Below are 95891 nucleotides of genomic sequence, written 5' to 3'. Positions count from 1 at the left end.
TGCGGTGCTGCCAACACCAGTCTGAGTGTTTGACACTCCATAGGCATCTGCCAGCACAGCGCCGCTATTAATAGGGGTATTGATACTACTAAGTGGATTCATCGTCAAAAATTCGGCACTGATTTAGTTATAATCTAACCAAAGCAGGAAACGTGCCGTTTTTTGAAGGGTAAAACTGACTGCTTACTTTTGATTCAGTTCGCTGGTTAAGGTCAGGCACAGTGTCCGCAGCGCTTCAATCTCCTGCTCGGTCATACTGACCTTATTGAGCAAGGTTTGCTTCTGTGAAAGCGCATCGGCTTGCAACACTAATCCCGCTTTAGTCAGCGCAATAACTTTTTTGCGCTCGTCAGTTTCATCAGGTAAACGTTGTAAGAACAACTTGCTCTCTAAACGTTTAACAATCGGAGTCAATGTGCCCATGTCCAGACGAGTGGTGCGAGACAGCTGGGTCATGCTCGCTCTGTCTTGGAGCCACAATGCTTGCATGACAAGATATTGCGGGTAAGTGAGTTCATACTGATCCAATAAAGGGCGATAAGCACGCATAAGGGCATTGCCAGCGGTATACAGGGCAAAACAGACATTATCCGATAGACATGCTTCGGTCTCGTTATTCGATACTTTGTTCTTCACTACAACCTTCACCGCTGATATTAACTGCAGCGATCTTACCTGACTACAGTTAACAACACTAGCCTATGGCTTTTATTTTGCGCGGAGGTATTTTGCGCGCAAAGTAATTGCATAAGTTTTAACAGTTAGCTATGATGCGGAAATTACTTTGCGCACAAACAAAAATAAAGGATCATTATGAACGCTAAGCAAATTCAACTTAAGTCTCGCCCTGAAGGATTACCTAACGCAAGTAACTTTGCCGAGGCAGAAGTGACTTTGCCTGCGATGAATGACGGTGAGTTCCTAGTAAAGAATTTATGGATGTCAGTTGACCCCTACATGCGTGGCCGCATGATTGATAGAAAGAGCTACATCGCTCCTTTTGAAATTGGTGCCGTATTAGAAGGTGGCGCAATTGGTGAGATTATTGAGTCAAACAATGTTGAATTTCCAGTGGGCAGCAGGGTTAATAGCATGCTCGGCTGGCGCAGCCATTATGTCAGCGATGGCACAGAAATAACCCGCCTGCCACAAACTCCCCTCAACGAATCACATTTTTTAGGTGTACTCGGTATGCCTGGCATGACAGCTTGGACAGGCCTCAATCGCATTGCTGAGTTAAAAGCAGGAGAAACCTTATTCGTCTCAGCTGCATCCGGTGCCGTAGGCAGCGTCGCAGTGCAGATCGGTAAATTAATGGGCGCTCGCATTATTGCATCCGTTGGCTCTGACGAGAAAGCTGAGCATATTAAATCACTCGGTGTTGACGCCGTGATTAACTACAAGACCTGTGGCGACCTCACTGCTGCATTAGCGACAGCCGCACCAGAAGGCATCGATGTCTATTTTGAAAATGTTGGCGGCGATCACCTAACTGCTGCATTGAACAATATGAAAGATCATGGTCGCATTGCCGTTTGTGGCATGATTTCGCAATACAACGATACCGTGCCGACACCTGGGCCGAGCAACTTGGCACAGATCATCATGAAGAAGCTAAAGATTGAAGGTTTCATTGTGTTTGAACATTGGGCTCATTACCCAGAATTTGCTAAGCAAATGGGTCAATGGTTAGCAGAGGGGAAAGTGACCGCTGAGCAAACTATTTATGAAGGGCTATCCAGTGCACCAGAGGCTTTTATCGGTCTATTTGAAGGTAAAAACCGCGGTAAGATGATTGTAAAACTTGATTAAGTCGTCACTAAACATAAAAAAGGGCCTGAAGGCCCTTTTTTATGTTAATCACTCGTTCACGTTATTTAGCGATATGGCGCCAGCGCCGCTTCAATAAGGTGGGCAACTTGCTCGACAGCCGCTTCACCTGCTGCAATAGCCTCTGCCGCGCGGTGAAACTCCATGGTACCGATATCACCTAAGTCTGGCACGATACAAATATCAGGTGGATCGCCCATTAGCCTTGCGCGCTTATGACGTTGCTCTAATATCTCCATCGACTGCGACATCACCGCAAGCATACCCGGGTTGGGATTTATATGATCACCGATTTTATTGCTCGGAGAAAACTTATCCGTTAAGCCAGTAATATAATCTCTTCCGCGCGCAAGCAGATCGGTAAAGCCTAATTCTTGATGTTTCTCAGCTTCCGCTACTTCTTGGTTTGTCGGCTTATTACTTTTCATATTGACCGGTAACACTTGCAAACGACCCCGGCGAAGCCCGTGTAGATCGACCGCAATAACGATATCGACGCCCATTGCTCGGCTTACCGATACCGGAACGGGATTCACCACCGCGCCATCCACCAACCAGCGTTCACCCACTTTTACTGGGGGTAAAATACCAGGCATGGAACATGATGCTCGCACAGCATGGCGCAAATCGCCTTCGGTAAACCAAATTTCTTGGCCAGAATATAGATCCGTAGCAACCGCCGTAAACGGTTTTTTCAGCTGCTCAATCTGCATGTCGCCCATGCGTTTTTGCAACACATCAAAAACTTTTTCACCACCAATGAGCCCGCCTTTACGCCAGCTAAGATCCATCAGTCCTAGAACATCCCAACTGCTAAAACTACGCACCCACGCCTCTAACTCTTCGAGATGATCATTAGCATAGGCAGCACCCACCACTGCGCCGATGGAGCAGCCCGCTATTTTATCAGGATAAATGCCCATTTTAGCGAGACCGTTGAGCACACCAATATGCGCCCAACCTTTAGCGGCGCCGCTCCCTAAAGCGAGACCAATTTGAACTGAATGATTATTGTCCGACACGTGCGTTGACTCCTGTAATCAATTTAGATCTAAGATTGGTTTGATGTGGTTCCTTATTCTATAGCCATGTTACGCTATTACGGGCACTGATTTTAGTAGTCAATTGCAGCGTTCCTCTAAGTTCAGCCTTGCCACCAGTCTATTTCGACCGCTTTAGCATAAACTTAATGGCTAATCATAGCCCTCCTCTATCTATCTAGGCTATAATACTCGGTCAGATTATTTTAGGAGTTCACCTTTGCAATTCACCGATTTTTCACTGGATCAACGTCTTTTACAAACGTTAAAGCACATGGGTATAGACACCCCTACAGAGATCCAGGAACAAGCCATACCCATTGCCCTCGCAGGCAAAGACATAATGGCATCATCTAAGACAGGTTCAGGCAAAACCTTGGCGTTCTTGTTACCTGCAATGCAAAGGATGATTTCGTGTAGAGCATTAAGTAAGCGTGATCCACGGGTGGTTATTTTGCTACCCACTCGTGAGCTTGCGACCCAAGTTTATAGCCAACTGCGATTACTGGTAGCCAACACCCAATATAAAGCCACTAAAATTCTAGGTGGTGAAAACTTTAACGACCAAGCAAAGGCGCTTTCTCGTGACCCCCATTTTGTTGTGGCGACGCCAGGCCGTTTAGCAGATCACCTTAAGCAACATCATTTGCACCTCAATGGGCTTGAACTGCTCATCCTTGATGAAGCCGATCGCATGTTGGATTTAGGTTTTGCCGATCAGCTTAAGCTGATTAATGAAGCCGCCGATCATAAGCGTCGTCAAACATTGATGTTTTCCGCCACGCTTGATCATGGCGACGTCAATGATATTGCCGCGGAGCTGCTAAAAACACCCGAGCATGTTGCTATTGGAGCGGGTAATTTAGAGCACAAAGATATTACTCAGCGTATATTCCTATGTGATCACCTTGATCATAAAGAAGCGCTATTATCGCGTCTTTTAAAAGATGAGCAGCAAAAACAGATCATCATCTTTACGGCGACCAGACTCGATACCGACCGCCTAGCTAAAAAGCTTGCTGATGAAGGCTTTAAAACCGCATCACTCAGCGGTGAGTTAAAGCAAAATGCACGTAACCAAATCATGGATGAGTTTAGCCGTGGTTTACAGCAGATATTGGTGACCACAGATGTTGCCTCTCGTGGTCTAGATCTACTCAACGTATCTTTAGTTATCAACTTTGATATGCCTAAATTTGCTGAAGAATATGTACACCGTATTGGCCGTACCGGCCGTGCTGGTGCTAAAGGTAATGCAGTTTCACTGGTAGGCCCTAAAGACTGGGTTAACTTTACCCAAGTGCAAACCTTCCTGAACAAGAAGTTTGCCTTTAGCGAGTTTGAAGGCTTAAAAGGTAAATTCACGGGCTTGAAAGCTAAACCCGTGAGCAAAAGTAAAGCGAAACCTACAGCGAAGAAAAAAGCCGTAATAGCCAAGAAAAGAACGGCAGCAAAGGCATCTGCTAACCGTGATAGACGCTTTGCCACAGGTATTGATGTCGGTGATGCACCCATGCTTAAAAAGCCAAAGTCTAAGTTACAAGATACGCCTGAAGACTAGCATTGACCAAATACTAAAGCTTGTTCTGAAAACGCTGTGATAGTTATCTATCCCAGCGTTTTTTTATTAGTAGCTCACGTATAAGACCTAATTACACCTCAATGTATTTCAATAGCACTCACTTCAAATTAACTTTGTTTGAATGTCGTACAACAAACAGAACTTTATTTCTAATTGCTAACGCTAAACGCTGACCAGTGGGGAAAATAACGCTACAATATGCGTAATATTGTTATTTTGAAGGTTTACCATGAGAATTTGTGGCGTAGAGTTAAAAGGTGGCGAAGCCATCATCAGTTTATTAAGTTATGAAGGCGAAACGTACAACGTGCCTGATTGCCGTCAGAAATCATTCGCTATTTCAAACTCAGCGCAAACCGAGACAATTCGTGAGTTTCACTTTGCCTTTAGTAAGCTTTTAGAAGATTACCGTGTCGATGAAGTTGTCATCATTGAACGCGAGCAAAAGGGTAAAGGCGCTGGTAGCGTCACTAGCTTTAAACTTGAAGCTGCGATTCAAGTGATTGGACTTCCAGTGACGCTTATCTCACCGGTCATCATTAAAGCGCAATTGAAGCGTAATCCGCCACAAGTTGACTTTGAAGGGCTAGATCTAAAACGTTTCCAACGTAATGCTTTTGACGCAGCTTATGCATCTCACAACGAGAGTATCTTCAAAAGAGAAGAAGACTAATCAGTCGTTGAAGGGATAGTACTAGGCTAATCTTAGAGTAAATGAACTCGAAGATTAGCCTGTTAAAAACAACAGCCGCTAATATCTGACTCAATTATGCAAAACTTAACCTACCTCAATGGCTATCAAGCCGAGATCCAGCAGCAAGTACAGACCCTATTATCTCAAGGTAAACTTGGTGAATTTTTACTTAAAAGACACCCCGAAATCCACTCAGTTAGAACAGATAAAGCGCTGTATGAATACACTATTGCCATCAAAAACCAGTATTTACGCAAGTCACAGCCATTATCCAAAGTCATTTTTGACGACAAGATCTCCCTTAGCCATCAAGCATTAGGCCTACACTCCTACGTAGCCCGTAAGCAAGGTGCCAAGATCAAAGCAAAAAATGAGATCAGAATATCTTCTCGCCTCAAAAAGGTACCAGAAGGGTTACTGAGAATGGTGGTGGTGCATGAGCTGGCACACCTGAAAGAGAAAGATCACAGCAAAGCCTTCTACCAACTATGTAACCACATGGACGGTGATTATCATCAATTAGAGTTTGAATTAAGACTGCTACTCACCTTAATCGACGCAAAGAAAAATCCTTACAGCGAATAGACAAATTAAGCCTTCACCACGCAAAAGTATTGCACCATCCGTATAAGGCAAACCCTTGTAAGAGTTGCCCTGCACTCAGAGGTAAAGCTTGCCTCTGTGCGATGAAGCAACAACAGCGATTACAAGCACTTTAAAGCCGTTAAAGTTTAAACTGCTGTACACCTTTTCAAGTTTACTACTAAAAGTTTAACAACTTCAGAAGAGGCATATTGTAACCCTTAAATAACCATAATAGTTGAGGTTACTTCAAGACAGTAGCAGACTAGCAGACTAGCAGACTAGCAGACTAGCAGACTAAAAAACATACAGTGAGCCTGTGCAGAAAGGCGCTGAATTAAGCCATATTGAAATTGGAAGACTCGATTAAAGCCTAGATTCTCAACATAACCGACACACGCTTACCAGCTAAAACTTCTAGCGGAGTTAAGTAGCCAAGTGTTTTCCTTGGCCTCATATTTATTAATAAACTGTATCCGTCCGGCGAAGTACACCTAGCCTAGCTTTACATTCCAAGGTAGCAAGTGCTCTAGGGCCTCAGGCCTGAGTGACAATTGCTCCAAGCAATACATCAGGTAATCGAACGGAAGCAGTCCATTGGATTTGGCCGTTTCTACCATGCTATACAGAATAGCACTGGCATTCGCACCCTTTGCTGTATTTGCAAAGAGCCAATTTTTACGCCCGATAACGAAGGGTTTTATTGCCCTTTCGGCGCGATTGTTGTCGATGTTTAGCCTGCCATCATCAATATATCGGAGCAGTTTCGGCCATTGGTTTAGCGAGTAACTTATCGCTTTGCCTAAACTGCTCTTGGGAGGGACATGTTGCTGTGATTTGGTCAGCCACTTATGAAACTCATCGAGTAAGGGCTGACTGTGTATTTGCCTTTGCTGCTGTTTTTCTGCAAATGGCTTTTCTTTGTTCAGGCCCTCTACCCGATACAGTTTTAGGATATGATTCAGCGCCACATTAGCCTTGCCCATCTTGCCTTTCGGCTGGGAAATTTCTGCCTCTTTAAACTTACGCCGAGCATGTGCCCAACATCCGGCTAGTGTTGCATCCGTTTGACTATAAGCGGCATAGCCATCCACTTGCAGAGAGCCACTAATCGACTGCACACTGTCCAGCACGGCTGGCTTGATAGTCATATAAGACAATATTGGGGATCCCCAGCTTATTAGGCGTATCGCTGCCAGTAGCATATAGCCACATATAACAGGTGGATTTATCTTCTTTGAGCACATTGACCGTGGTTTCATCGGCCTGGATTACGGCTTGTTCAAGCAAGACTTCACGCAGCTTGTCATAGAGCGGGGTAAACAGCTCTGCACATTTCATCATCCAGTCGGCCATGGTTTTGCAGCTTAACTCGATACCATATTGGTTAAACATGCTTTCCTGGCGATACAGAGGTAGCGCATATTGAGATTTACTGGTGATAATTTGACTCAGTAACGAGGCAGTGGCCATCCCTTTGGGAATGGGACTGGCTGGAACAGATGCTGTCTTTATCTGTACCGATGTTCCTTGCTTGTCACAAGCTCGGCAGCCGTATTTTAACCGCACATGCTCAATGACTTTGACCCGAGCTGGGATAAACACGAGCTTCTCACTTCTCTCCTCGCCGATTTTATGCAGCTCACTACCACAGCAGTCACAGGTTTTATCTGCTTCACTGATGTCGTGAGTCACTACATCACGAGGCAAGTCAGCTGGCGGCGACTTACGCTTCGGCTTTTTACGCGTTGTAGTATCGGCTTGATCTTCTTGGGTCTCGACGATGTCGGCTTCAACTTCCGCTTCATTGAACACTTCGCCCTCACCAATATGCCCTTCGGCACTCTTGCCAAATTGCTTTTGTTGAGCGAGGCGAAACTGTTCTTCGATAAAGTTGATTTTCACATCTTTAGCGTGCAACTCTTGCTGTAGTTTCAGCACCAGTAACTGCAATTCGACAAGATCAGTAGGGAGATTTTGATGATTTAATTCCATGCAAAGATTATGCACGGAGTGCTATCTAACTTCTTGTGTTTATTTAGATTAATTGGTGATCAATAAATCCTGCTTATGATCATAGGTTATAAGTCATGATAGTGATAACGAAGCGCAGGATGAGCATGGGGTTGTGTGAGGGGGAGCCCTGCGATAAGCCAATCGAGTTGCTGCGGTGTGATACGCAGACAGAGCTGTTCGTCTTCGATCCCAGGCCATTTAAAGGTATTTTTCTCGAGTCGTTTGTAATGTAGCCAGAAGCCATTACTGGCCCACTGCAAAATCTTCAACTTATTGCGCTGACGATTACAAAAGACAAACAGATGTTCATTACAAGGTTCTTGCTGTAATTCGTAGGCAACGATATTGCTCAAACCATCGATTGATTTACGCATATCGGTGATCCCACAGATCAAAGTGACATCAAGCTTAGTGCTGCTGCTAAACATATTGTTCCCCTATCAATTTAGAGAAACAATGATGGCTGCAGGCAACTAAGTTATAAAGGTGTGCTTTGGCAGACGCTTACCTTTAAACCAATCCAAATGACCATCTGCATATTCTTTGATCTCTTTCCAGCCGTTAGCTCCGGCAATCGTTGCACAAAGAGAGATAAACAAAATATCGAAAAGTGGATAGGTAATTTTAGCTGATTGACGCTGGTCTTTTAATTGACCGAAATGGTGCTCAAAGGAACTTAAATTCATCAGTTACTGCCGCAAAAAAGAGTATAAGATCACAAACCTATTTCCAGTTCAAATCTTCATTTGATATCGGTTGAAAAACGTTCGCGATCTTGCCCTGGTGGTTCCCATCATTAAGAATACAAAAGCACTACTCAAATGGGTTTTTACTCAATTTTGATATTTTATCTAAGGAATACCTTTCAGGGTATTCATGATACCACTTAATAAATGTCTCTTTCCCCAAGATGTCGTAAACTAGCTCATATTGAGTTTTCTTTTTAGTTCTAACTTCTTCTAGCGTACGTTTTCTTTGCCCTACCAATTCAGCATTGGTTGATGGTTGATGGTGTAAATAGTACCCAACATACTTTCGACAGAAGTCACTATAATCCACAGTAAACAATATGAATGTGTGCCACATCTCATCTATAATAAGAGTAGAGTCATCAATATTCCTGAATCCAGATGATTTTTTATCCGTACAAAAAACAAACCATTTCAACATTTGTTCAAAAATATCATTCGCATCGCTCTCTTCAACAGAGTAACGCTTGCAGAACGCTTCAACGACATTGGCATTTTTATACTCTAAAATATTCTCACTCATTATAAACCTTAATAATTATAATTATGCTAGGCGACTTGCCACTATGGCAAATTGTTTTTCTGTCATTAACGCCTTATATTTAACAGCCAAAGCAAAAAACTCTTTCCGTTTTTCACTTGGGATAACATCCACTTGTTCAATTAAATTTGCAAAAAAAAGTATAACTACAAATTTAAATGACATTGAATCAACATGCTGCCGAACATGAAAATAGTAACCAAAATCATCAAGCGTATCGTCCGGTAAACAATTGATGAAGTGTTTCCAATTTAATATTGAGAACAAGTAAACAATATTTTCTGACTTTGCACCTATATGATTGATTAAAACATGACGACCTATTGATGAGTCTCCCCCAAATTTAAATTTATCTGTATCATAGACATTATGGAATGCCCCAGCCATCTTTACAGTTTCATTTGCATCTAATTCATTTAAAATAGTATATGTGCCCAATAAATGTGCTAACACTGTTCGATCAGAATGCTCTATCCTATCTGCATTGACGACTAATTTATTGATTAGTAATTTTAATGATGAGGATTTATTATCAGCAATCATAAAAGGTCACTCACATTATAAAAAGAAGCTAAATTTGTTACGTAAATATTCTTTATCCTTCTTAGGGTGGTTGAAGAAATAGATATGCAGCGTTTTCCTCTCGCCTTCGCCTTTCCATTTACCACCATGCCAGGAATCACTAACTCTAGGGATCAAAACTAAGCTATTTTCTACAAAGTCATAGCATGTATTCTCTGTAAATTGAGTCTCACCAGTTTTACAATAAAGATGTGTCCCACCACGATCCAATTCACCAGAGTTACTAACATAGATAACACCAACTGCAATTTTTTGAGGCATATCCATATGTGGCTCTAGACTGAAAGGCAGAGTTTCGGTTACAAACCTAAACGCTATAGATAAATTGTCTGTACAATAATTATTATCAACCCCAATAATTTTGAACTTTTCAAGTAAACAAAGTTTTATTTCTTGTTCACTTCGACTGTAATTTTCAAAAAATGAAAGCCAGAACACTTTGTTATCACTGCAATAAAGCGCATCTATCATTTCAGGGCAAAGAAAGTAACTAGGACGCTTCCTTAAAGTAGAAATATCGCTGAGGTTAGGTTTGGAGATCTCTCGTATACTGTTATCATCGATAAAGTTTCGCTGTAACGTTTTAAAACTCGCAGCTGAGAACATATCGGATTGTCTAAAATGAGTGAATGGCTGAGCAATAGCATGACTTTCGCTAAATAATTCTTTAATCCACAGTGCATCTACAAATTTTGATTCATTCATACATTTTAATTTCATAACGACTAAGGGAGTCTATTGACGCCAATACTCATAGTTTTAGTGACATCACTGATAAACCTCTAGAAGTAACTAGAGGTTTAAATTAGTAGCTATTCCACATTTTTAATTATGAAGAGTGGCCACACCAATCCCCGCTACTTGTGCCACAAGTTTCTGTCCAACCAGCACAACATTTAGATGTACCTTTATTACCAGCACCAGTAATATTATTTAGAACTGCTGAATCAATTATTTCATTTTTAGTTAAATTACTAATATTATCATTAGTAATCACCTGCTTATTACCTGTTACATTTTTGCTTTTCATCTTAAATCCCTTTAACATTCAATGTTAATTTTAACCCTAGAATTACGAATGCTTTAATATAGCGAGTAGTATCCACACTTCACTCATATGCAAAAACGAGTTTCATTAGTAACACTGAAAATTATTAAAGCACCAATTAATATCAAATAGTTAAAATTTATATTCCTAATTGTACAGCTAATAATTTAGGGTTGTCCAGGTTCTCCCCAAGTACCGCACCAATCACCATGTTCAGTACCACATGTTTCCGTCCAACCACTACCACCGCCACATTTAGACGACCCATTATTACCACCAGAGATATTATTGAGGATCGCTGAGTCAATAATTTCACTCTTTGATAGATTTTCTGCAGCTACTGTATTTACTTCTTTCATGGTAATTCCTTTTTCATATCGCGAAACCATTCCGCTCCAAGACAATATTAAGTAGGCGCTTAACTTGCAAGTGAAAAACAATCACAATGACAATAAACCTTTGATTTAACAGTGTAATGATATCTACTTTATTTCTGTTATTGATGTCATTAATATTTAACATATGATGATGAATAATATTTATACACTTATTTAACCCACTGAAGGAAGGAAGAAGCTTAGAGATCCCCTCATTTTTCAATTTTAAATAATCCCGAAAACCGAACGGTAAATACACTGATTTTTAAGATAACGATAAAAATTATCCATTAGAGGTTCCGCCCACTCTTCTCGCATAGTGGGTAACAGTTCATAGTAAATACAACCTTGGCGAAACAGAGAGTATGAGCGGGTTTTACGGGTATTTGCCTTTATTGTCTTTTCCAAGTTAGCATCCTCGCCCGCTTTTCCTAGTAGGAAAAGCAAGCCTATCGCCAAGGCGCTGAGTAGGAATAGGCGGTATCTACGGACAGGTGAACGCGTGTAGGTAGTACTCATTCCCATGCCAACACGATAATCTTTTATGTCGCGAAAAGTAGTCTCTATTCCCCAGCGTTTCCATATAAAGTCAATATCTTATTGCTAGCAAGGTCACGTCAACTTGATGCCTGATACCAAGCGTCTTTCATGCCTTTTTTCTGAATGCATATGCCCCGAACGACAGCTTGCTTGTTGCCCGTTATTTGTACGTCTTTAAGGGTTCTTGTTCTGCCGCGGGGTAATAGCCAGTCCTTTACTGGAAACAGCTCTCCTACCGCATCGGTGACTTTAATATTAGCCTTAATTCGAATGATGAAGTCAAAATCCAACTCATGCTCAAAGTAGTCCTAAAGATTAATGGCGATTATTCAAGAGCACGTTATCGAACTCGTTGATATATCCGCAGGAAGAACTATTCAATATCGACTAGCAGCACTGGGAATTGATGAAGGATATAGTGAGCAGAAACAATCTCCTCAATTGCAAAGCAAGGTCTCATTTTGAAGTCTATTTTAAGAAGGTGTTAGATTATAGATGTGGGGCTGACTCTTCTACACAAATCTGTACCACAATGAACTTTGTTAAAAATCGATGATAAGATCAGGTAACTCAATCAACTTGCAGATTAATAATATCTATTTTCAACGCAGAGCAATGGTCATGCCATCACTTTAAAAACTGTTTCTTTGGTGACACCCGTCGCACAGACCGTGTAATCGAAGTCGCTGCTGATATGGCACGCTGTAGCGGTAAGTCTATCGCTTTATCATGTCAAGGTAATGAAGCTATAGTTGAAGGGGCTTATCGATTGATCCGTAACGACAATATTTCACCAGAAGTGATTAGAGCTTCTGGTTTTCAATATACTGCAGAGCTTGCCCTGCCCTATGCTGAGATATTAGCCATAGATGACACCACTTAATTGAGTTACAAGCACCAAGTCGCAGAAGAGCTAGGTAAACTCGGCTCCATTACAGATGAATCTCGTGGGTGGTGGGTTCATTAAACACTTCAATTATACCAATCTGTAAAACTAACTGGTCATATTTAGCCAGCTCCTTGAACACATTTGAGTGATCCTATCTGCACTCTCATTGAAGATGTTCCAAGCCTTGCAAACACTGTCTACGATATCTTCATAATTCTTAAAGCTTCTATTTGCAAGGCTGTGTTGTCGCATCCAGCTCCAGACTTGTTCGATGGGGTTGAGCTCCGGTGAATAAGGAGGTAGTTTTATGATACTGACATTACTGAACTCATCAGCAACATTATCGGTCCATTATCACCACTGCATGCCTACCAGCTTCCGTGATCACAGAGATTTGTTCCAAGTGCAAACGCATAATCTCTTTGTTGATCCATGGAACCACTATCGCTTGTCCTATACCTCGACTTGGGCACGCAGAGCCAAACAAGTAGGCATATTCAAATTGCTGTTGGCGAACCGCCCTAGGCCTAGTTCCAGTTCGGGTCCAAACTCGAGTTGTTGTATTCTGCTGGCCGAATCTGGCTTCATCTTGAAACCAAAAATCGACTCTATCCAAAGGAAGGTGTCCTGGGATCTTTGCGATCGTTTTAATTTTGATTTTTTTTAAAATCGTCTTGAAGTGCTTCTGATTGTTTGGGATGTTTTGAACGAGCGGTGATCCATGAAAACCCTTTTTTATTCAATAGGTAATAAATAGAGTCAGGGTGGTAGCTTTTACCAAATGTTGTTTGTATAAAATGATGAATATCAGCCCCTGTTAGTCTACCGCCTTGTTCGCTACTCGCTCTGGTTTCAATATATGCGACAAGTTGGTTAATTTGCTGAGTATTAATAAATGGTGGCCTACCAGTACGGGGTTTCTCTTCCAAGCCTGCAAGCCCTTCACTTAGATAAATACTCACCCACTTATTAACGCTGGTTCTGCTAACTTTTAAATATCTCGCAATGTCAGTACGGGACTTTCCATCTTGAAAATGTGAGAGAGCCAGTAAGCGTGTCTTCATTTGAATTGTTTTTTGCTTGTTAGCAAGGGACTTGAAATCAATATCTTTAAGGTTATTCATTGGCTCAAATACTAAACAGTAAGATTATTAATTAGATCACATTTTTACTTAGATTGGTATTAGACAGCTTTACAACTCAGACTATCGGGCTCATTCGTCAAGAATACTGGCTTCGTCCTAACCACCCTGAAGATGCTGACGAAAAAGAAAGTGGTAAGTGGTAAGTGGTCAGAAGCGTCCTATTTCAGTCGTCAACGCTTGGGAGACATCATGTCACGGGTGATTTCAGTGTGCGATAGAGAAGCTGACATGCTGAGTTACATTCAAGATAAACAGAAGCATAATGAACGTTTCGTCGTTCGAACGAAACATTCTAGAGCACTGATTGAGGCCAAATCTAAGCCTGTCAATGTTGTGTACGCTCAAGAAAAAGCATCAAAAAACGTTACCGAGCCGTTGCGTTGGGTGTTATTAACAACAGAGCCAATCAATACGTTAACTCAAGCACTTCATATCGTTAATATTTACACTGCAAGATGGCGAGAGTCTATCAGATCTGATCAAGAGACAGGATGTGGGGCGTACTTATCGCTTACAACCTACTTAGCCTAATAATCATCGCGAAAGCAGAGGATATTCAAGTTGAATCAAATATTGAACCTTAAGTATGCCCCATCATCATTTTTCGCACTTTAACTAACAGCTCAAAAGCGCCCATCTCTTTTTTGGATAATTGGCTTGCCATCGGAATTTTTGCTTTCATCGGATTAACCGCACGGCCATTAATATGAAACTCATAGTGCAAATGCGGACCGGTAATACGGCCGGTATTACCCGACAATGCAATCACTTGACCGCGTGATACGCGCTGGCCTTTATGAACCAGTGATTTAGATAGGTGCAGATAGCGAGTACGGTACTTATTACCATGCTCTATCACCACGTATTTACCGGCAAATCGGTGATCGGTAACCAAAGATACAATGCCATCACCTGGCGCTATAATCTTAGTGCCTATAGGTGTGGCAAAGTCAGTGCCGTTATGGGGTGATGTACGCCCCGTCACAGGGTGATGACGATTAGGGTTAAAGCTAGAACTAATGCGGTAGTTTCGCGTCAGAGGAATACGTTGAAAGGCTCTCGCTAAGCTTCTGCCCTTTTCATCATAGAAATTACCATCACTAAACTGATAAGCATTAATGCTGCTACGACCACGGTCAATGGTAACGCCTAAAATGTTGCTACTGCCTGTCGCTACACCATCAATAAATTGATCGTTCATCAGCACTGAAAACTTGTCACCCGCACGAAGGTCACGCGCAAAATTAAGTTTCTCTTTCAAAAGTGATTCAATAGCCTGGATCTCAGCCGCATTAAGGCCCATTTTCTTCGCCGAAAGGTAAAACGAGCCATTAATCTCGCCGACAACACTGCGATTACGCCATATACCTTCGATGTTAATCTCATCAACATTGAATGAAGCATCGTCAAAACGGCTATAGGTCACTTGTCTTGCGGCACTAAAATAGAGTGTTAGCTTTTCAAGTTCACCAGCTTCATCAAGCCAAAATTGGATCTGGTTACCAGGCTGTAGAGTATCCAGTGCCAACACGTTTAAATCTGCTTCTAACACGCGATACATGGTTTGCTGATCGACGCTCCCTTGTTCAAATAGACCGCTTAAGGTGTCACCTTTAACAATCACTTTTTCAAATTTAGGACTCTCTAGCAGAACATGACTCACAGCTGAGGAGGAGGATTGTGAGATCAACGCTTCTATATCCAATTCCACTGGGATGCGCTGGGATAACAACTGTTGATTTTGTGGCAGCAAAAATGTGGCACCAAACAACAACACTGAACCCATTAAGATTTTTCGATGCAGAGAAGGCAAAGCTGCGAAACGAATCATCGACATTTTTAAAAAAGAAAATTTACCTGACTGCAACCTAAGTCCAACCTTGAATTATTATTTATTTCATTCACGCCAAATGCCTCCTATATTTGAAGGCTAACGCCAATTTATACCAAATAATCGCCGCGATAAAAACTCTTTCAGCGCACAAAATCGCAATTTTGTTGCATGAAAAACCAAGTTTGATCGTGATCGAGGCTCAACAGAGTGAAATAGACAGCATAGGACACACCCATTATGACGCGCTAATTCGCCAAATATACAGCGTGAAAACTAAGCCGAATGGTATTAGCGTCACCAAACAAAAACGGCTTAAGCAACATGCTCAAGCCGTTAGTATTCAAACATGCATACACCCATTAACGCACTCGTTAATGTTTATGGCAATACGATTGAGATCTCGCTGCCCATAGCACTCTTAGTAATGTCTATTCGAGTGCCTATTTGCTCTTTCATTTCCGACACATGAGAGATAACGCCGATCATACGCCCAGCGGATTGCAGATCCATTAAGGTACGTATCGCCAAATCGAGTGAGTCTTGATCTAAACTGCCAAAGCCTTCATCAATAAACAGGGTATCGAGTTTAATGCCACCCGCATAAGCTTGCACAACATCCGATAAACCGAGTGCCATCGACAGTGCCGCCATAAAGCTTTCACCGCCACTGAGCGTTGCTACAGGGCGTATTTTTGAGGTGTAAGCATCTTCCACTTCAAGCTCCAGCCCGGATGCCTTATTGCCCTTGGCACGCTCTTCCTTGCGAATTAAGCGATAGCGTCCTTTACTCATCAACTGTAACCGCTCACTGGCTTCAAGCAACACATCATCAAGCAATACACTTAATACAAAGCGTTGTAGGCTGACCTTGTTGCCCGTCTGACCATTGGCTACATCCGCTAATGTGCCGATAATCGCATACTCATCTTCGAGCTTCTTAGCTTGTTCATCGGCTTCTTTAAGTAGCTCTTGGGTTTGAGTCAGTTGCGTCACCCTGCCCTGCACCCCTTGCCAGCTCAGCTCGGCTTGTTGTTGCTGAGTTTGCGTCTCAAGCATCACCGCTTCAATAGATCCAAGCTCGGGTTTAATCTGCTGTTGCAATTTGTCTGTAATTTGCGCCAAGTTGGCTTGATTCGCCACACAGGCTTGTTGATATTGGCTAACTTGCGTAGTGATGCGTTGCAACTCATCATCCGCTAACAATGCCGCTATTAATGCCTGTTTATCATCAAAACCTGACGCCGTTAGCTGCGTATTTAGCTCAGTTTGCGCATTATCATTTTTATCTATTGCTCGGGCTTGGCTCGACAGAGCAGCCACTAAAGCTTCTGCACGCGCCGCATCTTGCTCTAACGCGTGAGTGTGCGACTCACGAATTGCGTTTATGTTTTGCTGCTCTGCTGCTAGTTGCTTTTGTAGCTGGCTAAGCGCGTTATTGAGCGTATCCAAACTGCGGTACTGCTCAGGTATTGCCGTTAAGGCTTGCGCTAACTGGCCTTGAAGTGACGCCACTTGCGTGTCGACTTCGCGATAAAGCTCACGCTCCGCTTCAAGTGCATTGCGAAGCTCCTGCTCGCTGACTTGCCAAGATTGTAATTGAGCTCTCAAGGTAACCAATTGCTGCGCAGCGCTATTGGCCGCATTCGCTTGTTGTTGCAGTGTTTGATACTGAGACTGTAATTGCTCGACTGATAATGCCTTACAATCGCCAACTTTCAGCTCAATGTTTTGTTTTAGCTCAGTCACCGACTTGAGCTGCTCTTGCAGTTTGGTGCTCAACCCAGAATATTTAGCCCGCGCTTGTGTTAACGCTTCGTTTGCTTGTTCTTCAGCTTGTTGCGCGCGCTGCAGTTGCTCTTCGCTCGGCAGTTGTTGTTCACTTTGTGCTGGACTCGGATGCTCAGCGCTGCCGCAAACAGGGCAAGGCAGCCCTGGATTTAACTGCTGCGCCAAGATAGCCGCCTGACCACGGTGCCACACAAGTTGTAACTCTTGATGCTGAGTTTTAGCCTCATTAGAAGCAGTTTTAAGCACTAAGCCTTGCTGTTTTGCCTGTGTCAAAGCGGCTTCAGTTTCAGTGGCCTCTGCCTGCGCTTTTTGCCACTGCTGGAAACGTTCAATCAGCTCACTTTGAGCCGTGAGTGCTTGCTGCGCATTCACCAGTTCATTGGCTGTGAGTTCTAACTGTGGCACTTGCTGCTCAGCGGTCGTTTTATCTGCTAATAACGCATCTAACAACCCCTTGGCACTAATCCCTTTCTGTTTGGCTTGCTCACGTTGATTAGTTGCAAGGGTTAGTCCTTTTTGCAAACTATCAAGCCCTTGAAGCTGCGGGACTAATTGATTGAGTTGTTGCTGTTCATTTTGTGTTTGCTGCTGTTTCAGCTCCAACTCGGCTAAGCTGTTGAACTTACTCAAACTCAGTGCCAGCGCCTGTTCAGACTGCTGCTTAACAGATTGCGCCTGAGTCACAGCATTTTGAGCTTGTAGCACTTCAGACTCTCGCGCCAATGACACATCTAATACCGGTTTTAGCTGCTGGGCTTTTAGGCCGTTTTCAAGTTGAGATTGACGCTGCTCGATAGCATCTTTTTGCTCAGCCAGTTCTGCCGCAGCGTTATTCAGTTTATCTTGAGTGTCAAAATCACCTATCAGCAACTTAGCCAATTCAAACTGCTTATTGATCTCAAGCAACGCCAATTTGGCTTGCTCTTTACCGGCTAACGCTTGGGCTAATTGCGGTGTCAGCTCTGCCAATTCAGCCGTAAGGGCTACATCAGACTCAAGGGCAATATTGTGCAGCATGCCATCACGTTTATGACGGTGATCACGCACCGCGCCTTTAATTGCCAGCGCTTGATACTTTAACTTGTCTTCAATTTTCCGATAAATCTGCGTCTGAAACAGCTGACTAAATATTTTCTCTCTGTCTTTTGAGTCTGCCATCAGCAGCTCACGGAACTTGCCTTGGGGCAGCACCATCACTTGACGAAACTGATCGGCATCTAGACCGGTTAATTGCTCTATTTCGGCCGTGGCTTCTGAGACTTTACTCGGCACTAAAAGGTGTTCTACCCCCTCGCTATCAATTTTATAAAGCTGAGCTTCTGGCTTTTGTACTGTGTAGCCGTCGCCACTTTTCTTAGCGCGTTGCTGCTCTGGTACCCGGCGAATACGGTATTGGTCTTCACCCAACGCAAAACTAAAGGTCACTTCAGTCAATAATCCATCATCAGCGTTATCGCAGCGCATCTGGCTGCCTTCACGCTCACCACCGGTGGTTTTGCCGTACAACGCAAAGCAGATGGCATCTAACAGCGTTGTTTTACCGGCGCCTGTCGGTCCATTGATTAAAAATAGAGGGTTGGAACCTAAGGCTGAAAAATCGGTACGCTGGGTTGATGCAAACGGACCAAACGCTGACATCTCTAGAATAAGCGGTCTCATGAGGTTCTCTCCGCTTTATGCAACTCTTCAATCGCTGTGCTCATCGCCTGTTGCTGCGCCTGCGTCATAGGATCACCAGAGACTTGAGTAAAGAAATCGCTGAACATATCCATCTCGCCTTTTTTGATATGATCTCGGCTTAACTCAACCTTGCCGTTCTGACTCATCAATCCTGTACGCTCTAAATGCAGCACATTAGGGTATACACTTCTTAGCTTGCCCATGGCATCTAAAATGGCGTTTTTATCACTCAATCTCACCATCAGGTAATCGTCTCGGTTAAGATCGGTTTTGCCTATGTCCAGCAATTGGGCTAGCTCACCTTCGATAATGCGCACATCTCTCATGGCGGCTAATGGCAGCAACTCAAACTGCGCTTTGCCATCGTTATCAAATTCAACCAAGGTAACGGACTTCTTTTGATGCTGCTCGCTAAACGAATATTTGAGCATGGAACCCGAATAACGCACATGCTCCGCGCCTTTGTATTGCGGCCCATGCAGATGTCCCAGCGCCGCATAGTTAAATGGCGTAAACAATGCGGGTGACACTTTATCAGCGCCGCCAATACTCAATGGCCGTTCAGATTCTGATCCACTACCACCATCTAAGAAGCAATGGCTGATCACCACTTTAGGCAAACCATTGCTGTCATGTTCATGCACCTGTTCAAGCAGTTTAACCATCGCGGCTTCATGAGTACTGACGTCACAAGCAAACACATGACGCACCGTGGCGGGATCCGCATAAGGCAGGCCATAAAATAGTGCACTGCCCTGCTTACCCTTGATCTCAATCGGCGTAATTGTTTTTGTTAGCGGGCCGACAATGTGCAGTCCACTATCAATCATCTGTCTCGACGCAAAGCCCAAACGTTCATGACCATCATGGTTACCCGCTATCATGATAAGCGCAATATTGAGTTCATTCACTAAGCGATTCACCACTTCATCTAACAGCGCTACCGCATTGGCGGGCGGAATGGATCTGTCGTAGATATCGCCTGCGACCACCACTGCATCAACATCATGCTTTACAGCCAGTTCGACAATCTGATTTAATACTAAGCGCTGATCATCGAGCAGACTCTGATTATGAAGCTGTCTGCCAATATGCCAGTCAGAAGTGTGGATAAATTTCATGCATTCTCGATTAAAATGAGGGGGATGGAGAACCTGTTTTTGGATTTAGCTATAGTAAGAAAACTATCGTCGTTTCACAAGCGTGATAACCCTTGTAGCAAACACTTCTCCAGCTAAAGATGTGTTAGTCTTTTTTTGAGTTGAGTTAAGTTCTTTAACTGATGGCAGTGATCCAGTTAATACCTAGTTTGTGGATTAACTTTTTGTAATGATTCATCCACGTTGGTGCAAGGGACAACAGGTACAATTCAGTTCTCAACCAACAACCCACTAGGATAACAAAATGAAATGGTCTAAATTAATCTGTGCAGCACTGGCCTTCACATCACTATCAGCATTTGCGGGGCGTGAAGATGACGCACTGGCAGCACTGGCATTACAACGCGCTAATTTCACTTTAGAGCAGGCGATTGAAAAGGTCAGTACAGATTACGCTAAGCACATTGTCGAATTTGAAATTGATGATCATGATAATCAAGCAACCTATGATATTGAAGCTGTCAATCTTGAAACAAAAGAAAAGCATGACATTGAATTAAGCCTTGCAGATGGCGCGATTTTAAAACATAAGACCAAAAATAGCTTAAGCCGCTTAGATGATGATGACCTGTTAGCGTTACAAGAGTTACAAGCATCAAAATTTAACTTAGGCGCGACCATTGCCCAATTACAGCTAAAATATTCTGCTGATGTTTTTGAATTTGAATTAAAGAATAAAAAAGGCATTACTTTCTACAAGTTTAAACTCATGGGTGAGCAAGGCCTTACACGTGTCATTGTAGATGTAACCACTGGCAAAGCCATTCCGGTAATGAAACGCTAATTCAGTCAATATTTATGGGGGAGTAGCACTCCCCTAGGGAAATTTTTTGCGAATCCTTGTTATTGAAGATAACCAGACGACTCGTCAATACTTACAAAAAGCCCTTCAAGAACAGGGCTATGAGATAGATCTAGCGGATAATGGCCAAGATGGTTTATTCTTAGCCCTTGAAGGCGACTACCAGTTAATTTTGCTGGACCGGATGTTACCTAAGTTAGATGGCTTAACGGTATTAACCACCTTAAGAAATGCAGGTAAGCAAACACCAGTACTGATTTTAAGTGCATTAGATAGTGTTTCTGAACGTGTGAAAGGGCTGCGTGAAGGCGGTGATGATTACCTCATCAAACCTTTTGCGCTGTCTGAGCTACTGGTGCGTATAGAGATCTTAATTCAGCGCAAAGGGACTCACAACGAAAAGCTAACCACCACTTTACACGTTGCTGATCTAAAAATGGACCTGCTTTCTCATAAGGTATTCCGAGGCTTAACTGAAGTTTTCCTGCTGCCAAAAGAGTTTAAACTGTTACGTTATTTGATGGAGCATAGCGGACAAGTGGTATCTCGCTCGTTACTGTTTGAAGCTGTTTGGGACTATCAATTTGATCCACAAACGAATGTTATTGATGTTCATATGGCAAGATTGCGTAAAAAGGTAGAATTTGATGGTCTTACCCCTTTACTGGAAACAGTACGTGGCGTCGGTTATAGAATGGTGCAGCAGCGTTAAAACAGCCCACTCGGTGTGGCGTCTAACTCGTTTGTATACTGGCTTGTTATTATCGGTGGTAACCATCCTACTGGTAGTCTTGTACCAATTGAGCATTGGTCAAATGAACCGTCAGCAAGAGTTACAAATGGCTAATATTATTGCTCAGCAAACATCACTTGCTGAGCAATTAACGACTGAGCAGTTTATTGAACAATTTGAACTACAGGCTCAAAGTTCACGTCAATACATTCTAAGTTATCAAATAGAGCAAGAGCTCATTGGTAGGCTTAGCGCCCCCCCGACAACGTTATCGCAATGCCCGAGCTTATCGCGTTTCCCGATTTGGTTAGACCAATTTGATGAAATCAGACTGGTTTCCGGTTGCTCTCAGCCTTTGGCCTCAGGAACGCTCATTGTTGCTGTCGACGATGAATCATTATATGAACTGAAAGCACAGTTTATTAGTGCTTCAGCAATTGCATTATTACTGGCCGTATTGCTCGGCATAATAACCGGCTTGATTTTCTCAATGCGGGTATTAAAACGCATTAACAGCTTTAACCAAGTCGCATTACGGGTTGAATCAGGCCAATTGAGCGCACGAGTTGCAGTATCAGAACAAAATGATGAATATGATCATATGGCGCTACATATCAATACCATGCTCAATCAATTGCAGCACTCCTTTGAAACGATTTCCGGAATTACTGATGCTATAGCTCATGATTTACGCACGCCGCTGAGCCATTTAAGGCAGCAAATTGAATCGGAGATATTAACTAAACAGCAACTGAATCACCCCAGTGAACCGCTACAATCGATGCTAGATAAGCTCGACGAAATATTATTCACCTTTAGTGCCATGCTTGAGTTAACTAGGCTTCAGCAACAGAAAGAGAGCAACAGCCAACACTTTAAAGCGGTTAATTTACAACAAGTCATTGTGGATGCTGTGGATTTAATTGAGCCGCTTGCAGAAGAGAAACAACAAGTTGTCACTATAGAAAGCGCTGAGCCATTCTCTATTCAAGGTGATGCAACGCTATTGTTCCGAGCCCTATATAACCTGCTAGAGAACGCCAGTAAGTACGCAGGACATAATGCACAGATCAGCGTTCAGTTAACCCCCCATGGTTTTATCGTTAGCGATAATGGTCCAGGAATTGGTGATCTCGAAAAAGAGAAAGTTTTTCAGCGCTTATATCGCATCGAAAAGAGCCGTCATGTCGCTGGCTTTGGTTTAGGCTTAACCTTAGTAAAAGCCATTATACAACTGCATAACGGCAAAATTGAGTTACTGGATAATAAGCCTGGATTAATCGTCAACGTTGAATTTGTAAACTAAAAAAAGGTAACAGATGAAAGCATCACTTAACCAATTGAACCCATAATCGTATATCGTCACGAACTTCAGACAGTGGGCGGACTCCGGCTTCCAAAATCACATCATGAAATGCAGCAATATTAAAATCATTGCCTAAAAGCGCTCGAGCTCGCTTTCGTTCAAATAGAATCATATCCGCCCCCAACATATAGCTCAGCGATTGACCCGGCATCGCAATATAACGGTCCACTTCGATCTCAATCTCTTGACGTGACATAACCGTATTGTCCATCATGAAATTGATTGCATCCGTACGCGACCAGCCACGCAATTGCAGTCCAGGTTCAACAATAAGACGACTCGCTGCCCAAAGGTGCTTGGCAATCATGCCTTGACGATCATACGTTGAGGAGTAAAGGTTCATTTCATCGGCTAAATACTCCCCATAGAGTGCCCACCCTTCAAGAATACCGGCATTATATCCCTTCGATGGAGCCTTTCGAGGATATGTCACCCATAGGTGATGCCCAGGTATTCCTTCATGAAAAGCGATCACCTCCGCCATAAGACGTCGCTCATTTGGCCGTGATGTATTAATGATATATTTTGCTGGCGAGTTTTGCTGAGCTTTAGCGTAATAACCTGCAGGTGCAGAATCTTGCAGGTACTTGGGCATTTCACTCACTATAAATTTCTGTGTTATTTGCTTTGAAAATGACAATTGGGTTTTACTTCGTGCCCGCGTTAAAGCCATCTCAGAAATAGAGACTAACTCATTGGCGCTAGTGTTGTTATCTTCAGTGGATGTACGCAGACCTTTAAGCATGCTCTTTATCGTATCGCCCTTTTGACCTGTCGCAAGCAGTTGCTGGCGAGATTCTTTGAGTAACCGTTGGCCGACATCCTCGATATCTTTTTGGGAAAGATTCAAGGTCGTCCACCATGACACCGCTGACAAAAAACAGCCAGTATCACCGTTGACTTTGGATAGACTCGGATCATTGCTTGTTGCTGGAAGATATTCATTTTTAAGAAATTGATTAAAATCTGACACCGAAGGTACGATATTGTTGCTGAGCAAAGTGTTCCACTGTGCCGCATTATTATCTGTGGGGGAATTGAAAGTGTACTTAGAATTTGTCATGGTGAGATCAGATAACAAATCGTGAACTTGTTGTTGCACTCGAACAACTACCGCATGCGGAGCGGTTTCTTTAGAGCCTATACCTAATCGTAGCGTCTCTATCGCTAATGTTATTGCTGCGGGGGCTTGGGACCAACTAATAACGGCCTCATTTGCAGCTTCAGGTCCAGCGATGACAACGCTTTGCCACTGCCTAGGCCACTTGACTTGCCAACCAATCACCTGATTAAGATGACGTAAATCAGTATTACAATTTCCAAGCGCTTGCGCAGCAAAGCCACTATCCGCAATAAGTTGCTGACCATGCACATTGCTACAAAACATCATAAGTGCAACCATAAAACCTGTCAAAGATCCTTTTACTTTCATACTCACTCCTTGAATGACAAACCTGATGATATCTTTGCTTAAAGATTGTCACTTAATAAAACACATATTCCGTGTAAACAATAGCACTCTAAATGAGTATAACTAGCGGTGACTTTAACGAAAAATGTAAGGGATTAATTAGAGCCATACGGTAGCTAAAACCGTCCTCATATCCATAAAATGGCAATGTTCCATTTCAGACTAAAAACTGAATGATATATCTCTAAACACTAGCCATGAAACCGAGCCCATTCGTTATACTGCTAACTGAATAAAACCCTAAGCCTAAGGGCATAATTCGACATCTAGAGTCTGCATCTCGTTTAGGTCTCTACGCATACTTTGAAGTCAGGCTTCAGCCACTATTCTTAGTGTTACATCGTTCACTTAGACCTAACTCGAACGTAGAGTAACTGAACAAAAAAATTACGATTTATCTAACAAAACATGACGCATTCCAAATTAGTCATTAATAAATCAAATAATGAGTGCGTTTGCCGCGAAATATTGTTACTACAGGCACTCTTTTAAGTCCCTTTCGGTATCTTCAGGTGTAGCTGTCATGCAGTATTCAAAGTTTGGTGAAAAATTTAATCGTAACTCCGGCATTAATCAGCTGATGAGTGATCTCAATGAAGGGCTGCGTACACCAGGTGTCATCATGTTGGGTGGGGGCAACCCTGCAACCATTCCGGCCATGCAAGATTACTTCCATCAAGCATCCGCTGAGATGCTGGCTAATGGCGAACTTGTGGCCGCATTAGGTAACTATGATGGTCCTCAAGGTAAAGATACCTTCTTAAAAGCCTTGGCTGACTTGTTACGGGATACCTACGGCTGGGAGATCAGCGCGAAAAACATCAGCCTGACCAATGGCAGCCAGAGCGCCTTTTTCTATCTGTTTAATTTATTGGCAGGAAAACAGGTTGATGGTAGTCATAAGAGGATCTTACTACCATTAGCACCTGAATATATTGGCTACAATGATGCGGGTCTTGATGATGATATTTTTGTCTCCTATCGCCCTGAAATCGAGATGCTCGATAACCGTTTATTTAAGTATCATGTTGACTTTGAACAGCTACAAGTAGATGACTCAGTTGCCGCAATATGTGTCTCCAGGCCAACAAACCCTACCGGCAATGTACTGACAGACAACGAAGTGGCCAAGTTAGATAAACTAGCCCGTGAAAAGGGTATTCCCCTTATCATCGATAATGCTTACGGCACTCCTTTCCCAAATATTATTTTTGAAGAGGTCACCCCCTTTTGGAACAGCAACACCATATTGTGCATGAGTTTATCTAAATTAGGCTTACCAGGCGTTCGCTGCGGTATTGTCATCGCTAATGAAGAGATCACTCAGGCACTGACCAATCTTAATGGCATTATCAGTCTAGCCCCAGGCGGTTTCGGCCCTGCCATTGCCAAGCACATGATTGAATCTGGCGATCTATTACGCTTAAGCGAATCGGTAATAAAGCCATTTTATAAACAAAAATCAGAGTTTGCGCTGTCGTTATTGCAGCAATCTATCACTGATAGCAGATTCAAAATTCATAAACCTGAAGGGGCGATGTTCCTCTGGCTCTGGTTCGATGAACTGCCCATCACCACCATGGAACTCTACAATCGATTGAAAGCCCGCGGCGTATTGATTGTCCCAGGAGAGTATTTCTTCTTTGGGCAGAAAGACCAGTCTGAAGGAAAGTGGGACCACGCTCACCAGTGTTTGCGAATGAACTATGTCCAAGATGAAAGCAAAATGCGCACAGGTATTGCGATAATCGCTGAAGAGGTGATTAAGGCTTACGCACAAGCCTAGTCAGCGCCACGAATAAAGGTTACTTTCCTGCTAGCAAGTTTCAAGTAGCTGTTAGTGGGTTCATTTGGCAGGTTTGTTATTTGGTTGTTTAGCTAAGTACCAAAGCTTAATTGGTATTAATTGCTTGCAGCAGGTGCTGTAAATGAATTTACGGATGTCACAATCCAAGGTCAGAGATGCTCCCTGCATCTCAAGACATTTTCCATATCTTTTGGGTCAGATGTGAATGAACGACCTTATGTGCAACCACTTTTGTGACTCGTCGCAAGCACTATCCCTGTAGTCGCTGCCGGACAAACCCAGATAGATGTTGACCAGCCGTTACTTAGCCAACCAATGAAGTGATGCAGTTTATCACCCTCTCTCCGGGTAAGGCTATCGCCAAGCATATGGAAGCCCTTAATCACTGCCCGGGTGATCGTCAAACACTGCGTAGCTCATTGAAAGCGCGAGGGCTCAGTGACAAAGTCCTGATCCCCCAAGATGGTGAGGTATTAGATTTTTAATATCTGCACTATGGTAGCTAAAGTAAGTACCCAAAGGTTACCAAGCTATCTGAACCTTTGGGCTTTAAGGCAAGTATGCACCTTATGCTTGATATTCAGGGTAATCGATATAGCCCTTCTCGCCACCACCGTAAAGAGTCAAACGAGCATCGGCATCAAACTGAGCGAGCGGCCAATTGTTTTTAAAGCGAGCGACTAAATCAGGGTTGGTCACATAAAGGGTACCAAATGCCACGAGATCGGCATACCTGTTCTCAAGTAGAAGGTGCGCGCTCTCTTTGGTTAACTTACCAGCAACCATGATGGGGTTGGGATAAACAGCCCTTACCTGTTGGCGGAACGACTCTGGCACTTCAACATGACGTGAGATGTTCTCTGAAAAGTGGACATAAGCCAAACCCATCGCTGCCATTTCCTCAAGCGCTTTTAGCATGAGTTCGATAATTTCGCCGTCTTCATCGGCGAAACCTTCAATCACATGAGGTGACACTCGCACAGCCACTTTATCGCCGCCTATCTCATCTGCAACCGCTTGAAGCGTCTCTAGCATGAAGCGCATGCGATTTTCTTGGCTACCACCGTATTGATCATCACGCTGATTACTCTCTAAACGCATGAAAGTATCAAACAGGTAACCGTGAGCGGCGTGGATCTCAACCCCATCGAAACCCGCTTCCATGGCATTTTTAGCGGCTTGGACGAAATCTGCAATGGTATCTTCAATGTCTTGCGGGCTCATGGCTCTTGGCTGCTCGGTTTCAATCATGCCATAGCCATCTTCCAATGGACCAAAGACTTGGTCCGGCACTTTTATCGCCGAAGGTGCCAACGGCTGCGAGCCGGAAATACTCGAATGGCTACGGCGACCGACATGCCAAAGTTGGATAAATGTTTTACTACCTTCGTCATGAATCGCTCTTGTGACTTTTTTCCAACCATCAATATGTGCTTGTGTATAGATTCCTGGTGTCATCGAATAACCGCGGCCTACTGCGGATATTGGTGCCCCTTCAGTCACCACTATGCCTGCATTGGCGCGCTGCTTATAATAAGTTGCCATCATATCATTAGGCACATCACCAGGCTGAGTGGTACGCGAGCGCGTCATTGGCGCCATCGCGATACGGTTTTTTGCCTTAAGTAAGCTATTGCTTATCGCTTCAAAAATCATCATTAAACCTCAACTTGATAAACGGGGTAATCGGTTAAGCCTTGCTCATCGCCACCAAAGAGTGTCTCTGCAACGTGCTCAGCTAATGGGTAACCATTTTTAATACGGTTTGGCAGATCTGGGTTTGCCACAAATGGTCGACCGAAACCAATCATGTCGGCTAAACCTGCATCAATCGCCTGCTCAGCTTTTTCAGCATTATAGCGACCTGCGTAGATCAATACCCCTTGATATGCTTCTCTCAGCGCTTGCTTAAAAGAGAGTGGCGTATCAGGTGCATCGTCCCAGTCAACTTCTGCAATATGCAGATAGACAATGTTATGGGTATTCAACAGCGCAGCCGCTGCAGTGTAAGTCTCGATAGGATTAGCATCGACGGTGCCATTGAGTGTGGTCAGCGGCGCTAAGCGAGCGCCGACGCGTTCAGAGCCGATAGCATCGACCATAGCTCCAACCACCTCGTCGAGAAAACGCAGACGATTTTCTAAGCTGCCACCATACTCATCGGTGCGGTTATTGGCCTCTGAATCGATAAACTGATTAATGAGATATCCGTTGGCAGCATGGAGTTCGATACCATCAAAACCCGCTTCAATTGCATTTAGCGCAGCTTGGCGGTACTGCTCAACCACCTGTGCAATCTCAATCACTGTCATCGCTCTTGGCTTAGCTGCTGCAACAAAGCCTGGCTCGCTGGTGCCGTTATCGATGAAAACCTTGACGTTTTCGGCTTGTATCGCCGATGAAGATATAGGCTGCGGACCACCGATATTATCAGGATGGGTCACACGTCCCACATGCCAGAGCTGAGCGAAAATGACGCCGCCTTTAGCATGTACGGCATCGGTGACTTTCTTCCAGCCAATGATCTGCTCCGGCGTGTAGATCCCCGGCGTCCAGGCATAACCTTTACCCATGGAGGAGATCTGTGTGCCTTCAGAAACAATTAAGCCCGCAGTAGAACGCTGTGCATAGTAAGTTGCCATCATATCGTTAGCCAGATCACCAGGTTGGCTAGCGCGAGAGCGCGTCATTGGTGGCATAACAATACGATTTTTAAGGGAGATATTGCCGAGTTGAATCGGCTGAAACAGTGAAGTGGTCATGATGTGCCCTCTCAATAAGTTGAGGGCATATTACCAAGTAATATCACAAGCATTTATAGCAAAAACAACAAATGATTATTGTCAAATTTGCAAAAATAAAGGTAGAAGTGGACTGGTAAAACTATAGTGAGAGCTTAGGCTGGATAAAATCAATAAATGCCGAAATACGCTTGGCAACCGAGGAGGAGCGATAAAATACCGCATTGATCTGCTCCCTGCCGGTATTGATGAGCTTTTCAGGCTCTAGCAGTGGCACTAATCGCCCCTCTTCGAGATCTTTTTTCACCATAAAGCCTGATAAGCAGGCGATGCCATTGCCGGCTAAAACCAGTTGCCGAACCGTTTCTCCATTACTGGAGGCAAAGGTAGGCGTTATCGCTTCAAAACCTTTAAGCGGCCACTGATTCAGTACTTTGGGGCCAGAAAATCCGATGGTATCGTGACTGGTGAGATCACTTACCTGCCTAGGAAAGCCTCTGCGAGACAGGTATTCCGGTGATGCGACAATATAGAGTAGGCTTTTTCCTAGTGGGCGGGCATGCAGTGTTGAATCAGTTAACCGACCTATCCGAATGGCAACATCGGTCTTCTTTTCTAATAGATCGACAAAGCCTTCGTTAGAGGTGAGCTCAAGCTGGATATCCGGATAGGCTTGATTAAATCCTTGCATCAGTGGCACCAACTGATGAAACACAAACGGACTGGCCGCATCGACACGTAAACGCCCTTGGGGTAACTCCCCGCGAGAGATGAGTTCCTCTTCCGCTTGCTGCATCTGCTGTAAGCCAATACGTATAGCTTCAACAAATTGACGACCTTCATCGGTGAGCTCAACACGCCGCGTCGTGCGATTGAGGATCGATACACCAAGTTGCTTTTCTACTTTACTCACGGCCCGTGACACGCGCGCAACTTGAATATCTAATGCATCTGCCGCCGCTGAAAAGCCGCCACAGTCCACAACGGTAAGTAAAATCTCTAAATCATCAGAACGGGTTAACATTCAACTCTCTCGCCTAGTACAGCTTATTACCCACATTTATAGCAAAAGTAATTTACTAAAGATACTATTTTTAGCAAGGTTACTAAAAGGTAACTGGTTGTTTAGTCACTGACTAATACCTATAGTTCCTAGTATGAATTTTTCACGTGAAAGAGAATAATTATGGCAAGTTCAAACAAACTTAAGGCTGGCGATAAATTTCCTGCGATAGAGGCTACGCTGTTAGATGGATCAACTGTCACCTTAGGTAAACCACAAGGCGATGCAAACTGGCAGGCCGTGTTTGTCTACCGAGGTAAGCATTGCCCGCTGTGTACGCGCTACCTTAATGCTCTTGAAGGTTTTAAACAGGCATTTTCTGAGGCTGGAGTGGAGATCCTCGCGGTCTCTGCGGACTCAAAACCTCAGTTAGAAACCCATTTAACCCAGCTTAATATCAGTTTCCCTATCGCCTATGGCTTGAGTGAAGCACAGATGAAAACGCTTGGCGTGTATATCTCTCTGCCACGTTCAGAGCAAGAGACAGATCATAACTTTGCTGAGCCTGGTTTATTTGTGGTTAACGAGCATGGCAAGTTACATGTGGTCGATATATCAAATAACCCGTTTGTTCGTCCTGAGTTAGGTGCCCTAGCGAATGGACTTAATTGGATCCGCGATCCTAACAACAATTACCCTATACGTGGTACGTTTGATTATTAAATAGAGCGCAAACTTGTGTTGCTATCAACTATTAGCTTTACGGCTAGGTGGGATGGCATACGTTCCCACTGCATGGGCTACTGGCTCTGGAAAACCATCAGAATATAGGTTTACATCGCCAATAATTAATGACTTTCCAACCTTGATGAGTTTACATTTTGCAATGACATCACTTTCAGACGAAGGCTTACGTAGGAAATTGATATTCAGGTTCGTTGTTACAGCCAGTGCCACTAGACCAATTTCGCTCAAGATTGCCACATATAGCGCAGCATCTGCCATCTCCATTAACACTGGACCAGATACCGTTCCACCCGGTCTTAAATGTTGCTGAATATCATTGCATCGATGGCAATCAAATTACATCCAAAAGAAAAGATCATACTGTGCAGACAGTAGCTTCACACTCATGGCGATCGACATGGTCACCACCAAAGGCTTGATTATTTTAGTGCCTTTGGTGACGACTAGGCGTGAACCTAACGTTGCGCCTATCGCTTGTCCAACAAGCATTATTGCGCCAAGCATCCAAAAGACTTTTCCACCAATAGCAAAGAAAGTTAGCGATGCTATGTTGGTGGAAAAGTTTAATACCTTGGCATGAGCAGTCGCTTTAGCGAGTCCATAACCCGCCAGAGATACAAACGCCAAAGCAAAAAAACTGCCGGTCCCAGGACCGAAGAAGCCGTCATAGAAACCAACGCCTAACGCCGCCGTAAAAGCAAATACCGCAGGTGTGAACACCTGGTGCTTATCCTCTTCACTGATTTTTTTCGAAAACAGAAAGTAAGCGCCAATCCCCAAAATAAGAAACGGCAGCATAACCTCAAGAAAGGCAGTGTCTATCATCTGCACCGCAATTGTGCCTAACGCCGCACCCACAAAGGCGCAAGCTATGCTGAGCTTCATATCAGCCAAATTAACCAGACCTTTACGAACAAAATACAGACTGGCAAAGAAACTACCACCACAGGCTTGTAATTTATTGGTGGCAAGTGCCGCTGTAGGGGGTAGACCCGCCCACATAAGCGCAGGAATGGTAAGCAAGCCACCGCCACCTGCAATGGCATCGATAAAGCCGGCAACTACTGCCACGAAAAATAACAGAGCGATAAGCTCTATGGTAAGTTCAATTGTCATTTGGGCTACAGCTTAATAAGTAAAGTAACGCTATTAAACGAGGTTTGCAGTTAAAACACAAAGGAGTTATGGTATTCCCTGCGTGAGATAAACTCACACGTAAACTGGGACTAAAACCAACAAGGCATCACTCATGTACGCTCATCTTCCGCCACTTAATCCGCTACGCGCTTTTGAAGCAGCGGCTCGATTATTGAGTTTTACTCTTGCTAGTAAAGAACTATTTGTGACTCATGGCGCTATCAGCAAGCAGGTTAGAATATTAGAAGAGTATCTGGCTACGCCACTTTTTGTGCGCCAACACCGAAGCCTAAAACTCACCGATGAGGGTGAAAGATACTTTATTAATGTCCAATCAGCATTACAGACGATCAATAACGCCACCGCTGACTTAATTGATCATCCACTACGCACGCAAACCCTGTCCATCAACGTGCTTCCTAGCTTGACCATTAGTTGGCTCATTCCACGTATGGAGGAGTTTAAATCTCGATTTCCCCATCTTTATGTTGATCTATCCATTGGCGACTTTGAGGTTGATTTCAACAACGCCAAATATGACATCGCAGTGCGAAGCGCCACCTCAGTGCCAAAAGGGGTCAATGTAATGAAGTTGATGGATGAAGATCTTTGTCTGGTGTGTTCGCCAGAATTAAGCCGACAGCTAACGTCATTGGAATCAATCAACCAAATGACACTGCTTAAGCATACGACACGCCCTGATCTTTGGCAGCTTTGGGCTGAAGATGTGGGTATAAAACTGACAACAGAAAATAAATTTGGTGTAGAACACTTTTACATGCTGAGCCAAGCGGCTGCGAGTGGAATGGGGGTGGCACTTATTCCACGATTCTTTATTGAAGATGAGCTTAAAACAGGAAAACTAGTGATCCCCTTTGAAGCGAAGTTCACTAGTCCTTACAGCTATTATCTCTTAACACCTAAATCGAGCAACCTATCGTTAAAGGTACAATCTTATATTGATTGGTTACTCGAACTATTTAGCCCCTATAGAGAGACGTCATAGATGTGCTATTTAATCGACTTATGGCTCTGCTAAGTCAAACAGCGCTAAGTAACTCAGGCCAGGTTCCACAGCAAGTTCAAACCGGAGCACTTTAAGGCAAGCATCAAACAGTGCCTCGCCAAACCATTCACGATCGAATGCTGTTAGTGCCTGGATAATATCTGCTTGCCCTAAGTCACCTTTAGCACTTTCTGGCGCTAAGGCATCAACAAAGCTTGCCACTAATCCATAGAGATCCTTCTCAGCCTGCCCTTCAACATCCCACAGCGTTGGATCAGCATATTGGCTGGCGTAATGACTGGCGGCAATATCGAGGCCTATGCCAAAATTAACCAAAATTGCCTTATTAGGGTTACAGATGATGTTCTTTGGACAAATAGCACCATGGTAAATATCCATTTGATGCATGTATTGCAGACCAGTAAGTAACTGAGTAAACCATTTCATCGGTTGACCCATTTCTATTGCTGGTAACTCATCAATAGAGACGCCGTACTCCCATGCTCTGGCAATAAACAGCTCTTCAGTTTGTGGCAATTGCCCAAAGGCGAGTACCTTTTCGATATGAGGATGAAAAAGTTTCGCCAGACTGCGATAAGTATTGCTTAACGTTGGCCAGTTGGCTTCAACACCACTATAAATCGATACGCCGCACTGATACTGCCCTTGCAAGTGTTTCGCACGCCAAAACTGACTGGTTTGGGTGGCCGCTATAAATTGCAGCAACTCAAAATGATGATCAATGACAGCGCCTTTAGTTAACTCTATTCTTTCAGGCACCGTATCGCAAACACCTTGGTCGATCAATGCAGAAAGGTCGCAGCGCAGTGCATCCAAATCATTGGTTTCACCCGCTATAGCGGCGCGATACCATTGAAAAACACGAGGTTGCTTAGTTTGTTCTGCGATTGCTAAGAAGCCTTGCGCATAGGCTTTGATATCATTGCTAACGCTTAATGTATCTTTGATATCAATAAATTCGACATCGCCCATGTCAGAGACAAAAATACAGTTACTGGTCCAGCCACTGACCGTATAGCCACGACGATGGATCTGCTGCAAGCCCGATACACTTCGGCGCAGTATTTCTAACAGCTGATAAGTGGTCATTTGCTCCGACTCGAGCACATTGAGCGGCACGCCACGCGGCATGCGGATAGGCAACACGAGTTGCTCCCCATCTTGTATTAACGGTGCGCAATATGGCACACCACTGCAGCCAGATAATGCTTGTAGGCGTTGAAACTCGGTTCTAAGTTGGGTTTCATGGGCTTCAGATTGGCTACTATCGTCGAACTGAGTGGGGATTAATACTTTTAACAGCCAGGGAGCGGTCCACTCACCTGGATTATATTCGGCTTGCCAGACCTCTAATCCACTTTGAATAAACAGGCATTTGAGCTTGGTGAAATCTTGGATCTTGTTATTTCGCTGCTCAACGATAGCCACCTGCCCAATGGTTTCCAGTACCAGTTCTTTTTGGGCATTGGTGACTGGATGCTTTCTCGGTGCAGTGAGTCCCCACTCTTTGGTTAGCGCCGCCACAATCTGTTTCGGCGTGTAGATACTTAAAGAGCCTTGATGTTTTTCAAGCTCAATCTCTTCACCTTTACGGCCAGTAATAAACACCATACCTTGGCACCAGGGGGCATAGACACCGACAGGGATCCTATGCTTGACGTTACCCGCCAATACACGAGCGACATAGTTCGCCTTTGCTAAGCTATTATCAACTTCACGGCCATCAAGCGACCAAGCATGTAGTCCTGCATCCAATCGGCCAATATAGCCCTTAACGTCAACGACATAAACGCCCCACTCACCAATAACGAGTGCATCAACTTCCATGGCTTGACCCGATTTAGTGGGGATCTCTACATTGGTTAGTAAAATATAATCTTCAGGTAATTCATCTGCGAGCAATGAAAATGCCCAGCGCTCGGCATCATTGACTGGCGTGCCAAAACTTATCATTCTTGCCATTCTTTTCTCCTTCTGTGGCAATTGACCTATCCGGCTCATCTAATTGGAAATAGCCCCCATGTTAACCAAGTTATCGTCATGTAAACAACTTGCCGCCATGATGAATTACAGACATAAAAAAAGCCACTCAAATGGCGGCTTAATATCAAATAATTCTCATCTCATGTCTTAGCCATGAAACCGCCACGCAGTGGCATCAATCGAAATACACAGCAGATCGATTAGTGCTTACAGTCTGCACTGCATTCATGATCGTCATCAGCAAACTCGTCGTCACCCTCTTGGTGCTGCATTACGCCCCACCCGTCAGTGACGCCGCCAAACTCTTGAGCAAACTCATGCAGGTTTAGCTCTTGCTCAACAATCGTCTCATAAGCTGGAACCATATTGAGGCATACAATAATTTCCCACTTACCTGAGTCATCATTTAAGAGCAGCTCAATCTCGCCTTCTAGATCTGACTTAGCAAGCTCTTCAACTGCTGACTCCGCATCGCGTTGATCTTCAAAGACCAAGAAAAAGTCGACATCGAGTGCAACCGATAAATCGATACCTGCATCAACCATCGCTTGGAGCATCTTGCCGTTATCATCATCTGGGAACTGCATATTAACCCTCTATTCGCTTTCTGCGGATGCAGCAATAATCTGCACAGATTCGTCATTAAAGCTGACCACTTCGCCCGCAATCACTTTTTTACGTTTACGGGTCTCAACTTCGCCGTTAACCGTAACTTTACCTTCAGAAATAATGTGCTTGGCCTCTCCGCCACCGCTTATCATTCCTTGAACTTTTAATACTTTGTATAACTCGATATATTCTTCACCTGACTTTAATGTCAGCGTTGGAGTATCTGAACTCACGTTAATTCGCCTTTAATTTACTAAACGACCCCATTATAACACTCAAATCATCAAGGGAGCGTACGCTTTATCGAGTGACTAAGCTCTTTCTGCCATGAGTAGGCCATAAAGCCGTTCGTCCAACCAGTTTTCGCCCACTTTCCAGTTTTGCCTCAATAGACCTTCCTGAATAAAACCACATTTTTCCAACACTCTTGACGATGCGATATTTTCGTCGGCACAAAATGCGATGAGTTTGTGGGGATGATGCGCAATACATAACCAATCAATGAGCGTTGTTAATGCTTCACTGGCAAAACCTCGACCCTGAGCATCACCATGGAGCATATAGCCAACTTCGTACCGACCTACAGATTCATCTGAATGATGTAAACTCATAAAACCGACGAAATCATGCTGGTGAACCTCTTCCACTATCACTAATAATCGATCATCTTCAGCAAGATCATTAGGGATAAGTGCACGCTCGAACTTTTCTCGTATTACGATTTCGGCTTGGGGTTTTCGAACATATTTATTCAACTCTTCGCTGAGATGAGTATATAAAAAGTTATCCCAATCACTTGGTCTGAGCGTTCTTAACCTTAATCTATCGGAATACAGTTCGAGCATGTTATGTCCTACTTAAAATCGCCACCAGGCAATTAGCCTCTGCTAGTGACTTCTAACAAGTGGTAGCCAAACTGAGTTTTAACAGGACCTTGAACTTCATTCAAAGGTGCATTAAAAACCACTTCATCAAACTCTTTAACCATCATACCAGGTCCAAATGAACCTAAATCACCACCTTGGGCAGAAGATGGGCAAGACGAGTTTGCTTTAGCGACATCAGCAAAATCAGCACCATCAAGGATCTGTTGTTTTAGCGCTTCACACTGCTGCTCTGTATCTACGAGTAGATGTCTTGCTGTTGCTTGTACCATGGAGTAACTCCTATAAATTAAAAATGATTGCCCATTTGGCAAAATTAAACCCCGCTAGTATATCCCAAATATTAGCGGATATTCCAGCGGGGTTATCTGTGGCAGATTCTATTGTTGCGATGCTATCCAGTCATTAACTTTCAGTTCCATCACTTCCATAGGGAGTGAGCCAGAGGTTAATATTTGGTCGTGGAATGCCTTTAAGTCAAACTTATCGCCTAACGCTTTTTCCGCTTGAGCACGTAAAGACAGGATCTTTAACTGACCGACTTTATAAGATAAGGCCTGACCAGGAATAGCCATATAACGTTCGACTTCAGCAACGATGTCAGACTCAGCCATGGGTGAGTTGTCTTTCATATACTGAATCGCTTGCTCTCGCGTCCAGCCTTTTGCGTGCAGTCCAGTATCAACCACCAAACGCATTGCACGTAACATCTCGTCTGACAACTTTCCAAAATACTGATACGGGTCGTTGAATAGTCCCATCTCGATGCCTAGATACTCAGCGTATAACGCCCAACCCTCTTCGAATGCCGTGTAGTTGCCAAAACGCTGGAATTCAGGTACGCCGGTTAACTCTTGCTTAATTGCGATCTGGAAGTGATGTCCTGGGGCCGCTTCATGCAATGATAACGTCGTCGTCCCCCACTTTGGTTGAGCCTTGAGGTTGTAAGTATTGATATAAAATACCCCTGGGCGTGAACCGTCAACAGCTGGAGATTCGTAGGATGCACCCGCGGCCGATTGCTCTCTAAAACTTTCTACGGGCTTGACGATGTAATCGGCCTTTGGCATGACATTGAAATACTTAGGTAACTCAAGGTTGATTTTATCTTTTAGCAACATGTAACCATCAATAAGCCCCTGACGGTTATCAAAGAAATACTGAGGCTCTGAAGATAGCGAGGCAAAGAATGCCGTTAAATCACCTTTAAAAGCCACTTGCTGACGTACTTTATCCATTTCAGACAGTATACGTGCAACCTCAACCAATCCAATTTTGTGGATCTCATCTACAGGCATAGTCGTTGTGGTGTGAGAATTCGCTAGATGCTGATACCACACCTTACCATTGGGTAAGCCCCACCAACCGTCGCTTGCACGAGCAGATTTAAGGTAAGTATTTTGAAAGTAATCGCGTAATGCTGTTAATTCAGGTAGCAGCTGATCAGAAATCAGTTGTTTATATTCAGTTGTAAGTACTGCTTTATCTGCAGCAGAAATTGACTCTGGCAATAAATTGATAGGGGTATAGAACAAGCTATCTTCTGGCTTGGTGACTAATTGAGCCGTTAATTGTGGAATAATTCGATCGACTAACACTCTTGGGAGCACGACCTTACTCTCAATGCCCTCATCCATACGCACCTGGGCAAATTTCATCCACTCGATGAAACCTTGCAGACGTTTCTCCCAGTTTTGGTAATCTTCTACGGTGTTGAAAGGTTGCGCACTTTCACCACTTCCCAGCTGGACCATGCTAATAATAGTACTGTAAAACTGATTCATCGGCATAAAGTGGTTAGGGAAAGTTTCATCCGCCATGGCGACATTACGGTCATAGGTGAACATGTCATAACTGAGTTTTAAATCTTTTGACAATTTGCTGCGGTCGATCTTTTTAACGTCACTCAAATAGCGCTTATTCAAATTATGACGCTGTTTCAAGTAATCGTCAGATAATCCATCACCAAATTCATCGTTGTAGTCATTAACGCCAACGAATGTCGCGTAGATAGGCTCAAGCGCCAGCTGGTCTTTAAAATAATTATCGACCAACGCTAGATAAGTTTGCTCTACGGTTTGTTCCTGACCTAACGGTGCACTCTTTGCCGTATCAGCTTCTTTTAATTGAGTATTTACTTTATCACCACAACCCGCCATACCGAGTACCATGCTAATAGACAATGCGACTATCGCCTTTTTCATTCTAATCTTCCTTTTATTCAATGTAAGTGAGCGATCTTTTCTATACTTAACCTTAAGTCTTATAGGAGTGACTCATGATTTACTCTTTTAGTAATTCTGGTTTTAGAGATCCAGAAACAGGTGTGTATAACCAAACCTATTTTATGGAAGTATTCAATCGTGAATGGCATCGCCATATACGTGATCACCAAAGTCTGGCCTTATTGTATCTATGCCCGCACATTCATGGAACTATTTCTCAACCTCAATTGTTAGAATTATTCATGAAGCAAGTCCAAGATGCCTTGATGCGAACCAGCGACTTGCTCGCGAGGCTGGATAATCAGTCTTTTGCCTTGGGGATCTTTGAAACGGATGCGTCGGGTACTAAGATTGTTATCGATAGAGTGGAGAACAGAATCGCAGATTTCAACAAAACTTACCAGCAAGAAACACATGCAGAAATATCATATGAGCTGACCGGATGTATTTGCTATCCATCTTCGAACGTGTACCTAGAGACACTGTTTGAAACGGTAGAGCAACAAAGCTTAAGGATGCGCAACAACCAAGCGTTTAATGACAGGCTCGTTAGCTTATAACACCGCAGATTAGACTCCCGCAATCAACAGTAGCCATAAAATCTAGGTTAATGAAGATTAACTAAAGCGTTATTCTCGACAAAATAATACCTTATAAATAAAAAAAGCCTCTTAAAAAGAGGCTTTTTTTCACTCAAAAAAGTTAAAGCGTCACATTGTGATTGCGGGCTTTATCTTTAATATATGACACATAGCTCTTAGCAGCTCTAGCTGTTTTCTTATCTTTAGCTGCAAGCTTCGCATACTTGTATGCGCTCTTGTATTGCTTCAAATTAAGGTAAGCCAAGGCCAGTTCAAACTGAACTTCCCCAGGACTCTTAACTCCGGCATCGAGTGCTTTCTTCAACGCTGCAATAGCAGGCTTACTTTTACCATCCAAAGACAGGATACGCCCTTGGCGAAGGTAAAGCTTACCATTATTGTCTATAGCAGCAGCCTTACCATAAGTCGCAGCAGCTTGTTTCAGCTCCTTAGCGTTATGATAAAAACCAGCTAACATTTTGAGTGTTTTCTCGTCTTCTTTAACCAAACCAGACTTAATATGCTTAGCATAGATTTGAGCCGCACGATATGGCGAACCTTTTTGTGCGAGTAACTGCGTTAAACGTTGAATGTTACTTGCAGATTCCAAAAATCCATTTTTATAAGCTAAATCATAAGTGGCTAGCGACTTATCGAAGTCTTCAGTCATCAAATAAAACTGAGCTAACTGCACCCAAAGGCGTTTGTCTTCTTGAAACAATGGCACCATGGTTTCAAGCACTTTAACAGCTTGCTTATAGTCCTTTTTATTGAAATAAGCAGTCAGCTTCATCTGGTACAAGCCTTTATCAGGCTTCTCAGAAATAGCTAAACCTTTATCAGCAACTTCAAGCACTTTATCCCACTGCTTCAGCTCAGAGTACGCAATCGCGATACGACGGTATACGTTTGCTTCTTCCTTACAGGTAAACTCCATCCAGCTGTAATAAGCCGGAATTGATTCTTTAAACTTCTTCTCTTGAATCAAGAGATCAGCATAAAGCTTTTGAGTACCAGCATGATCAACACCGCCAAGGACGTTTGCTTCTACCGCTGTTTTTAAGTACTTAACCGCGGTTTGCATCTGCCCTTTCTCGGCATAGAAGTTACCCAGCATACGTGCGATATAAGCTTTATCGAAATCACTTTTAGCGTTTGCTTCCAATAATATCGTTATTGCTTCATCGACATTACCTTCTGTATAAGCTTTAAAAGATTTCTGTACTTTCTTCGCTGCGCTCTGACCAACGGCTTTAGATTTACGCTTTTCAATCGGGCATTTCTCTGCCGCAGATACGCTAGGTACGATTGCGACACTTCCCCCGAGACAAAGTATCAAGGCAGCAGCGATAGTATTTACTTTACGCATAGCTACTTTCCTCCTTTATCTAAGCTGAAATCTAATTGAACCTTTTGATCGGTAACTTTCTGTGCCTTACCGTCAATAATTCTAGGCTTGTATTTCCACTTTTCCAGTGCTCTACGCGCTTCTTTATTGAAGATCCGCTTAGGTTTGGCCTTGATGACTTTTACATCTTCAACCCCACCAAGTGCATTAATAGAAAAGCTTAACTGTACCCAGCCCTCTTTGCCATCTCGCGCTGCCGCTATTGGATACTGAGGTTCGATTCTCACGATTGGCGTAGCATCACCATCGCGTGTCATCATGTTACCCAGTTTAAATCCAGTGTTAGCTCCACCGGCATTCACTCCACCCATGTTAAATGACATATTTGTATCGATGTCAGATGAACTGTCAGGTGGCGTAATATCCGGTTTTGGCGGCTGCTCTGGCGGGGTAGGCGGTTTAGGCTTAACCCTTGGCTTTTTCTGCGCTGTTGCATCATCTTTGTTCATGGTTATTTCAATGACAGGTGATTCTGTCGAAGCATCGTGGCGGGTTGGACCGCCACCTACCAAAAATGCCATGAAGACAAACAAAGCAAAAGTCACAGCACCACCAATTATGAATGATACTATTCCTCTCAGCATATTAATCGTTCCCCGCCGATACAGATATCTTATCGATACCCGCAGCTTTAACGTTATCAAGAACCTTAACCACTAAACCGTGTTTAGCGTCTTGGTCTGCTTGAATTAATACTGCAGCCTCTGGTGCTTCTGCAAGCATACGTTCAACGTTTGCAGTTACACGTTCGATATCAACTTGACGGTTTTCCATCATGATGACACCTGTCTTGCTCACACCAATAAAGATGTTAGCAGAAGGCTTCTTAGTCGCTTGTGAAGCTTCAGGCTTGTTATAGTCAAGGCCTGATGGCTTTACAAACGAGGTTGTTACAATAAAGAAGATCAGCATGATAAACACGATGTCGAGCATCGGTGTCATATCAATCTCTGCTTCTTCGTCTACGCTTGAATGCTTTCTACGTGCCATGTTCAATCTCTCTCTAGTGGTGCGGCATGCTGTCTTTTAGCTTCGCTAAACTGATTTTCATTTTTGCATCAAGGCGAGTACTAAAAAATACTCCCGATAATGCTGCAACCATTCCTGCCATTGTCGGCATGGTTGCCATTGAAATACCAGCTGCCATCATACGAGCATTACTCGTCCCATGAACTGCCATCACATCGAATACTGAAATCATACCGGTTACGGTACCTAGTAGACCTATCATAGGACAGATCGCAACTAAGGTTTTGATTAACAGCATACGAGCGGTTAAATCTTGCTTCGCTTGGGATACCCAAGCTTCACGGATGCGGTGTGCGTACCAAGAGGTTGAATCCTCTCGAGCTTCCCATGCGGTAATAATTGCTTGATGTTGCTTTGGTGATATCCAATTAAGATACCAGTAACGTTCAAGCATCAATACCCACATGACAAACAATACAGCCGCAACCAGCCAGAGGACGTCGCCTCCGGAGGCCATGAAGCCCCTGACGGAATCCCAGATATCCATCAGGAATAACATTAGGCTTTCCTCTTCTCAGCGTGTGAAGCAACAATACCAGCGCTCTGCTCTTCAAGAACCTGCACAATTGATTTACTGCGTGCGATAACAATTGCATGCATCAGCATTAGCGGTAGTGCAGCGACTAGACCTTGAACCGTCGTCATCAGTGCCATAGAGATACCACCAGCCATAAGCTTAGGATCACCCGTACCAAACAACTGAATGCTTTGGAAGGTTGCAATCATACCGGTTACGGTACCGAGTAGACCCATCATAGGTGCGATAGCCGCTAAAACCTTGATGATAGAAATACGAGTCTCAAGTGCTGGTGTTTCTTTCAGAATGGCTTCATCAAGTTTCAGCTCTAGCGTTTCAACATCAACGTCTTTGTTGTCCTGGTAAGCTTTAAGTACACGACCTAATGCGTTGTTACCTGGGTTTTCAACATTCTTACGTTGAGCCTTAACTTTAGCACCCACTACACCTAGCGTAATTAGACGCTCGATAGAGATAAGAGCACCGAGAATAAGTAACACGATAATGATATAACCAATCGTTCCACCCGCTTCAATACGTTCTTCAATCGTTGCTTTTTGGGTAAAGATATTTAGCAATACGCCTCGAACAGGGTCAATATAAACACTTGGAGTACCTGAAGTGGTATCTTGAAAATTTGCGGCTGATTTAACTTGATAACCACCAGGTTGCTGTGAAAGCTCCTGAATTAGACTCAAGTCAGCGTTAAATACAACATATTTGCCATCGGCTAGAAGGTTATATGCACCAATACGAGTAATCGTAGTGTTGTGAACGCTACCGTCGATTGCAGTGACAGAACCTTCAAAATTAACGACCTTTCCAGATTCAGCCATTTCAAACAGCTGCTCTTCCCAGAAACGCTCTAACTCGTCGATTTTTGGTAACTGCTTACGTGCGCCAAGCTCAGCGATAAACACATCACGACCAGGGTATTGTGCAGAAATGTTTGAACCTGCTAGCTTACCCGCAAAGTCACCCGCATCACCTTTAACAACACCAAACATCTCACCCAAGTCACCTTGAGCTGTTTTTAAGTCTTCTTCTAACTGACCGATTTTACGTTCGTTATCCAAAAACGCTTGGTTTAAATCTTTACCACGTTGGCGCTCTGTTGCTAATGCATTTTTCTCACGCTTTAACAATGCAGCTTTATCGCCACGCTCATTTTTAAACTCTTGCTCACGCTTTACATTTGTCTTTGATGCATTCGCACGGTCAACTTTTACTTGGTTAAGCAGTTGATCGATTGTCTTTGGTGCATCTGCAGCGTTTGCATAGCCCGCGGTGAATACCAGGCTCGCAGCAACGATGGCTGTAGTTATAAACTTTTTCATTATTGTGCAGCCTCCGCAGCAGGAATTGGTAACGAGAATAGATCCGGAGCACCCTGTTTACGTGCAATTCGGATACCTTTGGTCAGTTCGCGAAGATTACTATCTTCTAATCGATCCCAACCTTTAGTGTCGCCGTTATACATCCAAGCAGACTTCTGATCCAAGCTCATGGCGTATAAAGATACGCGGCCGAAGTTAAAGAAGTCGACTAAAACGTCTTTACCATCTAGTTGTAGCTGGCCAGTTTTAACAGCAAGTGTAGTGCCATATTCACGTTCAATTGAATATGCATCAAGAATTAGACGATACTTCTCAGCCAGCGTTATTTCTGCACTGTTAAGTATTGTTTTAAGGTTTTCGACACGTGCAACACGTGTTTCCATGTTAAACGGAAGATCAAGAGCGACAAACTGCTCTAAGGTCTCAACCATTTTGAACATCAAAGGCACAACGCCTTGACGTAATGCATCAACACCGTTGATGTCACCTTGAATAGATTTCATGGTAGCTTCTTGGTCTGCAACCAAGCCCGCTACGTAATCGTTATAAGATTTTAGTGACTCACGCTCATCAGCAACTGAACCATACTCGAACAACATGTCCTGAGCTTGGTCAAAATACTTATCAACTTTCTTCTGAGACGTTGCCGCGTCAGCGTGAATTTTGCTGTCAGCTTTCTGAACATCAGAAAGAGGATCGGCAATCACTAAGTTACTGCCTGCTAGGGCTAGTGCGCCAATGAGCGCTGTAGCGATTTTTGTTTTATTGCTTACCTTGGACATAGTTCCCAACCAATTTGAAGTGATTAAAAAAGCTTTAACTTATCGACAACAGGGTGCGTACGCTTATTCTGCTTTAGTTCCCAGTGCCTAAGCTCGTCTTTCTATTGTGATTGTTAATTATTATCTTCCCTTTTCTACACCTTCGAGGGTGTAGACCCGCTGGCATCATTTCACAAAATGTTGACCTGTGTCAACATTTGGAATCGGCTAAAACTTGTGAAAAACGAGCTTAAAGACTAGAAAAGAATCAAGAGCGCTGTTTTTTAGAACTTCATGTAATATAAATTGATGATAAAATGAAAAGAGGGAGACTAAAACCATCATAACTCACTGTAAATAAAGTCAATAAATAAGCAGACCCAAACGACGCGAAGTTAACAAATCGTTAACATTGTAAGGTGCGAAAATTAACAGCCTTACTACCGTTCCCTGCTCAAAGGGGGCTAAAAACAATCAACTACCCTATAACATAATGAACTAACGCTTTTAGTATCATGAGACCGTTTTTGAATAAACTCCATATTTATCAGTACACTGCCCCTTATTTTCAATAGGCTGAACTCAAAATAAAAGTAAACAAAATTCTTTTTCTTTAGGCAGGAACCGACGTTAAAAAGCTCATTCATATCCAATAGTAACATCAAGCCCCCTCAGTCCTATGGGTGACAAGCCAAGTCAATATCAACAGAGATCCACCTCAGCATTGCATAGGAATTATGTTCATTAGTGAGTTTAAATTCAGCACAAAACTGCTGCCAATGAAAAGCGACTAATAAAAGTCGCGGTATGCTTAAAGGCTGCAATATACACTCAAACCTGCCTAATGATTACTTGCCCCCACAGCGTTTAAGCGGCTTACGAAAGCACTAGAGCTGTACATATTTAGCATTAATCGAGATAAACTATCATCACTACGATGTGCTACACCTTATTTTCTATGGCTTCCTTCAGACCCCATCGTTAGCCCGTCACGCCCTCTCTTAAGGAGCCTACTGTTGGTGCCATTCGGATCATTTTCCCTTTAGTCAGGGTGATACTGCTTTCTTTCAAGCCTTTGGGGTTGCCTGCTTTGCAGGGCAAACAAAAAAGCTAGCATCTTGGGATGCTAGCTTTTCTTAATTAAATTGTATGAAAGAACTACTTATTCTAATGGTTAGAACTTGAAGTTAACACCAGCATAAAAGTAACGACCAGTTACATCATAGGCTTCTGAAGCTGTATTAATGCCTGTACCTCCGTTTACTGTACCCTGCGGTAGTAATGGTGGCTGCTTATCAAATAAGTTTTTAACACCTACGAACGCTTCAATACCGTTACTAAAGTTATAACGAGCATTAATGTCATGGTAAACAACAGCATCGATTTCATTACCAACAGTCAACGGTTCGCCAGAGTAAAAGTTAAAGTTTTCACCGTTGATTGAATCAACAGCTTCATCCCAATAGCGCATACGCCATGCGAAATTAAAGTCGTCGATTCCATATGAAAGGTTAAGGTTAGCGCGATGTTCAGGTGTCAAAACTTCGCCTACATAGTCAACGGTTTCTCCGCTCTCGATACCTGCAATTACATATTCAATCGTGTAGGTCCAAACGAGTTGAGTTCTAAAAGTACCAGGACCGAGGTCCATGCTATAGGTAATATCAGTATCAATACCTGAAGTATCAATCTGGTTCTCGTTTCCAGTTCCAGAATCTACTGATGTCAGGGCACCATCTTCGTTACGAACAGAAGCGCCAGCACAAGTTGGATCAAAATCTGTAGCTGAAACTTCGAAACAACGTCTCATTACAGTTGAACGACTAGTGCTAGTAATCGCATCATCAATAGCAACATTGTAATAATCGACAGTAATTGATAGATCATCGATTACTTGCCAGATTGCACCAACACTATATGTTTCAGCGGTTTCAGCTTTAACATTTGCACTACCACCTGTCGTTCCGCCAGTCCCCTGCTTCTCCGCCTGAGTTAGCTCAAAATTACCATCTTTAACAATTCGGTCATTGATAGAAGAAATTATTCGGCAGTTATCAGCAACATTACCTGTGGTCGTTGCGCTAACACCACTACACGGATCCGCTACAGCAGCAAAAGTTTCACCTCTACCGCCATATAAATCAGAAATATTAGGTGTTCTAATTGCTGTCGCAGCAGATGCCCTCAAGCTAAATGTATCAAATGGCGAATATTTAATACCAGCATCCCAAGTAACGTCACCACCAGTAATTGAATGATCACCATATCGTGCTGCTAAATCTAATTCTAACGTATCTAAAAGAGGCAATAATGTTTCAATATAAATATCTTTAGTGATCAGCTTGCCATAGGTTGGTTCTGACTTGTTTGTACTAGAAGCAACTAACTGAGTTGAAAGTGTATCCCACTCTGTCGTACGATTGCCTGCAGGCAGAGCTCTTTAGCGAGCCTGCACAGATAAATCACCAGAATCATACGCAGCACGTTCTGCATCTGTAAGGTAAGGTACTACGTACTGTTCAACTAGAGGAGAACCAGCACTTGGTAAATTAAAATAGCCCGTTGGATAAGGAGCTATACGAGTTGTCATTTTAAAATTTGATACTGAAGCATCCGCAAATAAACGCAGATCATCAGTGAGTTCAAGGTCACCACTCAAGAAAACACTGTCGCGTGTGGATTCAGGAACAATCTCAATTGTAGTTGTGTAATCAAAAAAGCATTCTGCATTTATAGCTGATGTATTTACCGCACATGTGTCATTTTCAGCGTGAGCGTCCGACGAACTACGCCTTGCCGAGTTTAACGTGCCAGGGTAAGAGGCTGTTGAAACATCAACATGCTTGCAGGCCTTTGATAAATTCAAGCAGATAGCTTGGAGGTAAAGAGCTTGGGAAAGTCCATAGCCCAGTTTGATGCTGTAAACAGATAGTCTGTTGCGACGTTACGGCTTGGGTGATAACCGGTGTGGTTGCTGGCACTACAGCCTTAACAAACGGAGTCCCTTTTTTTTGGGGAGTGGTAGTAATATTGGTTTTGCGGGCATAAAAGGTACTAGTGCTTAGCTTATGTTGACGACAATAATCTGTAATCGTTAAGCCGCTGCCAGGCTGTTGCTGGATCAAGTTCGTCCAATCCGCATGAGAACGTTTAGCCATATTAACTCCTGATGTAATAGTCAGTTGTTAAGATAGAGCTTCAAAGCGGTAAGCTGAAGATGTACTTGGCCGGACGGTTACTTTTCAGCAGCATACGGATTAAAAGTTCGTCCGTTGACGATGCTTTCACCGGTTTCAGGATCTATAACACCGGTATCATATCTCACCCTAGCATTAGCTGGAATTGCGTTAGGGGAACCGTTGAAAAAATAAAGGTCTCTTCCGTTATCGTTAAATGAGATAATTCCCGAACTAGCAAAATCTCTATCAACTGCTTTCAACTGCTCTTTTTCGTTATGGCTATATGAAAGCATCACATTAAAACCATCACTTTCTATATCACCGAAACCAGCAGTAAAGCCTAAGTCGTATCCAGAACCGCCCGTTTCTTGAGGCTTGTCATATCTAGCGCTGATATTAAAGCCTTGAAAGTTCTCCTTCATAATGAAGTTAACGACACCAGCAATAGCATCTGAACCATATAAAGCAGAGGCTCCATCAGTCAACACTTCCACACGTTCAATGGCAGAAATTGGGATAGAGCTAACATCAATAGTACTACCAGAATCTGCTGGAGCTAATCGTCGGCCATTTAACAAAACTAAAGTATACGCTTCACCTAGATCATGGATAGAAGCAGTTTGAATACCACCACCTCCGCCTACTGAATCAGAAGATGTTGTGAACCCCTGCATAGATGGAAGTTGTTGTAATAAATCTGCGGTGTTTGTAACACCTGATCTGTCAATATCCTCTCTCAAATAACAGTAATAGGTAACGCACCTTCTAAATCCGTCCGTTTAATCGCTGAACCGGTTACAGTATTCTTTCTACTTCTTCAGCTGCAAATACTGCCGGAGCAGTAAAAGCGGCTGACATAGCGCCACCAAATAATGCTATACGCACTGACTTGGCTAATAATTTATTCTTATACATTGTAAATCTCCCTGGACTTTTATTTTATTGCTTTACACAAGCAAGCTACTTCTTTAACAAAAAACAATGCAGCCCTCATCACTTGCACACAAATAAAAACACAGAGGAAATATTTTTACAACACATGTAACAGGCCGAGCTCGACCTGCTGATAAAGTGTAAACACCATGTAGAGGCATCAGGTTGATAATGTAGAGAACTAAACGATATTGATTAAATAAAATGGGGGGAAACGAGTTAGAAAAGTGAAGAGTAAGCGCAATGAAACCAGGTCATTTCAGCCATGTGATAATTGGCATACTGATTAACATATTGGTAAGGCTAACTATTAATTAAAATCATACAATATACATAAGTACACATCTAGTAAGGAAAACATGAACTACCCTCATGATAAAGCTTTAAACGAAAGACTATTGCACGCATAAATTATGCTATTCCCCCTAATGTAAATGACTACAAATGACTAATTAATCTAAAAACTTCAGCTAATTAAACTTTATTCGTAAAGTAAAGTGTACGGATAAGGTTAGGCCTAACCAACAGGGCATTTCAATGTAACTAATTGTAATTATATAATAAATAACAAAACAACTCTCTTCTGACCATGCTTATTTAAAATATTAATAAAAATATACTGTATAAACAGTTTTCAAACAAAACACGTAACAAATAAACCACCCGTTAAGTTACATTTGCGTCACATTTATCAATCTCAGGGCTTTCAATTCCAGGCGCATTGTGGAAGAAATGGTTATTCCCTTTTAAGGCAATGCAACGCGGCAGTGAAAGTCTGAGAAGCTCACTAAGTGCGGCTGATGTTTAAGGTATAGGAAAATCACTTTATGCTGCCCATGTGGTTTTCGATATACGATTGAATGGATTCAGGAGGTAGAGTCATACATGGAGCAATTACCGAGGATGCCAGAGCCGAGAATAACGATTAGCTACAAGCCACTTGCTTGCCTAAAGTGATTTTAATTCCCGCTGAATGAGTAACTACTTAATGGGGATTGAATAACACTTTAATAGCAGTTATCCAGTTAAGACAAATCGTGGCGGCGTAATTAGTGAGTATAATAGGTTGCATGTCATTTAATGCACGCGCAAAAATGGGGTGAATAACTTGTAGTTCCAAATATCCAGAGCAACCATCAGAAACAGATGCCTGACGACACGCTCTTACGGTCGTTGGCCCCTTAAAAAAGTACACTTATTCCAACTTAAGTTTCCGCCCTGTTACCCAGAACTTAACCCTATAGAACAGGAACTGTGGTGCTTAGATTGCGATGCATATCTAAAACATATTCAGGGTTTGAGAACATCGTTGACCAAATATCAAGAACCTAGAACGTCTTTATGTTCGATCATAACGACTAAAAAAAAAGCCAGTAACGGTAAGCTACTGGCTTTTTAGATCATCATTACCCTAGGCTCGCTAAGGTAATGACCGATTAGAGATTACATGTAATATCTAATACCGATTGAGATCCCGTCGTCTTCCGAGAACTCCATCGCAGCTTGCTGAGCTTTATCAGAGCTGGTGAAATCACTGAAGTCTTTACGCCCTTCAAGGTACAACATAGTGTTGTCATCCCAGACATAGTGTAGGCCAACAAGTAAGAACTGACGCTTAAAGACATCGCCATTGTAGGCATCGCCGTATTCGTCGCCAGCGTCTAAAATGTTGTAACCAACAAGTGGACGTAGACCATTATCAAACTTGTAAGCGAACAGAGATTCCATACCCCAAGCTTCAGGAATATAACGGTTTAAGTTATCTGTATCATGGAACTCTTGCTTGTTGACGTTCACAGCACCATAAAAGCCTTTGCCATTAAATTCGCCCCAAGTCGCACCGGCACCAAAAATAAGATCGGTTTCGCTAACGTTTTTACCTGTTAAGTAAGTCGCGTCAAACTCGCCAACGTTAGCACCCGCGGTAATGATTAGGTCTTCTGTTACGTTATAAGTAGCAGATGCACCATAAGTATTATTGTATTCGACTGTCGCGATCTTATTTTGAGTTGGAACGGCTGTACCGTCACTAAACCCTGGGAAGTTATCGCCTTCGTATAAATCAAAGCTATCTTGCTTTAACTGAGCTTGAACAGCAAAGCTAAAGTCACCGAATGCGTTACGATATTGAACAGTTTTGTCACCACGGCCAGTGCCGTTAATAGCACCATCGGCTTTGTTTAAGGTATAAGTACCTGAAGTATTACCATCCCAAGTGTTCACTAGGTTAGTATTATAAACCACGTCATACCATGCACCCCATTGCTTACCAATGGTTAATGAACCGTAGGTATCATGAGCTAAACCAACATAGCCTAAACGCGTGCTTAGGAAATCGTTACTCTCTGAGGTAAATTCATTACCACCATTATTGCTAGAGTTTGTAATTGAGCTATTACCAACTAGGTTTACGCCCCACTCGATTTTCGCGAACGTCTTCCAGCCATCACCCATATTACGGGTGAAACCAAAATTAATACGTGAAGAACCGTTTTCAACTTCTGTAGCACCTTGAGTGTTAATCACTCGTGCATCAATCCAACCACCGATTTCTACTGCGTTTTTATCATCTTTATATACTTCGATTGCTGATGCTGTTGGTACAAAAATCACTGCGGCCAAAGCCGATGCTACTAAAGTCTTTTTCATGTAATGCCTAACCTTTAATTATGTTCAGTCTGCTTCATTCAATATATTTCCATTCCGTTGTTTTCTTTCTATCCTATTTGCAGACGAGGTTAGCAAAAGATTAGCAATCACTCAAAGACGAACATCACAAAAACAGCCATATTTTGCACCGAATTAACTAGCAAACCGACATCAACCAAAGGATTAAACCATTTGTTAACATAAGATCAGCAGTAAGTTAATAGGCTACCGTTTAAATTAACGTCATCTGATTTGATGTAACTTTACTGAAACTTTTATTCATTATTGAAAGTATTGGCTCAGAAATCGGCCCTAATTGGCGCTCAATGTAGTAATCAAGATCAATGGGGGATTTTTGATGGGACAGCGGCTCAGCACCTGATGTCGTCATTACATACTCAATTCTGGCCCCTTTTCTGGTGACGCTTTCATCTCCAGTGGCTTCAAATAGTATTCTTGCCGCTTTTAAATGAGGAGATGACTTTGCGGTATAGTCTTCAAGGTTGCGGCGTAAATTTTTAACGAAGACCAGTTCCTCCGCTAGGGCCCCGCTGTTTAGCTGCTCGATAGTGAGCTTTAAGTATGCTTCAACATCTTGCTGACTAAATAACCTTTCATAAAGTTCATACTGCACTCTTCTGGCGAGCGGTGACCAATCACTGCGGACTTGCTCCATTCCTTTGAACAGCAATTGTGTTTTACCAAGTTCGTCTTTTGTAGTACCGACATAACGTTTTTTTGAGCCTTCTGCCGAACCTCTGAGTGTTGGCATAAAAAACTGCTCAAAATGGGTCTCAAACTCGAGTTCTAAAAAGCTATCAATACCAAAGTCATCGGTTAATTTTTGTCGCCAAAGTTGGTTGATTTTTACAGCGAGTTCTTTAGCGGTTGCCTGTACTTTATTTTCATCAAAGTCATTACCTAACCAGACAAAGGTTGAATCAGTGTCGCCATAAATGACGTCGAAGCCCGCCTCCTCTATCCAACTGCGAGTTTGCTTCATTATTTCATGGCCACGCATGGTTATTGAGCTCGCAAGCTTAGCATCATGAAAAACGCAGCCACGAGAACCCAGCACACCATAGAGGGAGTTCATAATAATTTTAATCGCTTGAGATAGCGGTGCATTATGATTGGTTTTAGCCAACTCTCTTTGTTCAGAAAGATGCTTAATTAATTGCGGTAAAATGGGCGTCTGGCGACTAAATCTAGCCCCTAAATAGCCCTCTACCGTATCTGACTCTTGTTGGTGTGATGCTTCAACTAACCCCTTAGGATCAATTAGAAACGTTCTTATTATTGAGGGGTAAAGACTTTTAAAATCTAACACTAGAATATGTCGGTATAGCCCAGGAACTGAATCCATTACATAACCGCCGGGACTCTCAATACCATCACTGGCGGGTGCACTAGGCGCAATATAGCCACTTCGGTGCAGATGCGGCAGATACAAATTCATAAATGCAGCAACCGATGCTCCCACGCGTCCAAGTTCTAGACCGGTCAACTTTGCACGCTCTATGGCAAACTCAAACAACTGTGTTTTGTCAAAAATGTCCCAAACCAGTCGACTATCGGTCAGGTTATAGTGTGCTAATGCCGGCTTGTCGTTAGCAAACAGCCCATTAATTTCATCCATTCTGTTACTCACATTATCAATAGCCTTACCTTCATCCAGCAAAGCTCTTGAAACAAATTCCAGTGAGTAACGATCAAACCGATAAAATGCCGCTTTCAACCAATCAATACCATCCAGTACGACTCTTCCATGTAATAGCAGGGTCTCAGGCCGATATTTGTTTTCGACTTTCCAGCCCAAGTTTTGATTATTGCGTCCAATAGTGAGCGCGATACCATGATGTTTGGCGCGACGATATAATAGAGCCAAATCAAATGTCACCACGGCCCAACCAATAATGATGTCGGGATCGTAATCTATAAACCATGCAATCAGCTCATGGATTAATGCCACTTCATTCTCAACCCACTGAATGTAATCAACAGCAACTGATTGTGGCTCCCCCACCATGATCACTTTCTCAAAAATGACGCCAGTATCGGTTTTCCCGTATAGCCCCACAGAGTAGAGTTCACCACTAAAACTGCATTCAAAATCAAGCGAGATGGCTTTAAGCGGCTGTGTAACCTCAGCTCGTCGGGCCTTGTCGGCGATAAAACGCCGCTGGACTCCCTTTGCAGTAGGTTCAAAATAGCCACTAAACTCGGCATCGAGGGCGATGAATCGTTCAATTAAAAAACGATGTTCCGCTTTGATATCACTTTCAAACAGTTCGATAGCGTGATCTTTCGCAATCCGTATTAGGTTGCGCTGCTGCCTAAGATCGCGGCTATACAAGGCTGTAACATCTTCATGTTGAAAAGTTTTAAGTGCTAGTCGCTGGCGGCGAATATTCTTCAACTCTTGATATTGATTGATAATATTTTCATCAATCGTACGAATAAAACACACATGCTCTTGCTGCGGGATTTCAACGGTTACCGGCCCAGAGGGTGTGGCAATAAAGTACTGTAGGCTCAATCCATCTTGCCTATGTGTTGTATGGCGGCTAAGCACTCGTCCCTTTATTGTCTGTACCGCATTGGTTACTGGGTTCATGGCCATCTACTCAAATAAATTCACGAATAATCACTTAACACTTCTTAGGCTAAGTAATCACTGTTATTATGTACAGCATTATTTACTGGACCAGTGCATTCATGTTATCCGCAGACGTTAAAACTCAGATCCGTACTATCTATAAGAGTATTGCTTCGGCTCTGCCCAATTTTCGCTCTCGTCGGGAGCAAAATTATATTGTTGCGGAGATCTCCAAAACCCTTGCGGGTGAATATGACAAGCAACGCCCCATCATTGTGGTAGAAGCGGGCACCGGTATTGGTAAATCACTGGCCTATATTTTGGGCACCATTCCTTTAGCATTAGCGAATAAAAAAAAGGTCTGTATCGCAACAGCAACCGTGGCACTGCAGGAACAGTTACTGCATAAAGATCTGCCTTTTTTCCTAGAGCATGCAGGCCTAGACTTTACCTTTGGCTTAGTTAAAGGACGACAACGCTATGTCTGTCTAACTAAGTTAGAGATGCTTGTTGGCCCCGACAACAGTAACCAAATGGCGATGTGGCAATCAAAGCCAGATCAAAGTCAGGTTGATATGTTAGCGAGACTATTAAAGGACTATAAAGAGTCTCGCTGGAATGGTGAGCGCGACACATTAACCCAACCACTACCGGATCATCTATGGCAACAGATTGCCTGTGATAAACATAGCTGCCATAAACAGATGGCCAGTCATCGAAATTGCCCATTTCATAAAGCTCGAGAAGACCTCGATACATGGGATGTGCTAATTGCCAACCATAGTTTACTCTTCGCCGACTTAGAGTTAGGCGGCGGTGTCATTTTGCCTGATCCGGCAGATCTTTATTATGTCATCGATGAAGCACATCACTTGCCGATTGTTGCACGCGACTTTAGTAGCGCGCAATCCACCCTCCGTGGCGCAAACGATTGGCTAGAAAAGCTCACCAAAACCACCTCAAAACTGCAAAACCAGATTAAGAGCAATTATATCATCGCGCCGGCACAGGCAATGCTCGACCATATCGGCGACATTAGTGGATTACTCAACCAAGTCGCTCACTTTTGTGATGCTCAAGCGGAGCAGTTTGATAATCCAGAAAACCGCTTTCGTTTCAAACACGGTAAACTGCCACCCGCGCTGCTTATTTTGGCGGAAAACCTGGCTACAGCGTCAAATGTGGCGTTGAAACAGTTCAACAAGATGTTAGCCTTGCTCAATGAAGCCATAAAAGAGGGTGATATTCCTAGACATCAATCTGAAGCACTGCTGTCAGAAACAGGTTTTATGCTGCAACGCATTGAAAACTTGCAAAAGCTGTGGAAAATGATGGCCAAGCAAGATAGTCCTAAAGGTGCGCCAATGGCACGCTGGATTGAACAACTCACCGGTAAACAGGCAGATTTTTTATTCAGTGCATCACCCATTGAAGTCGGCTTTATGCTTGAGAACTTACTCTGGGATAAAGCAGCGGGCGTGGTGCTTTGTAGCGCCACACTGAGAGCACTCAATAACTTTAACCACTTTACCCATCAAGTGGGTCTATCCATTAACGATGGTAGTCGCTATCTTGCACTCGACTCACCCTTTGATTTTGAGCAAAATGCCACGTTGTTTTTACCGAAAATGGATACCGAGCCCACCCATGACAACTATACCGATGAATTAGCAAAACAGATCATCGCACTGGTTGAAGATGAAATGGCCAGTTTGGTGCTATTTGCCTCTTATTGGCAGATGGAAAAAGTCGTAGACCTAGTTGAAAATAAAATAAAAACAGGGCTACTCGTCCAAGGTGTGTTGCCAAGACAAGAGATCCTAAAGCAGCATAAACAGCTTTGTGATGATGGCAAACCGAGTATTATTTTTGGTACTGGCAGTTTTTCAGAAGGCCTCGACTTGCCTGGTGATTATTTAACCAACCTCATCATCACTAAGCTACCTTTTGCTGTGCCAACCTCACCCGTTGAGCAAGCTCATTCGGAATATATTAAAATTAAGGGTGGAAACCCCTTTTTGCAACTGACAATCCCCGACGCCTCGCGCAAATTAGTACAGAGTTGTGGTAGATTACTTCGCAAAGAACAGGATTATGGTCGGATTACCATCTTAGATCGACGCTTAGTCACTAAGCGCTATGGAAAATCATTATTAGATGCCCTTCCGCCTTTTAGACGCGTTATTGAATAGGAAAACGATTGGATTTATTACTAGAGCCAAGTAGCTGGGCCTTGCTGGCATTAATAGGGCTAATTGCAGGCTTTATCGATGCCGTTGCTGGCGGCGGTGGCCTGCTGTCTATCCCAGCACTATTAGCCATGGGAATGCCTCCTCATATGGCACTCGCTACCAATAAGTTAGCAGCCTGCTTTGGGTCCTCAATGGCTGCGTTCACTTATTATAAGCAAAGGTTATTTTCTCCCAACTTGTGGTATCACACCTTTATTGCCACTTTCATCGGCGCAGTTATCGGCACGTTTATCGTTTCAATAGTCGATAATCAATGGCTTGAAAAGTGGTTACCGCTGATTATTATTGCAATCGCGATTTATACTCTGTTCCAGCCAAATGCCATGGGTTGTAAAAACTGTGAGATCCCAGTTAAGCCTAAACGCAAAATAAAGCAATGGTTGCAAGGCTTACCGCTGGGGTTTTACGATGGTTTTGCCGGGCCAGGCATCGGTGCTTTTTGGACTGTGACCAGTACAGGTATGCATAAGCTTCCTTTGCTCTATAGCTTAGGACTTGCTCGCGCCATGACCTTCACCAGTAATTTAACCTCACTCATTATATTTCTGCTTATGGGTCAGGTACATTTGGCTGTTGGCCTCGCGATGGGAATTTGCATGATGATTGGCTCATACATTGGCGCACATTCAGCCATCAAGTTTGGCCTGCCTTTCATTCGACCTATTTTCATCACCATGATCCTATTAATCGCCGCGCAGTTAGCCTGGAGTGCGTGGGCATGACCACCAATGAACTCATCAATAGACTCAAATACCAGCTGAAACAGTTAGAGCAAGAGGTGTTGCAACACGATGCTAATTTGCCTGCTGGACAACGCAAAATGATGCAAGACGTTGAACGATTTAATAATCAGTTATTTATCCAAGAAGGCGCTCAACTTAAGCCTTGTATCGATCAACTGTCAAAAAGTGTTGCCCAGCTACAACAACTTATCAATGCAAAACGCTCGCCTTATACCATTGTATCGAGCTGTGAAAAAATACAGGACAGGTTCAGCGCCGTTCGCCGTGCGCTCTCCACAACCAATATTAATGTTAAGTCGTTAGAGCAGCAAAAACGTACCCGCCGGGCTCATGCAATAAAGCGTGGAGCAAAAACTCACCAGCAGAGTGGCTTTAGTTGGATAGCATCAAATGTAATGCAAAATAGCCATCAACTGTATCAAGAACTTAATAAACATTTGAACTGGGCCAAGATTATTGAACAAAAAATTGAAAATTTGCAATCTTCTCTTGAATACTGTCATAGTGCTGACAAAATTAGGCTACAGAATGAGATCCTTGCTCAACACTCTCGCCTCGGCAAGTGTCGGCAAGCTACCAGCTATATTGAAGATCGCATCCAGTTATTCGAGCGACCTTTCAAAGGCCAAAATCGTTAAGGAGCAACAATGAAACCGCTACTACCTATTACCGCTATACTCGCTTTATGTGGTTCCTCTGCGGCATTTGCTGCAAACTTGAATATTCCGATGTCATTTGAATATATCGCGCTTGATGGCAAGGAAGTTGAAACCAGTTTGTTTAACCATAAGTCTGAACTCGAGCTCAGCAATGGGACTCACAAGATTGCCCTTCGATACAATGATCTTGTCGAAGATGACTTTAGTGATAGCGAAACCAATATTAAGTCTTCGCCTTTTATCATCACTCTAAAAGTTGATGGTGATTATGAATATCATATGAAGCCAGCTGATGGTGATTTTGTAAGGAATCCCCCTCAGTTTGCCAAATCTCCTCAAGTGGTCATCACTCGAAAGGATAACGGTACAGTCAACTATCAAGTGACTCAGACCAATATTGCTGAAGAGTCTTTTGTCTCGCGTCTTTTTAGCGGTAACACTGCAACAGATGTGGATGTTGAAGCCGCGGTTGCGACTGGTACAGCGACTAGCGTCGCCGCAACATCAAAGACACCGATGGCTCCAGTCAGTAAACCATCTCCATCTTCGAGCCCTATTGTTGCAGCCACTGCCGTTACAGCAACTCAAACTGCAACGAATGCTGATGACGCAGCTAAAGCAGAACAGATGCTGCAGTACTGGTGGCTACATGCTGATGAGAAAACACGTAAACAATTCATGAGCTGGGCCATACAACAACTTTAAGCTCATTTTTTCAGCTAGAGTATGATGCCGCTCATCGATCACGCCAGCTATTCAAAGCTGGCGTGACCTTTTAAACACCGCTCTCCTTAGCTAAATCTCGTTACTTAATCCCCATACTTACTAGCGCAATAAATAGCCATTGCTTGTGTCATTAGAGGGGGATACAGTAGGGTTCAGGATTTGCTAAAGATTCGACATAGCCAGCTATTTTTGGCTGCAAATACAGTGTCGCACCCATAGACTTTAAAAATCCAACCTCATAAATTGATGACATTATATACAAATAATACGCGGGGAGGCTGTATGCAATTAGAGATTAGAAACTACTATGAAGTTCTTTTACTTGAGCTACTTTCAGATGAAGGTTTGTTAGACGAACTGCCTGCAGACTATCTTGCCGATCTATGCTGTGTCACACTCAATCAGCTACCCACCCGCTACATACGACATCTAGTCGATACCTATTTTTTTGAAAATTATGAAGAACTTCAAAAAATGAAAGCAGAGATCCAACAAGCACTTGAAAAATCCAGAGCATTTTTAAAAGAAAATCAACAGGCTTAAAACATAAAGGCCCCACATCGCTGTGAGGCCTTTATGTAGACACGCTTTTGGCCTGCTCCTTGCGTTTACCTTAAGCGTCACACTAGATGCTGGTTAATGGCAACTCCCTCGCCTGCTCTCTAAGGTAATCCATGCCACTGAGGAAACCAACGAACATCTTCAGGGCAATAAATTGCCCCTCCTCGGTGGTGTAATAGTCATCTCCCTGCTTAACAACGGCCCCTGAGGCCTGTAAAAAACTCATTTCCAGCGGAAAAGCCTGCCACAGCGAATGCCCAGTATGAGCCTTAAACACTTGATTATCCAAATGTCCGTGTCCCATCATAATCATTAAATGGTGCTGCATCACCGCTTTACTCTGTAGCGGTTTAGTGTAACAAGTCCCGGATCGGGTTTGGTTCATTAAACGGATGTAATCGGCAATATCGAAACTTGAAATACGAAACTGTTCGCCAAAACGACCAAATGCTCCAGATCCAACACCAAGACAATCTTCGCCATCGAGTACATATTTATTTTCAACTGGCTGGCCAAAACTACGACTGAAAGTCCAGGGAAAATCCATCTCATATCGCTGCGCAAGTGTTTGCTTAACCGCCAAAAACTGAGGCCACAATTCATGAGGGTCTCCTGCCAAACATCCGGCTTTTTTACGGTTCTTTCCGATCCCAATCGTCAAGGGATACGTGGTGATTTGATCTGGGTTCAGCGCCATAGTCTGCAACAGGTCTTGTCGTACTGAATCTGCAGTCTGTACCTTAAAGCCGTACATCATGTCGACATTAACAGTAGGGAATAACTCGATGGCACGAGTGACATACTCAGCCTGTTGCTCACCTGAGCCAAACTTCTCAAACCTTCCCGTGCTTTTGAGTATCGCATCGTCAAAACTTTGCACTCCGATCGACATACGGTCCACTAAGCCCTTCAGCTGATGAGGATTTCCTTCACTGAAATAGATGGGGTCACTTTCACATGATACTTCACGGATTGTCGTTAGACTCTTGATAAGCTCTATAGTCTTAATCAACTCATCTTCGAGGATTGTCGTGGTTCCGCCACCGATATACACTCGGTTAAAACGGTAGCCTCTGGCTATGACCTCACGTATCTCCTGCCTCAATGCTCGGAAATACTCTCTAGCCAGAGTCTCTTGGAACTTAACCTTATGAAATGAGCAAAACCGACACAGAGTTTGGCAGAAGGGAATATGAATATATAAGGTTTCTACCGGGTTTTCGGGGACGCTCTCAACCCCGGCTGCAAAAGGCACTGCATCTCGCAGTGAGAGACATTGTTTAATGCTGCGGTTTATCATCCAATCCAGACTATCTGTAGCCAGATAAAGGCGCGCCTTTGAGAGAGAATACATCATCTTTGAATACCTTTTGAAAGAATACCAACTGTCTCAATGAAATTTAATGAGGGCAATATGCTGTAAATAGAAATATGAGAGTTTAGGGTAATCAAACTGGAGATAATAAACTGTCAGATAGAAGCGGAATTTACGACTATCTATTGAATTTTATTAATATTTGTAGGGTGACGCACATTGTTTTTTCTTTGTTAAAAGTCCATATATAGACAGCAGATAAGGCCGTTAACGGCAAGTCAACTGCTCTTTGGTTAGTGCTTCAACTGAGACAGCAATCTATTTGCTAAAGGTTTTGTAAACTCACGTTACCCAAGAGAGTTTCGCAGATCTTCAGCTACAACAATACGCGCATACCAGATGCCATGACGAGATAGGAACAAAAATGGGGGTGGATCTGAGAAAGTTTTACTCATGGAATGTACCACCAAGTGTACCATCGGAGGTATTTCTTATCTAAGTAATGACGTAAGCTATTGATGTACTAGGAGATTTGGAGGTTCCCCTAGAGCCACACCTCGGCACATGAGTCACTCGCTGCGGTTGCTCCCTTCCAGGCCTGGCCGAATTCACAAGTTATCATTGCGAGGGGACCCTAAGGTCACCATTGATTTCGTTGAAAGCAGATACTCTCAAGAACGGCAGCATTATCTACCATCAAAGCTTTCCAATCAAGTCATTATCTAATTAGAACCCTCACTTTTGGTTCAATCGCTGCTTCTATAAACAGAAAACCTCATTTTAGGGCCTAATTTAGCCTTATCCACAAACATAAATTTAATAACAAGCTTGTTTACAGACTAAGAACGGCTTTGTTTTTCTCGATGAGTTTGTCACCAATGCCTTTTACATTAGATAGCTGATGAATAGAATCGAATTTGCCATGTGTTTTGCGGTAATCAATAATCGCTTTGGCTTTTGAATCGCCAATCCCCTTCAATGATGATAACTGCTCGGCGCTTGCTGAATTGATATTCACCAGTTGGGTTTTCACTTGGGCCCGCTCAGCAGTGCTCACGGGCTCAACTTTTTCGATTGCGGCGTATGCCGCTGGCAGCATTATTAGGTTTGATAGCAATAAAGCGGGTAGTAGTCTTTTATACATAATCTAATTCCTTATGTGATCCTTTAGGTTGTAGCCTTCATCCTTTTCCTTAGCTACGCTGCGAAATGTAGATCACAGCCACGAAATTAGCTAATAAGAGAGCAACATCTCACACGAAAGTTTTACGCGGTGATCTGGATCACAAAAACAACATGGCGTTAAACTTTCAATTTTTTCATCAAGGTATTTGAATCGTTCAACTTTGATAAGTTATTTAGTAATAAACAGACGTTTATAGCGGTTTAACATCAAAAATGCTGTCGTTATCGCGAAGGACGTCACCCAAACGGCAGTACGATTCTGTTATCAAATAACAAGCTAAGTTATTTTGAAGATAATAGTTACTCCTCTAGAGTGTGGTTATCAACAATAATAATGGACATACAAATGTCACTAGACTCTACAGAAGTACCCGACAAAGTCAGCGGTAAGATATCAGGACAGCAAAAGAAACTGTTGATCCTGGCAGCAGATATCATATTGCTATTCCTAATGCATAACTACCTTCCATTTGAACAAGGGGTTAATACGGGTCTTGCACTACTCACCTTCGCAGCAATATTGTGGCTAACAGAAGCTATCCATATCAGTATCACAGCTATCATGATCCCAATCCTCGCCGTTCTCTTCGGCGTGTTTGAGACCAAATCTGCGATGAGTCATTTCGCCAACCCCATTATTTATCTTTTCTTTGGTGGTTTTGTATTGGCTGCCGCTTTGAATCATCAGGGTATTGATAAGTTAATTGCTCAGAAAGTATTAACCGCATCAAAAGGACGCTTATCTGTCGCCTGTGTCATGCTGTTTGGAATAACCGCAGCGCTATCGATGTGGATTAGTAACACCGCCACGACTGCAATGATGTTACCGCTTGCGCTCGGAATATTGCATCAAATAGATATCAAGAAACACAGAAGTACTTACCTATTTTTGCTACTCGGTATTGCTTACTCTGCCAATATTGGCGGTATCGGTACTCTGGTAGGTAGCCCGCCGAATGCGATAGCCGCCGCCCAAGTTGGCCTATCTTTTAGCGATTGGCTTGAGTTCGGACCGATCACCGTGGCTATTATGTTGCCACTGATGTTAGTGGGTCTTTACTTGCATTTAAAGCCCGATCTGTCGATGGTATGTGAGATAAAAACTGAAAAGCAATCACTTACCTTTCAGGGTAAGTTGACACTATTCATTTTCATCACCACGGTCTGCTGCTGGATTTTCAGTAAGCCTATCTCACAAGCGCTTGGTGGTATTGCCCAGTTTGATACTGTCGTCGCCCTCGCTGCTGTCGTCACTCTTGCTGGACTTGGCTTAGTACAGTGGAAGAAGATAGAAACAACGACGGATTGGGGAGTACTCATATTATTTGGTGGTGGTTTAACACTAAGTGCAGTACTTAAGGCTACGGGAACCAGTGTCTTTTTAGCCCATTGGGTAACCGATATATTCGGCAATACTCACATGGCTTTGTTCACCTTTGCTGTCATCGCATTTGTTGTAATGCTAACCGAGTTTGCCAGTAATACAGCGAGCGCCGCGCTATTGGTGCCCGTGTTTGCCGCTATCGCTGAAGCACTAGGCCTGTCGCCAGTCATGCTGTCCGTACTGATTGGTATCGCCGCCTCTTGTGCATTTATGCTGCCTGTCGCCACCCCACCCAATGCGATAGTCTATGGATCCGGTTATATTAAGCAGTCAGAGATGATGCGCGCAGGCGTTATCATTAACTTTATCAGCATGTTTGCGCTTTATATCATCGCGCACACTTTTTGGGATATCTAGCACTTAAGTTGTAATCGCTAACAAAAAAGCGCGGTGAGTAGTTGCTCACTGCGCTTTTTATCCTTCAAATAACCGATTATAAAGCCGCAAGCGCTTTATCTAACGCCGCGATAATATCTTCTACCGCTTCTAACCCCACTGAAATCCTAAGCAAGTTATCTGTAATACCCGCTCTCGCTCTTTGCTCTTCACTATAGGGTGAATGCGTCATAGAGGCAGGATGCTGAATGAGAGACTCTGCATCCCCCAAACTAACCGCAATAGAAAAAAGTTCCAATTGATTAATAAAGGCGATTGAATCTTGTAAGTTAGCGTCCAGCTCGAACGCTATCACCCCTCCCGCGCGCTTCATTTGACGGCCCATAAATGCATTACCACTATGACTTGTCAGTCCTGGATAATACACTTTAGCGACTTTTGCATGGTTTTCCAAAAATAGAGCGACTCTCTCGGCACTATCACAATGCCTGCTAACTCTCACGTCGAGGGTTTTAAGGCCTCTTAGGATGAGCCAGGCATCATGGGGTGAGATCACTGCGCCAATATCTTTGAGAACTTCATACTTAATGACATCCATCTGCTCATGACTGGCACACACAATACCTGCTATAACGTCACCATGACCATTTAAGTATTTAGTGGCACTGTGGATCACTATATCAATACCGTGCTTAATGGGTTGTTGCAGCAAGGGGGTCATAAAGGTGTTATCGACAACACTGACTAAATTATGCTGTTTTGCAATACGAGCTATAGCATCTAAATCAAACACCTCAAGATGAGGGTTAACGGGCGTCTCACAAAAAATAACCTTGGTATTGGGCTTTATTGCTGCTTCAATTTCAGCTAGCTTACAAAAATCGACAAGGGTAACGTCTATACCAAACTTTGCCAGCTGGGAGTTCATCAACGCAAACGTACAGCCATAGACGGCATTTGAGGCAACAAGGTGGTCGCCCATTTGCAAATTTGCCAATAGCGCAGCTGAGACAGCAGCCATACCTGACGCTGTTGCTGCAGCACAATCACTGCCTTCAAGCGCTGCCATTTTACGTTCTAATTCTGCCGTTGTCGGATTACCTAAGCGGGTATAAATATAGCCAGGCTCTTCACCGGCAAATCTAGCGCCCCCCTGCTCAGCACTATCAAATACAAAGGTCGCACTTTGACATAAAGGTGATACCAGAGCACCTGATTCATTTGGCTCTCGTCCAGCATGGATCACTTGTGTTGCCAATTGCCAACTATCTCGCATAACTATTTCCCTACTTAATGCTTGTGATACAGACACAATGAAATAATAGTTGTTGTATTGTCTGCATAGAACCAACCATTTCAGACGCCTAAATTTGAAACAACATCGTTGGCAGTGGTGTGCCAGCCAAGACCAAGGTTATGGGATCTTTAGCTGGGGTATAAGACAATTACCTTGGACTAGTCCAAGGTAATTACAAACCATTTAGAAAAGATTTATGAAGGGCTGCTTGTAAAAAAAATGTTACGTCATACTGGTAGCGGAAAATAACTTAGTTAATTCGCCTTTAAATAAACGGTTATTTGCCAGAAACCGTCTGCTTTTCAGCTTTACTCGTTTTGCTGATAACCACTGAAGTCAGTTCTTTTAGATCTAACAATAACTCTTTATGGATCCCTTTTAGCTTAGGCTTAGTCTGCTCACTAAACTCAAGTGGTCGACACAGAACCATTGCTTGATAGCCTAATCGTGCGGTCAATAGCCCACCGCCAAGACCTTGTCCTAGCCGAGCAGATAACTTACCAGACATCTCTACAGACAATAGCTGAGTGCCTAGATCCGCGACGATCTCACTGGTACCCGCGTAAATAATATTAGTGAGAATTCCGCGAATAAGTTTAATCCGGCTCCAATAACCTAGATCAATCCCATAGCATTTTGCTAGCTGATTAATCATACTTTGATTGCGCCACAGGATGATCGCCATATCAAGTACAGCCAACGGACTTGCCGCTAACAATAAAGCGGATTCTTGCGCAAAACGTCTGACAATTTTCTTGGCAGCGATGTCTCGCTCGGTTAATACCGTCGCTTCGAACAACACTAGTTTTTCAGCATCATTGTGCTCCACACTCACTTGTTGCATATAGCGTTCAGTTTCGGCACTTCTAGGCAATTGGCTGAGTAATGTGTCAATGAAGGGATCAGCTTCGCCCATCTGCATACTGCAGAGCAGTCGCATACCTGTGGTCTGTGTATCTTCGACTTTTTTGAGCATTTTAAGTTTACGCCATTCCGTAAAGCTCACTTTTGCCGCCCAAGACACCACTAAGGTTACGACCACTGCATACAGCGAAAATAACCATGAACTTTGGATAAATGCATCATATAAGCCCAGGCCCGTTTCAACGACAGCAATAAGTAGCACGCCTAATAAACAGGCTTTACCTAGCCAAGCACGTTTACTTGAACCTTTCGATGAAAGACCAGCGTTAAGTTGCGCAACACCGTCAATGTGCTCAGCCAATGTCACCTCTAATTCGTGCTCCGAAAGAGTCTCTATTTCGACAAAGGCTTCGTCAGCCGCAAATGTCGTTGCTGGCGCTATCTTTGTTTCTATATCTGCTTCAACATTGTCAAAACGTTGCTGTTTCTTAATGGGGTTATTATCAATAGCCATAAAAATATCACTTTAGTTTGTCACCGACTAAATACTGCAATACGTGATCAAGTCGAATATGGTCGAAATCGGCCTGACTCCGTTGTTTATCTATCACTGTTCTTGGTGCGAAATTAACAAAATCAAACCCTTGTTCTTGCCAGAAATCAGCTGATGGTAGCGATTTAGGCACCTCTCCTGGGAACAAGGTCACCGCCTCATGACTGGTAAGATCTAAACCTTTCACGACCTCAATATCATGCCCGCTTTGCTTCACCATGCCATGAGTGGTCGATTTAATCGCACTAATAGCCATGGTCTCTACTTCACAACCTTCAAACTTGGCGTGTAACTGACTTTGCTGCACCAGCTGACTTAATAAAGATAAAACATTACCTTGTTGGTCGCGTGTAACATGGTCAATTTTGCTGGCTGCAAACAAGAGTTTATCTATTTTGGGAGAGAACAAACGCTTTAAAAGACTAGATTGGCCGAATTGAAAACTTTCCATCACAGCCTGAAGTGCCGTTTTCATATCTTCAAATTGCTCTTTGCCACGATTTAACGGAGTAAAGCAATCTACCAATACTAACTGGCGATCGAATTTAGCGAAATAATTATGATAGAAAGGCTTTACTACCCGCGAGATATACTCTGAATATCGCTGCTTTAACGTGTGATAAAAGCTGTTTTCAGCACTTTTTTCCAATATAGGGAACTGGTCATCAGTCACATTGATTAACGGAAAAAGTGCCAGTACAGGTGTGCCATCAAGTTCACCGGGTAATAATAATCGCCCGGGTTGGGCATAATAAAATCCATATTTATCAACACAATCTTGCAGTAACAATTGATAACTATCGGCAATTTTTTGCAGTTGTGCTTCATCAGCTGTTGCAGCAAGATCAATACTATTAAGCATTCGAGTAAATTCTGCGTAATAACATGAATGCTCAAATACTACAGTACGCGCAACTTGGGAGGCAGACCACTGCTGAAAGCTTTGTTTAAGCATTGGAAGGTCCAGTAGCCATTCACCAGGGTAGTCAACAATGTCGAGATAGAGCGTGGCGCTATCAGTCAGCTTTGACAATAAGCCCTTCGCTGGACGATACCTTATCGCCAGTCTTAGCTCGCTGATATTGCGCGTGGATTTTGGCCATGTTGACGGCTCATTTAGAATGGAGCTCAGCGCACCGTCACAATTAAAACTGGGGATGGTCAAATCAGGTTGCAGATCTCGCTTCACGCCGTAAAGTCGGCTATCTCTAGCGACCTGCCATAAAGGTAGCTGATGATTACCTTCAATGACTCCAGAGTGCAGCAGTTGATTCACAAGACCTGTGATAAACGCCGTTTTCCCTGCACCAGCAAGACCAGTAACAGCAAGACGTAAATGCTTGTCCGTTGAACGAAGCGCTACTGCTTGGGTTTTTTTACCGAGTTTTTTAAGAGAGCGTTTGATACTTTCCATAGGCGGATATTGCACCGGTAGAGAGGAGTTCTAAGGCAGTATACCTGCATACGCTGCCCTTATTCGAACTATAAGTTATTGATTTCATTTTTAAGATCGTAGTTATCAGATGTTACATATCGCTCTAAACTCTGCAATCTTAACTCTAGCGTTCTAAACTGACTATTCACGTCCCTTAATGCCATTTTAGCTGGCTCACCGGATTGCCAAATTTTCTTCTTAATTTCAATCTCCTTGTGGGCTCGCTTATTCTTGTCAGTGCCTGGTTTAATGTCTAAAATCATCCAAAGTAATACATAGATAATAAACACAATCCCGGTGCCACCAAGTAAAAATATTGAAGCGGCGACCACTCTGACTAACCATGTTTCAAAATTGAAGTAATCAGCAATCCCTGCACATACACCGGCTATTTTACCTGATTGAGGAATTCGATATAAAGTTCTGCTTGTGCCTTCACTCATTTCTACTTCCTCCTTTATTTTATGCCTAAATTGAGATTATTTGTCTTACTGGAAAAGTCTGATGATTTATACATCACGTCCCCTCCATTGTGGTGCCTCGGTATCCAAGATGGCCTCAAGTGTTTCAATACGTTGTGACATCTTGTCGGCCTTGGTAATAAGCTCATTTAACTGGCCGAACTCTTCATCCGTAAGCCCCTGACTTACTTGTCTTTTACTGCGGTAATGCAGTATCAACCAAATCGGAGCCACGATAATCATAAAAATAATAATTGGGGCTATCAAAATATCCATGTTCATAACTCACCTCTGCTCCGTGACTATTTAGTCTTAGCTTTTGCCTTGCTTGCCTTCATTTTAGCTTTCAACGCTTCAAGCTCATCATTGACAGAATCTTCAGCTTCAAGTGCCGCAAACTCGTCGCTTAAGCTATTCTTTTTACCTAAGTCGTAAGCTTCAACTTGTGACTCTAACCCTTCAACTCGACGCTCATATTGCTCGAACTTACTCATCGCGTTATCGATTTTACTTGAATCTAGTTGCTTTTTAACTTCTAAACGAGAAGATGCGGTTTGCTTACGCATAATGATAGTTTTCTGACGTACCTTGGCATCAGCTAGTTTATCTTGTAGTTGTCCAACCTCCTCTTTTAAACGAAGAATATGTTCCTCTACTATAACTAATTCAGCTGCTAAGCTTTCAGCTAGTTCGTTGGTTTTTTGCTTTTCAATCAAAGCAGCCTTGGCAAGATCTTCACGATCTTTAGACAATGCCAGTTCAGCTTTACTTTCCCAGTCATGAACTTGCTGTTGCACTTTAACGACTCGGCGAATAATCTCTTTCTTTTCTGCAAGTACCTTGGCAGAGGTTGAACGAACTTCGACGAGCGTATCTTCCATCTCTTGGATGATCAGACGTACCATTTTTTCAGGATCTTCAGCCTTATCAAGTAATGAGCTGATATTCGAATTTATGATGTCTGCAAAGCGTGAAAAGATTCCCATAATAATTTCCTCTAATTAACGTTGGTTTCGATAAATACTATCCAGTATTCGTGCCAACTTTACATTTCTCTTACCATACATGTACTTAACCAAAATATTAACTTTTCCTTTCAATTACAAACAAGGGATCATATTATTATTTTCACCAATTATTAGCGTGAAAGACTAAAACTTACTGTGACCAATCAATTTCAGCAAGACAATCTTATTGGACAATCTAATGCATTGTTAGAGGTTCTTGAACATATTTCCCAGGTAGCCCCACTTTCAAAGCCTGTGCTAATCATTGGCGAACGTGGCACAGGCAAGGAACTTATTGCCGAACGTTTACACTACCTATCAAAGCGTTGGGATCAAAGTTTTGTAAAATTAAACTGCTCCTCATTAAGTGAGAACTTATTGGAGAGTGAGTTATTTGGCCATGATGCTGGTGCATTTACTGGCGCCAATAAAAAACACGAAGGCCGTTTTGAGCGTGCTAATGGTGGTACGTTATTTTTAGATGAGCTCGCCAATACCTCAGGTCTCATCCAAGAAAAGCTTTTAAGAGTGATTGAGTATGGCGAGTTCGAACGTGTCGGTGGTAATAGAACCGTTCAAACCGATGTCAGGTTAATTTGTGCTGCCAATGAAGATCTTCCCTCTCTGGCTGAAGCTGGGGAGTTTAGACCCGACTTATTAGATCGATTAGCATTTGACGTAATTACACTGCCGCCACTACGTCACCGCCCAGACGATATCATGACGCTGGCAGAGTATTTTGCTGTCGGAATGGCAAGACAATTAAAGCTAGAACTATTTGAAGGTTTTAGCCCCAGTGCTGTACAACAGTTAATGGAGTATCGTTGGCCAGGAAATGTTCGAGAACTCAAGAACGTAGTTGAACGTAGTGTCTATCGAAACGCGGAGTCAGGTACGGCGATTACTCATATCACCATAGACCCATTTGCATCTCCTTATCGGCCAACGACCCGAGTCAAAACCAAAGAGAGACAACACTTACAAGATACCCCAGTAGCAAGCATTGCTCCCGAGCCTTTGAAAACAAACGCTATCAACTTCCCAATTGATTTTAAAACTCACTGCGAAGAAAACGAAGTCAAGCTGCTAAAGCAAGCGTTAGAAGCGGGACAGTTCAACCAGAAAAAAACCGCTGAGCTGCTTGGGTTAAGTTACCACCAACTTCGTGGGATCTTAAAGAAATACAACTTACTGGATAAATAATTGCTGTTAAGCTGCTGGCACTGTTAAAATACCCATTAACGTTCAAATCATAAAATGATTGCTTAATGAAACAGCTGCAAAAGCGAATAGGCCTTGTAACCTGTATAACGGTGATAAACCTGTTACTTGTTGCCTGTGGACCGCAAAAGATCCCCACGGGCTTAGTCTATTGCTCAGAAGGTAATCCTGAAAGCTTTAACCCGCAGACGGTGACATCGGGTACCACTATTGATGCCACCTCGCAGCAGTTGTACGACACCCTCGTTGATTACGACCCCCTTACCAGCTCTATTATTCCCGCTTTGGCCATATCTTGGCAAAGTAGCGCCGACGGTCTTACTTATCGATTTAAACTCCGCAGCGGCGTACAGTTTCACCAAACAGACTACTTTACTCCAACCAGACACTTTAATGCTGACGATGTTTTGTTTTCTTTTAACCGCGTTATTGATCCCGAAAACCCTTATCACAGTGTTTCAGCAAACGGTTACCCGTTCTTTCAAAGTATCGGTTTAAGTCAAACGATTAAGCAGATAGAAAAAGTGGCCGATGACGAAGTTGTGTTTCATTTAAACAAGAGTGATGCCTCTTTTATCTCCAATCTTGCCACTGGTTTCGCGGTAATTTTGTCCCAAGAGTATGCTGCTACATTGTTAGAGAATCACAGTCCGCAGAAATTAGATAGCGCCCCCATTGGCACCGGGCCTTTTAAATTAACAAAGTATGTCAAAAATGAATATATTCGTTATCACCGAAATGAACAGTTTTGGCGCAAGCTTCCCGAGTTTGAACATTTGGTTTTTGACATAACACCAAAAAGTACTGCCAGAATAACCAAACTCATTACCGGTGACTGTAACGTATCTGCGTTGCCAAAAGCAGGCGAGCTTCCCGTTATAAAACAGCATGAGCACTTAGAGCTCGACACTCAAGTTGGTTTTAACGTCGCTTTTTGGGCCTTTAATACCAAAAAAGCACCATTTAACGATGTTCGAGTGAGAAAGGCGCTCGCTTATGCTGTTGATAAACAAAATATTATTCGAGCTGTATATCAACAAACAGCCATTCAGGCTACTGGCATGTTGCCGCCGCAGTCTTGGGCTTATCAGTACAACCGCAGTAATTATGGTTACAACCCACAAAAAGCAAAAGAGTTGCTAAAGGAAGCCGGCATTGAGAAACTCAACATTGATGTATGGGCGATGCCTGTGGCACGGATTTATAATCCCAATGCATTAAAAACGGCTGAATTAATTCAGGCCGATTTAGCCAATATTGGCGTAAAAGTAAACATAGTGACCTACGACTGGAGTGTATTTAATCAAAAGCTTAATCGCAGAGACTATGATTCAGTGCTAATAGGCTGGAATGCCGATAATAGTGACCCTGATAATTTTTTCTCCCCTATATTAAGTTGCGACGCGCAAGGCTCTTCAAGCAATAGAGCGCAATGGTGCAATCCAGAAATGGACGAAATACTCGCGAAAGCTAAAGCGACTACCATTAAGACCGAACGCAAAAAGCTCTATCAACAAGCAGAAAAACTATTTAATGAACAGCTACCTATGTTACCTTTTGCTCACGCTACCCAGTTAACCATTAAGCAAAAAAACATCAAACAAACTCAGCTGACTCCTTTTGGTGGGATCTCATTCGAGAACACCATGAAAATCCCCCCAGAGGAGATGCACTAATGGCTCGTTATTTATTAAGAAGGCTCAACTTATTTCTGGCCACCTCTTTGGTGTTAATCGGTGTTTTATTCATTGCTACCAGCCATTTTCCCGTCGAGCAACAGTATGCTTTAACAGGGATAGAGTCCCCAACAACAGATCAGCTCGCGTTAAGCCGCAGTGAATACCGACTCGACAGCAATCAATTTCGCCAGTTTATTGCCTATACCAAGCAAAGGGTTAGCGGCAACCTTGGTGTCTCTATTACCTCACAAAAACCCGTTATCGATGAACTGAGTCAAGTACTACCTGCATCGTTCGAATTGGCTATCGTTGCTGGCATACTGGCGATGAGTCTAGGGGTTCCTTTAGGCATATTGGCGTCACTCAGTAACAACAAAATCACCCAGCACAGTATTATGGCGATTACCCTTACGGGCTATTCTATCCCGGTATTTTGGCTGGGATTATCTTTATCACTCTGGTTTGGTGTTGAACTGGGTTGGTTACCTATTTCTGGCCGAATTAATCTGCTGTATGAGATTGAGCCTACGACCGGCTTTATGCTTATTGACACGCTGTTATCTCAATCTATATATCGCAGTTCTGCATTTTTAGATGCTGTGCAGCATATTGTGTTACCCGCTATAACACTGGCAGTACTACCGTTCACGGTAGTCGTTAGAATAACCCGTGCAGCAATGCTGCATATTATGAATGAGCCTTATATTCGTGCCGCTGAAGCGCGTGGACTACACACTGGTACCATAGTATTACGCCACGCTCTCCCGAATGCCTTGATACCCGTACTTAAAAACATGGGATTGATGCTCGGAACATTTGCAAGTTACGCCATGATAGTTGAAGTCATCTTTTCCTGGCCGGGTGTTGGTAGTTGGCTGGTCTCTGGTATATACCAGCGTGACTATACGGTTATTCAAGGTGGGGTATTAGCCGTTGCATTAATTATCATCTTCTTCAGTATTTTTATTGATGTGTTACATAACGCCTTCAATCCAATCACTAGGAAAGAAATTTATGCCGCGAATTAGCATATATCAAGAAGATGACATCCCCTCACCTATGCGTAAGTTATGGCAAGCATTTGCCGATAACCCTTTCGCATTAATGGGTCTATGGGCAGTAACTTGCTTATTGTTCTTGGCTATTTTTGGCCCTTGGATCGCGCCATTTTCGCCAGAACAACAAGACCCTCTCGCGTTACTTTTACCGCCTTCATGGGATGCCAGTGGCACGGTTGAACATTTTTTAGGTACCGATGATTTAGGCCGAGATATTTTTAGTCGCCTGCTTCATGGAGCACACCTCACCTTTGGTATCGCATTGGCGATAGTCATCGCCTCTCTTAGCGTAGGTTTTGTCATAGGCTCAATATCCGGCATGATGAAGGGCCTTAAATCATCTATCTTAAGTCACCTGCTGGATGCATTATTATCAATCCCATCACTACTAATGGCTATCCTAGTCGTCGCCGTCACGGGGCCAGGATTAGGCAATGTATTTTGGGCAGTAGGAATCGCACTAACACCACAATTTGTGCGTGCTATCCATCAAGCGGTTCATGAGGAGCTGCAAAAAGATTATGTCACAGCTGCTAAGCTTGATGGCGCCAATTCAATACAAATATTTTGGTACGTTATTATGCCCAATGTCTGGGAGACCGTTATTATTCAAATAACACTCGCAATATCAGCAGCTATATTAGATATTGCGGCGCTAGGTTTTCTTAATCTCGGCGCACAAGCCCCGAGTCCTGAATGGGGTGCTATGGTGTCCCAAGGCTTAGATAACATCCTAACAGCCCCTTGGACGGTCACCATCCCGGGGGTTGCTATTTTATGTAGCGTACTTGCCATCAACCTTGTAGGTGATGGATTAAGGTCGGCGCTATCGCCGCTAAGAAACTAACACTATGCCACTTCTTGATATTAGAAATCTCACCATCGAACTTGACACTCCTCACGGCCGAGTCAAGGCCCTAGAGCGAGTATCCTTAACCATCAATCCCGGCGAACTGCATGGTTTAGTTGGAGAGTCTGGCTCTGGCCGCAGTTTGTTGGCAAAAGCGATATTGGGCGTTCCAGGTCATAATTGGACCATCACAGCCGATCGCATGATGTGGGATGGGCAAAACTTGATGGAGATGTCCTCCAAACAGCGACGCAACTTAATGGGTAGTGAGATAGCTATGATCTTCCAAGACCCAACAAGTAGTCTGGATCCCGCGATATCTGTTGGTAGCCAAATTATTGAAGCCATGCCCACCAATAAGAGCTTACCTTTTTGGAAACGTGGCAAGTTTAAGAGAAAAACGGCTAAAAAATGGCTGCATAAGGTCGGCATTAAGAATACCGAAAAAGTCATGGACAGTTATGCGTGGGAGCTGTCCGAAGGCGAATGCCAGAAAGTCATGATAGCCATGGCGGTTGCCAATCAGCCAAGGCTGCTCATTGCTGACGAACCAACCGACGCTATGGAGCTCAGCACCCAAGCACAGATATTTAGATTACTCAGTAAACTAAACCAGCTGCAAAACGTCTCTATTTTGTTGATCAGTCATGAGCTCGAAACCTTGGCTGGTTGGTGCGACCAATTGACCGTTCTATACTGCGGTCAGGTCATGGAATCAGGTCCTACTGCCGAGCTGCTAAAGCAGCCTTTTCATCCATACACTAAAGCCTTAGTCGATAATGCCCCAGACTACTCAGGTGCATTAGCGCATAAATCAATGCTGCAAACCCTGCCAGGTTCAGCACCTGCATTGCAACACTTGCCTATTGGCTGTCGACTCGGTCCTCGCTGCCCGCAAGCGCAAAAGAGATGTGTCAGTCAACCGAGTTTATGCCACAAGAAAGATCGCTATTTTGCTTGTCACTTCCCCTATCATATCGAGTCTTGTAATGACGACACCTCTACTTAAAGTAACCGACCTAAGCAAAAGCTACTATTCAGGTTATAAGCGTTTCAAGCGTCAATACAATCAGGCGTTGTCACCCATTTCATTTGAATTAAACACTGCTGAGACGCTCGCTATCGTCGGTGAAGCGGGATCAGGCAAGAGTACGATTGCTCGAATTCTTGTGGGGGCTGAAATTCGCAGTGGCGGAGAGATTTTTTTTGAAGGTCAACCATTAGAGAAACATGATTTAAAACAGCGTTGCCGGAAGATCCGGATGATTTTCCAAGATCCGAATACATCGTTAAACCCAAGATTAACCATTGGTGATCTACTCGACGAACCGCTTAAATTCAATACCGATCTTTCAGAAAAAGAGAGACGGGCTCAAGTGGTCGATAAACTGAGAAAAGTCGGTTTATTATCAGAACATGTCGATTTCTATCCGCACATGATCTCCGAAGGACAGAAGCAGCGAGTCGCCGTAGCCAGAGCACTAATGCTTGATCCTAAAATCATCATTGCCGATGAAGCGCTGACCGCACTCGATCTTTCTGTACGAGCACAAATTCTAAATTTATTACTCGAATTACAGCAAGAGATGGGGCTTTCTTACATCTTCGTGTCCCATAATATGAATATTATTCGTCACGTTAGTGACAAAATCATGGTGTTAAAAAAGGGCCAGCTCATTGAGAAAGCAACCACTGAGCAGCTGTTTAATGCGCCTCAACATGAATACACACAACGACTAATACAAGAGCAAACTTTGTTTACTCGTAAGAAGTAAACTGCTCCAACCACTGAGAAAAATACTCAAATTTGCGAAAAATAAGTGTTATTTGATGTGGGTTTATTTATCCTAGAGACAATTTTTTCAGAGAAACAGAAAATATGATTATTAAACCTAGAACGCGTGGCTTTATTTGCACCACGACTCACCCTGTTGGTTGTGAAGCAAATGTACTTGAACAGATCAACATTACTCAAGCCAAGGGCAAAATTGCTAATGGTCCCAAAAAGGTATTAGTCGTCGGTTCTTCAAGCGGTTATGGTCTTTCTTCTCGTATCACAGCAGCATTTGGCAGTGATGCTGCCACCTTAGGTGTATTTTTTGAAAAGCCAAGTACAGACACTAAACCAGGGACTGCTGGCTGGTATAACACAGCCGCATTCGACAAATTTGCTAAACAAAAAGGCCTATATTCTAAAAGCATAAATGGAGATGCCTTTAGTCACGAAGCCAAGCAAAAAGCGATTGAGCTGATTAAACAAGATCTCGGTGAAGTCGATATGGTGGTCTACTCTCTGGCATCTCCAGTACGAAAACTGCCTGATAGCGGTGAGCTTATCCGTTCTTCATTAAAGCCTATCGGTAAGCCTTATAAAGCAACAGCCGTTGATACCAATAAAGATATCATCATTGAGGCCAATGTAGAGCCTGCAACTGAGCAAGAAATTGCCGATACCGTCACCGTAATGGGCGGCGAAGACTGGGAATTATGGATGGCTGCACTTGCTGAAGCAGGTGTATTAGCAGAGGGTTGTAAGACTGTAGCTTATAGCTATATTGGCACCGAGCTGACTTGGCCTATCTATTGGCACGGCGCTTTAGGTAAAGCAAAAATGGATCTAGACAGAGCCGCTCATGCGCTTGACACTAAGCTTTCAGCGACGGGTGGCAGTGCTAATGTTGCAGTATTAAAGAGCGTAGTAACTCAAGCTAGCTCAGCGATACCTGTTATGCCGCTGTATATTGCAATGGTGTTTAAGAAGATGCGTGCCGAAGGCCTTCATGAAGGTTGTATCGAACAAATCAATCGTATGTTCAGTGAACGTCTCTATAAAGCCGACGGCAGCGCCGCTGATGTTGACGATAGCAACCGTTTACGTTTAGATGATTGGGAATTGAGAGAAGAGATCCAGCAACATTGCCGTGATCTTTGGCCACTAGTGACCTCAGAAAACCTTTCTGAACTCACTGATTACCGCGAATACAAAGAAGAGTTCTTAAAGCTGTTTGGTTTCGGTATTGAAGGCATAGATTACGAGCAAGACGTTAATCCAAATGTTGAATTTGACGTGGTAGCGATCTAAATATCAGTATAAATATCGATAACCTTATTAAAACGCCGCTTTAAGCGGCGTTTTTTATGCCACGAATTCCATGCTAATCCTGAGTTTTTACTGGGTAAAATAAATTAAGCCTGGGTATTCACGCATATCAATATCAATAAAATTGAATCCGTTCGCTGACAAACAGGCACAAAAAAGCCGGCTAATGCCGGCTTCTTTTTAAGCGTGTATTACCATTACTTACTCAACTACAGGGTAAAGTACTTCACCCTTAGCTTTTAGAGCAGCGATGACAGCGCGGTAATCGTTCTCACTGTATTGTGAGCTTAAACGCTGCTTCAATGCATCGATAAGATTGCTATCAACGCCTTCTGCGGCATTGACCTTATTAAGTACCACTACGGCATAACCGTTAGCCAGTGCAACTGTATCGACGGTTGAACCTTCTGTAGGTTGTGCCATTGAAAATGCTTTATTAACCACTGCACCATCAATCTCTTGCTCAAAACGTGCAAGCTTTTCTTTTGCTAGGTAATCAAGGGTTACGCCGTCAGTTTTGAAAGTTGCCATTGCATCTTGTGCTTGCTGACGTGCCGTCTCATTAGCTTGCTCTTGCTTCAAACGTCCCGCTATTGGATTTCTAACTTCTTCAAGCGCCATAGTACCAGCAGCTTTATGTGAGTTAACACGGATGACGACAACGTGGTTTGATTCAACTTCAAGCACATCACTGTTCATACCATCAAGTAACACGCTCGAAGAAAATACCTCCTTCAAGATAGCTGGCTTGCTGAACAACGCTGGCGCACTATTACGAGTAAACTCTGCAGTCGTTTTAACTTCAACACCAAGCTCTCTTGCAGCTTCTGACAAAGTATCAGGCACTTCATAACTTGTATCAGCAAGGATCTGCTGTAGTTCGTAGAACTTATCTACCGACTGCTGCTGTTGCAATTGGGCAATGATTTTCGCTTTTACGTCTGCAAAAGGAGCTTCTGCACCCGGTTGGATATCTAGCGCCTTAATAATGTGATAACCAAAGTTGGTTTTAACCACATTTGAGTAGCTGCCTTTATTCAATCCGAATAGTGCAGTATCAAACTCTGGCTCCATTACACCCGCTTCAAACCAATCCAGTTGACCACCTTGCTCACCACTGAATGTATCTTGAGATTCAGCTTTAGCAAGCTCGGCGAAATCGTCACCATTTTGTAGCTTCTGATAAATCGCTTCAGCCTTTTCTTCAGCGTCATCTTCATCAAGTCCAATGAGAATGTGAGCCGCTAAACGCTTCTCAGACTGCAGATACTGTGCCTTATTCTCATCAAAATAAACTTGAGCATCCGCTTCAGTAACAGCAACATCTGTCGTTAGCTGCTTGGCATCAAGTTCGATGTAATTGAGGCTAACCACTTCGGGTCTAACAAACTGACCTAGATTTGAGTTGTAGTAAGTTTGGATCTGCTCATCAGTGACACTCGCTGCAGCAATGAAAGGTGCAGAGTCGATGACCAAATAATTAATATCGCGTGTTTGTCCTTGGATATTAGCCAAGTACTCAGCTTCACCTGCTAATACAAATTCAGAACCCACTAGTGTTGCCACTAATTGGCGACGCGTCATATCGGTGCGCATCATGTCTCTAAAAGAGTTAGCTTGGTAGCCTAGCTGACGCAAAATCGATTGATAACGGTCGTTATCAAATACGCCATCAGTCTGAAATGCAGGCTCAGTCATAATCGCAGCGCGGATCTGTTCGTCTGAGACACGAAGTCCTAACTCAGCAGCGTTTTGATCTAATAGCTTTTCAGCCACTAAACGCTCTAATACACTCTGCTTAACGCTCTGCATATAATTTTCATCTGCAGATAGCGTTGCGAACATATCACCTAATTGCTGCTCAAGACGACCACGCTCATTCTCATAAGCTTGCTCTAACGCTGAACTGCCGATCTCTTCACCATTTACGGTAACAGCTGCAACCTCAGTTGAAGAACCTAAATAACTACTCACACCCGTAAATGCAAATGAAAGTATCACTAGCACTAAAATGCTCTTTGCAATTACGCCTTGCGACCCTTCACGAATCTTTTCTAACATCAGACTTCTCGCTGGTTGCGATTAATAAAATAAAAAGGCGCATCACTCGTTGGATGCGCCTTTTTGTAATTTAATAGTAAAGAGAAATGAACCTCTTTACTCTTGATGACTATCACTAAGCAAACACCTAATAACAGTCTTTTTTCTCGTAAGAAGCACGGTTTAAACAGTGCTTTCTACAATAACCTTACAAAGGCTGCAGTTAACGAGTATCTTAGTTAACAGCGTCTTTTAGCGACTTACCAGCTTTAAATGCTGGAATGTTTGCTGCAGCAATTTTGATCTCTTTACCCGTCTGTGGGTTACGACCAGTGCGCTCTGCACGCTGACGCACTTCGAAAGTACCAAAACCAACAAGAGCAATCTTATCGCCTTCTTTTAGCCCGTCTGTAACAGCGCCAATGAAAGAATCTAATGCACGGCCAGCAGCGGCTTTAGAAATGTCAGCACCAGAAGCGATTTTCTCGATTAGTTCAGATTTGTTCATGTCATCCCCTTGAATGTAATTTTTGTACCGCACCCAATCCCTATCTAGAGCGGTCTGCGGAGGCTTTTTATAACAAGCTTAGAACCAAAGTTCAAGCCTTATAGGAAAACCCAAGAAATAATTTAGGATACTGCTCAAAACCAGTCACTCCAAGGGCTGGAGCGACTGACTCTCCACCAACTTAGGCTACCACAGCTAGGCAGTTTGGTAAGCCCCTTTTTGCACTTTTTTTCAAGCAATACTGCAATTTATTGCGTTAGCCCACGTTTTCCACTACTTCGAAGCCCTTTACTGGTCGTTCAAGTGCCAATTTCAGTACTTCTTCAACCCATCTGACTGGATAAATCTTTAAGTCTGCGATCACATTTGCTGGGATTTCTTCTAAATCACGTTCATTTTCCTTTGGAATTAGAACAACTTTAGTTCCGCCACGGTGCGCAGCGAGTAATTTTTCTTTTAATCCACCTATCGGTAATACTTCACCTCTTAATGTGATCTCACCGGTCATCGCCACGTCGGCGCGCACAGGGTTGCCTGTAAGACTAGAAACCAATGCTGTGCACATAGCTGCACCCGCAGAAGGACCATCTTTTGGCGTAGCACCTTCTGGTACGTGAACATGGATATCGCGCTTTTCATAGAAATCTGGATTAATACCAAGCTGTTCAGCTCGAGCACGAACCACGGTCATTGCCGCTTGAATCGACTCTTGCATGACATCACCTAACGAACCGGTATAGGACAATTTGCCTTTACCAGGCACAGATGTGGCTTCGATAGTGAGCAAATCACCACCGACTTCAGTCCATGCTAGTCCCGTTACTTGGCCTATCTGATTGTTTGATTCCGCTTTACCGTAATCACAACGTTGCACCCCTAAGAAAGACTTAAGGTTATCTTGATTGACTAAAACATGCTTGATGCTTTTATCCAGTACGATCTGCTTAACGACTTTACGACAAATCTTCGATAATTCTCGCTCAAGCGCACGCACGCCAGCTTCGCGAGTGTAATAACGAATAATGCCGACAATAGCGCTATCATCGACGGTGACTTCTTTGGTTTTAAGTCCATTGCGCTCAATCTGCTTAGGCAATAAATGTTGCTTAGCAATATTCAGTTTTTCATCTTCGGTATAACCCGACAGACGAATGACTTCCATACGGTCTAATAACGGACCTGGAATGTTCATTGAATTCGATGTTGCCACAAACATCACATCGGACAGGTCATAATCAACCTCCATGTAATGATCGCTAAATGTTGAGTTCTGCTCTGGGTCAAGCACCTCAAGTAACGCAGATGCTGGATCGCCACGCATATCGCTGCTCATCTTATCGATTTCATCAAGTAAAAACAGCGGGTTTTTAACGCCCACTTTTGACATTTTCTGGATGACTTTACCCGGCATAGAACCAATATAAGTGCGACGATGACCGCGGATCTCTGCTTCATCTCGAACGCCGCCTAAGGCAACGCGAACATACTTACGTCCAGTCGCTTTAGCGATAGATTGGCCCAATGATGTTTTACCCACACCTGGTGGTCCGACTAAACAAAGAATTGGCCCTTTAAGCTGTTTAACACGGCTTTGCACTGCTAGATACTCTAGAATACGCTCTTTGACTTTCTCTAGACCAAAGTGGTCTGTGTCGAGTACATCTTGCGCTTTAGCAAGGTCACGCTTAATCTTAGAGCGCTTGTGCCAAGGCACTGCGACCATCCACTCAACATAACTTCTCACCACTGTCGCTTCAGCTGACATAGGTGACATCATCTTCAGTTTATTAAGTTCAGCCGTCGCTTTGTCTTTTGCCTCTTCAGGCATTTTCGCTTCTTCAATCTTTTTCGCTAAACTTTCAAACTCATCGTGAGACTCGTCAATATCACCGAGTTCTTTTTGAATAGCTTTCATTTGCTCATTCAAATAGTACTCGCGCTGACTTTTTTCCATCTGCTTTTTAACGCGACCACGGATCCGTTTTTCGACCTGTAGCAGATCGATTTCAGATTCCATCATCGCCATCAAATATTCGATGCGCTCGCCGACGTTAACCATCTCAAGTACTGACTGTTTGTCTTCGAGCTTCAACGGCATATGCGCTGCCATAGTGTCAGCCAGTCGAGCAGCTTCATCGATACCTGAAAGCGACGTCAACACTTCTGGTGGAATTTTTTTATTCAGCTTGATGTAGCCTTCAAACTGCCCTACTGCCGAGCGAATTAACACCTCTTCCTCTTTGTCCGTCAGAGGCTCTGACTCAAGGTAATGCGCAGTAGCTTGGAATATATCGTCCTGCTCAGAGTAGTTATCAATGCGCGCACGCTGACCGCCTTCAACCAATACTTTAACAGTACCGTCAGGAAGCTTTAGCAGTTGTAAAATGGAGGCTACCGTACCAACGTCGAAAATGTCATCGCTGCTAGGATCGTCTAACTCGGCATCACGCTGTGCGACTAATATAATTTGTTTACCTTGATCCATCGCTTTTTCTAAGCAACGAATGGACTTTTCTCGGCCTACGAATAACGGAATTACCATATGGGGATAAACCACTACATCTCTCAGTGGTAGTACGGGTAGTTCGATTCGCGTATCGCGCTCTAGAGTCATAGCTAGATTCCGTTTTGTCTGAATGCTTAAGAGTATATTGGGATGATTCGATAGGATTCAATGGCGAATAACAATTAAATAATAAACTGCACAAAAAAGGAGCCATAAAGGCTCCTTTTCAATACACGACGGTAATTAAGACGATATCTTACTCAGCACTGGCTGCTTGTGCTTCGTTAGTTGAGTAGATAAGAATAGGTGATGACTCACCCTTCACTACCGACTCATCTACCACCACTTTTACAACATCATCTGTCGAAGGTAGGTCATACATGATGTCGAGCAAAATGCCTTCAACGATAGAACGTAATCCACGCGCACCCGTTTTACGAGTCTGTGCTTTGATCGCAATGGCTTTCAGCGCATCTTCTCTAAACTCTAGTTCAACCCCTTCCATGTCAAATAACGCAGCAAACTGCTTCGTTATCGCATTTTTAGGTTCAGAAAGAATTTGTATAAGCGCTGCGTCATCAAGTTCAGTCAAAGTAGCCAATACAGGCAGACGTCCAATAAATTCAGGAATAAGACCAAACTTAACTAAATCTTCTGGTTCAACTTGCAATAACATATCAGAGATTGTCGCTTTATCAGCGTCTCCTTTAACGTTTGCACCAAAACCAATGCCTGAACCGACGTTCGAACGCTGTTCAATGACTTTTTCTAAGCCCGAGAATGCACCACCACAAACAAATAAAATCTTTGAGGTATCTACCTGCAAAAATTCTTGCTGTGGATGCTTTCGGCCACCTTGAGGTGGAACGGCTGCAATCGTGCCTTCAATCAGCTTAAGTAACGCTTGCTGAACACCTTCGCCTGATACATCTCGTGTAATTGATGGGTTGTCAGACTTACGACTGATTTTATCAATTTCATCAATATAGACGATACCACGTTGGGCCTTCTCTACATCGTAATCACACTTTTGTAGTAGCTTCTGAATGATGTTTTCAACATCTTCACCCACATAACCCGCTTCAGTCAGCGTCGTTGCATCTGCCATCGTGAACGGTACATCTAGGAAACGTGCCAGCGTCTCTGCTAGCAGTGTTTTACCACTACCTGTAGGACCAATCAGCAAAATATTACTTTTACCCAGCTCTACGCCGTCTTTAGGGCTAGCATTCTTCAAGCGTTTGTAATGGTTGTATACCGCTACAGATAACACCTTCTTAGCTTTATCTTGACCAATAACATAATCGTCCAAATGCGCTCTTAACTCATGCGGTGTTGGTAACTTGTCTTGATCTTGCTTAGGTGATATCTCTTTTATCTCTTCTCTAATAATGTCATTGCAGAGTTCCACACACTCATCGCAAACATATACAGAAGGTCCAGCAATAAGTTTTCTCACTTCATGCTGGCTCTTTCCACAAAAAGAGCAGTACAGCAGCTTGCCGCCGTCACCGGTACCTTTGTTTTCGCCCATTACCTTACCTCTGTTTGCAGCCAATCAGCTGCGGAATTCTTAATTTCACTTTATAACCAGCATAGCTCAGCCTAAAGCAAAAATCAGCCTCGTTTATTCATCACGGAATCGACAAGCCCATACTCTGTGGCTTCATCAGCACTCATAAAGTTGTCACGATCAGTATCACGCTCAATCACTTCTAGCGCTTGACCAGTATGTTCAGCAAGCATACTGTTTAACTTATTCTTAATGCCTAAGATCTCTTGCGCATGAATGGCAATGTCAGATGCTTGGCCTTGGAACCCACCCAATGGTTGGTGGATCATAACACGTGAATTAGGTAAACAATGACGTTTTCCTTTTGCTCCACCTGCTAATAAAAATGCGCCCATGCTTGCTGCTTGTCCGATACACACAGTGCTAACGTTTGGCTTAATGAACTGCATTGTGTCATATATCGCCATCCCTGCAGTGACAGAGCCACCTGGAGAGTTAATATAGAGGAATATGTCTTTATCAGGGCTCTCTGATTCCAAAAACAGCAATTGTGCAACGACCAGATTAGCCATATGCTCTTCTACAGGGCCTACTAAGAAAATGATACGCTCTTTTAAGAGACGTGAATAGATATCATATGAGCGTTCACCTTTAGCTGTTTGTTCAACAACCATAGGCACTAGTGCATTAAGTACTGATTCTGGTGCTTTGTGCATGATTAATTTCCCTAAATAAAAATGGCCCGCATGAGGAACCTCATACGAGCCATTATAAATGGCTTATAGCCATTTAAGTCAAGCGATGGTTATGCGCGACCGGTAGCCTTGTTCATAAATTCTTCAAATTTGACTTCTTTTTCAGTCAAAGTTGCAGTTTTTAGTAACGCTTCTACGGCTTGCTCTTCAAGTGCAACGTTACGCATGTTTTGCATAAGCTCTTCATTGCCATTGTAGTGGGCAACGACTTCACTTGGATCTTCGTATGCAGATGCCATTGAAGCGATTAGTGCTTGAACACGCTCGTCTTCCGCTTTAAGTTCGTTAGTCTTGATAACTTCACCCAGTAACAAACCAACTTTAACGCGACGCTCTGCTTGTTCAGTGAACAAGTCAGCAGGTAGTTCAGGCATGCTTGCAGCTTGATCGCCAAAACGTTGCATAGCTTGCTTACGCAATACTTCTACTTCGCCTTCGATCAATGCTTTTGGCAGGTCTAAAGCATTTTGCTCAACAAGACCGTTAAGCACCTGGTCTTTAATATTAGCTTTAAGTGCTTGCTCTAGTTCACGACCCATGTTCTTGCTGATTTCAGCACGTAACGCGTCGATTCCGCCTTCGTTAACACCAAATAGTGTTGCGAATTCGTCATTAACTTCTGGAAGGTTAGCACCTTGAACTTCAGTAAGGGTAATAACAAACTTTGCTGCTTTACCTTTTAAGTTCTCTGCGTGGTAATCTTCAGGGAAAGTCACTTCGATTTCGAACTCTTCACCGGCTTTATGACCTTCAATACCAGATTCAAAACCTGGGATCATGCGGCCGCTACCAAGTTGTAGTTCGAAGTCATCAGCTTTACCGCCTTCAAACTCTTCACCGTCAACTGAACCAACGAAGTTGAATTTAGTTTTGTCGCCTTCAGCTGCTGCACGTTCAACAATGTCAAATGACGCGTGTTGGTTACGTAGGGTTTCAATCATAGCGTCAACATCAGCTTCAGTAACTTCAGCTTTAGGTTGTTCAACAGCAATTGACTCTAAACCTTTAAGCTCTACTTCTGGGTAGATTTCAAAAGTGGCTACAAACTCAAAGTTTTCACCTTCAGATGTACCAGCAGTCAACGTTGGCGCACCCGCTGGGTTTAACTTCTCAGCAATGATAGCTTCAACAAAGTTACGCTGCATCACTTCACCAGTGATATCTTGACGAATAGCTTTACCATAACGCTTATTAATCACGCTTACGGGTACTTTTCCTTTACGGAAACCGTCGATACGAGCACGCTTAGCTTCACTTTTTAATGCTTCTTTAACTGTATTTTCGATCTGCTCAGCAGGTACCGAAATAGTTAGGCGACGCTCTAGACCTTGTGTGGTTTCTACAGAAACTTGCATTTTTTTACCTCGAAATATGTCCATCGTCCTTTGTAATAGTCGACATTTCAACTATTAAAGTATTCGTTTCTTGACCCTTAAATTTAACCAAAATGCCCATAAACACTGATGTTCAGCACTGGTTACTCTTAGCTGATAATTATCAAGACGCGACATTATAGCTATCGAATGCGCTGGAGTCGAGCCTCAAAGCACGATTTACAGGCGTAAAAAAAGCGACCTAGGGTCGCTTTTTGAACTTCTTTCACAGAATGAGTGGGGTGACTGATGGGGCTCGAACCCACGACAACCGGAATCACAATCCGGGGCTCTACCAACTGAGCTACAATCACCACAAAAATGGTGCGCCCGGCAGGATTCGAACCTGCGGCCACCCGCTTAGAAGGCGGGTGCTCTATCCAACTGAGCTACGGGCGCTCGGCAATGAATAAATTCATTTCCTGAACTGGGCAACTAACGTTTACACGCTAGTGTTAAAATGTGGTCGGTGATAGAGGATTCGAACCTCTGACCCTCTGGTCCCAAACCAGATGCGCTACCGGGCTGCGCTAATCACCGAAATTGAAACATAACGAAGACACGGTATTGGGAAGTGTTTTCTGTTTCTACTCTAAACGAACTATCTCGTTGAGAACGGAGCGCATATTATCCCCTAGCCTAAAAGCCGTCAATGACTTTCTGTAAAAAAGCGTCCGCCTGCTTATTTAACACGCTATGATATCAGTCATTGATGCTATCGCAAGCAATGTGCGCAAAATCTCCTCAACCTAACAGGTGATCTAATATAGCTGCTGTGGTCATGAGATCCATTTATGGAGCAATATTCTCAATATAAATCTTAATGTATCAATGCCCAGCGTTTAAATTAGCAACAACACCAATGAGAATGGCCACTTTCAATAGAACGCCTCTCAACTAAAGCCCAGCAAAATGAATACTTTCTACAATTTTATTGCATACTCATTATCCGTATTTGAGAATTGTTTATTAACGGCCTAAATCAATGACACCTATCATATGTCCTGTTAAAATAGCGCCGTTTTCCATGATCGCGCCGTATTAAGGACACTAAGCCCCATGACCGCTCAAAAAATCGATGGTAAAGCTATCGCCCAAACCATTCGAACTAAGCTCAAAGAAAAAGTAACCGCCCGTAAAGAGGCTGGTCAAAGAGTACCTGGCTTAGCCGTGATTCTTGTTGGGGCAGATCCTGCTTCGCAAGTTTACGTGAGTAGTAAGCGCAGAGCCTGTGAAGAACTTGGCTTCATGTCTCGCTCTTACGATTTAGAAAGTACCACTTCTGAAGAGGCTTTATTGTCACTTATTGATGATTGTAATGATGACCCTACTATCGATGGTATTTTGGTACAGCTGCCATTGCCTGAGCATATAGAAGAATCAAAGGTCATTGAGCGCATTCGCCCCGATAAAGATGTCGATGGTTTCCACCCTTATAATGTCGGTAGACTCGCTCAACGTATTCCAGTGCTACGTTCATGTACGCCAACGGGCATCATGACGCTCATTCAGTCAACGGGAGTCGACACTTACGGCCTTGACGCCGTCGTGGTTGGCGCCTCTAATATTGTTGGCCGCCCTATGTCGCTTGAGTTATTGCTTGCTGGTTGCACCACGACAACATGTCACCGCTTCACACGTAATTTAGAGCAGAAAGTAAGACAAGCTGATTTAGTGGTTGTCGCGGTCGGTAAACCTGGGTTTATTCCTGGAGAATGGATTAAGCCTGGTGCGATTGTGATTGATGTCGGCATTAACCGTTTAGAAAATGGCAAGCTTGTCGGTGATGTCCAATTTGAAAAGGCAGCAGAGAATGCTAGCTTTATCACACCGGTACCCGGTGGTGTTGGCCCAATGACTATTGCAAGCTTACTCGAGAACACCTTATACGCCTGCGAGCGTTATCACGATTGAGATTAGGCTCGAGTATTTGAGGTTCTGGGCTCACATCATGGTAAAATCTTAGACGAACGGCCTACGGCCTTACGGCACGCGACTTCGTCACTACGGAACGCTTCTCTTACGGTAAAAGCTAGAAAAGAGCAAAGCGACGGCATAAATGCCGACCTACTTTAAAAGAAGGTTCTAGCACTTACCAAACACATAAAAAAAGCCTGCATACGCAGGCTTTTTTATGATTAAACCTAAGCGTTACTTTTTACGCCAAGTTGTTCCTTCTGGCCCGTCTTCAAGAATCACACCCAGAGCATTAAGACCATCTCGAGCAACGTCTGCCGCGGCCCAGTCTTTCTCTGTTCTGGCGCGGTTACGCTCAACGATGAGCGCTTCAATCTCAGCCACTTCATCATCAGAGCCTTCACCTTTAAAGAAAGTGTCGACATCTTGAGAAAGAATGCCTAGCACATCGGCTAGTTGCTTTAAGGCGACAGCGAGTGCTGAAGCTTGAGCCATATCAGTTAATTTCAGGCGGTTGATTTCACGCACCATATCAAACAACACTGAATAGGCTTCTGGTGTATTAAAGTCATCATCCATTGCCCGCTTAAACTGTGCAACAAACTGTTCAGCAGGCGCGGCCTCGACCGTTAAATCTAAATCCTTTAGTGCGGTATAAATACGCGCTAAGCCAGATTTAGCTTGCTTAAGGTTATCTTCTGAATAGTTCAGCTGGCTACGATATTGACCCGACAGCAAGAAGTAACGCACTGTCGCTGCATCATAGTGATTTAATACATCACGGATGGTGAAAAAATTATTCAAAGATTTCGACATCTTCTCTTTATCAACCATCACCATGCCCGTATGCATCCAGTAGTTTACATACGTCGAATCATGGGCACAGCAAGACTGAGCGATTTCGTTCTCATGGTGTGGAAACTGTAAATCACTGCCACCACCGTGAATATCAAAATGGTTCCCCAGATGCTTACTGTTCATGGCTGAACATTCTATGTGCCAACCTGGACGACCAGGTCCCCAAGGCGACTCCCAAGTAGGCTCACCCGGTTTAGACATCTTCCACAGCACAAAATCCATTGGGTCACGCTTAGTTTCTTCAACTTCAACACGAGCACCGGCTTGCAACTGTTCAAGGTTTTGCCCTGACAGTCTGCCATATTCAGGGAATGAAGAGACACTGAATAGCACATCGCCATTGGCGGCAACATAAGCATGTTCACGAGCGATTAACTTTTCCACCATCTCGATGATTTCAGGCATATGCAGGGTCGCACGCGGCTCGAAATCAGGACGCGCCATATTCAGCGAATCAAAGTCTCGGTGCATTTCACCAATGAGGCGCTCGGTCAATGATTCACAACTTTCTTTATTTTCATTGGCACGCTTGATAATTTTATCATCAACGTCGGTAATGTTGCGTTGAAAATTCACATCATAGCCACTGTACCTTAAGTACCTAACAATCATGTCAAACGAAACAAAGGTACGTCCATGACCGATATGACATAAATCATATATGGTCACCCCACACACATACATGCCAACTTTTCCTGGCTGTATCGGTACAAACTGTTCTTTTTGGCGGGTAAGAGTATTGTAAAGCTTCAACATTGATTATTCTCTTCAACGGCTATATTTAGAAATAGGTCTTGCAGTCTACCATTGCAAAACTTGCGGTTCCAAGCAGTTTTCCAGCACCAAGTACGCAAATATGGACAGATGCGCTTAATATCGACAAAATTGCACTCCAAAGGCAGCCACTTTCATCATGCTTCAGTTAAGTAGGCTAAATTTTTAGTCAAGCTAAGCTTTGTTCGCACATTTTAAAAGCGTCATCTCACTGAACGCTTTATGCGACCGCACATTTACGTTAGAATCCTGCCATTATTTACCATGTGTTAAATTGCGAGAGTTAATATTATGATCACACTTCATACCAACCACGGCGACATCAAGCTTGCTTTAGATACTGAAAACGCACCAAAAACAGCGGCTAACTTTGTTAAGTACGTAAAAGAGGGTTTTTACGACGGTACTGTTTTTCACCGTGTAATTGACGGCTTTATGGTCCAAGGTGGTGGCTTTACTGAGGATATGCAACAAAAGCCTTGCGGTGAGACCATTGAAAACGAAGCAAATAATGGCCTTTCGAATAAAGTCGGTACTCTTGCTATGGCACGTACTTCAGATCCACACTCAGCAACGGCTCAGTTTTTCATCAACATCAACGACAACACCTTCTTAGACTTTAAGTCTGAGTCCGCTCAGGGTTGGGGTTACTGTGTATTTGCCGAAGTATCTGAAGGCATGGACATCGTCAATAAGATCAAAGCAGTTAACACGGGTAACCGTGGTATGCATCAAGATGTCCCTCTTGAAGCTGTTATCATCGAAAAAGTGACCATCGAAGAGTAAGACGAACTCGATGCGCACATTATTTGTGGGAGATTTGCACTTAAGTGCAGGTCGCCCCGATATTACCCAAGCTTTTCTGACCTTCTTAGAGACTCAACTTGTCGATACCGATGCTTTATATATCCTAGGCGATCTGTTTGAAGTTTGGGTGGGCGACGATATTGCCGAACCCTTTGCAGACCAACTCGCTGACGCCATTAAATTAGCATCGCAAAGACTCCCAGTTTACTTTATCCATGGTAATCGAGATTTTTTAATTGGCAGTAGTTTTGCTAAGCGTAGCGGTATGACACTGTTACCCGAAGTTTATCTCCTAAATTTGTATGGTATTGATACGGTCATCTTGCATGGCGATAGCCTTTGCACCCTCGATAAACCTTACCAGCGCTTTAGAGCATTTCGTAATTTCGCTTGGGCAAAATGGCTTTACGCTCATCTGCCGAAATCAAAGCGACTCGGTATTGCAGCAAAATTAAGAAGCCGCAGCCAAAGTAGTAATCAACAAAAAAGTGATAGCATTATGGACGTAGAACCAGATGCGGTAATTGAACTGCTCGATTCAACAAAAACCCAGCAGATGATCCATGGCCACACTCATCGACCCGCTATCCACCAACTCGCTCATGGCAAACGTCGTATCGTTGTCGGTGACTGGTATGATCAAGGTAGCATGTTGTGTGTAAGCCAAGACAATATCGAACTTATTGAGCTTCCTTTCGGCAAGTAGCCGTCTACTTGCCTGCTCTCTTAAATGTGTGCTTTAAATGCAAGCCGCAATGACAGGTGCACCACTGTGAAACTTAAAGTCTTGATCTTTCGATGAGATAAGTTGCGCTTCAACAGCTGCAAAATGCGCGACTCTATCGCCGATATCAGTAACAGAAATAGCCTGTGCCAACGTTAAGTAATCTTGATAATGACGCGCCTCAGAGCGTAATAAAGAGATATAAAACTTTTTCAACTCATCATCTAAATAGGGCGCAAGCTTGGCAAAACGTTCACAGGAGCGAGCTTCAATGAATGCCCCAACAATCAGTTTATCTATCAAGGTTGCAGGTTCATGGGTTCTGACCTCTTTCATCATGCCTTTTGCATAACGGCCTGCACGCACATTTTGATATTCAATTCCGCGGCTATGCATAATCTCTAATACCTGTTCAAAATGGTGAAACTCCTCCTTAATAAGGCGCACCATCTTCTGAATGAGATCATCGCTATGAGCGAAATCTTTACGGGCAACCAACTCCCCTGATAACTCATTCTTTTTGCTTCCCTTAGACAAGAAGACTGCAATATCACGCTCCTTGATGTAGACAAAGTTTTCATAAGGCTTGGCCCAGTCTAATAAAAGCTGGCCACTTTGCTTGTCGATGGCATATTTTCGCACCAAAAACATCGCAGTCTGCGCTGCTTTTAACTCACTTTAAGCGCAAGCGTGCAGACAAATGTAATAGTCTGATTTAACTAGAATAAAAATTAATTTTACTTTATTGGCTTTCCACTGTGGAATTTAAAATCTTCGTCTGCGGCCTGAATCAACTCAGCTTCAATTTCTGCAAAGAAATTAACTCGTTCACTAATTTCTTTTCCAGAAATGACCTCAGCTAATGATAAATAATCTTGATAATGACGGGCTTCAGAACGGAGCAGAGAAACATAAAACTTAGATAAGTCTTCATCAAGATGGGGGGCGAGTTTTGCGAAACGCTCACATGAACGAGCTTCAATAAATGCTCCAATGATCAGTTTGTCAACCAACGCATCAGGCTCGAAAGTTTTGACGTGCTTAAGTAATCCTTTAGCATAACGCCCAGCCTCTATCAGTTCATATGGAACGCCTTTCTTTTCCATTAGTTCCATCACTTGATAAAAGTGATGAAGTTCCTCTTTTATCAGGAGAACCATCTTATCGACTAACTCTTGGCCGTAGCTACAACCTTCACGTAACGTAACTTGCTTAGTTACGTTACTCTTGCCTCTAAGAGACTTTAATCCCCCAATCCTCTTGTAGGCATACTCTTCATAAGGCTTGACCCACTCAGTAAGCCGAACACCGCTTTCCTTATCGACTGCGTACTTTCTGATAAGGAACATCGCACTTTGTGCCGCTTTTAATTCACACAGCATGTGATCCCGAAGAATTATAGATAAATTTTCAGGCTTACTTGCCTCACTAATCCACTCATCGGGAGTTTCACATTTCAAAAAAGAAAGGATGGGTTCTAATAAGGTTTGATCAAACATGACTGAAGTCCAGCAAGTAAGGAGGAGGCTTAGCATTATATAAGAGAAAGGTTAGCGATTCGACACTTCCTCCCAGCCTTTCATGGTTGGTAACTGGATTCGCTTATCACCTCAGTATGCCTTAAAAAAATCAAAGTTGGAGGGTAAACTCTCAATCATACTTTTGGCTTCATCAATATCTCTAGTATGCACGTTACGGATAACCCGAACTTGAGTTGGTTTATTTTTTCTATCCAACTGAAATAAAGTAATGTGCCCATCGCTCATCAACTCGTTGAATGATTCGATAAGGTATTCTCTGACTTTGGATTTAGACACCCTTCCTTCCAACCCAATAGCAGCCCCAAGCGTGACTAGCTTAAAATCGATAAAATCAATTGATTGCGTCATTAAATACTTCATTAACGCTTTAGACCTTTCTGTCTTAATTTCTACCAATTTTTCGATATCTATGAAAGAAAAATCGGTACTGATAAGACGCTGTTTTGCAGTTGCTTTGTACAGTTCAATAAGAACTTTCCCGATAGTTATTACAAAACACTTATCACGATAACGATAGTCTGAATATTCGATTAAAGAGCTGCTTTGACATACCTTTTCTTTTTTATGTTCTAAAGATAGTACAGCAGCACGCAACCTCAGCAAACTCTTTTCAAAACGGCTAAAGTTACTTTTTCGATTCTGAACAAAGCTGAGATTAAACACCTGACTAATCTCGTCTAGTGTAATGACTACTTCTGATGATTTGCCAGTATCCCTTACCTTGTTATTCAGCCAGTGCTTAATAACCAGCGCCATGAAGGGGTAATCTGTAGAGTGATTAAGTTTTGAACCATGCATTTGTAGTTGATATTTTTTATTATCAAAAATAACAGGTTGCGAATCAGTAATTGCTTTTGATATTTCATTTTTTTGCCACGGAGCAAATATGGGAGTCCGACTAAGTATGTTATTAATCGGGATATTATTATTACCTGTTATCTTGCCTATTTTCACTATTTTATTATCCTTACAGTGGAGTTTAGTCGGGAGGATAAACTATATTAGTGTAGTTAAGTCGGGAGTTCAACTAAAACAAAATAACATATAAACAATAACTTATTAAGACAATAAGCCATACAAGTCTTTTAAAGATTAATACTGTTTGTCACTTTTTTAATTCTTACTGCTATACCCTACCTATAAACTTCTAACATAAATCTTCATCAAATCAATATAGGTCTTGATTATTTATCAAAAGCCGCCACTGCGTGTCGTTATTCTGGGGTAAAAGCCAAAGAGTGTTAGAAGCTCTATCTGAAGATTTAATCACCAACTTAAATTAGCAATTGCTGATGCCACATTTACAATCAAGTCTATTGTCTCATTGACACTCTTATTTTAATACCAGTTTAGTTTTTCTGACTTTAACGCCTTTTTTCAACTCACCTCTCACCACTTAGATAAAACTTAACTGTTTACGCCTTTGTTATACCGAGATATTTATCAGTTTTTCACCTGAAACGTCTTTGTTATACCCACCAGGAAATATCCGACAAACAATAAATAAATCAATACCTGATGCTCTTTTTCAGATAAACGTTTTTACACTCTGTTAATCAACAAAACTCATGTTAAAACTTAAGTAAGGAAATATTTGAGATTAACTAAGTAAACCCGAGATAACCACTTCTCTAAAAACGAGTTTTTCGATTCTACGCACAAGTTTGTAGAAGAGGTTTCGGTTTACTTTCACGAAAGTAACAAAGGTTGCTCTGATTGATATTTGCCGATTAACTAGGAGTAACGATGAACAACGACAATGAAAAAAAAACCAAAAATGAGGTAGATTTTGAACGTGGTATGCGAGAAATCGACAAATCTAAATCACGAGCCTCGAAAAAAGCGGCAGAAGAACAACACGAAGCTTATAAATCAAAAAAGGAGCGATTAGAGTTTGAGAGACTGCTCAAAGATGCGGCAAATAAGTCAGCAGCTTCATCTAAATCGAAGAACAGAGTTCTCAACAATTTCGCTTATCGTAAAGATCTTGCCAAGATTTTCAGACAGAACAACGCTTCAAACGGCATAGATTACAAACGAAATATCACTGTCCGCTACTCAAGTATCAATTATAACCATAGAAACAGCAAAGATTTGAGTTTAAATGCTTTAGAAACTTCGCTTGAACACAGTTCAAGGTTAAAAAAGCAAAGGACTGAAGAATGGCATGAAAATCAATCATATAAAAACATTTTCTATGCTGATGGCAAATACTTAACTCATCAAGATTTTGTTCAAAACAGAGAGCAATACCTATCATTTTTTAACAAAATTAAACTGGCCGCTAACAACAAATCTGATGATAAAAACAAAAAGGATTTAGCCAAATACTCCCGATATCGAGGTAGCTATTTCTCAAAAATCAAGAAGCTGTTACCGCCAATTCACCCAGAATATGACCAGTTTGTAAAGCAGATATCCAAGCTTGAACAATCTAAGAACAAAACTTTAGATCTCAGCAAGGAGCCACATAGTGCGGTTATTTCTGGGTTAAAGACCTATCTCATAAGGCAATACGAAATACTAGGATTCAGCCCTAAACATCAAGAAAACAAGCTCAGGGTATTTGACAATTACCTATCCCACCGTCTAAAACATCAAGAACTAAAAGCCTCATCTGCAAACCGAAAAGTTAAAAACCTCAACTCAACGTCAATTTCTGAGCAGGTCTTTAAAATCCCTCACCGTCATGGAGAAATGATAGGAGTCGATAAAAAAAACTTACTTGAAGCGTGTGTGAGTTTTTTTGAAAAAAACTTTGAGGGTGCAAAGATTAAACTAGCAGTTTTGCATGCTGATGAAGGGATTAGTGATGATCTGGAAACTGGTCTCAACGCCCATATATTCATATCACCAAACGCTAATACCCCTTGGTCTCAACAGTATATTTTATTTGCTAAAAAACAGGCTCAAGCCCATTACTCGGAGCAATTTCCAGAGTTATTATCGATAGACTCGTCCCAGAAATTATCCCCAAAAACTTTAGTCGCCTGCGGCCAAATCCTTCAGCTCAGTTTTCTTCAGCATCTGCAAGAAAAAGTGTTTAATCAGCATGATATAGGCATCAGGTTTTTGGAAGAAAATGAAAGAAAAGAGTTCAATAATATTGTTTCGATGATCGAGGACTCGATGCCGTTGCATCTGCGTCAACAATCACGTTGGAATATGCTCAATGACAAATCAAATGAGCTATCACAAAGCATAGCTCTTCAGTCAGAACAGCTTGAGGCAATCAAAAAAGCTACAACCCAGAAGCAAAAGAAGATGCTAGAAGCGATAGAAATATGGCAACTCCATCCAAGTAAAGATACAGCCTCTCTTACACTATTTCAGCTTGAGATGATAGATGAACTCCCAGAAGCGATAAAAACCTCTCTACTAGCTGAAATAACATCATTTGAGCAGCAAAACAACATCGATTCAAATGCAAAACTATCAAACAAAATCAATAAGCCATAATTCTCACTACGCTATTGCACTATCGATTTTTTGTGTAACGATGAAATAAAGAAGGACAAAATAAAATGAATAAAAATAATGATATAGAACATATAAAACAGGCTTTAACGTTCTTAGCGAAAGCTGAAAATGTTTCTACCGACCCGAAGATTATTTTAGGTTTAGAGCCTGAACTAAATACACTATCAACTGTTATCAAGAAAGATTTACTCAGGAGGATTAACAGTGAGAATTAAACATGAAAATCCAACTACAGATATCCAGTTAATTGAAAACGGGATTTATCACCTTGCTCAGATAGAAAATCTTATAAAAAAGCCATCTGTGATCATGATGATCCAGCGATTAGAAAAGCTCATTAACCCACATGATGACTCTGATTCATCCGAAGTGAGTAGTTTGCTTGAATATCCTCATGCAGAAGAAGTTGAACGAAACCTCGCTCTTATGAAGTTCGAAAAACGTAACAGCAAAAGCTCAGGTAAGTCAGGAGGCAGTTTCAATGGCAGACCTCAGCGTTAGCTTCCAACGCTCTATTAACCTGATTGAACAGCATTTTCACCGCCATTCTGAGCGGATAAACGAGCTAGGCAAAGAGCAAGACTTTACCCTTGAGTATTTCATTCATTTTTATAAGGTATTACTGATGGAAGAGATTCAGCAGATCTTTGAGATGGATGATGATGAGTTTGCTTCACAGGTTCAAACTAGAGAATTTCAATCTAAGATCATCAATTTGCTAGAAAAAGTAATCATGATGTTGGCGAATAAAGCACTAGATGTGAGGCTTTATCCACCAATGAATAGATACCCAAAAGTTTAGCT

At 43.0% G+C, this 95891-nt stretch carries 87 protein-coding genes, 3 tRNA genes, 1 other RNA gene and 5 pseudogenes; 34 read left to right on the top strand and 62 right to left on the bottom strand.

The genetic code is table 11. The features are described from left to right. Positions 1 to 183: 183 nt before the first annotated feature. A complete protein-coding gene (locus tag L2755_RS07835) occupies positions 184 to 636 on the bottom strand; it encodes a MarR family winged helix-turn-helix transcriptional regulator (protein WP_248980121.1) in 453 nt (150 codons plus the stop codon). Positions 637 to 813: 177 nt separating this feature from the next. On the opposite strand from L2755_RS07835, the gene L2755_RS07830 reads away from it, so the two are divergent. Further along, positions 814 to 1812: an NADP-dependent oxidoreductase gene (locus tag L2755_RS07830; RefSeq protein WP_248980120.1), complete on the top strand. Its 999-nt coding sequence runs from the start codon at positions 814 to 816 to the stop codon at positions 1810 to 1812. A 65-nt stretch (positions 1813 to 1877) separates the two neighbouring features. Here L2755_RS07830 and rssA read toward each other — a convergent pair whose 3' ends face one another. Beyond that, positions 1878 to 2852: a patatin-like phospholipase RssA gene (gene rssA, locus L2755_RS07825; protein ID WP_248980119.1), complete on the bottom strand. Its 975-nt coding sequence runs from the start codon at positions 2850 to 2852 to the stop codon at positions 1878 to 1880. A 238-nt stretch (positions 2853 to 3090) separates the two neighbouring features. Here rssA and L2755_RS07820 point away from each other — a divergent pair, with 238 nt between their 5' ends. The 3 genes from L2755_RS07820 (at position 3091) to L2755_RS07810 (ending at position 5731) form a co-directional block, all read left to right on the top strand. Then, on the top strand, positions 3091 to 4431 hold the full coding sequence (locus tag L2755_RS07820; RefSeq protein ID WP_248980118.1) for a DEAD/DEAH box helicase: 1341 nt from the start codon (positions 3091 to 3093) through the stop codon (positions 4429 to 4431). 250 nt (positions 4432 to 4681) lie between these two features. After that, the gene (locus L2755_RS07815; protein WP_248980117.1) at positions 4682 to 5125 is read left to right on the top strand and encodes a DUF3010 family protein; all 444 of its coding nucleotides are present in this window, start codon (positions 4682 to 4684) and stop codon (positions 5123 to 5125) included. A 96-nt stretch (positions 5126 to 5221) separates the two neighbouring features. Continuing rightward, positions 5222 to 5731, top strand: coding sequence for a M48 metallopeptidase family protein (locus L2755_RS07810; RefSeq protein WP_248980116.1), 510 nt, complete (start codon positions 5222 to 5224; stop codon positions 5729 to 5731). Between the two features lie 491 nt (positions 5732 to 6222). Here the strand turns inward: L2755_RS07810 and tnpC are convergent. The 10 genes and pseudogenes from tnpC to L2755_RS07760 all read right to left on the bottom strand — a co-directional run bounded on the left by tnpC (position 6223) and on the right by L2755_RS07760 (position 11871). After that, positions 6223 to 7723, bottom strand: a pseudogene (gene tnpC / locus L2755_RS07805) (IS66 family transposase). 86 nt (positions 7724 to 7809) lie between these two features. Further along, on the bottom strand, positions 7810 to 8172 hold the full coding sequence (gene tnpB / locus L2755_RS07800) for an IS66 family insertion sequence element accessory protein TnpB (protein WP_248980115.1): 363 nt from the start codon (positions 8170 to 8172) through the stop codon (positions 7810 to 7812). Positions 8173 to 8253: 81 nt separating this feature from the next. Then, positions 8254 to 8430, bottom strand: a pseudogene (locus L2755_RS07795) (transposase family protein); the annotation flags it as partial. Positions 8431 to 8557: 127 nt separating this feature from the next. Next, positions 8558 to 9016: a glycine-rich domain-containing protein gene (locus L2755_RS07790; protein WP_248980114.1), complete on the bottom strand. Its 459-nt coding sequence runs from the start codon at positions 9014 to 9016 to the stop codon at positions 8558 to 8560. 21 nt (positions 9017 to 9037) lie between these two features. Continuing rightward, a complete protein-coding gene (locus L2755_RS07785) occupies positions 9038 to 9577 on the bottom strand; it encodes a DUF6817 domain-containing protein (protein WP_248980113.1) in 540 nt (179 codons plus the stop codon). Positions 9578 to 9592: 15 nt separating this feature from the next. Further along, positions 9593 to 10321: a hypothetical protein gene (locus L2755_RS07780; RefSeq protein WP_248980112.1), complete on the bottom strand. Its 729-nt coding sequence runs from the start codon at positions 10319 to 10321 to the stop codon at positions 9593 to 9595. A gap of 124 nt (positions 10322 to 10445) precedes the next feature. Next, positions 10446 to 10646, bottom strand: a complete 201-nt coding sequence (locus tag L2755_RS07775) for a hypothetical protein (RefSeq protein WP_248980111.1) — start codon at positions 10644 to 10646, stop codon at positions 10446 to 10448. 185 nt (positions 10647 to 10831) lie between these two features. Beyond that, the gene (locus L2755_RS07770) at positions 10832 to 11023 is read right to left on the bottom strand and encodes a hypothetical protein (protein WP_248980110.1); all 192 of its coding nucleotides are present in this window, start codon (positions 11021 to 11023) and stop codon (positions 10832 to 10834) included. Between the two features lie 243 nt (positions 11024 to 11266). After that, a complete protein-coding gene (locus tag L2755_RS07765; RefSeq protein ID WP_248980109.1) occupies positions 11267 to 11560 on the bottom strand; it encodes a hypothetical protein in 294 nt (97 codons plus the stop codon). A gap of 98 nt (positions 11561 to 11658) precedes the next feature. Continuing rightward, positions 11659 to 11871 carry a hypothetical protein gene (locus L2755_RS07760; protein ID WP_248980108.1) on the bottom strand — a complete coding sequence of 71 codons (213 nt, stop codon included), beginning with the start codon at positions 11869 to 11871 and terminating at the stop codon, positions 11659 to 11661. Positions 11872 to 12170: 299 nt separating this feature from the next. Between L2755_RS07760 and L2755_RS07755 the strand changes: the two genes are divergently transcribed. Next, on the top strand, positions 12171 to 12464 hold the full coding sequence (locus L2755_RS07755; RefSeq protein WP_428847780.1) for an IS4/Tn5 family transposase DNA-binding protein: 294 nt from the start codon (positions 12171 to 12173) through the stop codon (positions 12462 to 12464). Between the two features lie 111 nt (positions 12465 to 12575). On the opposite strand, the pseudogene L2755_RS07750 reads toward L2755_RS07755, so the two are convergent. After that, positions 12576 to 13594: pseudogene (locus L2755_RS07750) on the bottom strand (IS630 family transposase). Between the two features lie 210 nt (positions 13595 to 13804). Here L2755_RS07750 and L2755_RS07745 point away from each other — a divergent pair. Then, positions 13805 to 14146 (top strand): hypothetical protein, encoded by a 342-nt coding sequence (locus L2755_RS07745; protein WP_248980107.1) that lies wholly within the window; start codon positions 13805 to 13807, stop codon positions 14144 to 14146. Positions 14147 to 14195: 49 nt separating this feature from the next. Here the strand turns inward: L2755_RS07745 and L2755_RS07740 are convergent, their stop codons facing one another. The 3 genes from L2755_RS07740 to L2755_RS07730 all read right to left on the bottom strand — a co-directional run bounded on the left by L2755_RS07740 (position 14196) and on the right by L2755_RS07730 (position 20038). Continuing rightward, positions 14196 to 15452, bottom strand: coding sequence for a peptidoglycan DD-metalloendopeptidase family protein (locus tag L2755_RS07740; RefSeq protein ID WP_248980125.1), 1257 nt, complete (start codon positions 15450 to 15452; stop codon positions 14196 to 14198). Between the two features lie 375 nt (positions 15453 to 15827). Beyond that, the gene (locus L2755_RS07735; RefSeq protein ID WP_248980106.1) at positions 15828 to 18896 is read right to left on the bottom strand and encodes an AAA family ATPase; all 3069 of its coding nucleotides are present in this window, start codon (positions 18894 to 18896) and stop codon (positions 15828 to 15830) included. Next, positions 18893 to 20038, bottom strand: coding sequence for an exonuclease SbcCD subunit D (locus tag L2755_RS07730; RefSeq protein WP_248980105.1), 1146 nt, complete (start codon positions 20036 to 20038; stop codon positions 18893 to 18895). The genes L2755_RS07735 and L2755_RS07730 overlap by 4 nt, the downstream gene beginning before the upstream one ends. A 283-nt stretch (positions 20039 to 20321) precedes the next feature. Between L2755_RS07730 and L2755_RS07725 the strand changes: the two genes are divergently transcribed. Genes L2755_RS07725 through L2755_RS07715 form a run of 3 tightly spaced genes read left to right on the top strand, consistent with a single transcriptional unit; the run spans position 20322 to position 22918 of the window. Then, entirely contained in the window at positions 20322 to 20861 is a 540-nt protein-coding gene (locus L2755_RS07725; RefSeq protein ID WP_248980104.1) for a PepSY domain-containing protein, read from the top strand. A 46-nt stretch (positions 20862 to 20907) separates the two neighbouring features. Next, the gene (locus L2755_RS07720) at positions 20908 to 21591 is read left to right on the top strand and encodes a response regulator (RefSeq protein ID WP_248980103.1); all 684 of its coding nucleotides are present in this window, start codon (positions 20908 to 20910) and stop codon (positions 21589 to 21591) included. Beyond that, positions 21557 to 22918, top strand: coding sequence for a sensor histidine kinase (locus tag L2755_RS07715; RefSeq protein ID WP_248980102.1), 1362 nt, complete (start codon positions 21557 to 21559; stop codon positions 22916 to 22918). Before L2755_RS07720 ends, L2755_RS07715 begins: the two co-directional genes overlap by 35 nt. A 22-nt stretch (positions 22919 to 22940) precedes the next feature. Here the strand turns inward: L2755_RS07715 and L2755_RS07710 are convergent, their stop codons facing one another. Next, complete coding sequence (locus L2755_RS07710) at positions 22941 to 24410, bottom strand: DUF885 domain-containing protein (protein WP_248980101.1); 1470 nt, start codon at positions 24408 to 24410, stop codon at positions 22941 to 22943. A 562-nt stretch (positions 24411 to 24972) separates the two neighbouring features. On the opposite strand from L2755_RS07710, the gene L2755_RS07705 reads away from it, so the two are divergent. Continuing rightward, on the top strand, positions 24973 to 26235 hold the full coding sequence (locus L2755_RS07705) for a valine--pyruvate transaminase (protein WP_248980100.1): 1263 nt from the start codon (positions 24973 to 24975) through the stop codon (positions 26233 to 26235). Between the two features lie 344 nt (positions 26236 to 26579). Further along, positions 26580 to 26741, top strand: coding sequence for a hypothetical protein (locus tag L2755_RS07700; protein ID WP_248980099.1), 162 nt, complete (start codon positions 26580 to 26582; stop codon positions 26739 to 26741). A gap of 82 nt (positions 26742 to 26823) precedes the next feature. Here the strand turns inward: L2755_RS07700 and L2755_RS07695 are convergent, their stop codons facing one another. The 3 genes from L2755_RS07695 to L2755_RS07685 all read right to left on the bottom strand — a co-directional run bounded on the left by L2755_RS07695 (position 26824) and on the right by L2755_RS07685 (position 30021). Continuing rightward, positions 26824 to 27915, bottom strand: coding sequence for an alkene reductase (locus tag L2755_RS07695; RefSeq protein ID WP_248980098.1), 1092 nt, complete (start codon positions 27913 to 27915; stop codon positions 26824 to 26826). Next, positions 27915 to 29018 carry an alkene reductase gene (locus tag L2755_RS07690; RefSeq protein WP_248980097.1) on the bottom strand — a complete coding sequence of 368 codons (1104 nt, stop codon included), beginning with the start codon at positions 29016 to 29018 and terminating at the stop codon, positions 27915 to 27917. The genes L2755_RS07695 and L2755_RS07690 overlap by 1 nt, the downstream gene beginning before the upstream one ends. Positions 29019 to 29139: 121 nt before the next feature. Beyond that, a complete protein-coding gene (locus L2755_RS07685; protein WP_248980096.1) occupies positions 29140 to 30021 on the bottom strand; it encodes a LysR family transcriptional regulator in 882 nt (293 codons plus the stop codon). A gap of 162 nt (positions 30022 to 30183) precedes the next feature. Here L2755_RS07685 and L2755_RS07680 point away from each other — a divergent pair, with 162 nt between their 5' ends. Further along, positions 30184 to 30723 carry a peroxiredoxin family protein gene (locus tag L2755_RS07680; protein WP_248980095.1) on the top strand — a complete coding sequence of 180 codons (540 nt, stop codon included), beginning with the start codon at positions 30184 to 30186 and terminating at the stop codon, positions 30721 to 30723. A 24-nt stretch (positions 30724 to 30747) separates the two neighbouring features. Here the strand turns inward: L2755_RS07680 and L2755_RS07675 are convergent, their stop codons facing one another. Together L2755_RS07675 and L2755_RS07670 are read right to left on the bottom strand one after the other, a co-directional pair. Next, complete coding sequence (locus L2755_RS07675; protein WP_428847779.1) at positions 30748 to 31059, bottom strand: PaaI family thioesterase; 312 nt, start codon at positions 31057 to 31059, stop codon at positions 30748 to 30750. Between the two features lie 24 nt (positions 31060 to 31083). Continuing rightward, the gene (locus tag L2755_RS07670) at positions 31084 to 31863 is read right to left on the bottom strand and encodes a TSUP family transporter (RefSeq protein WP_248980094.1); all 780 of its coding nucleotides are present in this window, start codon (positions 31861 to 31863) and stop codon (positions 31084 to 31086) included. 133 nt (positions 31864 to 31996) lie between these two features. Between L2755_RS07670 and gcvA the strand changes: the two genes are divergently transcribed. Beyond that, positions 31997 to 32890 (top strand): transcriptional regulator GcvA, encoded by an 894-nt coding sequence (gcvA, locus tag L2755_RS07665; RefSeq protein WP_248980093.1) that lies wholly within the window; start codon positions 31997 to 31999, stop codon positions 32888 to 32890. Positions 32891 to 32908: 18 nt separating this feature from the next. Here gcvA and L2755_RS07660 read toward each other — a convergent pair whose 3' ends face one another. From L2755_RS07660 to L2755_RS07635, 6 genes are all read right to left on the bottom strand, one after another. Continuing rightward, complete coding sequence (locus tag L2755_RS07660; protein WP_248980092.1) at positions 32909 to 34873, bottom strand: NERD domain-containing protein kinase family protein; 1965 nt, start codon at positions 34871 to 34873, stop codon at positions 32909 to 32911. A gap of 221 nt (positions 34874 to 35094) precedes the next feature. Beyond that, positions 35095 to 35481: a ribonuclease E inhibitor RraB gene (locus L2755_RS07655; protein ID WP_248980091.1), complete on the bottom strand. Its 387-nt coding sequence runs from the start codon at positions 35479 to 35481 to the stop codon at positions 35095 to 35097. Positions 35482 to 35490: 9 nt separating this feature from the next. Continuing rightward, entirely contained in the window at positions 35491 to 35736 is a 246-nt protein-coding gene (locus tag L2755_RS07650) for an RNA-binding S4 domain-containing protein (protein ID WP_248980090.1), read from the bottom strand. Between the two features lie 78 nt (positions 35737 to 35814). After that, positions 35815 to 36348, bottom strand: a complete 534-nt coding sequence (locus L2755_RS07645) for a GNAT family N-acetyltransferase (protein WP_248980089.1) — start codon at positions 36346 to 36348, stop codon at positions 35815 to 35817. Between the two features lie 32 nt (positions 36349 to 36380). Continuing rightward, on the bottom strand, positions 36381 to 36659 hold the full coding sequence (locus L2755_RS07640; protein WP_248980088.1) for a peptidylprolyl isomerase: 279 nt from the start codon (positions 36657 to 36659) through the stop codon (positions 36381 to 36383). A gap of 108 nt (positions 36660 to 36767) precedes the next feature. Further along, positions 36768 to 38591, bottom strand: coding sequence for a DUF885 domain-containing protein (locus L2755_RS07635; protein WP_248980087.1), 1824 nt, complete (start codon positions 38589 to 38591; stop codon positions 36768 to 36770). Between the two features lie 74 nt (positions 38592 to 38665). Between L2755_RS07635 and L2755_RS07630 the strand changes: the two genes are divergently transcribed. Next, entirely contained in the window at positions 38666 to 39172 is a 507-nt protein-coding gene (locus L2755_RS07630; RefSeq protein ID WP_248980086.1) for a diguanylate cyclase domain-containing protein, read from the top strand. A gap of 142 nt (positions 39173 to 39314) precedes the next feature. Here L2755_RS07630 and L2755_RS07625 read toward each other — a convergent pair whose 3' ends face one another. From L2755_RS07625 to L2755_RS07570, 12 genes are all read right to left on the bottom strand, one after another. After that, entirely contained in the window at positions 39315 to 40562 is a 1248-nt protein-coding gene (locus L2755_RS07625; RefSeq protein WP_248980085.1) for a tetratricopeptide repeat protein, read from the bottom strand. A gap of 2 nt (positions 40563 to 40564) precedes the next feature. Further along, positions 40565 to 41185 carry an energy transducer TonB gene (locus tag L2755_RS07620; protein ID WP_248980084.1) on the bottom strand — a complete coding sequence of 207 codons (621 nt, stop codon included), beginning with the start codon at positions 41183 to 41185 and terminating at the stop codon, positions 40565 to 40567. A 1-nt stretch (position 41186) separates the two neighbouring features. Next, entirely contained in the window at positions 41187 to 41591 is a 405-nt protein-coding gene (locus L2755_RS07615; RefSeq protein WP_248980083.1) for an ExbD/TolR family protein, read from the bottom strand. Positions 41592 to 41604: 13 nt separating this feature from the next. Further along, positions 41605 to 42129: a MotA/TolQ/ExbB proton channel family protein gene (locus L2755_RS07610; RefSeq protein WP_248980082.1), complete on the bottom strand. Its 525-nt coding sequence runs from the start codon at positions 42127 to 42129 to the stop codon at positions 41605 to 41607. Further along, positions 42129 to 43484: a MotA/TolQ/ExbB proton channel family protein gene (locus tag L2755_RS07605; RefSeq protein WP_248980081.1), complete on the bottom strand. Its 1356-nt coding sequence runs from the start codon at positions 43482 to 43484 to the stop codon at positions 42129 to 42131. Before L2755_RS07605 ends, L2755_RS07610 begins: the two co-directional genes overlap by 1 nt. Next, the gene (locus tag L2755_RS07600) at positions 43484 to 44266 is read right to left on the bottom strand and encodes a DUF3450 domain-containing protein (protein ID WP_248980080.1); all 783 of its coding nucleotides are present in this window, start codon (positions 44264 to 44266) and stop codon (positions 43484 to 43486) included. The genes L2755_RS07605 and L2755_RS07600 overlap by 1 nt, the downstream gene beginning before the upstream one ends. 1153 nt (positions 44267 to 45419) lie before the next feature. Further along, positions 45420 to 46679 (bottom strand): TonB-dependent receptor domain-containing protein, encoded by a 1260-nt coding sequence (locus tag L2755_RS07595; protein WP_283102752.1) that lies wholly within the window; start codon positions 46677 to 46679, stop codon positions 45420 to 45422. Between the two features lie 6 nt (positions 46680 to 46685). Beyond that, positions 46686 to 47111: a hypothetical protein gene (locus tag L2755_RS07590; RefSeq protein WP_248980079.1), complete on the bottom strand. Its 426-nt coding sequence runs from the start codon at positions 47109 to 47111 to the stop codon at positions 46686 to 46688. Beyond that, positions 47080 to 47403, bottom strand: coding sequence for an IS66 family insertion sequence element accessory protein TnpA (gene tnpA, locus L2755_RS07585; RefSeq protein WP_248980078.1), 324 nt, complete (start codon positions 47401 to 47403; stop codon positions 47080 to 47082). Before tnpA ends, L2755_RS07590 begins: the two co-directional genes overlap by 32 nt. A gap of 77 nt (positions 47404 to 47480) precedes the next feature. Beyond that, complete coding sequence (locus L2755_RS22165) at positions 47481 to 48164, bottom strand: TonB-dependent receptor plug domain-containing protein (protein WP_283102750.1); 684 nt, start codon at positions 48162 to 48164, stop codon at positions 47481 to 47483. Between the two features lie 1636 nt (positions 48165 to 49800). Next, positions 49801 to 51006 (bottom strand): porin, encoded by a 1206-nt coding sequence (locus L2755_RS07575; RefSeq protein ID WP_248980077.1) that lies wholly within the window; start codon positions 51004 to 51006, stop codon positions 49801 to 49803. A 232-nt stretch (positions 51007 to 51238) separates the two neighbouring features. Continuing rightward, positions 51239 to 53623: a DNA polymerase II gene (locus tag L2755_RS07570; protein ID WP_428847778.1), complete on the bottom strand. Its 2385-nt coding sequence runs from the start codon at positions 53621 to 53623 to the stop codon at positions 51239 to 51241. Between the two features lie 101 nt (positions 53624 to 53724). Here L2755_RS07570 and dinG point away from each other — a divergent pair, with 101 nt between their 5' ends. From dinG to L2755_RS07545, 5 genes are all read left to right on the top strand, one after another. Beyond that, entirely contained in the window at positions 53725 to 55797 is a 2073-nt protein-coding gene (gene dinG / locus L2755_RS07565; protein WP_248980122.1) for an ATP-dependent DNA helicase DinG, read from the top strand. An 8-nt stretch (positions 55798 to 55805) separates the two neighbouring features. Then, a complete protein-coding gene (locus tag L2755_RS07560) occupies positions 55806 to 56579 on the top strand; it encodes a sulfite exporter TauE/SafE family protein (protein ID WP_248980075.1) in 774 nt (257 codons plus the stop codon). Further along, the gene (locus tag L2755_RS07555; RefSeq protein WP_248980074.1) at positions 56576 to 57238 is read left to right on the top strand and encodes a primosomal replication protein; all 663 of its coding nucleotides are present in this window, start codon (positions 56576 to 56578) and stop codon (positions 57236 to 57238) included. The genes L2755_RS07560 and L2755_RS07555 overlap by 4 nt, the downstream gene beginning before the upstream one ends. A 9-nt stretch (positions 57239 to 57247) precedes the next feature. Further along, positions 57248 to 57964, top strand: coding sequence for a DUF2057 domain-containing protein (locus tag L2755_RS07550; protein WP_248980073.1), 717 nt, complete (start codon positions 57248 to 57250; stop codon positions 57962 to 57964). 303 nt (positions 57965 to 58267) lie between these two features. Next, complete coding sequence (locus L2755_RS07545) at positions 58268 to 58528, top strand: late competence development ComFB family protein (protein WP_248980072.1); 261 nt, start codon at positions 58268 to 58270, stop codon at positions 58526 to 58528. Positions 58529 to 58610: 82 nt separating this feature from the next. Here the strand turns inward: L2755_RS07545 and L2755_RS07540 are convergent, their stop codons facing one another. The 3 genes from L2755_RS07540 to L2755_RS07530 all read right to left on the bottom strand — a co-directional run bounded on the left by L2755_RS07540 (position 58611) and on the right by L2755_RS07530 (position 61005). Beyond that, positions 58611 to 59903 carry a coproporphyrinogen III oxidase family protein gene (locus L2755_RS07540; RefSeq protein ID WP_248980071.1) on the bottom strand — a complete coding sequence of 431 codons (1293 nt, stop codon included), beginning with the start codon at positions 59901 to 59903 and terminating at the stop codon, positions 58611 to 58613. A 499-nt stretch (positions 59904 to 60402) separates the two neighbouring features. Then, an RNA gene (gene ffs / locus L2755_RS07535) (signal recognition particle sRNA small type) lies at positions 60403 to 60499 on the bottom strand. Positions 60500 to 60693: 194 nt separating this feature from the next. Beyond that, positions 60694 to 61005 (bottom strand): ComEA family DNA-binding protein, encoded by a 312-nt coding sequence (locus L2755_RS07530; protein ID WP_248980070.1) that lies wholly within the window; start codon positions 61003 to 61005, stop codon positions 60694 to 60696. A gap of 387 nt (positions 61006 to 61392) precedes the next feature. On the opposite strand from L2755_RS07530, the gene L2755_RS07525 reads away from it, so the two are divergent. Next, positions 61393 to 62787, top strand: a complete 1395-nt coding sequence (locus tag L2755_RS07525; protein ID WP_248980069.1) for an SLC13 family permease — start codon at positions 61393 to 61395, stop codon at positions 62785 to 62787. A gap of 76 nt (positions 62788 to 62863) precedes the next feature. Here the strand turns inward: L2755_RS07525 and L2755_RS07520 are convergent, their stop codons facing one another. The 6 genes from L2755_RS07520 to pspA all read right to left on the bottom strand — a co-directional run bounded on the left by L2755_RS07520 (position 62864) and on the right by pspA (position 68362). Next, positions 62864 to 64042 (bottom strand): trans-sulfuration enzyme family protein, encoded by a 1179-nt coding sequence (locus L2755_RS07520; protein ID WP_248980068.1) that lies wholly within the window; start codon positions 64040 to 64042, stop codon positions 62864 to 62866. 298 nt (positions 64043 to 64340) lie between these two features. Continuing rightward, positions 64341 to 65441 carry a TIGR01620 family protein gene (locus L2755_RS07515; protein ID WP_248980067.1) on the bottom strand — a complete coding sequence of 367 codons (1101 nt, stop codon included), beginning with the start codon at positions 65439 to 65441 and terminating at the stop codon, positions 64341 to 64343. A gap of 7 nt (positions 65442 to 65448) precedes the next feature. Next, positions 65449 to 66894 (bottom strand): YcjX family GTP-binding protein, encoded by a 1446-nt coding sequence (locus L2755_RS07510; RefSeq protein ID WP_248980066.1) that lies wholly within the window; start codon positions 66892 to 66894, stop codon positions 65449 to 65451. Between the two features lie 68 nt (positions 66895 to 66962). Then, positions 66963 to 67358: an envelope stress response membrane protein PspC gene (pspC, locus tag L2755_RS07505; protein ID WP_248980065.1), complete on the bottom strand. Its 396-nt coding sequence runs from the start codon at positions 67356 to 67358 to the stop codon at positions 66963 to 66965. A gap of 66 nt (positions 67359 to 67424) precedes the next feature. After that, complete coding sequence (pspB, locus tag L2755_RS07500; protein WP_248980064.1) at positions 67425 to 67658, bottom strand: envelope stress response membrane protein PspB; 234 nt, start codon at positions 67656 to 67658, stop codon at positions 67425 to 67427. A gap of 20 nt (positions 67659 to 67678) precedes the next feature. After that, complete coding sequence (gene pspA, locus L2755_RS07495; protein WP_248980063.1) at positions 67679 to 68362, bottom strand: phage shock protein PspA; 684 nt, start codon at positions 68360 to 68362, stop codon at positions 67679 to 67681. Between the two features lie 177 nt (positions 68363 to 68539). Between pspA and pspF the strand changes: the two genes are divergently transcribed. From pspF to fabV, 7 genes are all read left to right on the top strand, one after another. Further along, positions 68540 to 69586 carry a phage shock protein operon transcriptional activator gene (pspF, locus tag L2755_RS07490; protein WP_248980062.1) on the top strand — a complete coding sequence of 349 codons (1047 nt, stop codon included), beginning with the start codon at positions 68540 to 68542 and terminating at the stop codon, positions 69584 to 69586. A gap of 65 nt (positions 69587 to 69651) precedes the next feature. Then, on the top strand, positions 69652 to 71280 hold the full coding sequence (locus tag L2755_RS07485; protein ID WP_248980061.1) for an ABC transporter substrate-binding protein: 1629 nt from the start codon (positions 69652 to 69654) through the stop codon (positions 71278 to 71280). Then, on the top strand, positions 71280 to 72311 hold the full coding sequence (locus tag L2755_RS07480) for an ABC transporter permease (RefSeq protein ID WP_248980060.1): 1032 nt from the start codon (positions 71280 to 71282) through the stop codon (positions 72309 to 72311). The genes L2755_RS07485 and L2755_RS07480 overlap by 1 nt, the downstream gene beginning before the upstream one ends. Then, on the top strand, positions 72298 to 73188 hold the full coding sequence (locus L2755_RS07475) for an ABC transporter permease subunit (RefSeq protein ID WP_248980059.1): 891 nt from the start codon (positions 72298 to 72300) through the stop codon (positions 73186 to 73188). Before L2755_RS07480 ends, L2755_RS07475 begins: the two co-directional genes overlap by 14 nt. Positions 73189 to 73192: 4 nt before the next feature. Then, positions 73193 to 74200, top strand: a complete 1008-nt coding sequence (locus tag L2755_RS07470; protein ID WP_248980058.1) for a peptide ABC transporter ATP-binding protein — start codon at positions 73193 to 73195, stop codon at positions 74198 to 74200. Further along, positions 74181 to 74966 (top strand): ATP-binding cassette domain-containing protein, encoded by a 786-nt coding sequence (locus tag L2755_RS07465; RefSeq protein WP_248980057.1) that lies wholly within the window; start codon positions 74181 to 74183, stop codon positions 74964 to 74966. Before L2755_RS07470 ends, L2755_RS07465 begins: the two co-directional genes overlap by 20 nt. A 104-nt stretch (positions 74967 to 75070) precedes the next feature. Beyond that, on the top strand, positions 75071 to 76273 hold the full coding sequence (gene fabV / locus L2755_RS07460; protein WP_248980056.1) for an enoyl-ACP reductase FabV: 1203 nt from the start codon (positions 75071 to 75073) through the stop codon (positions 76271 to 76273). Positions 76274 to 76492: 219 nt separating this feature from the next. Here fabV and L2755_RS07455 read toward each other — a convergent pair whose 3' ends face one another. From L2755_RS07455 to L2755_RS07415, 9 genes and pseudogenes are all read right to left on the bottom strand, one after another. Beyond that, positions 76493 to 78352, bottom strand: a complete 1860-nt coding sequence (locus L2755_RS07455; RefSeq protein WP_248980055.1) for a SurA N-terminal domain-containing protein — start codon at positions 78350 to 78352, stop codon at positions 76493 to 76495. Between the two features lie 214 nt (positions 78353 to 78566). Next, positions 78567 to 78890 (bottom strand): annotated as a pseudogene (locus L2755_RS07450) (HU family DNA-binding protein); the annotation flags it as partial. Between the two features lie 205 nt (positions 78891 to 79095). Further along, entirely contained in the window at positions 79096 to 81453 is a 2358-nt protein-coding gene (gene lon, locus L2755_RS07445; RefSeq protein ID WP_248980053.1) for an endopeptidase La, read from the bottom strand. A 148-nt stretch (positions 81454 to 81601) separates the two neighbouring features. Then, positions 81602 to 82879, bottom strand: a complete 1278-nt coding sequence (clpX, locus tag L2755_RS07440; RefSeq protein WP_248980052.1) for an ATP-dependent protease ATP-binding subunit ClpX — start codon at positions 82877 to 82879, stop codon at positions 81602 to 81604. A gap of 83 nt (positions 82880 to 82962) precedes the next feature. Next, positions 82963 to 83574, bottom strand: coding sequence for an ATP-dependent Clp endopeptidase proteolytic subunit ClpP (gene clpP / locus L2755_RS07435; protein WP_248980051.1), 612 nt, complete (start codon positions 83572 to 83574; stop codon positions 82963 to 82965). An 89-nt stretch (positions 83575 to 83663) separates the two neighbouring features. Then, the gene (gene tig, locus L2755_RS07430) at positions 83664 to 84968 is read right to left on the bottom strand and encodes a trigger factor (protein WP_248980050.1); all 1305 of its coding nucleotides are present in this window, start codon (positions 84966 to 84968) and stop codon (positions 83664 to 83666) included. 256 nt (positions 84969 to 85224) lie between these two features. Then, a tRNA-His gene (locus L2755_RS07425) sits at positions 85225 to 85300 on the bottom strand. A gap of 8 nt (positions 85301 to 85308) precedes the next feature. Further along, positions 85309 to 85385: transfer RNA gene (locus L2755_RS07420), tRNA-Arg, on the bottom strand. Between the two features lie 64 nt (positions 85386 to 85449). Then, positions 85450 to 85526: transfer RNA gene (locus tag L2755_RS07415), tRNA-Pro, on the bottom strand. 519 nt (positions 85527 to 86045) lie between these two features. On the opposite strand from L2755_RS07415, the gene folD reads away from it, so the two are divergent. Next, positions 86046 to 86900, top strand: coding sequence for a bifunctional methylenetetrahydrofolate dehydrogenase/methenyltetrahydrofolate cyclohydrolase FolD (gene folD, locus L2755_RS07410; RefSeq protein ID WP_248980049.1), 855 nt, complete (start codon positions 86046 to 86048; stop codon positions 86898 to 86900). A gap of 237 nt (positions 86901 to 87137) precedes the next feature. On the opposite strand, the gene cysS is transcribed toward folD, so the two are convergent. Further along, positions 87138 to 88517 carry a cysteine--tRNA ligase gene (cysS, locus tag L2755_RS07405; RefSeq protein ID WP_248980048.1) on the bottom strand — a complete coding sequence of 460 codons (1380 nt, stop codon included), beginning with the start codon at positions 88515 to 88517 and terminating at the stop codon, positions 87138 to 87140. A 309-nt stretch (positions 88518 to 88826) separates the two neighbouring features. On the opposite strand from cysS, the gene L2755_RS07400 reads away from it, so the two are divergent. Both L2755_RS07400 and L2755_RS07395 read left to right on the top strand, forming a co-directional pair. Next, positions 88827 to 89321, top strand: coding sequence for a peptidylprolyl isomerase (locus L2755_RS07400; RefSeq protein ID WP_248980047.1), 495 nt, complete (start codon positions 88827 to 88829; stop codon positions 89319 to 89321). Positions 89322 to 89331: 10 nt separating this feature from the next. Further along, complete coding sequence (locus L2755_RS07395) at positions 89332 to 90048, top strand: UDP-2,3-diacylglucosamine diphosphatase (RefSeq protein WP_248980046.1); 717 nt, start codon at positions 89332 to 89334, stop codon at positions 90046 to 90048. Between the two features lie 33 nt (positions 90049 to 90081). Here the strand turns inward: L2755_RS07395 and miaE (L2755_RS07390) are convergent. The 3 genes and pseudogenes from miaE (L2755_RS07390) to L2755_RS07380 all read right to left on the bottom strand — a co-directional run. After that, positions 90082 to 90741, bottom strand: a pseudogene (miaE, locus tag L2755_RS07390) (tRNA isopentenyl-2-thiomethyl-A-37 hydroxylase MiaE); the annotation flags it as partial. Positions 90742 to 90803: 62 nt separating this feature from the next. Further along, positions 90804 to 91565, bottom strand: a complete 762-nt coding sequence (miaE, locus tag L2755_RS07385) for a tRNA isopentenyl-2-thiomethyl-A-37 hydroxylase MiaE (RefSeq protein WP_248980045.1) — start codon at positions 91563 to 91565, stop codon at positions 90804 to 90806. Positions 91566 to 91676: 111 nt separating this feature from the next. Continuing rightward, complete coding sequence (locus L2755_RS07380) at positions 91677 to 92561, bottom strand: hypothetical protein (protein WP_248980044.1); 885 nt, start codon at positions 92559 to 92561, stop codon at positions 91677 to 91679. A 792-nt stretch (positions 92562 to 93353) separates the two neighbouring features. On the opposite strand from L2755_RS07380, the gene L2755_RS07375 reads away from it, so the two are divergent. The 4 genes from L2755_RS07375 to L2755_RS07360 all read left to right on the top strand — a co-directional run bounded on the left by L2755_RS07375 (position 93354) and on the right by L2755_RS07360 (position 95889). Further along, entirely contained in the window at positions 93354 to 95066 is a 1713-nt protein-coding gene (locus L2755_RS07375; protein ID WP_248980043.1) for a hypothetical protein, read from the top strand. A gap of 65 nt (positions 95067 to 95131) precedes the next feature. Further along, on the top strand, positions 95132 to 95302 hold the full coding sequence (locus L2755_RS07370) for a hypothetical protein (protein WP_248980042.1): 171 nt from the start codon (positions 95132 to 95134) through the stop codon (positions 95300 to 95302). Further along, a complete protein-coding gene (locus L2755_RS07365; protein WP_248980041.1) occupies positions 95292 to 95588 on the top strand; it encodes a hypothetical protein in 297 nt (98 codons plus the stop codon). The genes L2755_RS07370 and L2755_RS07365 overlap by 11 nt, the downstream gene beginning before the upstream one ends. Beyond that, positions 95569 to 95889, top strand: coding sequence for a hypothetical protein (locus tag L2755_RS07360; RefSeq protein ID WP_248980040.1), 321 nt, complete (start codon positions 95569 to 95571; stop codon positions 95887 to 95889). Before L2755_RS07365 ends, L2755_RS07360 begins: the two co-directional genes overlap by 20 nt. The last annotated feature ends 2 nt before the right edge of the window (positions 95890 to 95891 follow it).

The sequence above is a fragment of the Shewanella abyssi genome, from assembly GCF_023284025.1.
In the GTDB taxonomy this organism is placed as follows: domain Bacteria; phylum Pseudomonadota; class Gammaproteobacteria; order Enterobacterales; family Shewanellaceae; genus Shewanella; species Shewanella abyssi.
The sequence above is the reverse complement of the archived record's forward strand: the minus strand, read 5'-3'. Positions and strand labels throughout refer to the sequence as shown.

Excerpts from the sequence above, each read along its gene's own strand:
- L2755_RS07480 (WP_248980060.1), top strand. The coding sequence starts at position 71,280 with ATGGCTCGTTATTTATTAAGAAGGCTCAACTTATTTCTGGCCACCTCT.
- gcvA (WP_248980093.1), top strand. The coding sequence starts at position 31,997 with ATGTACGCTCATCTTCCGCCACTTAATCCGCTACGCGCTTTTGAAGCA.
- L2755_RS07635 (WP_248980087.1), bottom strand. The coding sequence starts at position 38,591 with ATGAAAAAGGCGATAGTCGCATTGTCTATTAGCATGGTACTCGGTATG.
- clpX (WP_248980052.1), bottom strand. The coding sequence starts at position 82,879 with ATGGGCGAAAACAAAGGTACCGGTGACGGCGGCAAGCTGCTGTACTGC.
- L2755_RS07375 (WP_248980043.1), top strand. The coding sequence starts at position 93,354 with ATGAACAACGACAATGAAAAAAAAACCAAAAATGAGGTAGATTTTGAA.
- L2755_RS07645 (WP_248980089.1), bottom strand. The coding sequence starts at position 36,348 with ATGCTCGAACTGTATTCCGATAGATTAAGGTTAAGAACGCTCAGACCA.
- L2755_RS07690 (WP_248980097.1), bottom strand. The coding sequence starts at position 29,018 with ATGACCACTTCACTGTTTCAGCCGATTCAACTCGGCAATATCTCCCTT.
- L2755_RS07395 (WP_248980046.1), top strand. The coding sequence starts at position 89,332 with ATGCGCACATTATTTGTGGGAGATTTGCACTTAAGTGCAGGTCGCCCC.
- L2755_RS07570 (WP_428847778.1), bottom strand. The coding sequence starts at position 53,623 with ATGAACCCAGTAACCAATGCGGTACAGACAATAAAGGGACGAGTGCTT.
- L2755_RS07520 (WP_248980068.1), bottom strand. The coding sequence starts at position 64,042 with ATGCGAGATAGTTGGCAATTGGCAACACAAGTGATCCATGCTGGACGA.
- fabV (WP_248980056.1), top strand. The coding sequence starts at position 75,071 with ATGATTATTAAACCTAGAACGCGTGGCTTTATTTGCACCACGACTCAC.
- L2755_RS07605 (WP_248980081.1), bottom strand. The coding sequence starts at position 43,484 with ATGAAAAAGTTTATAACTACAGCCATCGTTGCTGCGAGCCTGGTATTC.
- L2755_RS07670 (WP_248980094.1), bottom strand. The coding sequence starts at position 31,863 with ATGACAATTGAACTTACCATAGAGCTTATCGCTCTGTTATTTTTCGTG.
- miaE (WP_248980045.1), bottom strand. The coding sequence starts at position 91,565 with ATGTTTGATCAAACCTTATTAGAACCCATCCTTTCTTTTTTGAAATGT.
- L2755_RS07725 (WP_248980104.1), top strand. The coding sequence starts at position 20,322 with ATGAAATGGTCTAAATTAATCTGTGCAGCACTGGCCTTCACATCACTA.
- pspA (WP_248980063.1), bottom strand. The coding sequence starts at position 68,362 with ATGGGAATCTTTTCACGCTTTGCAGACATCATAAATTCGAATATCAGC.
- L2755_RS07705 (WP_248980100.1), top strand. The coding sequence starts at position 24,973 with ATGCAGTATTCAAAGTTTGGTGAAAAATTTAATCGTAACTCCGGCATT.
- L2755_RS07475 (WP_248980059.1), top strand. The coding sequence starts at position 72,298 with ATGCCGCGAATTAGCATATATCAAGAAGATGACATCCCCTCACCTATG.
- L2755_RS07765 (WP_248980109.1), bottom strand. The coding sequence starts at position 11,560 with ATGAGTACTACCTACACGCGTTCACCTGTCCGTAGATACCGCCTATTC.
- L2755_RS07510 (WP_248980066.1), bottom strand. The coding sequence starts at position 66,894 with ATGGAAAGTATCAAACGCTCTCTTAAAAAACTCGGTAAAAAAACCCAA.
- tnpB (WP_248980115.1), bottom strand. The coding sequence starts at position 8,172 with ATGTTTAGCAGCAGCACTAAGCTTGATGTCACTTTGATCTGTGGGATC.
- L2755_RS07810 (WP_248980116.1), top strand. The coding sequence starts at position 5,222 with ATGCAAAACTTAACCTACCTCAATGGCTATCAAGCCGAGATCCAGCAG.
- L2755_RS07600 (WP_248980080.1), bottom strand. The coding sequence starts at position 44,266 with ATGTCCAAGGTAAGCAATAAAACAAAAATCGCTACAGCGCTCATTGGC.
- L2755_RS07735 (WP_248980106.1), bottom strand. The coding sequence starts at position 18,896 with ATGAGACCGCTTATTCTAGAGATGTCAGCGTTTGGTCCGTTTGCATCA.
- L2755_RS07455 (WP_248980055.1), bottom strand. The coding sequence starts at position 78,352 with ATGTTAGAAAAGATTCGTGAAGGGTCGCAAGGCGTAATTGCAAAGAGC.
- L2755_RS07400 (WP_248980047.1), top strand. The coding sequence starts at position 88,827 with ATGATCACACTTCATACCAACCACGGCGACATCAAGCTTGCTTTAGAT.
- L2755_RS07525 (WP_248980069.1), top strand. The coding sequence starts at position 61,393 with ATGTCACTAGACTCTACAGAAGTACCCGACAAAGTCAGCGGTAAGATA.
- L2755_RS07655 (WP_248980091.1), bottom strand. The coding sequence starts at position 35,481 with ATGCAGTTCCCAGATGATGATAACGGCAAGATGCTCCAAGCGATGGTT.
- L2755_RS07740 (WP_248980125.1), bottom strand. The coding sequence starts at position 15,452 with ATGTCGATGATTCGTTTCGCAGCTTTGCCTTCTCTGCATCGAAAAATC.
- L2755_RS07815 (WP_248980117.1), top strand. The coding sequence starts at position 4,682 with ATGAGAATTTGTGGCGTAGAGTTAAAAGGTGGCGAAGCCATCATCAGT.
- folD (WP_248980049.1), top strand. The coding sequence starts at position 86,046 with ATGACCGCTCAAAAAATCGATGGTAAAGCTATCGCCCAAACCATTCGA.
- L2755_RS07700 (WP_248980099.1), top strand. The coding sequence starts at position 26,580 with ATGCAGTTTATCACCCTCTCTCCGGGTAAGGCTATCGCCAAGCATATG.
- L2755_RS07515 (WP_248980067.1), bottom strand. The coding sequence starts at position 65,441 with ATGGCTATTGATAATAACCCCATTAAGAAACAGCAACGTTTTGACAAT.
- L2755_RS07790 (WP_248980114.1), bottom strand. The coding sequence starts at position 9,016 with ATGAGTGAGAATATTTTAGAGTATAAAAATGCCAATGTCGTTGAAGCG.
- pspC (WP_248980065.1), bottom strand. The coding sequence starts at position 67,358 with ATGAGTGAAGGCACAAGCAGAACTTTATATCGAATTCCTCAATCAGGT.
- L2755_RS07770 (WP_248980110.1), bottom strand. The coding sequence starts at position 11,023 with ATGAAAGAAGTAAATACAGTAGCTGCAGAAAATCTATCAAAGAGTGAA.
- L2755_RS07555 (WP_248980074.1), top strand. The coding sequence starts at position 56,576 with ATGACCACCAATGAACTCATCAATAGACTCAAATACCAGCTGAAACAG.
- L2755_RS07695 (WP_248980098.1), bottom strand. The coding sequence starts at position 27,915 with ATGATGATTTTTGAAGCGATAAGCAATAGCTTACTTAAGGCAAAAAAC.
- L2755_RS07830 (WP_248980120.1), top strand. The coding sequence starts at position 814 with ATGAACGCTAAGCAAATTCAACTTAAGTCTCGCCCTGAAGGATTACCT.
- L2755_RS07545 (WP_248980072.1), top strand. The coding sequence starts at position 58,268 with ATGCAATTAGAGATTAGAAACTACTATGAAGTTCTTTTACTTGAGCTA.
- L2755_RS07685 (WP_248980096.1), bottom strand. The coding sequence starts at position 30,021 with ATGTTAACCCGTTCTGATGATTTAGAGATTTTACTTACCGTTGTGGAC.
- L2755_RS07680 (WP_248980095.1), top strand. The coding sequence starts at position 30,184 with ATGGCAAGTTCAAACAAACTTAAGGCTGGCGATAAATTTCCTGCGATA.
- cysS (WP_248980048.1), bottom strand. The coding sequence starts at position 88,517 with ATGTTGAAGCTTTACAATACTCTTACCCGCCAAAAAGAACAGTTTGTA.
- clpP (WP_248980051.1), bottom strand. The coding sequence starts at position 83,574 with ATGCACAAAGCACCAGAATCAGTACTTAATGCACTAGTGCCTATGGTT.
- lon (WP_248980053.1), bottom strand. The coding sequence starts at position 81,453 with ATGACTCTAGAGCGCGATACGCGAATCGAACTACCCGTACTACCACTG.
- L2755_RS07745 (WP_248980107.1), top strand. The coding sequence starts at position 13,805 with ATGTCACGGGTGATTTCAGTGTGCGATAGAGAAGCTGACATGCTGAGT.
- L2755_RS07540 (WP_248980071.1), bottom strand. The coding sequence starts at position 59,903 with ATGATGTATTCTCTCTCAAAGGCGCGCCTTTATCTGGCTACAGATAGT.
- L2755_RS07625 (WP_248980085.1), bottom strand. The coding sequence starts at position 40,562 with ATGCGTAAAGTAAATACTATCGCTGCTGCCTTGATACTTTGTCTCGGG.
- L2755_RS07660 (WP_248980092.1), bottom strand. The coding sequence starts at position 34,873 with ATGGCAAGAATGATAAGTTTTGGCACGCCAGTCAATGATGCCGAGCGC.
- dinG (WP_248980122.1), top strand. The coding sequence starts at position 53,725 with ATGTTATCCGCAGACGTTAAAACTCAGATCCGTACTATCTATAAGAGT.
- L2755_RS07620 (WP_248980084.1), bottom strand. The coding sequence starts at position 41,185 with ATGCTGAGAGGAATAGTATCATTCATAATTGGTGGTGCTGTGACTTTT.
- pspB (WP_248980064.1), bottom strand. The coding sequence starts at position 67,658 with ATGAACATGGATATTTTGATAGCCCCAATTATTATTTTTATGATTATC.
- L2755_RS07775 (WP_248980111.1), bottom strand. The coding sequence starts at position 10,646 with ATGAAAAGCAAAAATGTAACAGGTAATAAGCAGGTGATTACTAATGAT.
- L2755_RS07470 (WP_248980058.1), top strand. The coding sequence starts at position 73,193 with ATGCCACTTCTTGATATTAGAAATCTCACCATCGAACTTGACACTCCT.
- L2755_RS07730 (WP_248980105.1), bottom strand. The coding sequence starts at position 20,038 with ATGAAATTTATCCACACTTCTGACTGGCATATTGGCAGACAGCTTCAT.
- L2755_RS07615 (WP_248980083.1), bottom strand. The coding sequence starts at position 41,591 with ATGGCACGTAGAAAGCATTCAAGCGTAGACGAAGAAGCAGAGATTGAT.
- L2755_RS07630 (WP_248980086.1), top strand. The coding sequence starts at position 38,666 with ATGATTTACTCTTTTAGTAATTCTGGTTTTAGAGATCCAGAAACAGGT.
- L2755_RS07360 (WP_248980040.1), top strand. The coding sequence starts at position 95,569 with ATGGCAGACCTCAGCGTTAGCTTCCAACGCTCTATTAACCTGATTGAA.
- L2755_RS07370 (WP_248980042.1), top strand. The coding sequence starts at position 95,132 with ATGAATAAAAATAATGATATAGAACATATAAAACAGGCTTTAACGTTC.
- L2755_RS07485 (WP_248980061.1), top strand. The coding sequence starts at position 69,652 with ATGAAACAGCTGCAAAAGCGAATAGGCCTTGTAACCTGTATAACGGTG.
- L2755_RS07640 (WP_248980088.1), bottom strand. The coding sequence starts at position 36,659 with ATGGTACAAGCAACAGCAAGACATCTACTCGTAGATACAGAGCAGCAG.
- L2755_RS07610 (WP_248980082.1), bottom strand. The coding sequence starts at position 42,129 with ATGTTATTCCTGATGGATATCTGGGATTCCGTCAGGGGCTTCATGGCC.
- L2755_RS07465 (WP_248980057.1), top strand. The coding sequence starts at position 74,181 with ATGACGACACCTCTACTTAAAGTAACCGACCTAAGCAAAAGCTACTAT.
- L2755_RS07710 (WP_248980101.1), bottom strand. The coding sequence starts at position 24,410 with ATGAAAGTAAAAGGATCTTTGACAGGTTTTATGGTTGCACTTATGATG.
- L2755_RS07550 (WP_248980073.1), top strand. The coding sequence starts at position 57,248 with ATGAAACCGCTACTACCTATTACCGCTATACTCGCTTTATGTGGTTCC.
- tnpA (WP_248980078.1), bottom strand. The coding sequence starts at position 47,403 with ATGGCTAAACGTTCTCATGCGGATTGGACGAACTTGATCCAGCAACAG.
- L2755_RS07575 (WP_248980077.1), bottom strand. The coding sequence starts at position 51,006 with ATGAAAAAGACTTTAGTAGCATCGGCTTTGGCCGCAGTGATTTTTGTA.
- tig (WP_248980050.1), bottom strand. The coding sequence starts at position 84,968 with ATGCAAGTTTCTGTAGAAACCACACAAGGTCTAGAGCGTCGCCTAACT.
- L2755_RS07530 (WP_248980070.1), bottom strand. The coding sequence starts at position 61,005 with ATGTATAAAAGACTACTACCCGCTTTATTGCTATCAAACCTAATAATG.
- L2755_RS07785 (WP_248980113.1), bottom strand. The coding sequence starts at position 9,577 with ATGATTGCTGATAATAAATCCTCATCATTAAAATTACTAATCAATAAA.
- L2755_RS07780 (WP_248980112.1), bottom strand. The coding sequence starts at position 10,321 with ATGAATGAATCAAAATTTGTAGATGCACTGTGGATTAAAGAATTATTT.